Raw genomic sequence first — 115343 nt, 5'->3', positions numbered from 1 at the left:
ACGAGGCAGGCATTTTCTTTGCATCGAATAATGTGGAAATTTTCTTTTATTCCGTCCAAATCTTTCGCCTTTACTGTTTGGAAACTCCCGATGATGCCGGCGTCTTTGTTCAGATCGTGATTGGCCTTATCGTAGAAAGTCACCTTACCGTCAATCACTTCCGCACCGACACCTTGTCGATAGGATTTAGGGAGCACGAAGCTGATATCGCCAACTTTTGTGCGATCAGCTTCATTGAAATCGTCTTTTACTTCCGCGGTCTTTAAAATTTCACGCACCAATTCCTTGGACCGGGTGTAGCTTTCCGAAAGTTCTTTATTCCCAATGTCTACCACCTGCACATCGCTCGAGTAGGTGAGGAAGGTGTAGAAGCAATTGCCCTTGTACAGTAGTAGCTTCGGCACGAATATCTTGTAGGGATCTCTTATATTTTGAACTTCGCCGATGCGCCCCATGTCTTTTTCCGCATCGTAATTCTTTTTGTCGTAGAAGGTAATCATATTGTGATCGTAGGTAATGATCAGCTGCTTTTCCCAATCTTTCGGCAAGGAGAACGTCACATTGCCGTAGGTTACGGTCTTTTCCGGGGTAAAGGCGGCCGCGCTCTTATATTCCCCCACAGTCGCCGCTCTGTGTTTCGCATCCCAGGCTACGGGGATCTTCATGCCGTCGGCGAGAAAACGAATGGGGACATAGGTGCGATCTTTTAGAATAAAGGGCGCCACGTCCATAGTTTTATTTTGTCCGCGTGCATAATATTCCTTCTTGCCTACGGTCATTTCCACCGTGCCGTCGTCGATGCTCACAGTTTTGGTTTTGCCGTCCCAGTAGATTTTAAAGACCATGTTGTTGAGTACACTTCGAAGGGGCAGGAACAGGCGATCGTCGCGAATGACAGGTTGTTCTTTAAATTCTTCTCCGTCGATGCCGTTCACAAACAGGGAGATCGGTCGCGTTTCCGCAAAGGCGAGGCTCGGCAACATGACGAGAGCCAGGGCGAGAGTAAGTAATTTTTTCATAATATCCTCCTTTTCACTAAGTATCTACTACGAGTATACCCCCTTTTTAAAAAAAAATATAATTTTTTCTGAAAATAAAAAACCCGCTCTTCGGCAGGTTTAAATATCGATAACTTCTCTGAATCCGAGCTCTTTCGCTAAAGCGAGCAGCTCAGCTTTTCTTTCTGTCGTCGGCGCGTTTAATACATCGACGTAATCTTTTCGCACGCCGAAGGGGCGGTAACTGATGAGCTTGATGGCCACTTCGCCGATATGTTCTCCCAGTACATTCGCCACTCCCCGCAGGGTTCGCTCGTTATCCAAGTGATCTAAAAGCACGAGGCGCACTTCTTCCAGTTTTTTCGCCTCCGCCAAATAGGCGAGGTTTTCTTTTACGATTCCGTTGTCTCGCCCCGTCAGTTTTCGGTGATCTTCCTCGTCCCACGCCTTAATATCCAACATAACGCCGTCAGATATGTTAAGCAGTTCATTAAGGGTGCCTTTTGCAAAATCCATGCCGCCGTTGGAGTCGATAAGGGCCGTAAGGCCTCGCTCTTTCGCTCCTTTAAAGAGAGGAATGAGCCCTTCCGCCTGCAGAGTGGATTCGCCGCCGCTTACGCTGATGCCTTCGATAAAGGGGAGAGCCTCGTCGATTTCTTTTAAAATCTCCTCCGCCTCCATGGCCCGCACTTTCGGCGAGGCGCCGTGGGTGCAGGTGGCGATGCACTTGTCGCAGTCCACACATTTAACGGGATCCCACACTACTTTTCCCTCTTCAAGGGAAAGGGCGGATACCGGGCAGGTTTTTACGCAATCGCCACAATGGATGCAGCGGTGGATGGTTTCGGGATTGTGGCAGTACATGCAATTAAAATTGCACGCCTGGAGGAAGATAGCAAAACGATTCCCGGGACCGTCGACGACGCTCATGGGAATCAGTTTGTTCACATATAACATTAGACGCCTTCGACTTTTCGGTCCAGAATGCCGTATTTCGTCAAGGGGTCGGCCGCATATTGCGCCGTATCGTAAGTTACTTGTTTGCCCGCTTTAAAGGCTTCCACGTCGGATTTTTTAACGAGGTAGCCGGTGACGCGAATGAGATCGCCGTCGTCGTTGTAGGCGGACAGGTAGCGGTTGCCCAGTTTAAAGCCGCCTTTAAAGACGTCGAGCACGGCCTTCGGGTTGCGCTTCGCCGTTTCGTCGAAGGGGAAGTGATCGCCGACGCCGGAGGGGAAGTATTTTTGGAACTTCGCCGCTTGACGCAGGTGGTTATAAAGATCAGGCTCCTGACCGATGGGGATACGGTGTGCCGCCGTGGTACCCAGGTCGTTTGCCGCGCCTACTTGCGCGTGGAGCATGAAGCGATGGTTCCACACCGGGCTGTAGGCGGATTTAAAGTTTTTCACCCGCTCTTCGATAAAGTCCATGACGCGAATACCCATATCATCCGCCGCTTCGTCGACGCCGTATTTCGCCTCGACGCCTTCTTTTTTAAGGAGCTCTTGGGTACATTCCGCAAGGCCGACCATGCCGAAGAGACCGACAAAGTTGTCGATGTCCACGAAATCTTCTTTTACGAGGAAGTTGGATTTAAAGAAAGAGGTTTCCTCGACAAGGTATTGAATTTTAGACTCCATAAAGTGGAGCATGGTGTCGATGGCGCGGGGCAGATTGTTTTCGAAGAATGCGTCCACGCTTTCGGCGCCTTCCGCAATTTTATTGAGACGGAGACGACTCAAGGTAAAGGCGCCGCCGTGTTTCGGAAGGGCGTTGTAGCAGGAAGCGATGCCGTAATCTACATCGCCGAAATCGCTGCTATAGTATTTGTGATTGGCGAAGGCCGGATTGGCGCAGGTAAGGCTCGCCTTCAGTGCTTTTTCCGCAAAGCTATCCGGCGTCTTGTCTTCGTCATAAAGGAGGGTCATATTGGGCGTTACGATTTGAAGTTCCTCGACGAGATCTAAAATAATATTGCCCGTTTCCGTTTCGTAGGGGCCGATATTGGCGTGACAGAAGGAGTCGTCCACCGTGCGGTCCAGCTGAATGAGGAAGTTTCTTAAAATCGCTTCAGCTTCTTTGCGATCGGTTTTTTGTACAAAGGGCTCGAGGAGATCGTCGAGAGCGCCGATGTACACCGGAAAGCGGGTTACGCTGGGCACGTGATGGTACATAATAAGGAGCGCCGTGGTCGCTTCCAAAAGCGTCTCCGGAGCGTCCATGCGTAAAAATTCGCTGCCTTCTTTTAGGTATTTTTCGTAATCGGGGAGAATATAGCGAGGCGCATAGGGCGCGTGGCCTTCGTCTAAATCGCAGATTTCACCCTTGTCGTAGAGTTCGTAAAAAGCGTCCTCTTCTTTCACCGGGTAATCCATTACATTTTCCGCAATTTTTGCGAGACGAGACGTTTGTTGTCCGTAAGTTTGTGCAGTGTCTTGTTGAATCTCTCTCACTGCATCTCTAACACTTTCAATCGTAAAAAAACGTTCCATTTTTGGCCTCCCTTTCCCTTTTTCTAAGGATAGTATATACTGAATGAAAATAAAAAAAGATGCCATTTGGCATCTTTCAGGGGGCTTTATGGATTTTTATACGCTTTTTTCAAAAAGAAAACTTACGGGGCGCAGGCGCTTTAAAAAGGGGGAGATGCTCCTCTTTCCGGACAGCGAAGAGTACGCTATTCTGTTTTTGGAATCGGGCACCGTGGAGGTCTCCCGATACGATACGAATGGTGAACGTATTTTGCAGAGTTTTATGGCGGCGCCCCAATGTTTCGGCCTCGTGGAAGCTTTCGCCGACACTCCCCTCCTCTGCGGCGTGAAGACCCTTACGGAGGGTAGCTGCTATGCCCTTTCTCCGGAAGATCCTCTCTTTAAGGATCGGGAGGTTCTGGAATTTCTGCTCCGCTATATTTCCACGCTCTATGTAGAGGAGATGGGGCGAAGCGCCAGGGAAAAACATCTTTCCGGCAAGGAGCGGATCCTCCACACGCTCTACCGCATGGCACAGGGACCCTTCCCCTACACTTTGCCTTTAACGCGGGAAGATCTTTCCGATCTCTTAGGGATCCCCCCGAGAAGCCTCTACCGCTATTTAAAGGAACTGGAAGAAGAGGGGTTTTTAACGAGAACGGGAGGAAAGGTCCTTATCTATAAAGAGCATGACACTAAGATAAGCGAATTTTTTCGTCATCTTTAAGCACGTGTCGATCCATTAAGATATAAAACTTCATCCCTAAAATAATGAGGAGAAAGGATACGGCGAGGCAAAGGGGCACGTACATAAGATCGGGCATATCCCCCACCAAGGGCTTTTCTTTAAAATAGAAATAATTTCCGTCTACGAGAGGATTAAAGAGATAGACGAAGACGAAGTAGGCGAAAAACGCCCGAAGGGCCTTAGGCATATCTCGATTGCTTATCCTATAACCTCGAGTAATGTGGCCGTAAAGGCCGAAGAGCAGATTCACCGTATGGCTGATAAAAAAGCTAAGGCCGATGGGGTGATTAATAGGCACGACCTGGAGGGGATAGGCGAAGCTTAAGAGGGCGAAAAAGCCGAAAGCCGTTCCGATAATGTAGAGTACGCGCTTTTTCGTAAAAAGATAGGCCAAGATTACGAGGCTCGCCACGCGACAGACGTGAAAAGGCAGAGATTCCGAAAGTATAAAATCGTAATGGAAGATGTAGGTTCCATACATAAGGATTTGCTGAAAAATAATGATTCCGGCGAGAATTTTATCCGCCCGATCGGCATGGGCGCGGACAGTCTCCCGCTTGCGCATTAAAAAATAGAATACGAGAAGAAAACCGGTTAAGTACACGAAGTGGCCCGGCCCCAGGAAGGAAACATATTCTTCTTTCAAAGTCATAGGCCCATTCCCCTTTCTTTTTTTTTGATATTTTAACACAGCTTGTTTCCTTCTCTGTGAAGATATTATGTAGAAAAAGTAAAAAATCGAGTGAGAAAAAACTCACTCGATTTTTGTTTACAACTTTTTATTCTCCGTCTTCCGGAAGATCGGCTCGCCATTTGCCGAAGAAGAAATAGACTACCGTCATAATAAAGGTGGCGATCCAGCTGATGGGATAGCTCCAGTAAATGATGTCGATGGAATTAAACATGGGCATGGCGATGACGATCCAGCCGATGCGGATGATAAACATGCCGATCAAGGTAATGACCATGACGGGAATGGAGGTGCCGCTCCCCCGAATGGCGCCGGAGAGAACTTCCGTAATGGAGAAGATCAAATAGAAAGGCGCCAAGATCAAGATCATTTGTGCACCGTAGAAGATGACGCCCTGATCCGTGCTGAAAATACCCATAAAGGCGTCTCTGAAAAAGACGAGGATGGCGGATACGACGGCGACAAAACCCATGGTCATTAGGAGGGATGTCTTGATCCCTACGGACAGGCGCTTGGACTTACGCGCGCCGATATTTTGACCTACAAAAGTTGTAATCGCCAGGGCGAAGGCCTCCAGGGATGTAAAGACGAAGCCGTCGATTCTATTGGCCGCCGCGGCGCCGGCGATGGCCTGGGCGCCGAACACATTGATTTGCCCCTGAATAATGACATTGGAAAGGGCGATCATGGCTCCGGAGATGCCGGCGGGCAAGCCGATGGAAAAAATATCCCGCATACTGTCTTTGTGGAAGCGAATCTTTTTCAGGTTCAATCGGTAAATATCCGTAGTTCGCATTAAACTGTAAGCTACGAGAATCCCCGATACGGACTGGGCGACGGCCGTGGCGATTCCGGCGCCGATGGCCCCCATGCGGAAGATGCCGACTAAAATAAGGTCTAAGATAATGTTTAAAATAGCGGATACGGCCAAAAAGTTAAAGGGCCGCACACTGTCGCCGACGCTTCTTAAAACCGCCGATCCCATATTGTAGAGCATAATGGGCACCATGCCCACAAAGACGATGCGCAAATAGCTCGTGGCCGGCCCCATGACCTCCGGCGGCGTGGCGATCCACTTTAAAAACAGCGGGGACATAATAATCGTGATGACCGAAAGCACGGCGCCGCCGTAAATGGCGATGGCGAAGTTGGTGTGCACCACCTTCGAAAGTTCCTTGCGGTTTTTCGCGCCGTAGTATTGGGCGACGAGGACCGATGCCCCGGTGGAAAGCCCCATAAAAAGCGCCACGACCAGAAGGGTAATCGCCCCGGAGGCGCCGATGGCGGCCATGTCCTCTTTCCCGGCGAAACGCCCGACGATTAAAAGGTCGGCGGTGTTATAGAGTTGTTGCAAAAGAGCTGAAAAGAGCAGGGGCAGCGTAAAAGTCAACAAACTCTTCCAGATAACACCTTGTGTCAAGTCTACATTTTCACGTTTCATACACCCTCCTTCTCGTTTCTTTTTTACATTCAAAGGACGACACCGCCGGTTTGCGGTGCCGTTCACATTTTCTCGTTCATCTTAAAGGGCTATTGTAACACTAATTCCCGCATATTTCAGGCTTTTTTGCCATTATGCCAAAGATTTTCCCTTTTTTACCGTTTCGATCATGGCATCGGAAAGAGCGCCCCGCACGCCGGCACGTTCCATGGCGAGAACCCCTTCGATAGTGGCGCCGCCGGGAGAGCAGACTTTATCTTTCAACTGACCGGGATGGAGCCCTTCCTGAAGGAGCTGTTCGCAACTTCCGACGATGGCGGCCGCGGCGATTTTATAAGTGTCCGCCCGCTTCATGCCGCATTGAAGGGCGCCGTCGGAGAAAGCCTCCACGATCATGGCGACGAAGGCGGGAGCAGCGCCTGCAAGAGCCGTGACGATGTCTAAATTGGCCTCGTCCATTTCCATAATAAGGCCTGCCGGGGCCAGGAGTTCTTCAAAACTTTCCTTTTCGTCGTCCGCCATATCGTAGCCCGGCGTGTAAGCGATGACCCCTTTTCCCACGGTAATGGGCGTGTTCGGGAGCACGCGAATAATTTTTTCCGTGGGCGCCATGGCGCGAAGGGCTTCGATATCCACGCCCGCCGCCATGGAGACGATGGTCTGTCCTTCGATTTTATCTTCGATTTCTTTCATGACGGTTTTCACCATATAGGGCTTGACCCCTAAAAAGATAATATCCGAGCGATCGACGATCTCCCGATTGTCCCGAGTTTGAAATGTGTCGATGTCTTTTTCGTGGGGACAGGCCACGTAAAGCGTATGTCCCGCCTTTAAAAATAAATCGTAAAATGCCCGGCCCATATTGCCGAGACCGATAATGCCGATGTTCATACCGTTCACCCTTTCTTGAAGCAGTTTTCTAATTACAGTATACTATCTCCGAGGAGGTTGTGCATGGAGAAGCCTATTTCACTATGGAAATTATTCTTAACTTTTTTAAAAATTAACACCTTTACATTCGGCGGCGGCTACACCATCGTGCCCATTATTCGCGATGAATTTGTAGAGCACCAGAAACTGATCGACGAAGAGGAAATGCTCGACATCGTAGCCCTCGCCCAATCGGGACCGGGGGCTATGGCCATTTCCTGCTCTCTTTTAACGGGCTATCGCCTAAGGGGACCTCTCGGAGCGGCCACTTGCCTCTTCGCCAGCGTCCTGCCCTGTCTCGTGATTATTCTTTCGATTAATCTGGCGTACAAGGAATTCCGCGAAAACTTTTATGTCAACGCCGCCCTCGTTGGCATCAGCGGCATTATTTCGGCGGTGCTCTTTTTAACCACCTGGCGCATGGGCAAGCGGGCCATGCACGAGGACAGGAATTTTTCGATCTTAATGATCGTCGTCGCCACCGCTCTCGGCATGCTCACCGATATCAACACCGCTTTTATTATTTTATTGCTGGGTTTTTCCGGCATTATCGTCACCAAACTTGAAGATCGCAAGAAAGAAGGTCAACGCTCGTGAAAGAATTCCTACGAAAAAAACAAGTCAATCCGGGCTTTAAGACCTACGGCATCGACGCCCTCGGCGCCATGGCCTACGGTCTCTTCGCCACCCTTTTAATCGGCACGATTTTAAACACCATCGGCACTCAGCTGAACATTCCCTTTTTAACGGAATTTATCTGGCCCATGGCCCAACAGGCTACGGGACCTGCCATCGCCATTTCCATCGCCTACGCACTGGACGCTCCGCCTCTCGTCCTCTTCGCCTCCGCCGTCGTCGGCGCCGGCAGTTACGATATCGGCGGCCCCGTGGCGGTTTACATCGCCGCCATCGTCGCGGCGGAATGCGGGAAGCTCATCAGCAAAGAGACCCGCGTGGATATTTTAATTACCCCGGCGGTTACGGTCCTTACGGGGATGATCGTGGCCAAGCTCGTAGGCCCCTCCATCCAATGGTTTATGGAAAGTGTGGGCCGTATGGTTATGGTGGCTACGGAACAACAGCCTCTTGTCATGGGGATCCTCGTTTCCACCATCGTGGGCATCGCTTTGACCCTCCCCATCTCCAGTGCCGCCATCTGTATGATGCTTTCCCTTTCGGGCCTGGCCGGCGGCGCCGCCACCATGGGTTGCTCGGCGCAAATGATCGGCTTCGCCGTCATTTCCTTTAAGGACAATGGCTTCGACGGGTTTTTCGCCCAAGGTTTGGGTACCAGTATGCTTCAAATGCCCAATATCGTAAAAAATCCCCGCATCTGGATTCCCCCCACCTTGGCGGGTGCCATTCTCTCGCCTCTTTCCACCATGATATTCCGCTTGGAAAACACGCCCCTCGGAAGCGGTATGGGCACCAGCGGCCTCGTGGGCCAAATCGGCACCATACAAGCCATGGCGGGCACCATGCCCTTCGGTAAACTAATGATCGTTATTCTGGTGCTCCACGTCGTACTTCCCGGCGCCCTATCCTACTTGATTTATCGCTTTATGAAATCTAAAAATTGGATTCACGACGGCGATATGACATTGGGAATTTAGGTGATGACGTGCTCTTAATTAAACTATTCTTCGAATTTTTCAAGATCGGCCTTTTTTCCTTCGGCGGCGGTTACGCCACCATTCCCCTGATCCAGCAATACATCGTGGAAACGGAAGGCTGGCTCACCATGACCCAGTTCACCGATCTGATCACCATCAGCCAAATGACCCCCGGTCCCATCGCCATTAACTGCGCCACCTTCGTCGGCGCTCAAGTGGCGGGGGTTCCCGGTTCCATCGTCGCCACCCTCGGGGTGACGGCGCCCCAGACCGTGATCATGATCACCCTGGCCTATTTCCTCTTTACGAAAAACAAAAAGTTTCGCCTTATGGACATGCTCCTACGGGGAATCAAGGCGGGAATTATCGGCCTGATCTTTATCGCATCCTACGATATGTTCCGAAACTCTCTATGGCCCACCGACGGAGCTTTCGAAATTGTCGCCCTCATTACCTTTATCGTCGGCGGCTATCTCTATCACAAAAAAGTCGATCTCATTCGCATCATCGTCATCGGTGCAGTTATGGGAATCGGGCTTAAATTATGTCTTCCCCTCATCGTCTAGACACAGAAAAGGCGCCTCCCGAAGGAAGCGCCTTTTTGAATGCTTTGGAATCGTCGTCTGCTCGATCGTCCCATGCTTAATTGTTTCTCCGAGGCTATCGTAACACATCCCTCGGCAAAAAAGGTGAAAACTTTCACTAATTCAGAAAAAAGACAGTTTTAGAACTTTTCCGCCTTAAACTATAGAAGAAGTTTATTTTCTTCCGCGGAAACCGCACTATTTTTCATCGTGTGTGTAAATCAATTTGTTTCACTTTGTCTTTTTAGATAATTTTTCTGTTTCGTCTGTTAAATCCCCAGTTCTTTAAAGGTATCCCAGTCGGAAAGATCTCCGGCGCGGTAGCCGCGCATAAACCATTCGGTCCGCTGTTCGGAAGTGCCGTGGGTAAAAGAGTCGGGCACTACATAGCCTTGGCCTCGCTTTTGAAGGGTATCGTCGCCGATAGCCTGGGTGGCCGTCATGGCCTCTTGAATATCCCCTTCATCTAAATAGCCGTACTGCTCCTGATACTTCGCCACGACGCCGGCGAGATAATCGGCCTGAAGTTCCAAAGCCACGCTTAAGCGATTGGCGTCTTTTTTAGAAACCTTTTGTTGCAATTGCTGCACCTGACCCATGACACCTAGTTCCCGCTGCACGTGGTGCCCTACCTCGTGGGCGATAACGTAGTTAAAGGCATAGTCCCCTTTGGCGCCGAATCTGCGGTGCAGATCGTCGTAGAAGGAAAGATCCAGATAAATGGATTGATCCGCCGGGCAGTAGAAGGGCCCGGTTTGCGCCGAAGCGTATCCGCAACCGCTTTGAACGGAGCCGGTAAACACATTCATTTGCGGGGGATGATAGGTCCGTCCGTTTTTCTCGAAGACATCGGTCCACACTCTTTCCGTATCGGCGAGGACCACGGAAGAAAATTCAAAGAGTTCGTCTTTTTCTCCGGAAGCGGTTTGGCTTTGTTCCGTCCGGGTCTCCGTAGGCGTCGTTTGGCTCGTGGCGGGCCCGCCGATTCCAAGGCCCCCTCTCAGCAAAGCGATCAGAATAAGGAGAACAAGCCCTCCGCATCCGATACCGCCGCGGCCCACGGGAATAGGGATGCCTCCTCTGCCGCCGCTGCGTCCGCGCAAGTCGTTTATATTGCTGCTACCCTTTCTACCTTTATATTTCATGATGACCTCCTAATGCATTCTTTCTACCATATTAACACGTTTATGGGAAAACTGTTAGAATAGATACGAGGTGAATCATGAAATACATATTAGCAATCGATGCGGGAACCACGTCGAACCGCGCCATTTTATTCGACGAAGACGGCCATGTGGTTACCGTGGCACAAAAAGCATTTAAACAATATTTCCCGAAGCCGGGCTGGGTGGAGCAGGACCCTTCGGAAATTTTATCCACCACCATCGGCGTCGTGGCCGAAGCCCTCGCCAAGGCGGACATCGATAAACGAGATGTAGTCTGCATGGGCATTACCAATCAAAGGGAAACTACCATCCTTTGGGATAAAAAAACGGGCCGGGCCATCGCCCCCGCCATCGTCTGGCAATGTCGCCGCACCGCGGACAGAGCCGAGGCCGTTAAGGAACAGGGCTACGGCGACATCGTGCGGGAAAAGACGGGCCTCGAGGTAGACGCCTATTTCTCCGCTACGAAGATCGGCTATATTTTAGATTCCGTCCCCGGCGCCAGGGAGCGGGCGGAGAAGGGAGAGATCCTCTTCGGCACAGTGGATTCCTTCCTGCTCTTCCACTTGACCGGCGGAGTCCACGCTACGGATATGTCCAACGCCTCCCGCACCATGCTCTTTAATATTCACACTCTGGATTGGGACGATGAGCTCCTTGAAATCTTCAACATTCCGAGAGCTTGCCTCCCCGAGGTAAAGCCTACGGCTTACCCCTTCGGCACCACTTTGGCCTCTCACTTCGGCACGTCCATTCCCGTTACGGGCATGATCGGCGATCAGCAGGCCGCCCTTTTCGGCGAACAGTGTTTCGAAGTGGGCGAAGTGAAGAGCACTTTCGGCACCGGCGCCTTTATATTAATGAACACGGGCAATAAACCGGTGCTCAGCGATTACGGCCTGCTTTCATCTTACGCATGGGATATAGGCGACGGACCGGTCTACGCCATGGAGGGGAGTATCTTCGCCTGTGGAAGCGTCATGGAATGGCTGAAAAATGATTTAAAGGTCATCGAATCGGCGGATGAAACGGAAGCTTTGGCACGCAGTGTGGACGGGGATAATCCCCTGGTCTTCGTTCCCGCCTTTACAGGCCTGGGCACGCCCTATTGGGACGCCGACGCAAGGGGCACTATCTTCGGCATCAGCCGCAGCACGGGAAGAGCCCATCTTGTTAAGGCTGCGCTGGATGCCATCGCCTTTATGACCGCCGATGTTATCGACGCCATGGAAAAAGATTTAGACGACGGCCACGACCGCATTCTCGTCGACGGCGGCGTCAGCCAAAACGATTATTTAATGGAACGTCTCGCCGATTTAATCGGGCGTAAAGTCCACCGCCCGGAACTTGTGGAGACCACGGCCCTCGGCGCCGCCTTTATGGCGGGGATCGGCTCCGGACTCTATAAAGATCTTTCGGACATAAAAAAACGCGCCTCGAAAGCGCGTATTATCGAGCCCAAGGGCGCCGATTATTCAAAAGAGCGGAAACGCTGGGTTCGCGCCGTGGAAATGACCATGGACGTTCACCTGGACGACAGGGCAGATTGAAGAGCGGCGATTTCCCTTTCATAATTTTCCACTCCTCCGGGCGTCTCCAGTGCCATGGGAAGATCTTTAAATACATCTTGCCCGATAAAATTCACGATCACATCCAAGCCTATTTCGCCATCTCCTATGGGAGCGTGGCGATCTTTTTTTGCGCCGAAAGGCATCATGGAGTCGTTTAAGTGCAGGCCGTGTACTTTGTAAAGGCCGACGGTATCCTCGATTCGGTTTAAAACCTCCTCGGGATTTGAAAGATCGTAGCCGGCGCTGAACATATGGCAGGTGTCCAGCAAAATGCCCAGATTATCGTCGCCCACACCTTCTATAATCGCCTGTAGTTCCTCGAGCCTGCTCCCTACTTCACTTCCCTTGCCGCTCATGGTCTCCAGGCAGATCTTCCCGTGGGGAAATTTTTCTTTTACGGCATCTAGCCCGCGAATAATTCGCTCGATTCCCTTTTCCACACCGTCTCCCGTGTGGCTTCCCGGGTGAAACACATACACCGTGTCCTCGGGAAAGGCGGCCAATCGCTCCATGTCGTCCCCTATAAGGTCGACGCTTCTCTCCCGCACCTCTTCCTTCGACGAGGCCAGGTTCATGGTGTAGGCGCCGTGGGCGATCACCGGGCCGAAATCGCCCCTAAGTTTTTGAAACTCCGCCAGATCCTCGTGGTCTACGGCTTTTGCTCTCGAACCTCTCGGGTTTCTGGTAAAGAACTGAAAAGAACCTCCGCCGATGTTTTTCACCTCTTCCATGGCCCGAACCCAACCCTTCGTTACCGATGTATGATATCCGATTTTACGCATTTTACCTCCCTTGGGGCAACCACATGACGATAATGATCAGCGCCAGCATTATATATTCTACGTGCATATCCATCCCCTTCTTTCCGTCCTATTCGGTAATAGTATAGCGGAAAGAAGCAAGAAAAAAGCGCCCTTCGGCACTTCTCTCTTTCTTGTTAAACGATTCTTAGAGCTTTTCGAAAAATGATCACATTAGGCCAGGGGAATATAATTCACCACGGGCACCTCGTAGGGGTGAACCCGGTCGATAATCCTTTGGACCTCTTCCCTATCCTCTTCACTGATTCGAAATTCCATTTTAACTTCCGGCTTGGCTTGAACCTGTCCCACCGTGCCGTCGAAGGGATTGGCTCCTTCTAATGGACGCCAGTGGCCCTCTACTTCCGTCGTGGAAAAGGCGTAGTCGTAACAGCCTTCTGTCAATAAATCGGCTTCGTTTAAATCGTTGGCCAGCTCTATTACATATTTCTTGGGAACAAAAATTTCAACTTTTAAATAGCTCATACTATCTCGCCCTCTTCTAAGGATTCTTCCCTTTTATCGATGCGCTCGAAAGCACCTCGTTCCACAAGTTCGCGGATAATATCGATGACAGCCACATACATAATAAGACCCGAAACAATCGTCAGGACGACTTGTTGGATAGAGGCCATGGGCCCTGCTGCACCTGCCGCCATAACGGCGAAAGACGATGCGATGGAGATAACGAGGACGATCACGCCGGCGAGAACGACTCTGCCGAAGATCATGCCCTTAAAACCTTTTGTCAGATACCAGGAATCCCGAATGGACTGCATAATGCCGTATTCGCCTTTTAAATAATTAATGCCCATGACCGCACCTAGAGGCAGCATGGCCAGGGAGAAGACGATCCCCGGAACGATGAGGAGCACGATACCTACGAGGGTCAGAAGACTTTCCACAACATAAGTAAGGAACGCCTTGCCCCCGTGGCGATTAAAGAAAAAGAAATGATCGGCGAAACTGATGTCGGTTCCGTAGCGGGCGATTCTGTAAATGGAAAGGATGATGCCGAAGCCGATCAGACCCATGACGATGAAATAAATCAACTGTAAAATAATAGCTAAAAAACTCTCGCCGCCGGGATTAAAGCTTGGCGGTGCCATTTGCCCGGGTTCCGGTGTGGTAAACAGGGCATCCGTTCCGAGGCCCATTAATTTCGTAATCAGCGAATAGGCCGCCAAAATAATTAAATAGACCAAGAGGCTCGGAAACATCTTTTTAAAAATATCTGATGTGCTTTGTCTCATAAGTAATCTCCTTTACTAGGTTCTCAACTCTTCTTACAGTTTATACCCTTTTCCCCTCATACTTTATCAATTGCCCTCCTTTTGCGTCTCATTTTTTTAAGGGCCGGGAGCACCTGGGCGATAAACTGCCCGATTAAAATCAGGACGCAGCCGACGATCTTCTTCGGCGGGAAAGATTCCCCGGCGAAAAAGTAGGCGGCGAAGGTGCCGAAGAGGGATTCCGAACTGATGATCAGGGCGCTTTTATCCGGTGAGGCGTCCCGCTGGGCGTAGTTCTGAATCACATAGGCCACTACCGTGTTTAAGATCACGATGTAAATAATGCCCGTAATGGCCCCCGCCGTAATCTCTCCGGTGTACATGGTCCTACCGTTGATAAAAAACAGAATAATCGAAATCACCGTCGCCGCAAAAAACTGCGCCGCCGTAAACATAATGGAGCTCGTCACTTTGGGCATCCAGTGATCGATACATAGAATCTGAAAGGCAAATAAAAGGGCCATAATAAAGGTCATACCGTCGCCGATATTAAAGCCCGTACCGGGCCCCAAGGTTAAAAAACCCACGCCGATTACCGTAAAGACCGCCGCCACTAAAATATGACCTCCGGGCCTTACTTTCGTAATAATATAATTTAACAAGGGCACTGTAATGACATAACTCACGATAATAAAGGTTTGATTTGCCGGCGTCGTATACTTGAGACCTACCATTTGAAAGGCCGTTCCCACGCCTAAGAGTATTCCCACTTCCAGGCCTCCGATCAGGGTGGGCTTATCCAACTTTTTCCGTTCTTTCGGAAAGAGAAACCAAAGCACGAGAAAGCCGAGACCGTAGCGAAGGAGACAGACATAGTAAGGGTCGAAGCTCGTCATGGAAAATTTGGCGGCCACAAAACTGCCGCCCCAAATCATGGCGAGGACGAAGAGGAGAAGCTCGGCCTTAGCTTCTCCGGAAAGCCCCTTAATCATCTAACCAACTTGTAAGCCGTTCCATAACCTCGGGATCGGCAGATCCGTAGATGACGGGCGTCAAGGTAGCGTAACCCTGTTCCAGGAAATAGCGGTCCGTACCCTCTTTAAACTCCATTTTACTTCGGCCCTTAAGAGAGAGCATGCGCTCCCCGTCCACTTCCTCTTCAAAATAATAATCGTAGGCGTTTTCGCCGATGTCGGCAACCCGCACGCCCTTTACCTCGTCTACGGGCAAATAAGGCACATTAATATTTAAAACCGTAGGCTCGGGATTGTTTAAAAAGGAATCCTTTACCTTTTCAAAGACGCCGCAGGCGATGGTGGCGGCGGTTTCAAACATGGCGTCCCCGTCCACCCATTGGGCGCTGACGGCCACGGAGGGAATGCCGAGAAGAACCCCTTCCAAGGCGGCGCTTACGGTGCCGGAATAGATAATATCCATGCCGGCGTTATAGCCTAAATTGCAGCCGGAGAAAATCACATCGGGTCGCCAGGGCACGATTTTATCGATTCCCGCCCGTACACAGTCCGCCGGCGTACCGCTTACACTGTAGGCGTCGATGGAAAGGCCGTCGATCTCGACTTTTTTCACCACCAGGGAATGGTGGATGGTAATGGCGTGGCTTTGGCCGGAGTGTTCTTTTTCCGGCGCCACGAGTATCACCTCGTGCTCTTTTGCCAGTTCCTTCGCCAGAGCCCGAATGCCCGGAGCAAAATAACCGTCGTCGTTGGTCAGTAAAATTCTCATGTAAGTCTCCTTTACAGTTCGATGAGTTTTGTGGGGTCGTCGGGCTTCGCCACTTCCAGCATAAAATCCACTCCTTCGTGAATACTGTGATCCGCCAGAGTGTCCCGGGTGGTGCGGGCGGCCAAGAGGGGAATATTATTTTCCATGGAAAGATGGGCGAGCACCACGTGCTCCTGCTTCTTTTCGAGAAGACTCGTGAGAAGCTCGGCGCAGTGTTCGTTGGATAAGTGACCGCGGGTAGAGGCGATGCGATCTTTCAATATACGGGGATAGGGTCCGTTTTGAAGCATTTCCAGATCGTGATTGCTCTCCAGGTAATAAATATCGCTCCCGGCCATATGTTCCAACATATTCGTATTCACCCAACCCGTATCCGTTAAGATGGAGATCTTTTTTCCTCCCGAGGAGAATACATAGCCGCAGCCTTCGGCGGCATCGTGAAAGAGGGGCATAGGGTAGACAGTAAGGTCGCCGAAGCGGAAGGGCTCCGCCGAATTGAAGACGTGGCGCTTGTGGTCGTCGATACGCTTTACCGTGCGCTCCATGGCCATCCAGGTGTTTTCGTTGGCGAAGACCTCCAGGCCGTAGCGTCTCGCTAAAATCCCCACACCCTTGACGTGGTCGTTGTGTTCGTGGGTGACGAAGATTCCGTCGAGAGTCGAGGGATCCACGCCGATTATTTTTAAATTTCGCTCGATGGCCTTGCCGCTCAGGCCGGCATCGATTAAAATGCGTTTTTCATTGGTTTCGATATATTGGCAGTTACCGGAACTGCCGCTGGCAATTGCAGAAAATTTCATACTTACTCTTCCTCCACGGCTATTATAACAAAAAAGTAGACCTCTTGGCTCTTCTTAAGACTCTCCCTCCGCCCATTAAAAAAGAGCCTATACAAGGCTCTTTAATTCTTCTTCAAAACCTGCCGCCCGATCATAATGGCAACCAAGGTGATCACGCCGAGGAGCACGATACTGCCTCCCGGTTTCAGTCCTCCGTAATAGGATATGGCGAGGCCCAGTTCCGTAAAAGCGACGCCGAAGAGGATGGAGGCGATATGGGTCTTTTTATAACTCAGTTTCAGCTGAAGTGCACAGGATACGGGAAGCACCAACAAGGAAGAGATAATGAGTACCCCCACGGTGCGGGCGCTGATGGCCACCGTAAGCCCCGTCAAAATGACGAAGAGACCGGAAAGTTTATCGGCCTTGATGCCCGAAAGGCGGGCGGATATAGTGTCGAACGAAAGGTAGAGGAGGGCGTCGTAGTTTTTATAGAGAAAGACCACGACGAAGAGGGACACGGCGAGAATGGTGTAAAATTCGAAATCCGTAATGGCGACGATAGTGCCGAAGAGGAAGGATTCGAAATTGGCGCCCCCCTTTACAAAGCCCGATAAGATCGAGGCCAGGCCCACCCCCGTGGACATGATCACCGCCGTGGCGATTTCTCCGTAAGAGGGAAAGTAGCGGCGAATCCATTCCATTGAAAAAGCGGCGACGGCGCAGGTAATAATGGCGCCTAAAATGGGATTGATGCCGATTAAAAGCCCGAACATAACCCCGGCCAGGGACACGTGGGAAAGAGCGTCGCCGATCATGGCGAGACGTCTGTTGACGATGATCACGCCCATGGAGGGAATGACGATGCCGAGCATCAGACCGATGGCCATGGCCCGGAGCATATAATCATACTGAAAGATTTCCATAACCCATCCCCCTTTCCAAGACGCCGTCTTCCAGCGTGTAGACCTCGTCTACCAGATTTTCGATCAGATGCATTTCGTGGGTGATCATTAAAATGGTGATCCCATGGTTATCGTGTAGATGGTTTAAAAGTCCGTAAAGAGCATTGCGGGATTTAAAATCGATGCCCGTCGTAGGTTCGTCTAAAATCAAGACGTCGGGACGAGAAATAAGGGCTTTTGCGAGAAGCACCCTCTGTCTCTGACCCCCTGAAAGGGCACCGTAAAGGCGATCGTCCAAATTGCGCAGCCCTACGAGGGAAAGGGCGTCGTCGATGCGATCTCGTTTCTCTACTTTACTCAGTTTTTCGCCGTAAAGTCCCAGACCTACCAGCTCGAAAATCGTAATGGGAAAATCGTAGCTGGACGTCATAAGCTGGGGAACGTAGCTTACGCCGGAAAAATCCGTGCGCCCGCTTACCTCTTCTCCTTTATAGTAAATAGTGCCGCTACCCGGCTTTTCAATGCCCAAGAGCAATTTAACCAAGGTGGATTTGCCCGAGCCGTTGGCTCCTATAAATGCGAGAAAATCTCCCTGATTGACAGAGAGATTCACGCCTTTTAATACTTGGTTTTTTCCATAGGAAAAAGCCACATCGTCTACACGATAGAGATTTGTCATTCTAATGCCGACTCCAATACTTTCAGATTGTTTTCCATGCGTTCAATATAGTTTTGATCGCTTTCGTATTCCAGGGGATCCAATTCTTTAACTTCCGCCCCGGTTTCCGATGCGATGGTTTGTGCGATTTTATCATCTTCATTCGGTTCCGTAAAGACCGTTTTAATGTTTTTTTCCTTCATAAGCTCGATAATTTCCTTCATGGCCTTGGGATCCGGTTCGCTTTCGGAATTAATGCCTTCGATGGGAATTTGATGCAGACCGTATTCCTTGGCAAGGTAGCCGTAGGCTTCGTGGCTTACGACAATGTCCTTAGTATTAGCTTTTGCCAAGGTTTCTTTAAAGGAACTGTCGAGGGAATCTAATTTTTTGTTGAGCTCGGCGAGATTGGCCTCGTAATTTGCCTTGTTACCCGGATCTTGTTTGATCATAGCATCGGCGATATTTTGTGCCATTTGCTTTGCGTTTTGAACCGACATCCAGACGTGGGGATCTTTCCCGCCGTGGTCGTGATCGTGGTCGTGTTCCGCTGCATCGTGGTCGTGATCGTGATCGTGTTCGGCGGCATCGTGGTCATGATCGTGATCGTGCTCATCCGCGTCATGATCGTGGTCGTGAGCCTCTTCCCCGTCGTGGTGGTGGTGATGGCCGCCGGCTAAGAGTTCGATACCTTCCGATGCTTCCACAGCTGCTCCGTCTTCTCCCATAGTGTCTTTCACCGTGTCGACCCAGGATTCCAAGCCGGCGCCGTTATAAATAAAGAGATCCGCCTCTTTTAACATATTCATATCCTTGGGAGAAGGTTCGAAACCGTGAACCCCTTGGCCCTTGGGAATCAAGCAGGTAACCGTTCCGGAATCGCCTGCGATTTCTTGTGCCAAATCCCGGGTGATGTAGGTGGAGGTGACGATGTTCAGGCCGTCTTCTCTCTTGTTTTCTACCTTGTCTTCCACCGCCGCTTGATTAGCAGCAGTATTTTCTACATTGGCATTTTGATTTTTACCGCATGCCGTTAAAAGTGCCAGGGCGCAAGCCGCCACGGCGATTTTTTTCAATTTCATTATATGCCTCCTAAATAGAAATCGTTATTATTTACTTTCTAAGTATAACAGAAACGATTCTTATTTAAAGGTTTTTTTACCCGTTTTTTTGAAAAACTATCATTTTTTCCTCTCTTGCCTTATGATGGAATAAAGGGAGGATCGGTATGGAAACTATTTTACGACAATATGGATTGAAAGCTACCAAGGGGCGGTTGGCTGTCATCGACATTTTAAAAGGCGCCCATGTTCCCATGTGCGCCCTGGATGTTTACAATGCTATAAAAGACGAGACCACCGCTTCTCTTTCCACGGTCTATCGTATTTTAAATCAATTGACGGAAATCGGCCTTTTGGAGGCCTCGGTTCAACAAGAGGACGTTACTTATTATGAATACCATAATGAAGAACACAATCACTACATCGTCTGCTCGAAATGCGGCAAATTTACGCCCATTCACAACTGTCCTCTGAAGGATTTAGACGATCACATCGCCAAATCCACGGGCTACGCCATTACAGGCCACAGTTTTCAGCTGGAAGGGATTTGCCCCGATTGCTTGAATAAGAAGTAAAGGAAATCTGCTGCGGCAGATTTTTTTATGCTCTTTTTTGGCGCTTCAGTTGAAGGGCGAGGATGACGCTCGCCAGCGTAATAACCATATTTAAAACCAATACATAGCGCGGGGCATCGACGCCGGAGAGGGCGGTGAGTTTTCCCGCAAGGGCGAGGACCACGTAATTGGCGATGGATGACGCGATCATAACCACCGATGTAATTTTTCCCTTATGATCCGGATAATAGCTGTTGGCTTCGGCCACCACTAACTGCAAAACGCCGCCGGCGCCGCCGTATCCGATGAGAAAGCCCGCCACCACGGCGGCCAAGGGGGTCTTTATAAAGTAAACCCCTATGAGGGCCAGAAGGGAAATCCCGGGATAGGCGATTAAAACATCTTCCGTGCTCCATTTTTTCAGCACAATGAAGGCCGTAGCTAAAATCGCCACGATGGTACCCAGTGCGTAAAAGGATTGGATCTTCGACGGATCCGCCATGCCGTAAAGGGCGCCCAACTCCTGATTGCAGTTGAGCCACAAAATAAAGGTGGCGGTGGCGGTAAAGCCCATAAGGATGGCGGGAAGAGCTTCTTTTTTCAGGGCAAAGGGCGCGGCCACATGGTCCCCTTCCTTTTTCGTCTTCGGGAAGGGAAGGAAAGCGATGAGAATGCCGTCGAGGGCGATAAGCCCGCCCATTAAGTAAAAGAGGGCGCGATAGGAAAGAGCCATGGTCGTGGCCGCTCCGATCATAAAGGGCAGGAGAAACTGACCGATGGACATGGAAAATTTCGTAAACATATTGGCGGTGCCGCCTTTTTCCCCGAACATCTCGAGGATCGTCGGCGTGACGCAGGTATCTAAAAAGGAGTTGGCGATGCCGCCGAAAATGGCGAGACCGTAGGCCATTTTAGACGAGGATGTCACGGCAATACCGAAAAAGTAAACCGCGTAAAAGAGAATGCCGATAAGCCCGGATGCCTTTCGCCCGAATCGGTCGGATACATAGCCCGATATGGGAAGGGCCACGAGGCGCCCGAGGCCCAGAGCGGCAATAACCTGGAGTACCGTGGCGATGCCCGGCGCCTGCCAGGCCCCTGCCAGGGATTCCTTGTACTGGGAAAGGATGGATACGCCGATGCCGTGAACGAAATAGGTAATATAGAGGGCCAAGGCGGTAATGTAATCTCTGCGTTTCATAAAAACTCCTTTTTAGTGCCCACAAAAAAAGATGACCTCCGGGTCACCTTTCTTTGCGACTTTATGTCGTCTCGACGGTATGCTCTTCCGATATTTGGTAAGCAACAGTAAGTAAGAAATAACTCTAAGTAAAAACTTATAGCTAGGAGTAAGCGAGCATAGCGCTCCGTCGATTGTATCCATTATCACATGAATTATTGAATCGGTCAATACTCTAATCTATTTCTTTCTCATGTCAAATACCGGCGATGGAACGGAGGCTTTCGTCTATGGAATCCACCATCTCCCGAAACTCTACCGGGTTCATCTTCTCAGAAATGGTGAAGAGATCGTCCCCTGCCATTTGAAAATGAACCGCCAAGAGATCGTCTTCGATTTCCACGTAAAAACCGAGGTTCGGATTCTCTATGACGGCCTCGAAACCGTAACTGTCGCCGTCCAATACTTCTACGCAATTCTCATAAATAGACTCGATTTCGGAAAAGCGGAAAAAACTGTCTTCCAGCTCGAAATCGTCGTCGCCGTCCTTCCCCAGGATCTTACAGATAATATAGTCCGTATTATAGGGCATGCCGGCGCCCCATCCCGGGGGATACTCGTATTCCAAGAGCTCGATGGAAACTTCTTTCCCTTCCTCTTTAAGATTCAGCATGGTCTTTCTCCTCACCCAGTAAATTAAAGCCTTGTTTTTCGGCAATTTTCGCGAGATTCGCCCGATTGACCGTGGCATTTTCAAGACGGGTTACCACCTGTTTGGAAAAAGAATCCACTCGGCGATTGGCTTCTCTTAAATCGTAATAGGTCTGCATTTCTTCATCGTAGTCGGCAATAATGTCCATATAATTGTCGAATTCCCGGTAACGATCGGTGAAGAATTTAAGCTCCATATCCATTCTCGGCTTAAGCTGAGGGGATTGATTGGGTTTACCGAAGCCCAAACCCACCACGGGGAAAGTAAGCTCGGGAAGATCCAAAAGATCGATCAAGGCCTCCGCATCATTTAAAATGCTCCCTAAATAGACGGCGCCGAGGCCTGCCGCTTCAATGGCATTGGTCACATTTTGAGCAGCCAGGGCGGCGTCGGTAAAGCCTTGGAAAAAGCGATCGGCGTCCCGCTCGGCGGCAAGCTCCACGCCCTGTTCTCTGGCAATGCGGCTGTTGCGGTACACATCCACGATGAAAATCCAAAGTTCGGGCGCCCGGGCAATGTATTCCTGACCGCCGATCTCGGCGATGGCTTTCCTGGTCTTTTCATCTTCGATGCGAATAATGGAATAAGACTGCATACCCGTGGAAGTAGCCGTGCGATTGGCGACCTTTTTCAATGTCTCGACCAGTTCCTCATCGACTTTTTCCTCGGTAAATTCGCGAATGGTGCGGTGACTCAGCGCCGTTTCAAACATGGATTTATCCATCTTATCGTCCCCCTTGCTTATATTTTAAGTATTTGATCCAAAGTTCGCCGATTTCGGCGGTGGATTCCAATGTCTTTAATTGTAAACGCAAAAGCGTCTCGAAGGCCTCGGCCATCAGAGCATCGAGATCGTCGTCGGTGGAGCGTTTAATATAGCCGTCCCCGTCTTTTGAATAGAGTTCGATCACCATTTCTCCCGGGCCGCTGCCGTCGCCCTTGTGTTCCACTTCCATGGCGAGAGGTTTTCCCGTGGGAATAAGAGCGCTGACCTGGCGAGTGGCGGGAAGTTGATAGCCGTCGGTTTCCGATAGAGCACCGAATTCCATATTGCCGAAATCCTCTACCCCCTCCGCATCTTTGCGCTCGAGGCGTACGGAACCGTCTAAAATCTCCTCGACGCTATAAAATATAGCTTCCTTTCCTACGAGCCACAACCCGTCTCCCGGCGCCAAATGAGCGAGCTTCTCCTCGGAAAGGGGAAACATGCCGTCGGCATTCGGCTCTTTATTTGTATAGTAATAATAGTGACGTCTCCTTGCGCCCATAGTCACCCCTTAATTTTATCAAAAAGAAAAGGTACCGCTTAAACGGTACCTTTTAACCTGTCCGATTATTTTGCGTTTTCGTTCATCCATTCCATGGATTCTTCAACGGCTTCGTCCGTGGGAATTTCAACGCCGGTTTCCGGATCCTTACCTTCGATATTACCGTAGATATCGGAAGCGGGAGAAGATTCTTCGTGTTGGTTTTCTTGTTCTCTTCTGGATTCCGCTTTTTCTTCTTTTAAATTTTCTTTTTCTTTCATAATAACCTCCTATTTATGATACGTATGGCCGCTATGAATGCGGCTTGCCCTATAAATCTGCTCAAGCAGGACAGGACGCATCAGCGTATGTGGCATGGTCATGGGAGAAAAGGAAAGCCTCATGTCGCCACGGGCTTTTACCCTTTCGCTCATTCCCATACTGGAACCGATGATAAATACCACCCTGCCTTGGGCCCTCTCCATCATATCATATAATGTCTCGGAAAATTTCACCGAGTCCATGGTTTTTCCTTCGATGACCAGAGGAATGCAAAGATCCCCGGGCTGAATTTTTCCTAAAATGCGATCGGCCTCTTTTTCGAGCACCTGCTCCTTTTCCTTTTCAGAAAGAGATTCCGGCGCCCGCTCGTCTTTGAGCTCCACAATTTCAATGGGAATATAGGGCCTAATGCGCTTTAAATATTCGTCGGTCAGCGCCGTGAGCTCCCGGCTCTTCAACTTGCCGAGAGCAATCACGCGAATTTGAAGCATGAATTAAAGAAGTTCTTTAACTGCTGCGAGCGCCTTGTCGTAATCCGGGTGATTGGTTACTTCTTGAACGTATTCTACGTATTTAACTTCGTCGTCTTCGCCGACAATGACGATGCCGCGAGTTAAAAGACGGAGACCTTCGATTAAGAAGCCGTATTTTTCGCCGAAGTCACATTCTTGGTAGTCACTGACGAGTTTGGCACGGTCGATACCTTCTGCAGCGCCGAAACGAGCTTGTGCAAAGGGAAGGTCGTTGGAAATGGTGATCACGTGAACATTTTCGCCGAGATCGGTAGCCATTTCGTTGAAGTTTTCAGTTTGAAGAGCACATACGCCGGTGTCGATGGAAGGAACCACGGAGTAAATGCGAACTTTACCGTTTAAATCCTTGGATTCGAAGGGACTTAAGTCGTTGTTTACCGCTTTAAAATCGGGTGCCTTGTCGCCGACTTTAATTTCTTTACCTAAAATGTTAATAGCGTCGCCACCAAATGTAATATTTTCTCTGGACATTATAATACCTCCTGATCGTTTATCATGTTACTCTCTATTTATATCCGAAAATCGTCGCGGCAAACAGAAAATTCATATTTTAGCTATCGCTTTTCTTTTTTGAAAACGCAAAAACTATATTATAATAAATAGTAAGAGAGGAAACCGAGGAGGAAAAAATGGAATTCAAACATCCCGCCGTCGTTTTGGGAACGGACAGCCCGTCAAGTCTCGCCATTATACGCAATTTGGGCAGGCGAAAAATAGACATCACCACCATAGACAGTGCACCCTCGCCCTACGGCATCAGCAAATACTGCCGGGAGGCCATGATCGTGCCCTCGGTAAACGAAGAAGAGCACCTTTTGAAGATTTTGTCGGATTACGGGAAGAACTTCGGAGAAAAGCCCGTGCTCTTCGCCGCTACGGAAGAGTGGAGACGGTTTTTAGACCGCCATTTGAACGAGCTTAAAAATTACTACCTCTTTCCCATGGCAGAAAATGGAGCGAGCACACTTTTCTTCGGGAAAAACCTAAGAGCTCTCGAAGATACGGCCCCTACTCTCATTCCCGAGCGGATCGATTTAAATGGCGACGATCTCCTCCGGCAAGTGCCCCTTCTTCTCGGCTACCCCTGCCTATTAAAATGCGAAGATACCGAAGACTTCAGAGAAAAGTTCGGAGAGAATTTCCTCCTCATAAAAAACGAGTCCGATCTCTTAGACAAACTCCACGCCATGGAACACCACGGTTACACTTCCCGCTGCTTTATCGAAACCCTCGTCCGAGGGCCGGAGGGCCACGAATATTCCGCCACCTTTTATTACGGAAAAAACTCCGGGCTAAAAGGTTGTCTCACCTCCGAAACCATTCGCAAATACCCCCATCCCTTCGGGAAAATCAGTTACTCCAAGCAAAAATGGATTCCCGAGCTCGTAGATTTGGCAGATCCCCTGTTTAAGGAATCGGGCTTTCGCGGCCTCCTCGAGACCAAATGGAAGCGGGACGAATTTTCGAGAAAAGTATATTTGCTGAGCGCGGAGCCGATATTCTCGGAGTCCACGGAAATGCACTGCCACTTAGGCTTCGAAACGCCCTATATATATTATCTGGACGCTCTCGGCGAGGACATACCGGAAACTTTCCTCGATCACGACACCCACTGCCACTGGAAAAACAAAGAAAGAGATCTTTCGGCGATCTATCACTATGTAAAAAACGATCAGATGAATTTCGTAAAAATCATAAGCGACTATAAATTCAGAAAGACCAACTCCACCTGGGCATGGGACGATATGGCCCCGGGCCTCAACTACTTCGGCCATATGGCGGAAAGAGGAGTTTCCGCCCTTTGGAAAAAGATTAGGAAGCGGTAAATAAGTAATTGGCGAGCCTATGTGCTCGCTTTTTTGTTTTCATTAAAAAAGCGATCTCCTAAGAGATCGCTTCATTTGGCGGAGCGGGTGGGATTCGAACCCACGTGCCCGTGAAGGCAAACTGATTTCGAGTCAGCCCCGTTATGACCACTTCGATACCGCTCCAAGACATATTAAGTTAACATGTCTATTATACAGGATTTTCATCATTTTTCAAAGATGATTTTCCTTCTTGTTTTAGTACTTCACATAGTTTAGCGGATTTACAGCTTTACCGCCGACGCGCACTTCAAAGTGCAGGTGAGGTCCGGTACTGCGGCCGGTATTGCCCATCTTAGCGATGGATTGGCCTTGCTCTACGGTTTGACCTACCTTCACATCGATGCGGCTCAAGTGAGCGTAGCGGGTGCTCGTGCCGTTTTGGTGATCGATGATGATGAGATTGCCGTAGCTTCCCGCTCTTCCCGCACGGGTAACGACGCCGCCGTCTGCCGCCTTAATATCGGTACCCACGCTATTGGCTACGTCGATTCCGTAGTGGAAGCGGCCCCAGCGAGGACCGAAGGGAGAGGTAAAACGACCCACTGTCGGGTTGATGAATTTACCCGTTGCAAGGCTGTCCTTCGTGCCCACACAGACGATTTCGTCTACGGCTTCGCGGCTCATGCGGCTACCCTCTACAATGGAGGAGAGGGTTTGGCCGTTTTTACTTTGAATACGCACACTGGTTTGTTTTTGTCCCGGTACGCCGGCACGTTCTACTTTCCGCTGGGTCTTGATCATATTGTCGTCGTCTTTTGTTACGGTTTGGAAAGGTACTTCTTCCACATTGACGATGACTTCATCCAAGCTGACTTCGATTAAGGGTGCTTTTTGTAAAACCTTCAGTTTGCTGCCCTTGGTCACCGGATCTTCCCAATTCGGGTTTAGGGATTTAATTTCTTCAAGGGTCATGCCGAAGCGCTTGGCGATGGATTCTAAGGATTCCGTTTTTTCCGCCACATAGACCACTTCCCGCTTGCCTCCTTCGGTGAGGAGCTTGAAGGCGTCGTCTACGGTTAAGAAGCCTTCCTCGGTTTTGTCCGTTCCCTTTACGGAAAGGGAAGGTTCGATGGTCATAGACTCGATTTTGGAATTTTGTGTTTTGAAATGGTTTTGTAACTTTTGGATTAAAGCGTCGTAACTCGCGGCATTTTCTAATTGGCAAAGGGCCTCGTCGCCTAAATAAAGCTCTACTCGTTCCGCCTTTTTCTCGGGATTTTGAGCTTCTACTTTTGCGGGAGCTTGGGCTCCGTCGTTTACGCCTTCGGCATTTACTATAGTATGTACGCCGCCAAATGCGAGGGTTGTAGCTAATGTTAAAGTTAATAATGAGTTTCTAACGGTCTTCAAAAAATTGCCTACTTTCTAATTAATTTATATTTTTGTGCTGACTTTTGCAGCCCATGTATTTCGTTACTTTTTTGTAACTCTTTCAGAGCACGAAAAGTATTATAACAAATGAATCGAGACATAATATATCGCTTATGCTACATGTCGATTACAATTAAATTACAAATAGACAATAAAAAAGCGAAGGTCTCGCCTTCGCTTTCGTTTTATTTCTTATAAAGTTTTAAATCGCACAGGGGCTGTAGCCACAGTCCTGACATTCGGCGCAGCCGCCGGAATGGTTCATTTTGCCGCCGCACATGGGGCAGGTGTCGGGATCGTCGGTCATTTGTTTGGCGATTTCCCGATTCAGTTCGTCTTGTAATTCTTTTATGCGACTTCCCTTGTCGCTTTTCGATGTGGTCAAGATGCCGCTTCTGGCGCAACCGTCGCGGTAAATGGTAATTCCCTTAAGGCCCATTTTCCACGCGTAGACGTAAAGGTCTTCCACTTCTTCCACGGTAAATTCGTTAGGAACGTTCACCGTAGAGGAGATGGAGGCGTCGATATAGTTTTGCCATGCGGACTGTACGCGAATTCGCGCCTTGTAATCCAAGTTCGAGGTGGTAATGACGAAATCCGGTAAGTCTTCTTCTCTCGTAATATTGCGGGCTTCCATTAAATCGCGAATAATATCGGTGTAAACCGTGTAATAGGTATCTTCGTCGTGAAGGGATTCGGATTTACGAATATAGCTGATTTGGAAGATGGGTTCCACGCCGTTGCTGCAGCCGATAAGGGTGGAGATGGAACCTGTAGGCGCGATAGTAAGGACCTGAGAGTTTCTGAGGCCGTGCTTTTTGATCAGCTCCAATACGTCGGCATCGGCGTTTTCTTTAATAAAGGGGGAGGCCAATACTTTTTCCTCGCGATAACGGGGGAAGGGTCCGTCTTTTTCCGCTAAGAGAGCGGAGGTGCGGAGCGCTTCGTTGACGAGCACATGGCCGATTTCGTGAATCAATTCGATGGATTCGTCGCTTCCGTAAGCGATGCCCATTTTAATAAACATATCGGCGAGGCCCATGATCCCCAATCCGATTTGACGCAGTTCTCTGGAGAGCTCCTGCTGCTGTTTTAAGGGGTGAAGGGTCATGTTCTCATCCAATACATCGTTTAAATAGATGACCCCTTCTTTTACCAGGGTTTTGAATCCTTCGTAATCGAAGCTTGCGTCGTCTGTAAAGGGATTTTTTACAAATTTCCCCAGATTGATACTGGAAAGATTACAGGAACCGAAGGCGGGAAGGGGCTCTTCCGCACAGGGATTGACGCCGGCGTATTCGAAGGTTTCGTCTTCGCTCATAATATGCCAGGAATTGATGCGGTCTTTAAAGAGCACGCCGGGTTCCGCCATGTTCCAGTTGTTGTAAGCCAGGCGGTTCATCATGTCCCGTGCGCTGACTTTTTTTCTGATTTCTTCGCCGGTAGCCTCTACATCGAATGCCAGCGTAAAGTCTTCGCCTTTTTCGTAGGCTTGAAAAAATTCGTCGCTGCAGTTGACGGAAATATTGGCGCTGGTAACTTTATCCAAATCGTTTTTAACGTCGATAAAGTCCATAATGTCCGGGTGGGAGGCGTCCATATTGAGCATGAGGGCGCCGCGGCGGCCACGCATGCCGATTAAACCCGTAGTCAGGGAGTAAAGGTCCATAAAGCTTACGGCTCCCGTCGTAGTGGAGGCGGCGTTGTTGACCTTGGCGCCTTTCGGGCGAAGTTTATTGAGGGTCAGGCCTACGCCGCCGCCGTAACTGTAGGTTCTCGCCATCCACTTCGCCGTATCGTAAATGGATTCGATATTATCTTCTACTTGTGGCATGACATAGCAATTGGAAAGGGTGATCTTCTTGCCGTGATGTTGAAGACCTCTTCCCGCTAAAATACGACCCGCCGGCATAAAGCCTTTGTCCGCAATGGCCTTTTTAATGGCCGACTGCCCGCCGCTTACACGCTCTAAAAAGCCCTCGAAGTTTTCCGAACGGAAGCGGTATTTCTTTTCGTAAATATCCCGTTGAAGATCGGTCATGTCCCAACCGTGTTCTCTTAAGCGGGTGCGCTCTTCACGGTAGAGAATGTACTTCTTCGCCGTCTCCGGGTCCCGCTTCATAAGGGACATTTCTACGGCGTCTTGAATGGCCTCGATATCGATGACCTCTCCCCTTAAAGAAGATTCCACATCCTCTACGACCGCTTTTGAAATTTCGTGATCTACGCCTTTTGCCGTCTCCGCCATAGCCTTTTCCACGGCTATAATGATTTTCTCGCCGTCGTAGGGTACGACGCCTCCGTTTCTCTTTTTAACTTCCATACTGTCTCCTTACTCCATTTTCCTATAACTTATCCACAGGATATCAACATCTTGTGGTTAATTTTGTTTTTACATCTACATATAGTGTCCTCTCCTATGTTACGCCATGGCGAGCTATTTTTCAATTAAAAAAAGGCGGCTCGAGCCACCTTTTTATTCGTCGAAGCGCTCCAAGTGGTAGCGCTCGATGGTTTTAAGAAGTATTTCCCCGTAGCGAGGATTGGTACTGTAACCCGCCGGGTGAAGGGCCTCGGCATAGGCTTCTCGCGTCTTCGCCTCCCGCACGTTTTCGTAGCGAGGAGCCTTTCCGATAAGCTTTCCGTAATCGTAAAAACTCTCTCTCGGCGAATCGTAAGTTCTGAAGCCGTCGCTTATATTTTCTTCCCGATCGGCGATAAATTCCGTCGTGGGGAGGAAGACGGCATTTTCTCCCTTTCCCTTAATGCCGAAATAATTATTGTATTCTTTCGAAAGTTGACTCTCGCCGAAGTTCGATTCCACCGCCGCCTGAGCCAGGATCACCGATGGAATTAAATTGTAGCGCTTCCCCACCTCCTGAGCCAGGGGCCCGTAGGTTTCGAAGAAATCTTCCCGAGAGTGGATCATTTCGGGATCAGGATTGTAACGGGGCCGAAAGAGCCAGAACACGGCGACGACGAAAAGAGCCAGAAAGATCAAGGAGCCCTTTCGCTTGGAAGGAGTGTTTTTTCTCCTCTTCCCGTTCATTTATTCCACCTCGATAATGGTGGAGGGGTCGTCTTTCGCATAGAAAATATTTTGTCCCGTAGCCGTCATAATAATGACCACGAGGGGCATTAAATAATTAAAGATGGCGAAGGGGGCATAGGCCATGGGAGATACGTGTAAAACGCTCTTCATGTACACGCCGCAGGTATTCCAGGGCACCAGGGCACTGGTCACCGTCCCCGAAGATTCGAGAGTGGAAGAGAGCATCTTCGGGTGGAGCCCTCGCCTCTTATATTCCGGCGCAAACATGCGGCCCGGCACCACGAGGGATATATATTGCTCCGGCATGGTCATATTGGAGAGTAAGCAGGTCGCCAGCGTGGCCGCAACGAGGCCCGTAACGGAGCGAATACCCTTTACCACCGAATGGACGATGACTTCCATCTGGCCCGTGCGCTCGGCGATACCGCCGAACATCATGGCGATAAGAGTAAGGGAGACGGATTGCATCATGTTCATGAGTCCGCCGGCGGTTAAGAGTTTATCCAAACCCTCCATACCCGTGGCGGATACGTAGCCGTCCATGCCGCTGCCTAAGATCTCCTTAAAGCCTACAGTAGGTTGAACAATGGGCCCTATCAGTGTGGCCACGGCGATGCCCAGTACGATCCCGGGGAGGGCCGGCATTTTAAAGGCGATGGTGACGATAACCACAATAGGCGGAAGGAGCAGTATAGGGCTGATCACGAAGGCTTCTTTCAAGCCCGATTGCAACTCTTCAATGCCCGACACGTCGGCCATGCCGATTTGCGAACTGTAATGACGGGTCAAGAAGGCGAAAATAATTAAGGTGATGATGTAAGTAATCAAAGTAGGCTTCACCATAGCCTTTACGTGCGTAAAGACATCGGTTCCCGCCATGGCAGGCGCCAGGTTCGTCGTATCGGAGAGAGGACTCATCTTGTCGCCGAAATAGGCGCCGGATAGTATGGCCCCTGCAGTTACGGGGGCGGGAATGTTCAAGCCTTGGGCAATTCCCATAAGGGCGATGCCCATAGTAGCCGCCGTTCCCCAGCTGCTACCCGTCGCCAGGGACGTAATGGAGCAAATAAGGCAGGAGGCTACGAGAAAAATAGAGGGCTTCAAAATATTCAGTCCGTAGTAGATCATGGAAGGCACCACCCCTGTGGCGATCCAAATGCCCACTAAAATCCCGATAGTAATGAGGATCATCACCGACGGCAGAGCCTGTGAAATTCCCTTTACCATGGCCTTTTCAATATCGTCCCAACTGTAGCCGATAAACATGGCCATTAAAGCCGCAAAAATTACGCCGATAAACATGGGAATGTGCGGATCGATCTTAAAGATCAAAATGCTCACACACATTATAAGTACAAGACCCAGAAAGACGATCAGCGATTCCGCAAGGGTCGCCTTTCTAGGTTCGCAGCTCTTTTTCATCATCTCCTCCTTATGTGCTTTATTACATTATTAGAATAGCGTCATTGTTTTTATATTATAGTCTATATTTCTCTTTCCATCATGGAAATTCTGCGGTCCATGGCAAGTAAAATCTTAAGAACTTCCTAAAATTTATGTCTCTATCATTTTACCATATCTCTTTTCCATCTTTCTCTCCAATAAAAAACCCGCCGAAGCGGGTTAAAGTAGTTTTTACTAGAAAATGCCGGTTTCTTGGTGTTGATTCCGAGTTTTTCCGATTCCCATTTTGCCGAGGACCCAGCCCACTGCAAAGCAGATAAGGGAGGGGACGAACCAGGTAAAGCCGAATTGACCTAAGGGTAAGTTTTGGATGGTTTCAACCATACTGTCCAATCCCACCATGCCGCCGATAGTTTCGATAATGGCGACGACTAATACGCCGGCTACCATGAGAATAAAGGCCATGTCGTATTGAATGTGTTTTTCAAACATCATGTAGAATACAAGGGCGATAATAACCGGGTAGACGATGGTTAATACCGGGCCTGCCAATGCGATAATGGCGTCGACGCCGAATAGGGAAAGTGCAAAGCTGATCAAGGTTACGACGATGACGGTGTGTTCGTATTTGATTTTACCGCCGGAAATATCGCCGAAGAAGTTGCCGGCTGCGGAAATCAAGCCGACGGCTGTTGTCATACATGCCAAGGTAACGGCGACGGCAAGGGCAAACTTACCGAAATTACCGAACAGCATGCCGACGAGACCGACGAGGATTTCTACACGGGAGTTATCTTGTGTATAAAGCGTACTACCTTGTGCACCTAAATAGGTGAGGCCGCCGTAGACGATAGCGAGAGCAACGAAGCAGACGATGCCCACTTTAATAATAAAGGATTTCCGTTCTTTATCGCTGACATCGCCGTAGCCCTTGCGAACCAGGTCCGCCACCACAATTCCCGTAAATAGAGGAGCAGCCAAAGCATCCAGCGTTTGATACCCTTCATAAAAACCTTTTACGAAGAAGCCGCCTTCGTGGGGAACGGGTACGATTTCGCCCACAGGTGCAATAATTGCCTTCACAATAATAAGTGCTAAGAAGATTAACAATGCCGGGGTTATGTATTTCCCGATAATATCGACGACGCCGCTTTCTTTATAAGAGAGGGCAAATGCTATAGCAAAGAAGATTAACGATGTTACGAATATGGGAGCGTTGGGCAAGAAAGGTTGAACGCCGACTTCGTGGGTCGTAGCGGCAGTTCTGGGGATAGCGAAGGCCGGTCCGATACAGATAATGGCAATGAGGGATAAGAGCTTCGAAAAACCGGGGCTCACCCGTTTACCTAAGTCGACGGCGCGACCACCTGCAAATGCCGTAATAAAGACCGTGACAATGGGGATGACAGGATCGGCGAGCAAAAAGCCCAGCATAACGGCAAACCAACCGTCTCCGGCTCCGACGCCAAGATAGGGCGGGAAGATTAAGTTGCCTGCGCCGAAGAAAATTGCAAATAGCGCAAGACCACTGACGAAAATATCTTGTGTTTTCTTATTCATAAAATCAACTCCTTTGAAAATTTTAATGTATATATTGCCCTTGCACAACATTATACACAAAATGTTCCCATAATTGAACCAAATATTTCAACATGAGAAAAGAATCTATATTTTATTGTGTATACAAAATTAATTTGGTTTTAATATTTCGAAAACTGCATAATTTACATTTTAAGTTCGAAAAATAACGATGAAAATCGAAATTTTAAAATATATGCCCTTCTTTATAACATTTTCTAATCCGAAAAGTTCAAAATAAAAGATGAGCAATAAAAAAAGCATTTCCGAAGAAATGCTTAGTTTTATTAAAGTGCAGGTTGAATATCGTGATCGTCGCGAACTTTTCCGTAGCCCATTTTACCGAACACAGTACCGATAATCGCACAGACGATACCGGGTACGAGCCAGCTGAAGCCGAACTCGGCTAAGGGCATTTTATCGATCAGGTTCGCAATTCCTTCGAAGGAACCGGTATTGGTGTAAATGGTAGAGATCGTCGCCGCTACGAGGGTACCCACCGCCATACCGATAATGGTGCCGTCGTATTTAAGTTTACGATCGAACATCATAATGAGGGACATGGCGATAAGGGCCGGATAAGCGATGTCCAGTACGGGGCCTGCCAAGCTGATAATGCCTTCGACGCCGACGAGGGACAGTGTAAAACTTACGGCGATACTCACGCAGACGATGATTTCATATTTCCACTTGCCATTGGAAACGGAGTTGAAGAAGTTACCTGCTGCGGAGGTTAAACCTACGGATGTGGTTAGGCAGGCGAGACTAACCGCAATACCAAGGGCTACTTTACCCCATTTGCCGAGCAAGAGACCTACGACGCCGACTAAGATCTCGACGCGGGTAGCATCTTCCGGGAAGTGAGGACCGGCTTGTGCTCCGACATAGGCGAGGCCGCCGTAGATAAAAATAATGAGCACGAGGGCGATCACCGAAACGGCGATAATCATCTGTTTCTTTACTTTTTCCGGTGCGTCTCCGTAACCTTTACGGAGTAAGTCGCCGGTGACGATGGCGGTACAGAGAAGGGATACCATGGCATCCATGGTTTGATAGCCTTCCTTGACGCCCAGTGTAAAATGTCCGCCGGGAGCTACGTCGAGAGGCACACCTACGGGAGCTACTGCTGCCTTAATGATGATGATGCCTAAGAATAGCAGTAAGACAGGCGTAATGTATTGGCCGATAATATCCACTACCCCCGTTTCTTTAATACAGAGGGCGAGGGAAATAGAGAAGAATACCGCCGATACGATCCAAATGGGAAGGTTCGGGAAGAAAGGTAAGAACGCTACTTCGTAAGTAGTAGCTGCGGTTCTCGGAATAGCGAATACGGGGCCGACACTGATCATGGCCGTAGCCGCTAAAATAAGTGCGAAGGGATAGTTTACGCGGCGGCCCAAGTGGACGGCCTTACCTCCTGCAAAGATGGTGACAAGTAAAGTAATAATTGGAATAACAGGGTCCGTGAGAAGGAAACCTGCCGTTACGGCTTTCCATTGAGTTCCTGCGTGGAATCCAAGATATGGCGGGAAAATAAGGTTACCTGCGCCGAAGAAAATAGCGAACAACGCAAAACCTACTACGATCATCTCTTTGATCTTTTTATTTTTCGTTGATTCTCTCCTTCTAAATAATACATGATTAATTATACAGAATACTGAAGAAGAACTCTATAAATTTAGAAAATACAACGGAATCAACGAAAATTAAGCCTTTATTTCACAAAATTTACATTTTAAATACAAAATGCCAAAAAAAGATAGAAAGTTATTTGTTTAGCAACCATATGGTTTTTATATATTGAATTTAATATTGTTTATTTTTTCTTTTTGCTTCCACGCCTTCTTTAGCTACTAAGACGATGGCGTCGTGTTCCATTAAAAGATCGCCGCTTTCGTCGCGAATAAAGACATCCAGGTGAACTACGCCGTAATCTCCCCCGCTTTTAATCTCAATTTTATCTACGACCAGGGTCGTGTAGAGCATGACGTGGGGATAGACGGGCTTTACCCAACGGAGATGATCCATGCCGATGCCGGCCACTACGCCTCCTTCGTCGAGCTTGGTATGCACCCATTTGCCCCAGCAGGCGTAAAAGGTATGGAAGCCCGATGCGATAATGCCGCCGAAACGACTGTCCGCCGCCATCTCCGGATCTACGTGGATGGGTCGAGGGTCGTGTACTTTTGCGAAGGTAATGATCTCCTGCTCCGTGAATGAAATGGGGCTCAATTGAAAGGTAAGGCCCTCTACATAATCATCTAAATACATGCTTCCTCCTTTAACGAGACGAGGTAATAGTGCCGCCGCCGATGACTTTATCACCGTCGTAACAGACGACAGCCTGTCCGGCGGAAATGGCGCCGTGGGGCACGTGAAAATCGACGGTGACCTTGCCGTCGCCGTGATCCGTAAGGGTGGCGGGGGTTTCTTTTCCGTGATAGCGGGTTCTCGCCGTAACTTCCGTCTCTTCTCTTCGCGCCACGCTGACCCAGTTAAAGTCTATGGCTTCCAAACTGTTTTTCTCCAGTCCTTCTTTCGCTCCGACGATAACCTGATTTTTTTCCATATCTTTTTCGAGAACATAGACCGGGTGGCCCGCCGCCACGCCGAGTCCCTTTCTCTGGCCGATGGTATAGCCTACGGCGCCGTCGTGACGGCCGAGGACTTTCCCCGATCCGTCGACGATATCGCCTTCAGGATAGGTCTTATCTTGGAAACGCTCCAAAAATCCCTTGTAGTCTCCGTCGGGCACGAAGCAAATATCTTGGGAATCGTGCTTCTTGGCGTTAATGAGGCCCGCTTCTTCGGCGATGCGGCGCACCTCTTCTTTCTCCAAGTCTCCCAGGGGAAAGAGGGTGTGGGCCAGTTGATCCTGTGTCAAACTGTAGAGCACGTAAGATTGATCTTTTTTTCCGTCCGGACCCTTTAAAAGGGTATAGCGATCTTCCCCTTCATCGTATTCGATGCGGGCATAGTGGCCCGTAGCAATATAATCGCAGTCCAAATCTTTCGCTCGTTTGTAGAGATCGTTGAATTTTAAAAAGCGATTACAGTCGATGCAGGGATTGGGGGTCCAACCCTTTTCGTAGTAATCGATAAATTTTTCGATAACCTCTTCCTGAAAACGCTCGGAAAAATCATAGACGAAATAGTCCATATCCAGTTTCGCCGCCACCATGCGGGCGTCGTCGATATCGTCTAAGGAACAGCAGGTATGCCCCGTATTTTGCACCGTTTCGTTTTCGTATAGTTTCATGGTGACGCCGATACATTCGTGTCCCTGCTTTTTTAATAAATAGGCGGCGACGGAACTGTCCACCCCGCCGCTCATGGCTACCAATACGCGACTCACTGTCTCTTCCTTTCTAAAATATCTCTTAATGCTTCGAGGAATATTTCCACATCCTCCATGGTATTTTCCGGTCCGAAGGAAATTCGAAGGGGCGCTCTTCCCTTTTCGTCGATTCCCATGGCTGAAAGTACATGGCTCGCCGTGGAGGCGCCGGCCTGACAGGCGCTCCCTCCGCTTGCGGCGATGTTTTTTCTGTCTAATTGAAATAATAACACATCCCGCTCCATTCCATCGACCATGGCGTGAACAATTCTCGGATCCGCTCCTTCCACCGTAAGGTGAACGCCCTCCATGGCGTCCAACCCTTTTCTGCAAGCTTCGGACAACGCGGCGATATGTTTTGATGTGGTTTCCCGTTCTTTTTCCGCCAGTTTTAAAGCTTCTACCATGCCGATGATGGAGGGAATATTTTCTGTGCCGCTTCGCATGCCTCGCTCCTGGCCGCCGCCGAGGGTAAAGGGATGGAGTTCTTTTTTCGCAATTAAAATTCCCACGCCCTTGGGACCGTAAAATTTATGGCCGCTTATGGCGATAAAATCTCCGGAGTAATCTTTTACGGGCAAATGGCCCGCCGCCTGAACCCCGTCTACATGAAGAGGCACCCGACCTTTTAAGCCCTCTCGAACGGCTTCTATGGGCTGAATGGAGCCCACCTCATTGTTTACCGCCATGATGCTCACGAGGAAGGTATCCTCTCTTATGGCGTCTAAAACTTGTTTTTCCGAGACCACACCGTTTTTATCGGGCTTCAGATAAGTCACTTCCACGCCCAGGCTCTCCAGATATTTTGCCATTTCGAGGACCGCCTCGTGTTCTATGGCGGTGGTAACCATATGGCCCGGGGAGATCTTGCGATTCTTATAGCTACTTAAAATGGCCATATTGTCCGCTTCCGTTCCGGAAGAGGTGAAGTACACTTCTTTCATTGTAACGCCGAAAAGAGTGGCCACCTCGAGCCTTGCGGTTTCCAATGCATTTTTCGCCGCCCGTCCCGCTCCGTGTTGGCTGGAGGGATTGCCGTAGGTTTCGTTGAAATAAGGCAACATGGCTTCCAATGCTTCTTTACGCAAGGGACAGGTCGCCGCGTGGTCGAGGTAAATCATATATCTCCTTTCAATAAAACAGCTTCCCGAAGGAAGCCGTCTTTAACGATAAGCCGAAGCTTGTTCTTTAATACTTTGAGCTACCCGTCGGCTCTCGTTGATCTTTCGAATGGTCTTTTTGTGAACGCCCGCCTCCAACTCGCCCTCCCTCAATAGGGAAAGGACTTCTCCCGGGGCGTAGAGCACGGTTTCCGCGAAAAACCAGCCGAGGGCCATTTGTACATAATAGTGATCGCTCCTGATATTTTTCAAGCGATTTATGGCGCCTGAAGTATCTTCCCGGATATGGCGAAGGGCGAGGACGATGCCTAGCCGAGCCGCATAGGGTCTCGGATCTTCGCTTAAGTCTAAATACCACTCCATTAAAGACGGATCGCCGTAAAAAGATTTGGGATCCAAACTGTCCACTACCGCCCAATTATCTAAATAGGGTAAAAAGTTTTGAACGGCCTCCAAGGCTTCTTCTCGATCCAGGCGATTGATCACGAAATCGTGGAGCATATCCTCTTCAAAGTACTGATGAGGCAGTTGATCTAAATAATCTTTCGGAAGCTCCTTGGCTATTTTACGAAGGACGGGCACCTTTACCCCCAGTATACGCTCCAGCTCTACTGTAGGCAGGAGTTTTCTCATAAAATCCCTATGGCGTTCCGTGCTCGCCTCTATTAATTTTTCCCGTATAGTTTCCATTAGGACGCGGCCTTGTAAATCACATAGATTAAAATGATGAGGGCTAAAATAAGCCAGAGGATTTTGTTCGACTTTTGTTTTTTGGGCGTCGACACCTTTTTAGAAGTCTGCTGTACCTTCTGCGGTTTGGCGTCTTCTTTCTTTTTCGGCTTCGGTTTTACTTCAGATCCGGTCGAAGGTTTCGATTCGGTTTCGATTTTTTCAGACTTAGTCTCCGATTCTTTAACAGGCTTGTTCTCTTCGACTTTTAGCTTATTTTCCGCCGACGCTTTTTGAAGATCTTTTTCTACACTATCTGTCGGATGGATGAGCTCATCTTTTTCAACCTTCTTCGGTTTTTTCTCCGGAACGCGGCCCGCGGCCCGATCCTCTTCTTTCTTTGCCTTGCGGCGCTTACGCTTCTTGGCCTGTTTTTTTCTCGGATCGTCTTCCGGAGAAGGTGCGAGATCCTCGGGCTTCAGGTTTTTCTTTTTCTGCTTTTCCTTTTTAGGATTTAATTTTTCTACGTCCCGAGGCTCTATTTTCTTTTTTTCATCCACTTCCGGGATTTGATCAGTCTCTCCGTCCAAAACATCGCCGGCATCACTGTCGGCGAGATCCACGACGGCTACTTCTTCTACAGGCTCTGAAATTATTTCTTCTTTTGAAACTTCCTCTTCGTCGGGTTCTTCCTTTATTTTTTCCTCTTTTCCACCGTCTAAAACTTCTCCGGCATCGCTGTCGGCAAGGTCCACAGTGTCGGCTTCCACAGGTTCCGAAACAGGTTCTTCTGTTAAAATCACCTCTTGTCCTTCACCTGAAACATCGCCCCTATCGTCATGGACGAGATTTCCTACCTCGACTTCATCTCTATGTACATCTTCTTTCATGACCACGACTTCCGGCTCTTCCCCATCGTGAATCTGCTCTTTTTCACCCAGATGATAGACCATGGGCGTGCCGCAGGATGCACAAAATTTTTCTCTCGAATTATTTTCGTAACCGCAATACCGACATTTCATTGAAGAGACCCCCTTTGTCATCAATAGATTATGGGAATGTATACCCTTTTACAGTAGAATATCACGATCTCTCAAAGAATTGTTAACTTTTTATTTTTTCTCTTCTTTTAATTTTAGGAATGGGAAGCTGTGCAAGTAAAATAGCCGCAAACATAAGGGCGCATCCCAGCCACTCTCTCGCCGTTACAAGCTCTCCCAAGACCACGATGCCGCCTAAAAGGCCGAAGACCGATTCCAAGCTCATTAAGAGGCTTACGGTGGTAGGCTCGCTGTAGCGCTGGGCCACTATCTGAATGGTAAAGCCGATGCCACTGGATAAAAATCCCAGGTATAAAATGGCGGGAAGGGCTCGGGTGAAATCGCCGAGAAGAGAAGCGCCGGTAGGTAAAATAAAGAGAAAAGACATAATGCCCGCCACAAAAAACTGAATGCAGCTCATGGCCACGCCGTCTACATTTTTACTGAAGTGATCCACCACTAAAATATGCACGGCAAATGCTAAAGCCGAAAGAAAGACCAAAATGTCGCCCAGTTCTACGGAAAAACCCGTGTCCTTTTTAACGCTTATAAAGTAGAGCCCAAAACAGGCGACGAGAACGGAAATCCACGTCTTTTTCGATACTTTATGGCCGAGGACTATGCCGCCGATGGGCACGAGGATAATATAGAGAGCCGTAATAAAGCTGCCCTTCCCCGCTGTTGTAAATTGAAGGCCGTATTGTTGCAGGGCCATGGCCACGCTTAAGGCGATGCCGCAGCATATACCGCCGACAATGGTGCCCTTAAGATCTGTCCCGACATTTCGAAGTTTCGGGAAAAACAACAAGATCGCCAGAAGGAAAAGCCCGGCGATAAAATTTCTGTGCATATTTAAGGCAAAGGGATGAATGTGGTCTATTCCCGTTACCTGAGCCACAAATGCAAGTCCCCAAATTATAGAGACGAGCAACATTAACAGATTCGCACGTGTACGATTCATTCTATTCTTCCTTTTCTATTTGCTATAGGTTTTTCTAGTGGCGTGCATGGTAAAGATCGATTGAAAGGAAAGTACGCCTTCCTGGTAAAATAAAATCTCGGTGATTATATTGGATTTTCCGTTTTTACCGATAAAGGCTTCTACCTTCACATCCCCTTTATAAAGGGGTCTGTGATAGAAACAGCTGGCGTCTTTTGTAACGACGATTCCCTCACGATCGCATAAAATAGCGGCGATCACATCGGCCATGCCGAAGTGGATCATTCCCTGGCAGGTGCCGATAGAATTAAGGGCCCCGTCCCATACGTGCCAGCGGGCCTTTAAACTTTCCTCGTCCTGTTCCAATATTTCCAGCTTTGAATCTTCGATTAAACGGAGGTCCAAGCCGTCGTCGATTCGTCGATAAGTCGCCATTATAATGTCCCTTTCATTTTCGCCATATCGAAAAAGCCCTTCATACAAACTTTTCCGCCTTGAATAAGCTCTACTTCCATAAGGGAAGTGAAGCTTCCCTTTCTGCTCAAACGACAGATTATTTCAACTTTTCCTTTTTCTATGGAATGGTAGTAGTAAAAGTGAGAACTTTTCGTGAGCACATGTCGATCCTTATATCCTAAGACGGCGCACAAAACATCGGCAACTGAAAAACATGCCCCACCGTGAGCAATATGGGCAGGATTTAAATCCGCCTCATGGACATGCCAATAAGCTCGAAGTTCTCGATCTGTGTGTTCCAAAATTTCAATATCAAATTGAGTAATGAATCCGGCAAAAATTTCTTCCGGCTGATTCTTTTTATTAACCATACTATCTCCTATAAAAAACGTAGTTGTTTTGCATCGGTATCGATTAAAGAAGACACACTGAGTCCCAGTAAGCGTAATTTTTGTCCACCGTACAATTCATTGAAAAGTTCGAGGCTCGCCTCGTAAAGCGACTCCCCGTCTTCCACAGGAGCATCGAAGGTTCGCGATCGCGTATGGGTGTGGAAGTCGAATGTCTTCATTTTTACGGTTACGGTATAGCCCGTAATGCCTTTTTTCTCCATTTCCATAGCGGTTTTTTGCGCTTCTTCCCAAAGGAGCTCCTCGAAAAATTTTCGATTCCGCGTCTCCTTAAAGGTTTCCTCGCCGCCGATGGACTTCCGCTTTCTCTCCGTCTCCACTTTTCGCCGATCCACACCTCGTATGCGCTCGTAAAGTTCGATACCCAGTTTTCCGAATTCATCCTCTAAAAAGGAGCGTTCCAGCAAAAGAAGATCCTCGCCCGTATGAAGGCCTAATCGAGCCAGTCGCTTCTCCGTCTTTTCGCCGATGCCATGAATTTTTGAAATGGGTAGGGATTTTAAAATCTCCTGTGCCTCTTCTTTTCGAATAATGGTAAAGCCCTTCGGCTTCTCCATGTCCGACGCTATTTTCGCCAAAAATTTATTGTAAGATAAGCCGCAACTGACAGAAAGTCTCATGGTGCGGATAATGCGCCTCTGCATATCCTTCGCCACGGCCACCGGATGTTCGGCGGAGGAAAGATCTACATAGGCCTCGTCGATGGATACCTGCTCCACGGGATAGCCGTAGGAACGAATAATGTCAAAGACCTCCCGGCTCTTTTCGCTATAGACGCCCTTTCGCGTGGGCACGACGATAAGATGAGGGCAAAGGCTTTTGGCCATAAACATGGGCATGGCGGAATGAATGCCGTATTTTCTAGCCTCATAGCTCGCCGTCGTCACAATCCCCGAAGGATTGCGCCCTCCTACGGCCACGGGCTTTCCTTTTAAGGCGGGATTTAATAATATTTCAACCGATGCGAAAAACGCATCCATATCCATATGTAAAATTGCAGCCATTTCATCACCTTATCAACTATAACAAATATTGTGAGTATACGTAAATCCACCTTTTTTCCTCCCAATAGATTACAATAAGGGAAGGAGGAACTATGAAACAAAAAATTGCTCTATTCGATTTCGATAAAACCGTTATCTCGAGAGATTCCATTCTCATTTTATACGATAAAACCTGTAAAAAAGTGCCGGGCTTTCGGGGAAAACTTTACGGTAATCTGCTTAAAGGCGCCCTTACCCGCCATCCCAAGAAAATAAAGACCACAGTCAAAGAAGAATTTCTGCGGATGCTTTCTTATTATACAGAGGATGAGCTTAAAGCATTCGTCTACGAAGATTTAATGCAACACGCTTTTCAAGAAGCCGTAGACGAAATTCATCGCTTAAAAGCGGAGGGTTATTATCTTATGCTCGTCTCCGCCTCGGTAGAGAATTACCTCACTTATGTTAAAGACTGTTTGCCCTTCGATCATATTATCGGCACGGTCATCGACCAAGATTATAAACTCGTGGGAGAAAACAACCGCCACGAGCAAAAGGTAAATAATATTTTAGCCCACTTAAGCGAAAAGAACATGGCCATCGATTACGATAACAGCCTCTCTTACAGCGATTCCCTTTCCGCCGATCGCCCTATGATGGAACTTACCCGCTATCGCTACCTTATTAATAATCCCGTGAAAGCAGAAGGTTATCTTCATCTTGAGTGGCACGATACACCGGTTTCTCGACGTAAAAAATAATATCTTTCCATTAAAAAAAGCGCCACAGGCGCTTTTTTTAACGTTTGTTGGAGGGAACCCAAATTTTTTGTTCCTCCGCTTTTTTTATTAATTCATCTCTGAACTTAGGATGTGCGATGCTGATTAAAGCTTCCGCTCTTTCCCAAGTGGATCGGCCGGCTAAATTGACTGCACCGTATTCCGTGACGATATAATAAGCCTGGCTTCTCGGCGTCGTTACAATATCGCCGTTAAATGTGGGCAAAATTTGGGAGTGCTCCACTCCTTTTTTATCGATGAAAGAGGAGTTTAAGCAGATAAAGGATTTTCCGCCCTTACTCATGGCCGCACCGGTAACGAAATCCAATTGACCTCCCGTTCCCGAAATATGGCGTGTACCGGAGCTTTCCGAGGAAATTTGCCCATAAAGATCTACGTTTAAACAGCCGTTAATGGAAATGAGATTGTCGTTTTGGCTCATAACATCCGGATCGTTGACATACCAGAGGGGATAGGCCGCTATGGACGGGTTATGATCGACCCAATCGTATAACTTTTGGCTTCCGATCAGGATTCCTAATACCCCTTTGCCACGCTCGGTATTTTTTCTTTTGTTTGTCAACTTCCCTGCGAGATGAAGATCCAAATAGGCATCGGAACATAATTCCGTGTGCATGCCCAAATCTTTCAAATCACTTTTAGCAATGAGCCCTCCGAGGGCATTGGGCATACCGCCGATACCCAATTGAATCGTCGCGCCATCGACGATGTGCGGAAGGATGTGCTCGGCTATTTTCATATCCCTTTCCGTGGGAGAAGGTGATTTTAAAGACATTAAGGGTTGTTCCCCCGCCTCGATCACCGCATCCACTTCCGAGATATGCACGACATTTTCAAGTCCTCCGCATACATAGGGGAGATTATCCACTACTTCTAAAATGACATATTTCGCCTTTTCCAGAATTGTGTAGGCCATCCCCGTAGCACATGAAAGATTGAAGTAACCGTGCTTATCCATAGGTGTAACCGATAACATGGCAACGTCGATATCGAGAAATTCCTTTATATACCAAGATTCATTGCGGAAAATCATCGGAATATAATTACATAAACCTTTGTCCGATAATTTACGTTCATAAGCTGAGTAATGCCATGAACTATAAATAAAATGTTCACGATTCGGATCCGATTCGACGGTCTTTAAAGGTCCCCCTATTAAATTTCCGCGAATTTTTACGCCTTTTAATTCATCTCTTCGTTCACTTAATGCCTCATCCAGCAAGTGTGGAAAAGAATTATTCGTGCCGTAATCGATCCAGTCGCCACTTTTTACAACTTTTACAGCTTTTTCAGCTGTGGTCAGTTTTGACTGATATTCCCTAATGATGTTCACGCTTACCTCCGCTATTATTTTGCAGCTTCTTGACCCATTTCAAAAGCTTTAATGTTCAGGTCGACCAATTTTTCAGGAACGACACCTGCTACGACTTTTTTCCAGTCGATTCCTTCGAGTCCCAAATAATTGACCATGGCACCGAATAGTACCACATTCATTACTTTGGCATTCCCAAGCTCTTCGGCAATTTCTCCGGCCTTCACCGAATAGGTTGTAAAGTTTTCCTCCATAGCTTCCAAAGTGCCTTCGGGATATTCTTCGAGGCCGGCCGCCGACGTGGACGATTCCGTACGGTGATCATTGACAATGGCGATGCCGTCGGGTTTTAAAAATTCAGCGTAGCGCACAGCCTCCATTTTTTCAGCCGCTACGAGAATATCGGCTTCTCCCAGACCTACCACCGGGGAGTTGACTTTATCGCCCCAAATAACGTGGGTGGAAACACTTCCGCCCCGCTGTGCCATGCCGTGAATTTCACTCATTTTAACATCATAACCTTTTTCCATAAGGCCGTTAATTAAAATTCTGGCTGTCGTAATAGTACCTTGTCCACCGACACCGACTAAAATGACTTTTGTACTCATTACTTATCCTCCTTTACACGACGAATGGCTTGAACCGGGCAAACTTGTGCACAGACGGTACAACCGACACATAAAGTTTCATCGATACTGGACTTGCCGTCGACGAAGCTGACCGCCGGACAACCGACGCCTAAACAACTCTTGCAACCGATACAAGTTTCTCGATCCACTTGGCAACGTCCGAATTTTTTTCGATTACGCTTGATTAAAACGCAGGCACGCCGGGCAATAATGGCCGTACGTTCTTCGGCATCCAAAGCTTCTTCGAGAGCCGCTTCCATTTTATGCAAGTGTTGGGGATCGACGAGGATAACATTTTTAAACCCGATGGCTTTCAATACATTTTCAATGGAGACGACCTCGGCCACTTCCCCTTCCAAATTATAACCTGTAGAGGGATTGTCTTGGTGTCCGGTCATAGCTGTAATGTGGTTGTCCAATACGACGGGAATCATATTGGCGTTATTATACATAATTTCCACGGCACCGGTCATACCGCTGTGGAAGAAGGTGGAGTCACCCAATACGCCAAATACTTTTTTATCCTGTCCGCTGATTTCAAAGGCATGTGCCATACCGGCGCCGACGGAAAAACCGCTGCCCATGCAAATACAGGAATCCATCATAGCCAGTGGCGGTGCGGCACCTAAAGTATAGCATCCGATGTCCCCGGAAACGACAAACTTGCCTTTATTCTTTTTGTTCAACTTTCCGATAGAGTAGAAGAAACCTCTGTGGGGGCAACCGGGACAAAGTGCCGGCGGTCTGGAAGCCGGTTGAATGTCCAACTTCTTATTTTCTACTTTTTCGCCGAAGACCGCTTCTTTAATAATTTCGGCATTTAATTCATAGCATAGGGGAATAATTTCCTTACCGATGCAATCGATGCCCATGGCCTTAATATGTTTTTCGAGATAAGGATCCAATTCTTCGATAATATAGATCTTATCGACTTTTTCAGCAAACTCCTTCACTAATTTTTCGGAGATAGGGAAAGTCATGCCCAGTTTCAAAAACGACGTATCTTCGGAGAAGGCATCCTTTGCATAATAATAAGCTATGGAGGATGTAATAACACCTACTTCGGATCCGTTGATTTCGACTTTATTTAAATCGCTGCTATAAGAATACTCTTCCAAATCCTTTAATTTTTGTTCCAAAATCGGGTGATTCTTATAGGCATTTCCCGGCGTCGCTACGAAGCGAGAGGGATCTTTCTTATACTCGATGACGGATACCTCTTCACGTTCGCCGATTTCTACCAAACTCTTCGAGTGGGCCACACGAGTAACCGTACGGACAAAGACGGGAATTTTAAATTCTTCGGAAATTTCATAAGCTTTCTTTACGAAATCCAAACACTCTTGGGAATCGCCGGGTTCGATCATAGGTAATTTAGCGTGTTCCGCATAGTGTCGGTTGTCCTGTTCGTTTTGAGAAGAGAACATATTCGGGTCGTCTGCCCCTACAAAAACGTAACCTGCATTTACGCCCGTGTAGGCCGATGTAAAAATAGGATCGGCCGCTACATTGACACCTACGTGTTTCATGGCGCCGAAAGAACGAATGCCTGCAATTGAAGAGCCGAGACCTACTTCTACCCCTACTTTTTCATTCGGAGACCATTCCACGTGCATAACATCTTTATGTTGTGCCAATTCTTCCAAAATTTCTGTACTCGGTGTTCCGGGATAGGCGGCAGCTAATTTTACGCCGGCCTCATAGACACCACGAGCAATAGCTTCGTTTCCGGTCAATAATGACTTCATACTAAACCTTCTTTCCACTATCTGTTGTTCTTGCGAATAACAACAATTTTCCTACTCCTATCTGTCTCCGTAAAGAGACAAAGTACAATCCATACCTACCGTTAATCTGTAATTCTTTGTATTGTACTTTGTATATTATTGTAAGCAAAGAAAAGTAAAAATGCAAATTTTATTTTCAATCTTTCTATTTCGTATAAAAAATAACACTATTTTTCGATAATAATTAATTTTACGACATAATTTATATCTTTTTGTCTTGTTTTATGACTTAAACTGTTTAAGTTTAACATTATTTAAAAGAGAAACCTGTGTTTTTTATAATTTTTTACCTTTTTGTTTTCAAAAAGTTAATTTTTTCTGAATCGTGCTTTTTCTCTTTTGAAATTTATAATAATTATGCCTCTTATTTCCAGTGACAGTAAAAGTCGACGAAAGGAAATATCCATAATACTTGAGATAGATTTTTATCTTTCTTCATTCAGTCACCTCCATATTCGATTTGTCACTCCTTATATATCCGGTCATTTTTAGAGAATGACGGCACATTCCCGAACATAAAGGTTTCCCTCGATTAAAAAAATCGGAGACGGGTATTTACTAGATGAATTGAATTTTATTAATCGTCTTCTCCTCGTCCGTAATTTTCGCCGCTGACGAGAAAAGGGATTTTAAACGTGTGATACATCATATGCCGAAGGGCTATCGACATATTTACAGAATTAGGGATAAAGGAGTTACCATGAGCACACTGATCTATTACGGAATCGAAAACGCAGAGCGTCAAAATAAATTGCTTGAAACCGCCGACAGTCTCCAGGTGGAAAAGAGAGAAGTTCAACCCGAAGAATTAGGGGAGTTTCTGGGCTATTTAGCCGGCCTTCCCGGATACGATAAAAGGGGTAAAGAGGAAGAAATCGTAAAGGAAGAGCTTCTGATCTTTGTAGATTTTTCCTCCGAATTATTGCAAAAATTCCTCTTGGACCTTCGAGAAAAGGGAGAAATCTTTCCTCATAAAGCGGCCATGACCGAAACCACGAAGGATTGGACTTTCGGCCGATTAGTGCGCCATATTCAAAATGAAAATGCCGTAGTAACGGCGTGGGCACAAATGATCCCTATCGTGAAAAACAGCTTGGAAAAACAAAAGACCTCCCCCACAAAAGAGCGGGAAGAGGCCATCGAATGGTCAAAAAAACTTCGGGAAAAGGGAGAAGATCTGACGGAAGAAGATGTGCGAGAAGCCATTCGCCGCCTGAAGGAAGCGGAGTAATTAATAATTTCAGAGCAAATAAAAAATCCCCGGCAAGGGGATTTTTTATTGCTATTCTAATGCGCCTCCGCAGCTGGAGCCTGCCCCGGCGGTACAACCGTAGCAATACTCTCTCCATGTAATGGAGCGGTTTAAGTCGTCTGCCGTCAAAACTTCGTCGATAGTTTGATAGGTTTTGGGGTGCACGCCTTCGGCCAAGTGGAAGTCGCAATCGAAAATATTTCCCTCGGGATTGACGGAAATTTGGAAACGGCACATTAAATTTTCTACCGTATCCTCGTTGAAATTACTTTCGAGAAGCTCCATATAGTCATCTTCCAAGCCCTCTTCCTTCAGTTTATCTCTGAAAAAACCGATGGGCATATTGGTAATAGTAAAGAGTTCGGAGAAGGTGACATCATGCTCCCCTAAGTGATCTTTGTAATCCTGTTCCAATCCTTTTTGAGGACCGGGCAAAAATGCTCCCAGAGGATTATAAACCAGGGAAAGATCTCTTTCTTTTCCATAACCCATGTCGTTTAAAAGTTTCAGATTGGGGATGATCTTTTTAAAAGTTCCCTTACCTCGCTGAGAATCTACATTTTCTTCCGTATAGCAAGGTAGAGACACGACGATCTGCATATTGAGGTCTTCGATTAATTTCAATAGCTCTTCGTGTTCCGAAAGGTCCACGGCATTGGTACGTAAAATAATTTTATCTACATAAGGGCTCGCCGCCTTAATAAATTCCACCAGATGGGGATGGGTGGTGGGCTCGCCGCCGGTAATATCGAGCGTATGGAAATCGTGCTTTTTCAACGCTTCGATACATTTATCCATGGTCTCTTTCGACATTTCTTTATAATCGCTGTTTTTCATAATGTGACAGTGTTCGCATCTTAAATTACATTTTCCCGTAATATTCGCCTGAAAAATGCCTACGCCGTCTGTCGTTTGAAATTCGCCGGCTACACGTTCTTTAAAATCCATAAAAACCTCCCTATTATCTTGATTCTATCATATCATAGCATTCTTTAAATAAACCATAGTTTCTATCATTCTATTTAAAATTATATTAATATCTATACATGAAAAAAGATCCCGAAAGGGATCTTTAATCCATGGGCCTCATGGGCTCATCTGTTTTTATAATTTCGTCTTCTGAAACGTCGAAGGGGCCGTCCAGTAAAGCTCTCAGTTTCCGAATATCCTCTTCGAGCATACGCTGAGACCCTTCCAAAGAAGCTATAGTATCGTCGCCACAGGACGAAGACATAGACTCCACGAGAGAACGGGTATAGCGACTTTCAGCCAATCGCATGGTTTCTACCATACGTTTATATTTTCGAATTTGCCGTTTATCCATTATTATTCTTTAGATTAAAAACGTTTGTTTTCTTTCTTTAAAGCTTCCGATACATGTTCTAATACGCCATCATCCATTATTTCCAGTATTTTTTTAAAGGTTGCCAATTCTTCATCGGTAACTCTGTCCTGTAAACAATCGATGATTTCATCTACATAGCGATAGTTGACATGGTATTGTTCTTTAAATTTTTCCGTTACAAATAAATGGACTTGTCGCCGGTCTTTTTGGCTCCGCACTTTCTCTACATGGCCTTTTTGAACGAGATTATTTACTTTGTATGCCGCATTGGGCTGACTTACGCGAATAAACTGTGCCAGCTGATTAACCGTCGGCCCTTGCAAAGCAAAGATAGCTTCGGCACAAAATTTTTCCATAACGGTAAGTGAATCTTCGCTACTGCCGTTATCGTAGTACAGGTTTTGATAGAAATTCAATTTATATTTCAGATAAATCGAGTTCATTACATCGGATAAGGACTGTTTAATATTTTCCATAGTCACCTCACTCTAATGTTCCATTGCAATTGTTCTTCAAACATATACTTTTATAGCGTGTGATCTTTTTATTGTTCTTTACAGTTATTGATAAATTAAAACAGGATAGAACAATCTCTAAGCCGGTTTGTTCTATCCTTCCCACACCTTAAGAATAAGATATGTAGCATATAGTATATGTAATGGCGGAGCTGAGAGGAGTCGAACCCCCGGCACGTGCCTTAGGAGGGCACTGCTCTATCCTACTGAGCTATAGCTCCCTACGAAACAGTATACACATTCTTTCATATGTTTTCAATTCATTTTGACATTTATTAGAAGGTTTTATGCTTTTCTTCCAATGCGATTAAACCGATAGTATCTCCCTCTAAACTTTCGATCTGGTATATATAAAAGGAATCTTCTACGACGCCGCCTTCTTTCAGTGTCTGATGATCCTCTGAAAAGAGTTTAGTTACATGATCGCCTATGGTCTTTTCACCGGTTTCAATATCCCGAACCAAATGTTCATTGACGCTGTAAATACTCGTGGAAGATTCAAAAATGGCGATACCTGCATTAGCTAAAATTTTATGCACCGTAAAGTATTTCCGCACGATAAATAAAATGGCGATAGCCGAAACGCCGATAAACAGGGACATGGTGTCGTCTCCGTAGACGAGCATTTTTCGCGCCACGACCATGGTCATAATGTAGATGATCTGATATTCTTCGTGAGAAATAAGCATGGCGACAAATTCCAGGCCGATGACCATTAAAAGCACGTGGCTTATAAAAGATTGGAAGAGATCGTAGCTATAGCTTCTTCCGCTTACTACAATGGCCATCATATATTTTATGAGATCGGGAACGGAAATAATAATGCCGATTAAGATTAAAATCGACATGATGATCTCCAGAACATAGAGTAATTTTTGTAAACGCAGGACGTTTTTCTTTCGATTCATTACATTTCTCCGGATTTTTCGATTTCTTTGCGCATTTTTTCCAGAAGTTTCTTTTCAATGCGACTTACGGTCATTTGGGAAATACCCAACTTCTCGGCGATGGAAACCTGTGTCTTTCGATACTGGTAGCGGTCGATCAGAATGGTTTTTTCCACATCGTTGAAGTTTTCCATGGCCCGCTGAATAAAATCGTTTAATTCCACTTTATTGAAGTATTCTTCTTCGACGCCGATGCGATCTCCACGGGTAAGTTCCCTATCCTCTCCTCCGGAATCGAAGGACATATCCAGACTTTCCGGCGAATACACTTTAGAGGCTTCCATTACTTCCAATACTTCGGCCGTGGTAATATCCAACGCCTTGGCAATTTCTTGAATGGTGGGCGTCCGCTGATTTTTCTGCGCCAAGGAAAGTTTGGCATCGTTGATCTTTTTCGAAAGTTCCTGAATGCGACGGGGTACGCGAATGGTCCAACCTTTATCGCGGAAATGTTTTTTTATTTCCCCGATAATAGTCGGCGTCGCAAAGGATGAAAATTCGAAGCCTTTCGAGGGATCGAAGCGTTCCACGGCAAAAATAAGTCCCATGGAAGCAACTTGGAAAATATCGTCGTAATCGATGCCCTTTCCCGTGTATTTTTTTGCCAGAATTTCGGCGATATATAGATGTTCCTCAATTAAAATATCTCGAATTTCTTTTTCGCCGGTTTCAGCATATTCCGCAAATAATGCCTTTCGCTCTTCCTTGGAAAGGGGTTTGTCCATGCTGTCATAGGCTTGTCTGTCCATATTAAACTCCGAAATTTTTGTAAACGATGATCTTATCCTCGTCGTATGTGAGCTCGTCGGCTAAGGATTCGATAATCATCTCCGTAATTTGAAGGGATTCATCGGAATCGACGCGCTCTTTACGAACCCCCGAAACGCTGAAACGAATCCCATCGTCTTCCGGCATTAAGACGATATCGATAGCCTCTCTTTCGCCGATTTCAAAGGAAAGATTGCAACTTTCCGTCAGGAGCAGACGAATATCGGAGAGAGTATCCATATCGATGTCCACACCGACGCAAATGCCCGAAGCTGCTAAACGAGCAAGAGATAAAAAGCGAGGTTTCGCAGGAATCGTCATATAGACTTTGTTATCCATTATGCCTCTCCTTTTAATTGGAATAATTTATCCAGCTTCGTGATAGTAAACAATTTTTTTACATTGGGCTGTAAGTCCACCAAGGTAATGGTGTGGCCGTTTTGTTTCACGGCGTTCATCAAGTGAATAAAACCGCCTAAGCCGGTAGAATCCAGATAATCAAGCTTTTTAGCGTCGATGACAATATCTCTCGGGTTTTCATTATAGGCCTGAAGCGCCTCTTCTTTAAACTTCGGCGTATAGTACATATCCATTTCGCCGCTTAAAGTAAGAAGCAGCTCGTCGCCACTATTTTTTACATCCAGTTCAAACATAAGCGCCTCCTCTTTCTAAGTATAGTATAGGGTCATTGTGAAATACTATCTATACTTTTTTATTCTTCGCCTACATATTCCGCCACGGCGACAATGGTGCTGTCTTTAATATTCATTAGCTTCACGCCGCTCGTCGCCCGTCCTAAGGAGGAGATAGATTCCGCCAATAGGCGAATAATCGAGCCGTCTTCTGTGATCATCATAATTTGATCGTTATCGTTTAAAGCCTTGGCCGCCACGACATCGCCCGTTTTTTCTTTAATTCGATAGGTGATGAGTCCCTTGCCTCCGCGGTTTTGGGCGCTGTATTCACTCATATTCGTACGCTTACCGTATCCGTTTTCACTCATAACCGCCAGAGTACTGCCGTCCTTTACGCCGACAAAGCTTACCACTTCGTCATCGTCGTCGAGACGAATACCGATGACGCCCATAGCGGTGCGGCCTTGGGCTCGAATATCTTCTTCTTTTAAGCGAAGGGACATACCTTTTTTCGTGACGATGATCAATTCTTCGTCGCCCTTGGTTTGACGACCGCCGATCACTTCGTCACCCTCTCTTAAATTCATGGCGATTAAGCCGTTTTTGCGGATATTTTCGTATTCTTCCATCTTGGTACGCTTAATATAGCCTTCTTTTGTAAGAAGTACCAAGTGATCATTTTCCTGTACTTCCGAAATGGGAATAATAGCTTGAATCTTTTCATCTTCTTCTAAAGGCAAGAGATTGACAATAGCCATTCCCTTGGCATTGCGACTCGCCGCAGGAATTTCGTAGGCGAGTTTTTTATACACTCTTCCCTTATCGGTAAAGAATAAAATCGTATCCAAGGTAGTGGTAATAAAGAGGCTCGTAACGAAATCGTCGGATTTTTTATTGAGGGCGCTGATTCCTTGGCCGCCGCGATGTTGAGGTTTGTAAGTTCCCTCGGGCATACGTTTAATATAGCCGGAGTTCGTCAGCGTCACGACGATTTCCTCATCTTCGATAAGGTCGATATCGTCTACATCGCCGTCGGATTTTGTAATGACCGTGCGGCGAAGATCGCCGTATTTTTCCTTGATCTCTAAAAGTTCCCCTTTAATCGTGTTGTCCAGCACCTCGGGATCCGCCAAAATAGCTTCCAATTCCTCGATGAGGAGGAGAAGTTCTTCGTGTTCTTCGTTGAGTTTTTCAACTTGCAGGCCGCTTAAACGCTTGATGCGCATATCTAAAATCGCTTGGCCCTGAACATCGGTGAGGCCGAAACGTTCGGTAAATTTCGCCTTGATTTCTTCGTCGGTACGATAGCTTTTGACGATTTCGATAATCTCGTCGATGTGGTCGATGGCGAGTTTTAAACCTTCGATAATGTGGACGCGGGCTTTCGCCTTGTCTAAATCGAAAACAGTACGGCGAGTGACTACATCGCGCTGATGCATGACATAGTAGTGAATAAGTTCCTTCAAACTCAACTCTTTCGGCACACCGTCGACCAAGGCGAGGTTAATGATACCGAAGGTAATTTGTAATTGAGTTTCCTTATAAAGCTGATTTAAAACCACATTGGGATTACTGTCCCGCTTAAGTTCGATGACGAGACGTACGCCGCGGCGGTTAGATTCATCGCGAATATCGGAAATGCCGTTGATCTTTTTATCTTTAACGAGTTCGGCGATTTTTTCCACGACTCGCGCTTTATTCACTTGATAAGGCACTTCCGTAACGACGATTTGATGTTTGCTCCGAATGGGTTCGATTTCCGCACGAGCTCGCACTTTAATCTTGCCTCGCCCCGTTTTATAAGCTTCTTTTATGCCTTCCCGCCCCATAATAAAGGCGCCGGTGGGAAAATCGGGTCCTTTAATATGGGTCATCAACTCTTCCAGGGTAATGTCCGGATTATCCATGTAGGCGATGACGCCGTCGATGGATTCGTTCATATTGTGAGGCGCCATATTGGTCGCCATTCCGACGGCGATCCCCGCCGATCCGTTGACGAGAAGATTGGGAAATCTCGCCGGCAGGACGGCAGGTTCCATAAGTTCTTCGTCGAAGTTCGGTACGAAATCTACCGTATCTTTATTGAGATCCCTGAGCATTTCCGCGGCGAGCTTGGACATACGCACCTCGGTATACCGCATGGCGGCGGCGCTGTCCCCGTCCATGGAACCGAAGTTCCCCTGGCCGTCGGCTAAGGGATAGCGAATATTGAAATCTTGTGCCAAGCGTACGATAGCCTCGTAAATCGAAAAGTCGCCGTGAGGGTGATACTTACCCATTACATCCCCGACAAGACGAGCACTTTTACGGTGGGGTTTATCGGCAGATAAACCTTGTTGCTGCATGCCGAATAGAATACGGCGATGAACGGGTTTCAAACCGTCCCGCACATCGGGAAGCGCACGGGCGACGATGACGCTCATGGAGTATTCCAGATAGGCTTTTTTCATGGCGTCTTCTAATACGACGTCTTGTATTCCGTGTTGATTTGCAAATTTTGCCACTGTTTCCTCCTAAGCGTCTATATTTTCCGCATAGATCGCGTTTTCTTCAATAAATTCCCGGCGCGGCGCCACTTCCTGGCCCATAAGCATGGAAAAGACTTCATCGGCGGCTTGGGCATCTTCCACTTCCACTCGGAGCAACACTCTGTGTTCCGGATTCATCGTGGTTTCCCAAAGTTCCTCGGCATTCATTTCACCGAGACCTTTGTATCGGCCGATTTTTAAATTGTTGTTTCTGCCCAGACGATTCAAGGCATCCTTCAGTTCTTCCTCGTTATAGCAGTATTCCAGGACTTTCGATCCCCGCTTAACACCGTAAAGAGGCGGTCTGGCCACAAAAACGTGACCTTCTTCGATAAGTTCCGGCAAATGACGGAAGAAGAAAGTTAAAAGTAAGGTCTGAATATGGGCGCCGTCTACGTCGGCATCGGTCATAATAATGATCTTGCCGTAGCGTAATTTTTCAATATCGAACTCTTTATCCACCCCGGTTCCGAAAGCGGTGATCATGGCGCGAATTTCATTGGAGTTTAAAACTCTGTCCATACGCGCTTTTTCCACATTCATAATCTTACCGCGAAGGGGTAAAATCGCCTGATAACTACTGTCTCTTCCGCCCTTGGCACTGCCGCCGGCAGAGTCCCCTTCCACCAGGAAGATCTCGGTGATGTCGTTGTCGTTACTTTGACAATCGAAGAGCTTGCCCGGGAGCGGCGTATTGTCTAAAATCGAGCGTTTGCGGGTTAAATCTCTGGCTTTTCGAGCGGCTTCCCTCGCCCGGCGAGCGGAAAGGGCCTTAGTTAAAATAATCTTTCCGATTTTCGGATTTTCCTCGAGGAAAGTGGAGAGATTATTGTTCACTACTCTCTCTACGATGGAACGGGTTTCGGAATTTCCGAGCTTCGCCTTGGTCTGTCCTTCGAATTGAGGATCGGGAAGCTTGACGCTGATAACCGCACTGATTCCCTCCCGCACGTCTTCACCGGAGAGATTTTCTTCTTTTTCCTTGATGTAATTATACTTTCTGCCATATTCATTAATGCTCTTCGTTAGAGCACTTCTGAAGCCGGAAAGATGGGTTCCCCCTTCTTCCGTATTAATATTATTGGCAAAAGTTAAAACCGTCTCCCGATAGCCGTCAGTGTATTGAATGGCGATTTCCACATCCGTACCTTCTTCGATTTCGTCGATGTAGAGGATTTTATCGTGAATAGGTTTTTTATTGCGGTTAATGTATTCCACGTAGGATTGGATGCCGCCCTTATAATGATAAATCTCTTTAAATTCTTTTTCAGGACGATGATCGATAAATTCGATATAGGCGCCTTTATTTAAAAAGGCCATCTCCCGGAAACGGCGGGCCAAGGTTTCTTTATTTAATTCTACAGTTTCGGTGAAAATTTCTTCATCGGGCCAGAAGGTAATGGTCGTTCCGGTTTCTTTAACATTTTCCTCAACGACTTCCAAAGAAGAGGTAGGTTTTCCGCGGGAAAAACTTTGTTCAAAGGCCTTTCCTTCCCGTTTTACATGGGCCACTAATTTCTTCGAAAGGGCATTGACGACAGAAACCCCGACGCCGTGAAGGCCCCCGGAGACTTTATAGGCGTCGCTATTAAATTTACCGCCGGCGTGGAGAATGGTTAAGACCGTTTCCACCGTACTCTTTTTTGTCTGAGGATGAATATCGACGGGGATCCCGCTACCATTATCCGATACGCTGACGGAACCGTCTTCGTGAAGTTCGACGATAACCTGATCGCATCGTCCCGCCAAGATCTCGTCGATGGAGTTGTCCACAACTTCATATACCAGGTGATGGAGCCCTTTTGCTCCTGTCGAGCCGATGTACATCCCCGGGCGCTTACGCACCGGATCTAAACCGGTCAGTACCTGTATATTACTGGAATTATATTCGTTTCCCTTAACCATAAATCCTCCTAAAACCGCAAAGAAACCTTATCTATTTAAATCGATAGCCGTAGACCTTTGTTTAAGACTATTTATTTCTTCCGCCGACGTTATAAAACACTGTCCCTTTATTTCCGACAAGAGCACGTCCCGCCGCATATCGTCCAGTTCCGACAAGACATCGTCGAGTAAAACCACCGGAGCGCTCCCTAAAAAATCGTCTACTCGCTCGATTTCCAAACACTTTAAAGCCAAAACGATGCTCCGCACTTGACCGGTAGATGCATATTTCTTAGCCTCCACACCGTCCAGCAAAAAAGAAAGATCGTCTAAATGAGGTCCTATCCCCGTTCTGCCGCGCTCGCGATCCGATTCTCGAGATGATTTTAAGCTTTCGTAAAACTCCGATTCGAGGTCTTCGATACGCATAACGGGAAAAGACGATTTATAGCGTATTTCCAGTATTTCCCGATCCCCCGATATAATCTCATAATATTTAGAGACGCTCGGTGCCATGCGCTTTAAAAACCTTAAACGTTCTTTCAACAAAACCGTAGCATAAGCTGATAGTCGTCGGTCGTACACATCCAATAAAGACGGTTCTTTTAATTTCCTAAGTACATAATTTCGTTGATAGAGTACGTGGTAATAGCCGCTATAACTCTCATCATAAGCGGGAGATATCATGCGAAGCATATCATCTAAAAAGCTGCGTCTCCCGGAGGGAGAGCCTTGAATCATTTGAAGATGTTTCGGTTCGAACACTACTACGCCCAGTCCCCGGCCATAATCTTTGGCCCGTTTGATGGGATTATTGTCGCGCATATAGTGTTTCCCGTCTTCCTTAACCGTCAGCTCCATCTTGTGGTCGAAAGCATCGATCTGAACCGTCGATGCGAGATAGCTGTATTCTTCACCGAAGGTAATCACTTCTTTTAAGGCATTGGTTCTAAAACTTCGACCGGTCATGGAGACGTAGATGCCTTCTAAAAAATTGGTTTTTCCCAGGCCGTTGGGCCCGATCAGGCGGTACATCTCCTCGCCGAAGGTCATGGATAGGTGATCGTGGTTTCGAAAGCTCACCATATCCAGCGTTTTAACAAACATGCCTACCTCCTGCAGACTCTATATTCCTCTAGTATAGTACAAATGTTCGATTTGTACAAAGCTAAAGAATTACTCTCTTTCTACAGTTTCCTTCATTCCCATCATCTCTACCATATCGCCGGGATAAAGTTTCCTGCCTCTTCTTGTTTCTCGCTCTCCATTGACGAAGACAATGCCGTCGCTTATAACCATTTTCGCCATGCCGCCGGATTCTACCCACGTCATGAGTTTTAAAAAACTGTCCAGTTTAATAAAGTCTGTTTTTATAATCATAGATTAGCCAACCTGACGGGTAAGACGAGGTAAAGGTACTCTTCCCCGTCTGCAGGGGTGATAATGCAGGGATTGACTGCATCGGTAAAGCCCATTTTAATCGTATCCTCTTCTATTACGCGAATTCCCTCGAGTAAATAACGAGCGTTGAAGGCGATGGCGAGATCTTTTCCGGTTTTCTCCGCCTTTACGGTTTCGTGAACTTTCCCCACTTCCGAATTGGAAAGGATTTCGATGACATCATCGTGAATATCGAGTTTTACGAGGCCGTTGCGTTCTTTTCCCGTCATAAGACTGGCGCGCTCTAAAGCGGCCATAAAGGGTTTGCGTTCCACTAAAAGCTCCATATCGTGATCTTTTCGAATCAAGCTGTTGTATTGGAAAAATTCTCCGTTTAAGAGCTTGGTAAAGAACTTCGTCTCGTCGAATTGAATCAATATATGATTGTTTCCGATTTCCAGAACAAGGGTCTTGTTTTCATCGATTAATTTCGAAATTTCAGAGACACTTCGCGCGGGCAGGATAAGATCTCGAATGACATCCTGCTCCCCTTGAATTTTGCTCATGGCCATGCGGTAACCGTCGAGAGCCACAAATGTAATATTTTCTTTCGTTACATCTAATAAGACGCCGGTTAAGACGATGCGCATATCGTCGTTACTCGTGGCAAATTGCGTCTCTTTAAAGGCTTTTAAAAGCGATTCACCGGTTACGACAATTTTTTCACTTCCGCCAAGCTCGGGAAGCTGAGGATATTCATCCGGATTTTGTCCCATTATTTCGAAATGAGATTGTTCACATGTAAGGGAAAGTTTTTGACCTTCACTCTCAATGTGTACCATAGCCGAGGGAAGTTTTCGTACGATATCGCCGAACAAGGAGGCGTTTAAGACGATACTTCCTTCTTCTTCTACAAAACATGAATGTTGAGATTCCATAGAAATTTCCGTATCTGTCGCGCGAAGAGTTAATTTTCCGTCCTTTGCTTCCATATAAAGACCTTCCAATATTTGCATATTGGTTTTGGAAGAAATCGCTCTCGATACAATGGAAACGATCGATGCTAGAGCTGATTTATCAATTTGAAATTTCAAGGTTTACCTCCTCTATATATTTAGATTAATACTTCGTATTCGTAGTAGGGCCTGTGAATGTGTGGAAAGAATATTCTAAAAAGAAATCCACAGGGTTCTGTCTGTGGATAGAGTGTTTATAACTCCGTGTATCACCCTCAGTTTTATCCACAGGGTTTCTAATTGCCCCGAATTTTCTCCTGTAGAAATTCGATCTCCACAGCGAGCTCCGTATCTTTTTCTATATCGCTTCTAATTTTATCACAGGCATGAATAACCGTTGAATGATCTCTTCCGCCGAATTCCTGGCCGATTTTAGGAAGGGACAGTTCCGTCATCTCCCGCGTCAGGTACATGGCGATTTGACGAGGATAGGCCAAGGGTCTGGAACGCTTTTTGCTGTCCATTTGCTCCACGGTAATATTGTAATTTTCTGCGACGATTTCCTTTATATGGGATACCGTAATTTGCGTAGGCTTATTATTTTCGTAAATATCTTTTAAAACATAGGCCGCCGTCTCTTCGGTTATGACGCCGGTAGTGAGCTTGGAGTAAGCGGTCACCCGGGACAAAGCTCCTTCCAGCTCACGAATATTGCTTTTCACATGAGTGGCAATATAGTTTATGACCTCATCGGGTACGTCGAAGCCGTCGCTTTGCGCCTTATTCCTTAAAATAGCGATACGCGTTTCCAAATCCGGTGCCTGAATATCTACGACGAGACCCCATGCGAAACGGGAAATCAAGCGTTGCTCCAATTTTTGAATATCCTTCGGAGGTTTGTCGCTTGTCAGGACGATCTGTTTATCTCTGCCGTGAAGTTCATTAAATGTATGGAAGAACTCGTCCATAGTCGATTCCTTATCGGCAATGAATTGAATATCGTCTATTAAAAGAAGATCTTGTGAGCGATATTTTCTACGAAATTCTTCATTTCGATTGGTTTGAATCGATGCGATAAATTCATTGGTAAACTGTTCGCTCGTAACGTATAAAATCCGTTTTGTAGGGTCATTTCGATGCATAAAATGACCGATAGCGTGCATTAAGTGGGTTTTTCCAAGACCGACGCCTCCGTAGATAAACAAAGGATTGGCGTGAGCTTCTTTCGGATTTTCAGCTACGGCGAGGGATGCCGCATGGGCAAATTGATTGGATTGCCCTACAACGAAGGAATCAAAAGTATATTTCGGATTTAAATGGTAGACAGTTTCCGCTGTAGAATCTACCGGAATAGGATCGCCGGGGCGGTCGGAGATTAATGTAAACTGAATGGAATAATCTACGCCGCTTACTTCCTTTACGACCCGTTGGATCAAACTTTTGTAATTATTATTATTTTTTTTCAGATGATTCAGGACAAATTCCCTTGAAACTCCAAGGATAAGTTCATCTCCTTGAAGAGCAACCGGCGTTATGGGGCGAAACCAGGTATTAATCTGAGAATCGTAGAGATTTTCTTTAAGTATTAATTGAAACGCCTCGTTCCAAAGTGTTTGCACATCAAATGCCATTTTTCACTCCCGCTTTTATTTGACAACAATTAACATATAAACATGTGGAAAAGAAACCTAGGGATTAAAAAATCCACAAGTTTGTGGATTATGGGGATAGAGTCTTTATGAACAGGCTCGGATCCTATATAATGTGGATAATTATGTTGAAAAAATTCGTTGTTTCAGGAAATTTTTTCACAATAAAACAACTTATCAACATTTTATCAACAGACTGTGAATAAGTCACAAACTATTCACATAGATTTTTTTATCAACAGGTTAAAAATAATTATACACAATCTATAAAAAGTTATCAACATATCTAAGAGTCAAAAAAGTGCATTTAGGTTTCACTTTTTCATCAAAGAACAAAAGCGTTTTCACGCATTAAACGGGACTATTTCGGGCTTTTTTGCATAAAAGAATTGACTTGGCCCTATTCTATCCCTATAATATATAGAGTGTATTTTAAAAATAGGTCGTTTAGGCGATTTTTAGATCCCGACGGAGGAGGTGTAGTCTAATGAAAAGAACGTATCAACCGAAACGTAAACAAAGAAAAAGAGAACACGGATTTCGTGCTCGCATGAGAACCCGCGGCGGTCGTAAGGTATTACGCGCTCGTAGAGCAAAGGGAAGAAAGAAACTTTCTGCTTAATCCATGGATAAGAAGTACTTTCTTAAAAAGGATAGCGACTTTAAAAAAGTTTATAAGAAGAGAAAAACTTTCGGTAATCGAAACTATACTCTCTACATCAGACGTAACGGCCTGGACCATTCTCGGATGGGTTTTTCCATCAATAAAAAGGTGGGAAAGGCCGTTGTTCGCAATAAAATAAAAAGACGTCTCCGGGTTCTCTACGGAGAAGTTTATTCCAGACTACCGGTAGGCTACGATATGGTCGTCGTGGTAAAAAATAATGTCGCCGATATGACATTTGGAGAGATAAAATCTTCTTTTTACCATTTAATGCGCGTCTCTAAAATGATAAATAAGGCAAAGCGATGATGAATAAACTAGCTCTCGCTTTTATTCGCTTTTATCAGCGATATATTTCCAAATATATTTTAGTAGGCGCCCATTGTCGTTTTTATCCGACTTGTAGTCAATACGGTTACGAAGCTTTTTTAAAATATCCTTTTTTAAAAGCGCTTTATTTAACCATAAGGCGCATTTTGCGATGTCATCCTTTTCATAAAGGTGGCTACGATCCCCTTCCATAGACTAGGAGGAAGTTTATTTGATTAATGCATTAGCGAGTTTTTTTGGCGTTATATTGCGTCATATTTATGATTTCGTATCGAGTATAGGCTCTGAGCCGGTAGCCATTTCCTATTATGCGATTGCGATTATCGTAACGACTCTTTTGCTGCGTTTTGCCCTCTTACCTTTGAATTTATTCCAAACGAAGAATCAATTAAAGATGGCGAAAATCCAGCCGGAAATGAAGAAGATTCAAAAAAAATACGAAAATGATCCCCAACTTTTAGCTCAAAAGCAGTCACAGCTCTATAAAGAAGCGGAATTTAATCCTTTAAGCGGCTGTCTGCCTATGTTGATTCAATTTCCCGTATTGCTGGCCTTTTATAGGATCTTTATGTTTCCTACGAAGTTTGCCTTTACCAATCCGGAATTTTACGCATCCATACAAAAAAACTTTTTCTTTGTACCTACATTGGATCATCCGGATCCGACAAAGCTTGTTTTGCCCATTATCGCGGCGTTTTTTACTTGGCTCTCTACTTACTTAGTACAAAAGGCCAACGCAGGACCTTCCACGGAGCAATCGGAACAAATGATGAAGAGCATGTCCATTATGATGCCCATTATGATTTTGTTTTTTGCCCGTAATATGGCGGCAGGCTTGGTTCTTTACTGGATTGTAGGCAGCATTTATACCATTTTCCAACAGCAGATAAGCAATAAGTTTATCGAAAAAGAAAAGGAAAAAGAGAAGGAGGCATAGCGTGAACTTTTCCATCCAATCGGCAAAAACAATCGACGAGGCCGTCGAAAAGGCCTTGAAGGAATTAAGGGCATCTCGAGATGAAGTGGATGTCGAAATTATCGAAGAACCTTCCGCAGGGTTTTTAGGCCTGATCGGAGGGAAAGACGCTATTGTTAAAGTAAAAAAGAAATTCGATAGTAAGGATATTATCGAGTCGATTTTACAAGATGAAGAGATTCAAACGGTTCGAAAAGATCTGGACGAGCGACGAGTAGAAGAATCTGTCGAAGAAGAAATCGTTGAAATCGAAGAGACAGAGATCGTCGAAACGGAAGAAGTTCAAGAGATGGAAGAGCCTGAAGAGGCATTTGAAGAACCTAGCGACGAAGAGCTGGAAGTTTTTATCCGCGAATTTGTCGATCGTCTAATGGATACTCTCGGCCTGGGCTACACTCTTTCTGTAGAATTTAAGGATCGTGAGATCTTCGTCTCAATCGACGGCAAGCGAGAAGAGACGGGTATCGTTATCGGCAAGCGCGGCGCGACGTTAAACGGGATTCAAACCGTACTGTCCGCTATGATCAATCGCCGAACGAAGGATTTCAGACGGGTTATCGTCGACTGCAGCGGTTACCGCAAAAAGCGCGAAGCGGCCTTAAAGAGAGTCGCCGGTAAAACCGCCAATAAAGTTTTAAAAACCAATCAATCCATTAAATTGGAACCCATGAATGCTCAAGAACGCCGCGTCGTCCATGCGTGCTTGGCAAATGTCGAGGGAATTCGCACGCGCAGCGAGGGAAAAGATCCCCATCGATGCGTCGTTATTCATAAGGATTCATCACAGCCTTCATAGTCTCTATGAAGGCTTTTTTTAAAGAAAGTGAGAGAGTGAACTTATGACCATAGCCGCTATTTCTACGGCAAAATCGCCGGCAGGTATCGGTATTGTTCGTTTAAGTGGCGAGGACAGTATCGCAATAGCAGAGAAGTTTTTCCGTTCGAAAAGTGCCTTATCCGATCCTATAAACGATCGAAAGCTGCTTTACGGCCATTTCGTCGTTGAAGGCGAAATTATCGACGAGGTTCTCGCCGTAGCTTTCCGAGGACCCTATAGTTATACAGGCGAGGATATGGTGGAAATCCAAGCCCACGGCGGAAGCGTCGGGCTCGAGCGTATTCTTTCGGCTTTTATCGACGGAGGATGCGAGGCCGCCATGCGCGGCGAATTTACGAAAATCGCCTTTTTAAACGGTAAATTGGACCTTACGGAAGCCGAGGCTATCGTGGATATGATCGAGGCTGACAGTGTGTCCTCTCAGCGTCAAAGTGCCCGTCAACTTACGGGGCATTTATACCGTAAAATCGAAGATTTTCGCCGCCGCTTAAAGGATACTCTGGCCCATCTCGTGGCAGACATCGACTTTTCTACCGAAGAGGTGGAGCCTGTGGATACGTCAATATTGGAAAATACAACGGAAGAGCTTCTGGAGGAAATGAAGGCCCTTTTAAAGACTTTTAAACGGGGAAAAATGATTCAGGACGGCATTGCCACCTCCATTATAGGGAAGCCCAATGTAGGGAAGAGCTCTTTTTTAAATGCGATTTTACGTGAAGACAAGGCCATTGTAACGGAAATTCCGGGAACTACACGGGATGTACTGGAAGCCTCGTATTCCTTAGACGGCATCCACTTGCGCATGCAGGATACGGCGGGGATTCGCGAGACGGAAGATTTAGTTGAAAAAATGGGCATCGAGCGGGCCTTAAAGAGCATGGATACGGCAGATTTAATTATCGCCATTTTCGACGCTTCTCGGCCCTTAGATGAAGAGGACTTTACAATTATCGACGGTATTCGGAACAAAAGGGTAATTTGCCTGCTAAATAAACAGGATTTAGGCTCTGTAGTAAGTATTTCCGATCTCGAGGAGTATTTTCCGGGAGCCGTCCTCGAAACCAGCTTAATTAAGCAGGAAGGACTTAAAGCCGTAGAGGATCTTATCGAAGACTGGTTTTTATCCGGAGAAGTGGCCGCCGACGAGGTACAGATATACTCTCTCCGTCACAAGAACCTTTTGACTGAAGCCATCGAGTCCATGGAAAAAGGACGAGAAGATCTTTTAGCAGGCGTCGGTCTGGATTTGGCGGAAGTGTATTTCGAAGACGCCTTTATTAAACTTGGGGAAATTACGGGTCAAACCGCGGGCGAAGAAGTATTGGATCACGTATTTTCTAAATTCTGTATCGGAAAATAAGGAGTATTATGGATTTTTTAGCGAAAACAGTGGATATTGTCGTCGTGGGCGCAGGCCATGCCGGTTGCGAGGCGGCCCTCGCCGCGGCGCGAATGGGCATGGATGTAGCCCTTATTACGATGAATTTAAATTCCATCGCCGCCATGAACTGTAATCCCAATATAGGAGGTACGGGTAAAGGCCATTTAGTCCGTGAAATTGACGCATTGGGTGGCGAAATCGGGCGCAATATCGATAAAACCTTCATTCAATCCCGTATGCTGAACCGTTCCAAGGGACCGGCGGTCCATTCCTTACGGGCTCAGGCGGATAAATGGGATTATCATCGCGCCATGAAGATGACCCTCGAGGATGAAAAAAACATCCACCTCATTCAAGACGAGGTGGCGTCCTTTTATTTTATCGACGACGACCTCTCCGGTGTCGTATGTAAAACGGGGGCTATTTACAAGGCTAAAAAGACCATCCTGGCTACGGGGACTTATTTAAGAGGCAGAGTCTTTATGGGAGAAGTCAACTATTCCAGCGGACCGGACGGCATGCAGCCTGCCGACCTGCTTACGGAGAGCATCGAGGGAATCGGAATCGATACCATGCGTATGAAGACGGGAACGCCCGCCAGAGTGCATAGGGATTCCATCGACTTCAGTGGTATGGAAGTTCAAAAGGGGGACGAGGAAATTCACCCCTTCTCTTTCAGTAATTTCGACAAAGATTACAGCGACAAAGAGCAGATCGACTGCTATTTAACCTACACCACGCCTGAATGCCACGAGATTATTCTCGAGAATATAGAGCGTTCCGCCATGGCCATGGGCGATATTGAAGGTACGGGACCTCGCTATTGCCCTTCCATCGAAGATAAGGTCACTCGATTCGGCGACCGGGATCGCCATCAGGTTTTCCTCGAACCGGAAGGCCTTTTGACGAAGGAAATCTATGTGCAAGGCGTATCCTCTTCCCTACCCGTCGAAGTTCAAATGGCCCTTTACAAAAAGATCGACGGATTGGAAAACTGTGAATTTATGCGCCCGGCCTATGCCATCGAGTATGATGCCATCGACGCTACACGATTGGATCGCTCTCTCGAAGTCATGGGCATAGACAATCTCTATATGGCGGGTCAAATCAACGGCAGCAGCGGTTATGAAGAGGCCGCCGCTCAGGGGCTTGTAGCCGGCGTTAACGCGGCTCTTTCCATTCAAGACAAGGATCCCCTTATTTTAAGGCGAGACCAGGCTTATATCGGCGTTTTAATCGACGATCTCGTAACCAAAGGCACTCGAGAACCCTACCGTATGATGACGGCGCGTGCGGAATACCGACTGACTTTGCGTCAAGACAATGCGGACCTTCGCTTAACGGAAATCGGACGCTCTATCGGTCTCGTAAACGACGAACAATATGAGCGCTTTATTAAGCGCCGCGACGCCATTGAGAATGAGCGGGAGCGCCTGGCCTCCATTCAAATCAACCCGACAGATGAGAATATCCGGAAGCTTGACGATTTGGGGTCGGCTACCTTAAAAAATGCCACGCCTCTTTTGAATTTAATGCAGCGTCCCGAGCTTACCTACGATAAACTGGCAGTATTTGACGAAAATCGTCCCCTCCTCCCCCGCCACGTTATAAAGGAAGTGGAGACGGAAGTACGCTATAAAGGTTATATCGAAAAGCAAATGGCGCAGATTCAAAAGTTTAGAAAGATGGAGAATAAAATTCTGTCGAAAGATTTGGATTATAATGCTATTAAAGGACTGCGCAATGAAGCAAAAGAAAAACTTTCCGCTATTCGCCCGGAATCTGTCGGTCAGGCAGGCCGAATCAGCGGCGTAAGCCCGGCGGATATAAATGTCCTTCTCATTTATTTAGAGCAGAAAAACAGGGAGGCAAATAATGAATTGGGAGACGCGTAAAGACATACTGGAACAATTTCATAAAGACTTGCCCCTCGAATCCTTCGATCGCTACAGCGAAATCCTATTGGATTGGAACGAGCGAATGAATCTGACGCGAATTACCGATGAACAGGAAATTATCGATAAGCACTTTATCGATTCCCTGACTCCCCTTTTATTAGAAGAGTATGAAGGTACGGGCAAAGTTCTCGACCTGGGAACAGGAGCGGGTTTTCCGGGCATGGTCCTCGCCCTTACAGAGCCTGCTCGGGAATTCCATCTGATGGACAGCTTAAATAAGCGGATCACTTTTTTAGATGCTGTAGTGAAAGATCTCAGAATAGATAATGTTAAAACCTTCCACGGCCGTGCAGAGGAAGCCGGACGCAATCCGGAATTTCGCGAACAGTATCAAATCGTCGTATCTCGTGCCGTAGCGAGGCTGAATATTTTAGCGGAGTACTGTCTTCCTTTCGTAGAACTCGGGGGATATCTTATTGCCATGAAGGGTCCGGAGGGTCTCGAGGAAATCGAGGAAGCTGATAAAGCAATTAAAACCCTGGGAGCGGAACTCACCCATTGTGAGGAGTTTCTTCTACCCGACGGCGATAAAAGAATATTAGTAGTACTCCGCAAGATAAAGGGAACGCCTAAGAAATATCCCCGTGGGGGCGGAAAGCCGAGAAAGGATCCTCTGTAGTTTATGATCGTCTTTATTCCTCTATTCGCCTTTTTGATCTATCGATCTATAAAGACGAGAAGCAAGGCAGTATACTCCCTTTTAGTGTTTGCGATTTTCTCTTTCCTAAGCTATATGGATATTATCGATCAGTTGATTTTTCCACTTCCTTATATAGTCTACGGAATTGGCATCCTCTCAATTCCGGCGTGTATAATATTCTCCGGAAGAGAGTATGTAAAAGCGAAGAAAGACTATCTAAAGACTCGCCGAAACAAGAGAGAAAAAGAGGAAAGCAATCAAAGAACAGTAGATGACAATCACGACAAAATCGTTATTGAACATGCGGGAGGCGGAGAACAGAAGGTATATTACGTAAAGAGATCGGTCAATCTTAAAGGCACGGACGAGAACAACGAAAATGTTCCACATGGAACATCGACTACAGAAGAAGCCGAGACAGATAAGCCTTCTGAGCCTGAAGAAAACGAGAACGAGGAAGATGAAGTTATAGATTCTACCCTTTCAGGTCCATCAGGAAAAAGTGAAGAAGTCGAGGAACCTGAAGAAGAATAGCTTTTGAGCTTCACTTAAACCAAAATGTTCCATGTGGAACATTTATAAAAATCAGCATACAAAGACTATAAAAAGAGAAGGATGTTCCACGTGGAACATCCTTCTCTTTTTATTTATCATTCTTTTTGATACTATGGGTGTAAGAAGGAAGTGAAAGAATGAGTAGAAATATCGCCGTATTTAATCAAAAGGGAGGCGTCGGCAAGACGACCACCGTTATCAATCTTGCAGATGCTTTGGCGGAGAAAGGCAAATCCGTCTTAATTATAGATTTAGACCCTCAAGCCAACGCCACTAACGGTTTAAACATCGATAAAGATCGGGACACTATGGTCTACGATTTCCTATTAGGTAGCGAGGAGAATCCCATCGTAAATGTAAAGAAAAACCTGGACATTATTCCCTCCGGATCTTCTCTTGCGGGAATCGAATTGGAATTTGCTCAGCGCGCCGATTGGCAGTTGGAGCTCAAAAAGCGCATTCAAGACTTAGATCATTACGATTATTTAATCATGGACTGTTCGCCATCTCTGGGCGTTCTCTCCATTCTGGCCCTTTCGGCCGCCGACAGTATCTTAATTCCCGTGCAATGTGAGTATTATGCGCTGGAAGGCCTTTCCCAACTAATGGCGTCTATACAACTGGTACGCAACGGATTTAATCCCGAATTGGAAATAGAAGGCGTACTTTTGACCATGTATGACGGACGTACCAATCTAAGTATGCAGGTGGTCGAAGAGGTTAAGAACTATTTCAAGAAGGACGTATTTTCCACAGTTATTCCAAGAAATGTGCGGCTGGCGGAGGCCCCTTCCTACGGTATGAGCATTATCGCCTACGATAAAGGGAGTAAAGGAGCGAAGGCTTACTTATCTCTCGCTGATGAGATTGTAAACAGGAGGAAGTAATGGAAAAGAAAAGAGGACTGGGAAGAGGGCTCGATAATTTTTTCGGTACGCAGCCCATGGACGATGTGAACGAAGTGAACGCCCTCCCTATTGAAGAGATAAAAGCTAATCCCAAACAGCCGAGAAAACAATTTTCAGAAGAAAGTTTGGAAGAGTTGGCGGCAAGCATTCGCGCCGTAGGCGTCTTACAACCTCTCTTAATAAAAAAAGAGGAGGATGAAAACCTCCTTATCGCCGGGGAAAGAAGATTACGGGCGGCGAAGCTTGCAGGTCTTACAGATGTTCCCGTTCGTTTTATCGATGTAACGGAAGAGGAAGTAGATCAAATCTCTTTGATTGAAAACATTCAGAGAGAAGATTTAAATCCCATCGACGAAGGCGAAGGTTACGAGACTTTGAAGAAGAAATACGGATATACTCAAGAAAAAATTGCCGGTCTCGTGGGAAAATCCAGACCTTATATCGCCAACGCCATGCGTCTTTTAAAGCTTGAACCTGTCGTCAAGGAGATGCTCAAAAAAGGCGAACTCACCGTAAGCCAGGGGAAATTGCTTCTATCCATTAAAGATGGAAATGAGCAGATTAAACAGGCTCAACGGATGATTAAAGAGGGCCAGACTATTGAAGAAAGTCAAAAGGAAACCCGAGTTTCCGCTCCGAAGCGATCATCCTACTACGAAGATCTCGAAGAAAAACTCATGGAACGACTGGGTACAAAGACAGAAGTAAAGGGCAATATGAATCGGGGACGCCTCGTTATCGATTACCATTCGAAGGAAGATCTTATTCGAATTTACGATCTGATTATGGGAGGAGAGCTCCTTGACTAGAGAATATAAATTTTTCGTAACCGACGCCTTTACCGATCGATCCTTCTTAGGAAATCCCTCGGGAATTGTATTAATCGAAGGGTATATGAGTGATGAGGAGATGCAAAAGGCAGCGCAAGAACTCAATCACTCGGAGACCGCCTGTGTGAGCCAGTTGGACCGAGATATTTACGATATTCGCTATTTTACACCGACGAAGGAAGTGGATCTTTCCGGTCACGCAGCTCTGTCTACTTTTTGGACTCTGGCGGAACAGGGTTTTATTAACTGTCGAGGAGAGAGCGTACGAATTCTTCAACATACTAAAGCCGGTCAGCTCCATATAGACATTGCGTTTCACGGCGATAAGGTGAAATTTGTGGATGTGGAGCTTCCTCTGATGAGTTCTATGAAAGAGATAGAAGATGTGGAGGAAGTAGCTCGAGCGTTCAGCATAAAGAGAGAAGATATAGGCGTCGATGAAGATATGTTGCCGGCTGTTATCGACAATGGCATCGCCACCATGGTCTTACCCGTAAAAAACAAAGAAGTGCTTCTGAACCTGAATCCGAAGCGTCGCCGAATGGAAGAACTGGCAGAAAAATACGACTGCCTCACCTTTCATCTCTTCCACTACGATTCCGAAAGAGGGGCGGCGGAGCAGAGAAACTTTTCTCCCGCCATCGGCATTTGGGAAGAATCGGCTACGGGCACGGGCAGCGGCGCCATGTATTATTATCTAAAAGCGAAGAATAAACTTGCGAAAGAAAAACTCGTCGCTAATCAAGGTAGAAAAAAAGGAAGACCCTCTGAGATCTTTGTACACTCTAAAAACGAAAGGATTTATGTAGGCGGCACGGCGTGCATCGTAATGGAAGGAATTTTGCGCATATGAAACTTATCGACCTAAGTTTAAATCAATATATTGAAAAAGCCATGGATACGAGCTCCGTTCCCGGAGGAGGATCGGTAGCCGCCCTTTGCGGCGCCTTGTCCGCCTCCCTCGCCGTCATGGTTTTAAGAATTTCAGGTGTAGACGACATAAACTGCGATCTTTATGACGTCCACTCCGATTTTTTAAAGGAGAATATCGACAAGGACAGCAGCTCCTTCGACGATGTATTAAAAGCTTTTAAACTACCGAAAGACACGGATGACGAGAAAAAAATCCGCAGTGCCGCCATTCAAAGAGGCTATATTAAAGCTATCGACGTGCCCCTCTCCACCATGGAAGAGGCCGGAAAAATCCTTTCCCTCATGGCGGAGCATCTTCCTCTTATGGGCGAAGAAGCTTTCAGCGACACGCTCATTGCCGCCGATCTGGCGAGGACCGCCGTGCGCGGTGCAGCCCATACCGTGCGTTTAAACCTGGCATCTTTGAAGGATAAAAAACTTAAAGCTTCTTACGAAAATAGAATGGTGAAAATCGAAAGAAATGCGGAAAAACACTTTCAAAGGATTCAAAATTATTAATTTCTATGGCCATATTATTTATTGTCAATCCGAAACTTAAAACCGGACGTAAAGAGAAATTACGAAAAGCCATCGACGAGATTTTTCCGGAGGAAGATTATTCCTTCTTCGACGACTATGTACGGAACTTTCCAATTAAAGAACTGGAAAAATACCATCATTTCGTGGCAGTAGGCGGCGACGGCACAGTTTACCGGACGGTGAACCTTATGATGAAGACGAAAGCTCGCCGCTTTTCACTTATTCCTGCGGGAAGCGGCAATGATTTTGCACGAACTCTCGGTTTAAAGGGAGAGCCTGTGGAAATATTAAAGGCTGTTAAAGCCGCCGCGCCTCGCGCCATGGATCTAGGTCGCTGGAATGATCGGTATTTTTTAAACATAGCTTCCGTAGGATTGGACGCCGATGTCAATGCCTTAAATACGTCGGCAAACAAGGAGATCGGCAGTATAAGTTACAGTTTAAAGCTCTTCGACGCCGTAAAAAATTATCGTTTTCGAAAGATTCATTTAGAAGGCTATAGAGAAGAAGAATGGACCCTCTTCACCTTCGGAAATGGAGGCTATTACGGCGGGGGGTTCCCTATTTTTAAAAAGGCCGATCCCTTCAGCGGCAATCTTTTATTTCTCGGAGCAGGGAGAAGTCGACTCTCTTATGTGATTCCTTTTTTAATCTGTCTCTTTATAGGAAGGGACCACCTTTTCCAAAAAGATATGGTTCGAAAGACAATTAGTTCCATGGAATTCGAATTATTGGAAGAGGCAAATATTAATTTAGATGGGGAAAATTTCTATGAGCGTGGGCCCGTAAGGGTAGAAATCCTCCCCGGGGAAATCCAATATATAGGCCCTTTAACCGATAAAAGAGCATAAAAAAAGCGGTTTGGAGCCGCTATCTGCGAAAAGCCCGTTGATAACCTGCTTTTTCCGCTTCTTTTGCCGTTTCGAACATGATTACATTACCGGATTTAATTTTATTATATTGAGGATCTCCCGGCATATGATAGAGTAAACTGTTTTTATTTCCCTTGGCGGGACCGTCGTCGCCCTCGATAGCCCATAGACCTTTATTAAAGTCGATGGCCTCGTTCTCTCCCTTTTTTAAAAGGTTTTGATACTTCGTATTGGGGGGATAGGCTCGCTCTCTGGCGTATCCCAAGGCGACAAGTTGGTAATTAAACAAGATATCTTCTTTAGAACGCTCGCTTTCCTTCGGATTTTCCGTCCACACATAGGCGAGCTTTCTGCCGTAGTGATCTTCCTTTTCTTCGTCGAATTCCAGATATACGGTCTTGCCCTCGAGATTTTTCTTCGTAAACATCGAGGCTTCCTTACCCCAAGGTTCCACGATGCCGTTTGGATGGACGGTCTCCGGCGTATCGATACCGATGAGCCTCACCCGGTAAGAATCACCTTTTTGAGCGATAATCGTGTCCCCGTCCACCACACGCTCTACGTAATAACCCTCGGCATCTTGTGGAAAATAGGCCGGGGTATCGGTGAGGAAGAAAGTCGCGACGATAAAAAATAAAATAATGAGAAAAGTACGTATATGTTTCATATTATCCAGTATAGCAGAAGAAAGAGGTAGCCATGAGTATACAAATTTTCGGCACGAAGAAATCCAATAACACGAAAAAAGCCCAGCGCTTCTTCAAGGAGCGGGGCATTTCATTTCAATTTATTGATTTAAATGAAAAGGAATTGAGCTGGGGTGAATTCGATTCCATTACTAATTCCATCGGTGGTCTGGACGCATGGATCGACGAAGACTCCAAGGATAAAGACGGCTTGGCCTATGTGCGCTATGCCACCGAGGAGAGCAAGGAATCCTATATTATCGATCACCCGTCGATTATGAAGCTTCCCATCGTAAGAAGCAAAAAGCGCGCCGTCTTAGGGCACGCTCCCGATATATGGAAAAAGTGGGCGGATGAGGAAAAGTAATTAACTTTCCTCCTCTTCTTCTTCCTCAAATCGCAAGAGGACAAAGGCGAGGAAGAGGAAAAGTGCGGAAATCCAAATGGTGCGCAGCCCGATAATGGGAAGGAAAAATCCTCCGAGACTCGCCCCCACGAGAAAGATGAAGACGATGTAAAACACCGTGCGGCTCTTATGTTTGTGAATACTCCTCCTGTTGTGGTGGTAACCCGCCAGATTGTGCATAATCGTGCGCACATTACCTACGCACATGGTGGTGGCGAAGTTAATATCGGCAAATTTTTGGAAGGTATTGACCTGAATGCCGCAAGCCGTGGCCATTAAAAAATTGGCTAAAGCATCGTAAGTATGGGGCAAAAATCCCACGATGACGAGCGCCGCTCCCTCGCCGAGAAGAATAAAACGTCGCCAATGAATGCCGAAGAAATGTCGTCGAGAAAATATAATTCGTCCGGAGACATAGACTCCCAGGGCGAAGGCTATGATTTGGCGCAGATAGCGGAAGATGAGATAAAAATCGCCGCTTACAAAACTTAGACCTAAGAGAACTACATTACCCGTCAAGGCATTGACGAAGACTTGTCCGCGAGCGGCGTAAGAATAGGCGTCTTGTAAGCCTCCGGCCAGAGTGAGGAGGGTAGCGAAAAGGAGTGATTCCGAATACTTACGCTCATCCTTACGCATGACCGTCACCCATTCGTCGAATGAGATCACGGTAAATAGGGAGCATATGCTCTTCGGCGACAAAGGCGTCCAGCTTATCGACGGGCACCCACATTCTGTTTTCGTCGGGGCTTAGGAGAGTGTCCTCCTCCTCGCCCCAAAAGCCGAAGCAGAAATTGATGTGGAAGTGGCTGTCTACTATCTCCCCCTTGCGCTCGTGAGAGGCTACGGGCATAAGCTCCATAGCTATGGGCTCTTCTGAAAGAGGTTTGGCGCGACGAAGACCGGTTTCTTCGTAGAGTTCGCGAAGGGCGGAGTAAAAGAGCTCCTCGCCCTCTTCCACATGGCCTCCGGGCCAGGACCAGGAGCGGTAGATTTTATGATAGATCATAAGAAGCTTATTCTTTTTCCGGTCCAAAACCATGGACGATGTGGTGTAGTGATAGGGAGCGCTTCGATCAGTTGAAATTAATCGCTCGTCCAGGCGGAGAAGATGATCCCTGTCTTCCGCCTCTTTTTTATTTTTCGGTTCATACTCTTTAATCCAATCCATCAATTACCTCCAGTGCCGGTCGAAACGCCGACGGAATGGCGTAATCTTCCAGTTTATGTCGTTCTACCCAAAGACCCGAGTTCTCTTTTGCAAAAAGGGCATCCAACTTGGCGTAGATAATGTCGATATTCCAAATGCGGTGGCTGAAAATATGGCGATAATTTCCCTTATGTTCCACGGAGCTCGGGATAAAATCCCTCTCCGTCAAATACTTCTGAACATCTTCCACCTTTAATCGGCCTTCCAAGAGGGGAAAACCCCACATACCGTGTAAAAGGCCCCTATCCCGCTTTTCCACGAGAAAAGAATCTTCCAAATCTAAAAGCAGCAGCGTGTAATTTAAACGCTCCTGCTTTTTTTTCGGGGTTTTTTTGGGAAGCTCTTCTACGCGTCCTTCTTTTAAAGCGGCGCAATCTTCCCTTAAAGGGCAAAGCAGACAGAGTGGATCGTCCGGTGTACATATTTTATTACCGAGATCCATCATGGCCTGATTAAAATCTCCCGGTCTTTCCCTCGAGATGTCTTCATTGGCGAGGGCGAAGATTTTATTCTTGCCCTCGCTCCTGTCGATGACTTCATCGACGCAGTAGAGCCTGCTGTAAATTCGAAGGAGATTACCGTCGATGGCTGCCACAGGCTCGTCGTAGGCGATGGAGGCAATAGCGGCGGCGGTGTAATCGCCGATGCCGGGAAGCTCCTTTAAGCCCCCGAATGTTTTGGGCATGCCTTTTTCGTGGATCAGAACGGCCGCTTTTTTTATATTTCGCGCCCGGCGATAATAACCGAGACCTTGCCAAAGTTTTAAGAGTACCTCCTCGTCCCCCAGGGCCAGATCCTCCACTGTGGGGAAAGTCTCCATAAAGCGCTCGTAGTAGGGAATTACCGTATTTGCCTGTGTTTGCTGCAACATAATTTCCGAGATCCATATGGAGTAGGGATCCTTCGTGTGGCGCCACGGTAAATTTCGATCGTGAGGCCTGTACCAATTTAAAATTTTATCTTTAATGCACATATGGGTATTATAACAAATAGGTCAAATAGTGGCGATTGACGCTATTTCGTCGTCATGGTATAGTTGTTTATATCATACAAAATCAATAGGATATATGGAGGAAATGAGAATAGATGGATGCATTATTAAAAGTTGAGGACGTACGGGCCTCAGTAGAAGAAAAAGAAATCTTAAAAGGAATGAACTTAACGGTCAATAAGGGCGAAGTACACGTCATTATGGGTCCCAACGGCAGTGGTAAATCCACTCTCGCCAATGTGATCATGGCGAACCCCGCCTATACCATGACCGACGGCAAAATCTTTTTTGAAGGGGAAGACATTAGCGAAGAAACGACGGATAAGCGTGCCTTAAGAGGCCTCTACCTCAGTTTCCAAACCCCTTACGAAATCCCCGGCATCAGCGTGGAAAATTTTATTCGCCAAGCTCTCTTGGCGAGAGGTAAAAAAACTTCCATTGTTAAGTTTAAAAAAGAGCTTAAGAAAAAAATGGAACTTTTAGATATGAAGCCGGAATATGCCGAGCGTTACCTCAATGTAGGTTTCTCCGGCGGCGAGCGTAAAAAGACCGAAATCTTACAACTTCTTATGCTCGATCCCGAACTCGCTATCTTAGACGAAACCGACTCCGGTCTCGACGTAGACGCCGTAGCCACCGTAAGTCGCGGTTTAAAAGAATACTTGGACGGCGAAAAATCCGCCATTATCATCACCCACCACAGAGAAATCTTAAAAGAGATTCATCCGGATTACGTTCACGTCATTAACGACGGCAAGATCGTAACCGAAGGCGGAGACGAAATCATCGATCGCATCGAAACAGAAGGCTTCGGCTGGATTAAGGATGAGAAAAATGCGTAAGACGAGAAAAAAGACAGAAATTCAAGAGATGGATCGGGGGATTTACGACGAACGAAATCCCTTTACCTATCGGAAGAAAACAGAACAAGGTTTAAACGAATCCATCGTACGCCAAATTTCAGAGGAAAAAAACGAGCCCGAGTGGATGCTCGAAAAGCGTTTAGAAGCTCTTAAGATCTTCAATGAAAAATCCAATCCCGAATGGGGGCCGGATCTCAGCGAAGTGGATATGGACAAGGTCATCACCTATATTCGCCCGGATGCTGATCTCTCTGCGGACTGGAACGATGTGCCCGAAGAGATTCGAAATACCTTCGATTCCTTGGGCATTCCCGAGGCGGAAAAAGAAGCCATGCTCTCAGGCGTTGGCGCTCAATACGACTCGGAAGTGGTCTACCACAGTATTCAACAACACTTACTGGATCAAGGGGTTATTTATACAGATTTTGAAACAGGCCTTCGGGAATACGAAGATATCGTAAAGGAATACTTCGGCAAGTGTATCAATCCGAACCTGCACAAATACGCGGCCCTTCACTATGCGGTATGGAGTGGGGGAAGTTTCGTCTACGTGCCGGAAGGGGTAGATGTAGACGTGCCCTTACAATCCTACTTCCGCTTAAATGCACCGGGTGCCGGACAGTTTGAGCACACCCTTATCATCATCGAAAAGGGTGCGAAATGCCACTTTATCGAAGGCTGTTCCGCCCCGAAATACAATGCGCTGAACCTGCACGCAGGTGCCGTGGAACTTTTCGTAAAAGACGACGCCACGCTGCGTTACTCCACCATCGAAAACTGGTCGCGCAATATGTATAACTTAAATACGAAGCGAGCCATCGTCGGTGAAAACGGAAAGATCCAATGGGTTTCCGGATCCTTCGGCTCCAAAGTGAGCATGCTCTATCCCATGAGCGTTCTCGCCGGAGACGGCGCTCAAAACGAATACACCGGCATCAGCTTTGCCGGCGCCGGCCAAAACATCGACACGGGTGCTCAGGTTATTCACGCCGCCAACCACACCAAGAGTTCCATCCAATCGAAATCCATTTCGAAAGGTGGAGGGATCGGCGTTTACCGCGGTCTCGTAAAAGTAACCGACGATGCCGAGGGCACCAAGTCCACGGTATCCTGTGAGTCCCTCATGCTCGACGATCTGTCCCGTCAAGATACCATTCCCGCCATCGACATTAATAACCGCGACGTGGACTTCGGCCACGAGGCGAAGATCGGTCGGATTTCCGACGAAGTTATTTTCTATCTGATGACGCGGGGAATTTCCGAGGAAGAAGCACGGGCGACGGTAGTGCGCGGCTTTGCCGATCCTATCGCCAAAGAATTGCCTTTGGAATACGCCGTTGAAATGAACAATCTCATCTCCTTGGAATTAGAAGGGAGCATCGGCTAATGAAGGCACATACAGGCAATATATTAGATTACAAAACCTACTCCTATTTAAATGTAAATGAAGTAGGAGTAGAGGGAACTGAAGTTAGAGGCGAGGAACAAGCCTCCGCCGCCGAAGTTTTTAAAGAGTACGATTACGGCATCAGCAAAGAAATGGTGGAACTTCACGACACGAGTTCTACCATCGCCAAGCAATATAATATTACGTGCGCCAAGGACCTGGGCGTCCACCGATTGGACGGCGACGAGGACGAAATCGTAACTTTAGATTTCAATGTCGCGGAAAACGCCCGCCTCACCGGCTACTTCGCATCGAGAAAGAAAGCCGGTTACCGCTCTGCCCTCGTGCGCATTCACGTAAAGAAAAATGCGGTGGCGCGCCTTTATTTCGTGAACATGGACGAGAGCGAAGTGGCGAACTACCTCTCCCTCGGCGCCATCGTCGAAGAAGGGGCGAAGTTGGATTGCTATATCTTCCACATGGGCGACGGCGACGAAACCAGTAGTGTGAAATGCTATTTGAAGGGCGAAAATGCCCTCGGCAATATTCAATCCATTTACCTCGGAAAAGGCGGACAATCTTACGATTTGGTTTACGATATGATTCACGAGGGAATCGACACCACGTCCAATCTCGTCGTAGACGGCGCCCTTATGGACAATGCTTACAAAGTGTTCAAGAGTCGAATCGACTTCCTGGAAGGCAGCAAACACAGCCGAGGCAATGAAGAAGAATTCGCCATTTTATTAGATTCCACGGCGAGAAGCCTTTCCGTACCTGCACTTTTGAGCCACGAAGACGATGTAGAGGGCAACCACGCCGCCAGTGCGGGAAGAATCGATCAGGACATGCTCTTTTACTTCCTCACCCGCGGTTTCGACGAAAAAACCGCCGAGCGCATGATCATCGATGCGAAATTTGCGCCGGTGATCGATGCCGTCGTTTACGAAAACGAGCGCGCAATGATCTACGAGCAATTAGAAACTATCTTGAGGAGGCGCGAAAATGTTACAGCCTAGCGAAATTAAGGAGATTCGAAAAGATTTTCCTTATTTGGAATTATCCGAAAAAGACAAGCCCCTCGTGTATTTAGATTCGGCCGCCACGACTCAAAAGCCCAAGGCCGTCATCGACGCCATGAGCGACTATTATCGCTACCATAACGGCGGGCCCCACCGCGGCGCTCACCGCCTCTCCATGGCAGCGACGGAAGTTTACGAAGGAGCCAGAGAATCGGTGAAGAACTTTATCGGCGCCGGGGATGTTGCGGAAATCGTCTTTACCCGCAACGCCACCGAAGCGTTGAACCTTATCACCTACAGCTATGCCCTCGAAAACTTAAAGCCGGGAGATGAGATCGTAATTTCCATTATGGAACACCACGCCAATCTCGTAACCTGGCAATATGCGGCTGAAAAGACAGGCGCTACCCTCCGCTATCTCTACATCGACGAGAACAAAGAAATTCCCTGGTCGGAAGTGGAAGAAAAAGTAACGGCGAAGACGAAAATCTTGGCCATCACTCAATCTTCCAATGTCCTCGGCACCATGCCCGATGTAAAGAAAATGATCGCCCATCTGCGCAAAGTAAACCCGGAAGCCGTCGCCGTCGTCGACGGTGCCCAAGCGGCTCCCCATATGCCCGTGGATGTAAAAGATCTGGACTGCGACTTCTATGTATTCAGCGGCCATAAAATGCTCGCCGCCATGGGAGCAGGTGCTCTCTACGGCAAGCTCGATCATTTAAACGCCATGAAGCCCTATATGTACGGCGGCGATATGATCGAATACGTTTACGAAGACCACACCACTTTCCAACAGGCGCCGGCACGCTTTGAAGCCGGAACGCAAGATGTAGGGGCGGCAGCCAGCCTTCCCGTGGCCATCGATTATTTAAACGCTATCGGCCTGGATAAAATCCACGAATACGAAAGCTATCTTACGGATTATGCCTACGATCAAATGAAAGAAATGGACGACATTACCATCCTTTCCAGACCGACCAATCCTCGCGGCGGGCTCATTACCTTTAACTTTAAAGACGTGCACCCCCACGATGTAGCGTCGATTTTAGATTCCAAAGGCATCGCCATTCGAAGCGGCCACCATTGCGCCCAACCCTTGCATCGAAGCTTCGGCATTCACTTCTCTTGCCGGGCATCCTTTGCCATTTACAATACCGTTGAAGAAGTGGACTATTTCTTAAAAGGTCTCGATGAAGTAAGGAGGTTGATGGGTCTTGGCACTCGATGATATTTACACTACGCTTATAATGGAAGAATCAAGAAGCGAGCACAATAAAGGGGATTTAGACGATCCCGATTATAAAGAGCTCGGCCATAACCCGAGTTGCGGCGACGAAATTACCCTGCAAATTAAAATGGACGACGACACGCTGAAGGATCTTTCCTATACCGGCGTAGGCTGCGCCATTTCCCAAGCCTCCACCTCGATCATGATCGACACCGTGCGGGGCAAGACGCGAGAAGAGGCCATCCACCTCGCCGACACCTTTATCAATATGATCAAAGGCGTCGCCATTACGGAAGAAGAAGAGGATGAATTGGAAGATGCCATGGCCTTTGAAGGCGTCTCCAAACTGCCGGCTCGTGTAAAATGCGCCGTTCTTCCCTGGTATACCTTAAAAAACATTTTAGAAGCGTAAAAAATTTGCTCAATAAATCAACCCCTCTGTCCGGAATCCGGATGGAGGGGTTTTATCATAGGAAAACTTTATAAAAACTTAATGCAATCGAAATTATTTTATAAAACAACTTAGGGATATGATATAATAACTGATATCAAGGTAAAGTTCTAAATTATACAACGAAATGGCGATGAAGGAGGTCGGCCATGGAGGTCAGAGAGTTTTTATGGACTTATTGGAATCTACTGAAAGAAGCATACGACACCAAGAGTTCTTTAACTGACTATTTTTCTAAAAATTATACATTGACGCAACTTCAACTCCTCGTTTTGGGGAAAATCGACTCATTGGAGGACACATCCATACGCTCCATCGCCAGATCCCTCCACAGAGATCACGGAAATATTTCAAAAGTATGTACCGTACTCGAGCAAAAAGGCTATGTCTACCGTAAACGCTCGATGACAGATTCCCGGGTCGTGAATATTTATCTGACAAAACAAGGGGAGGATTATATAGGCGAAGTCAGTAGCATCATGGCACCCCTTTACAATAAGCTCGGCAATTATCTCACCGACGGGGATTTGCAATTCCTATTGAAGTCTATGGAAACCATCGATTCTCTATTTAACGAATCTGAAAAAGTAAAAGAGATTCAAGACCAACAGCGACTCGCCAGAAAAGAAGAACAACGTCTGCTTAAAAAGTAATCATCAAAAAGAAAGGGTCGGCCTTTCTTTTTTTGTGTCAAGTTGGAGACATATAGAAGGAATAAAAGATTTTTTCTCGTCTTCATTTTATAATAGGGACGAAAGGAGTGGACGATGAAACCATTAAAGCAATTTTGGATACTTATACTTGTTTTTTGCCTGGCTTTTTTCCCCAATTTTTCGGAAGCGAAAAGCGCCCAAGGCATTAAGAGCCCTCAAAAACTTCGCGTAGACGGCGAACTTACCGATGTGCGAGGATATAATATCGAGGGTTATAATTACTACCGCCTGCGGGATCTGGCCAAAGCTTTGGAAGGTAAGGTCGATTTTTCCGTGACGGGAGACAGCAAGACCATTACCATGGACAGAAACGGCCGTTACAAAAGCTTTAAAGGCGACAATATCGGCGGCGAGCGAGAAAGAGCCATACCGAAGACCATGAACATTCGCGTAAAAGGCGAAAATCCGGTGGATATTATAGAGGAAACTTACAATATTCGCGGATTTAACTACTTCCAACTTCGGAGCATGGGCGAAATACTGGGCTTCAGCGTCGATTACGATCGCAGCAAAAACGAGGCCCTGATCACCACCTCCTCGAAGTCCGAAGGACAGACCCCGGTCGCACCGACACCCGACACACCGAAAGCGCCGGAAATTAAAGGCCGCGTCGTCCTCGGAAACGAGCGACTCTTTACGGAATACGCAAATCTCATCGACGGCAAACGCGTGGGTCTGATTACCAATCAAACCGGAGTCGACGCGAGTGGCGTGCCCGTAGCGGAAAAACTTAAGGCCTACCCCAATACCAAACTCGTGGCCCTCTATAGCCCGGAACACGGCCTCGACGGCAAGCAGCCGGCGGGGAAATATGTGAAGAGCTACTTCGACAAAAAGATGAATCTTCCCGTCTACAGCCTTTACGGGCCGACTCGGAAACCTTCGAGGGAAATGCTTCAAAACGTGGACATACTCCTCTTCGACATGCAGGATATCGGCTCCCGAACCTACACCTATATCTCCACACTGCAAAACGCCATGGTGGCGGCGAAGGAAAATAACATCCCCATCGTCGTTCTGGACCGCCCCAATCCTCTGGGCGGCACCATTGTGGAGGGCTTTTTAAGGGAAACCCGGTTTAAAAGCTTCGTAGGCATCGACAAAATGCCCATGGCCCACGGCATGACCGTCGGCGAACTGGGGCAGTTCTTCAATCGGGAAATCGGCGCTGATCTCACCGTCGTTACCATGAAAAACTGGACCCGCAACATGGTGTGGCAAGACACGGGCCTGCCCTTTGCTCAAACCAGCCCGAATATCCCCAATCTTGAAAGCGCCTTTTTGTACATGGCCACGGGAAGCGGGGAGCAGACGGGCATCGGCCAAAGCGAGTATTTCCACTGGGTCGGCGGCAAAAACTTAAACTCCAATGAATACGCGAGACGCTTAAACGCATCGGGCCTTCCCGGCGTGCGTTTCGTCCCGGCGCCCAAAGGGAATCGCGGCGGCGTGCGGGTAAAGGTTACGGACTGGCGCAGCTTTAATCCGGCCCGTACGGGAGTTTACACACTGGCGGTGGCCAATCAAATGCGCCCCATCAATGTTCCGGAGTGTAAAAGACCCTATTCTATGTTCTATCTGATCCAAGGATCGGAACAAATGGCGAACCTCTTCAGAGCGCGGAAATCCCCGGAAGAGATCGTAAAGGCATACGAAAAAGATGTGAATTTATTTAAAACACAGCGACAAGCCTATTTACTCTACAAATAAAAAAAGACCTTTCGAGCGGAAATTGGCTCGAAAGGTCTTTTTTTACGATTGATAATAAAGATTCAGCGCCTGTACGATGCCGTCGGCCATTTTGTTCAGGTAGGCGTCGTCGTTTAAGAGGCGATCTTCTTCCGGATTGGACATATAGCCGCATTCGATTAAGCAGCTGGGCATGGTAGCGAAATTCGTGCCCGTTAAATCGTCTCGGGCGATAGCGCCCCGGGCCCTGGCGCCGGTGGCATTTGCCATTTCATGTAAGATCAATTGGGAAAGTTTTTCAGACGGGGCGGAAAGATGGCCGATGTCCGGGTTATTCGGGGAAGGGTAGTAGGTTTCGATGCCTTTTACGGAAGAATCCCCGATGCCGTTGGCGTGGATCCTGAGGTAGAGATCGGCCCCCATATTATTGGCGATCTGCGCCCGTTCCTGATTAGAAATGTCCACATCGTGTCGGTCCCTGACCATGCCTACGCGATAGCCCGCCGCCTCCAGCTTGTCTTTCAGGATCATGGAAAAGCGAAGGGTAAAGACGTATTCATCGATTCCCGTGGCCACGCCTCGCGTGCCAGAGGCGACTTTCGGCTTGGTTTTGGTCGATGAAGGGGCGATAGTTTCCGGATCCCCATTGCCCTTTTCCTGGTGGCCGGCGTCCAAGCAGATCAGGGGGCCGTTTGCAGGCGGCGTGTTTTCCGCGGCAGGTTCCGGCTCCGCTACCTCGGGTTCCGGCTCTTCCTCCGGTTCAGGTGCGGGAATCTCCGGCTCTTCCTCAATTTCTCGGCGGGTCTCTTCTTTTTGAGCGACCAAATTATTTTCGGTTTCCGTGTGGCGGGCGTAAAGTTTCAGCCCGACGCCTGTTAAAGCGAGCAAAACGATGGAAATAAGTAGAAAGCGTTTCATAAGATCCTCCTATTATTTCGATTCTACCATATATTTCACAAGGAATCTTTATAGAAATTGGTTTTCTTAACGAAAACCTTGAAATCGAACGGACTTCATTTGGTATAATGTAAGTTTGTAAGGAGGGCTCTATGAAAAAGACATCCATCGCCAAATCGACGGTGCTCATTATTTTATTTTCCCTTATCGGGAAGATGATGGGCTTCGTTCGAGAATCTATGGTGGCCGCCATATTCGGGGCGGGTTTTGAAAAAGACGCGTTCGTCGCCGCCCAATCGGCAACATCGACGGTGAGTATGTACATCGTCATGGGCATCAGTACCGTATTTATTCCCGGTCTGCAATCCGTATTTTCCCGCCACGGGGAAGAGGGAAAACATAAATTTACAAATAATATCTTCGTGATCGTAAGTCTTCTTACAGCACTTATTATGATTCTCGGAATCGTCGGGGCGCCGCTCCTCACCATGCTCGTGGGCCCCAGATTCGACGCCCGCACTAAGGCGCTGACCGTGCAGTTGATTCAGTTGGGTATGCCCGTCATCCTGTTCTCCGCCTATGAGGGGATTTTTACGGGCTATTTACACTTTCATAATCGCTTCGGCATTGCGGCCTCCGTGCCCATTTGGCTGAACCTGGTCTATCTCGTTTACCTCGCCGTATTTTCTTCGAGCGGGGGTATTTACGGCCTTACCATCGTATCCGTAGTGGCGGTAGTGGCGGAATTTATCGCCGTACTCTACGGCTCCGTCAAGGTGGGTTATCGCTTCCAGCCGATCCTCGATTTAAAAGACCAGCATACGCGGCAGACTTTATTACTCGCCATCCCGGCCATTATTACGGTCAGCGTCAATAATATTAATACATTAGTAAACCGCGCGCTGGCATCGGGCCTGGCTTCCGGTTCCATGAGTCGCCTGGACTACGCCAATAAATTAAATGTCCTCGTCATCGGTATTTTCATTACCGCCATAACATCGGTTATTTACCCGGCCATGAGCAAGGCCTTCGACGAAGGGGAAATGGAAAAAGGCAAGCGCATTATGAACGGCTCCGTTCGCTCCGTGCTCCTCATTACCATTCCCGCCATGGTAGGGCTCATCGTATTGGCTCAGCCCATTGTGGAGCTCGCCTTTATGCGCGGCGCCTTTACACAAGCCGACGCCGATGCCACGGCTATTTGCCTCAGATTCTATACACTGGCCCTCGTGTCCATTTCCGTGAACAATGTGCAAAACCGCGTGTTCTACAGTTTGGAAGATACGAAGACGCCCTTTTATCTCGGTATCGTCAATGTGCTCTTTAATGTAGGATGTAATCTTATCCTCGTCCGCACCATGGGCATTAACGGCCTGGCTCTTTCCGTCTCCATTGCCCAAACGGTGGTAACCTGGGTTTCCTTTACACTCTTAAGACGCAAAATCGGCCATATCGGCATGAGAAGCTACGTTAAGATCACCGTCAAGACCCTTATGGCCGCAAGTGTTATGGGCGTCTTCGCCTACTTCCTCTACTTTACAGGCCTGAGCTTTATCGGCGCCAATCGCGTGTTGCAGCTCGTACTCTTCCTCGTAACCGTAGGCCTTTCTTCTATCCTTTACTTCGTGATTCTCGACCTCTTAGGCCTGAAAGAAGCCAGGGATATTAAAAAGATTCTTCAAATTCGCTGGGCCAAACGGAAACGCGCCCGCGCTTAAATTGGACTCCGCGTTTGCAAGAAGAAGAAGCAAAAATAATAAAAAACTAAGAAAGAATCGACAAAAATGACCCCTGAGATTTTAAATCTCAAGGGTCATTTTTATATGATGTTGGTGAAAATAGATGTTCACATAAATCATAGAAAGTTGAGTTTCTCTGTGGTTAACTTGAGTAAGTTATGTTTCTTGAAGGTTTCTTGACGATATATTGAGTAAACCCATAAGATATAAAATCAAGGAGGGATTATTATGGATATTGTTAGAGAATATCTGCCGATACTTATACCTATTATTATTTTAGAAGTTGGACTTATGATTTATTCTTTAAGACATGTTTTAAAACACGATAGATATAAATTTGGCAGTAGGACCATGTGGGTTTTAATTGTTATTTTTATCCAAATTATTGGACCTATCTTATACTTAACAATAGGTAGGGAGGACGAATAATGGAAGCGCTTAAAATTGACAATCTTCATAAATCTTTTGGTAAAAATACGATTATTAATGGATTATCCATGTCGATTCCTGAAAACACAATCTTTGGGTTTTTAGGCAAAAATGGCGCTGGAAAAACTACAACAATGAAAATGATTTTAGGATTTTTGAAAATGGATGAAGGTTCTATTGAAGTCTTTGGGGAAAGAGTAAGCTTTGGTCAGTCAAAAACTAATCGATTTATCGGGTACCTTCCAGATGTCCCTGAATTTTACGGTTATATGACTGCTAGAGAATATCTTAATTTATGTGGATATATAACTGGTCTTAGCAAAAATAAGATTAAAAAGAAGAGCGAGGAACTTTTAGAACTGGTGGGGTTAAGAGATGTCAATAAAAGAATTAGCGGCTATTCTAGAGGCATGAAACAACGCTTGGGTATTGCCCAAGCGTTGTTAAATAGTCCCAAATTATTAATATGTGATGAACCTACTTCTGCCCTAGATCCACTTGGAAGAAAAGAGATATTAGACATCATATTAAAGATAAAAGACTCTACAACCGTTATTTTTTCAACACATATTTTATCGGATGTCGAAGCGATTTGTGATCATGTTGTGGTGCTTGATAAAGGGGAAAATGTACTGGAAGGTTCGATAGATGAACTAAAAAATATAAAGAGGAAAAACACAATTAAAATCAGGTTTAAGTCGGACAAAGAACTAAAGTCATTTAAGTCACTAGATAAATTTTCAAATCTGGCAACGAATGAAAAAGGAGATACTCTATACTTAACAGACGAAGAGAATCAACTAAAAGATATTGATATTTTATATGAGCTATATAAGTTAAACATATTTCCTCTAGAAATAAAAATAGAAGAACCTACATTAGAAAATATTTTTCTGGAGGTGACGAAAGCATGAGGATATTTTTATCTCTTTTAAAGAAAGAAGCTATTGAAGGTACAAGGACTAAAAAAATGACTTCTACCTTTATCCTGTTCTTGTTCATCGGGTTAATAAGTCCTTTGACAGCTAAATTAACTCCCATGATACTTCAATCCATAGCGACAGGAAATATAGATATTAACGTAGCACCACCATCAGAAATTGATTCTTGGACACAATTCTTTAAAAATATTAGTCAGATAGGTATGTTTGGATTAGCCATTATATTAAGTACTCAAATGGCAAATGAATTCCAAAAGGGAACCTTGATCAACTTGTTATCTAAGGGACTGCCAAGGTATCAAGTTGTGCTATCGAAGATTTTTTACAATTTCATTTTGTGGTTTTTGGCTTACATATGCTCATTTATACTCACTTATTTTTACACAAAGTACTTTTTCGGAATTTCATTTCCTATTAGAAATATACTTATGGCAGCCTTGCTTCCTTTTATATTTGGTCTATTTTTAATATCGTTAGAGATATTAGCTGGAGTGATTTCAGGAAATGTTATAGGTACATTAATATTAACGACTGCTGGGATTGTGATTCAACTTGTATTATCTATTCGAGATGAAATTGTTAAATACATGCCGATTGCATTAATAGGAAAGCCTGTGAACCTTATTAAAGGAATTGGATATGATGACTATTATGTACCGATTATTACAGGAAGTATTTTGCTTATACTGTGTATCGTAATTTCGATTGCTGTAATAAATAAAAAGCAAATCAGTTAGGAGGTAAAATATCATGCTAAAAATTGGAGAAAATATTCTTCAGAAGCGAAAAGAAAGAGGCATAACTCAGGAAGAATTAGCAGAATTCATGATGGTAACAAAGGCTTCCGTATCAAAATGGGAGACAGGTCAAAGTTATCCAGATATTTTACTTCTACCAAAACTTGCCACTTTCTTTAATATAAGTGTGGATGAATTAATAGGATATGACCCAGATTTATCTTCATCTCAAATTCAAAAATTTTATATAGACTTAGAGAGTCGTGTCCCGGATACAGGTATGGATAGTATAGTGGAAGATATAAAAATCAAAATAAAACAATACTATTCTTGCTTTGAACTTCTTTACTACATGGCCTTGTTTATTTTGAACCATTGTGGTTTAGCAACTGACACTACCAAGAAAGAAGAATATCTAGAATACGCAAATAATATACTAAAAAGAGTGTGCGAGCATTCTAAAGATCCTATACTAAAAGAACAATCATTGAGCTTGAGGGCAGCCTGTTTAATTAGTTTAGGAAAACCAGAAGAAGCATTAAATATTTTGCCATCTTCGGACATGCTATCTATATCAAAAGATTGTTTAGTGGCTTCAGCTTATTTAAAAACGAAGAAGGAAAATGAAGTAGATCAAAAACTTCAAGTAATGATTTATAAGAACATAATTGATTTAATCACCCTTCTTATGATGAAGAGTAGTTTGCATGATGACGATTGGGTCGAAACATTGGAGAGAGTAGAGGATTTATTAGAAACTTTTAATCTTATTGAAATAAATATTTCTATCGTTTTAAACTTCTATTTATCCTTGGCAACTCATTATATTGAAGATAATAACTTGAAACTCGCTAGTCAATATGTAGAAAAATTACTCAACCTACTAATAGAGAGCAAGGAAAAATCCTTTAAAATAAGAGGCGATGAGTTCTTTAATCAAATAGATGATTGGCTTGATGAAAATTTATTATTATCCACGAATCCAACTAGAAGTGATGATATGATTGCTCGCTCTTATTTATTCGCAGTAACTGACAATATGGGCTTTAAGGAAATTATTGCACAAGAAAAAATCAAGAATTTACTTAGGAAGTTCGATACTAATAAAGGCTATCGCGAAATGGTAGACTATAGTATCAAATTATAATCTCCTCTCTTTTATTTACAATATGAACAAAATCCGTATTTTTAGCAACTTACACTATGGGAGATGGCCCTTACTTAAGAGCATAAAAATATTCCAAAATAAGTTATCCTGTTTTCGATAACTACTCTATAAATATAAGGGTATTTATTAGGCGAAGTGAAAACTATGATGTGAGGGAGAAGACCATGCAAGGAACCAAAGTTGAGGTAAGTGAAAAAGCACTGGCCTATCTAAAGAAGAAAAAAATTCATGCCATTTCCGTGGACACTTTAGAGCAGCCCTGTTGCGGCTTTCCTGGCGTGATTAACGAATCCGTCTCCAAGGGTGAGCCGAAGAAGGAACAGGATATTTATAAAAAGCAGGTTTACGAGGGAATCGACGTGTACTTTCCCTATTACACCAATGTGGACAGCGATACGATTCGAATCGACTGCGAACGCTTTTTAGGCTATACGCGGCTCTTCGTCGCTAACGCCGAAATGGAATATTAAGACCCGCCCTATGGCGGGTTTTTTCATGGAACAAAAAAACCTCCCCGTAGGGAGGTAATAGAAGCGATACTTTAAGAAAAAACCGCGGATGTTCCGCGGTTTCTCTTATTCAGTTGGAATTAGTTGTCGGCGTAATTGTCGAAATAACCTTGTACCATGACGACGGGCGTGCCCTTGTCGCCGCTGCCGGAGGTTAAATCGGCGAGAGAACCTAAAAGGTCGGTAAGACGTCTCGGAGTGGTGCCCAAGGTTTCGTCTTTTCCGAGGAGATCCACATCTTTTTCGTGGATGCGATCGATGAGGACCTTTTCCATTTCTTCCGTGCTTAAATCTTTAAGTTCCGTATCGGCGAGATACTTCATCTTAAGTTCACTGGGTGTGCCTTTCAATCCGTCGGTGTAGGCCGGGGAGACCACCGGATCCGCCAGTTCCCAAATTTTTCCGATGGGATCTTTAAAAGCGCCGTCGCCGTAGATCATAACTTCGAAATGATTGTCGAAGTATTCGTTTAAACGCTTTTGAACGGCGTCGACGAAAGGCTTGCCGTCGCGGGGGAAGAGCTTAATGGATTCGGGGCCGGACATATTGCTGCCGAGAAGGCCGTACGCTTCATTGTATCCGTGAGCGTCGGTGGGTTCCGCCAAAATATCGTCTAGACCGTAGACGAGATTGGCGCCGTTATCCTTAAGTTCCCGCTTAATAGCTTCACGGGTGTGAATGCTCGCTACGAGCACATCTTTCGTGTAGGAGAGAATGGCGCGGGGATCGTTGGAGAAGTAAATTTCACTATTGGGCGCGATTTCTTTGTAAAGTTTTACATAATCGATGCCTGTGAATTCGTGTTTTACTTCTTCACCGAAGTATTCGCGGTATTCCGCCTCGGTGATCACGTCGCGGTAGGGATTAATGCCCGTGCCGTAAAGTTTGTTTTCATCCATTAAATGGTTTCCTACCTCGTCGGAGGGGAAACTCAGGAGAATATGGAGCTTTCTTCCGCTCTTAGCCAGACCTTTTAAGACAGTGGAAAAGCGGTTTCTGGAGAGGATCGGAAAAACGACGCCGAAGGAATCGTCGAATTTATCGGCGACATTTTTTGCAATATCGTCGCAGGTGGCGTAATTGCCTTGGCTGCGGGCGAGCAAAGATTCCGTAATGCAGATAACATCTTTGTCATGTACTGTGATATTTTCGGATTCGATGGCATTTTTGACCGAATCGAAGACGACCTCCACTAAATCGTCACCTTTTTTGACGATGGGGAGTCGAATACCTCGGGTCGTTGTTCCAATATAACGCTTCATGTTCTGTATCGCCTCTTTCATACTGAAGTTAAAACTACCTTCCTATTCTATCATATTTTCCCAAAAGGTGGTATTATAAATAGCATAAAATACAGAAAAACCCACGAGGAGGTGAAGTAAATGGGAAAAGTTTTCCCAAATAGGAAAAAAGGATTTTTCGAAGAGCATTGGCTCGCCCTTATTATATTGTGGCTTCTTTTTTTCGAGCGGCTTTTTATGATGTCTCGCTTAGGAGCGGACTACGGACTTCAAAGCGACGACGCAAGTTACATTAAAGCCGGGATAACCTTTTATCATACGGGAGCCATTACCATGCACGGCGTTATCAGCGCCCAGATCATGCCGGGGCTTCCCGTCTTAATAGGAGGTTTCGTGGCACTTTTAGGGGAAGGCTACGGTATGTGGCTGGGATTAAAGCTCTTTTGGTGTCTTTTAGGCTCTTTGGCAGCATGGTTTACTTATCTCGCTATCGATTTAAAGGCACCGAAATGGGCGGCTATTGTTCCCATGCTTTTGTTTTTTACGCCGGACTTCGCCTGGCAGGATAATTTAATTTTGACGGAGACGCCCTTTTTGTTCCTTACCTGTTTTTATCTATACAGCCTTTTCCGTCTGGGAGAAAATCAAGATTGGGCGAGTTACTTTATGGTGTTTTCCGCAGCCTTTTTGGCCTTTATGCTGAAAGCCCACGCCTCCGTTTACTTTATTCTGCCCATTCCCTATTTATGGGCGAAGAAATACCCGAGCGCCAGGCTCTACGGCCAATGCTTTTTAAGCTTGTTCTTAATATCCTGCTTTGTCGTTCCCTGGTCGGTGCGAAACTATTATCATTTTAAAGAATTTATTCCCGCTACTTACGGCATCGGCAATCCCCTTCTCCTCGGCACTTATCAAGGGGAAGGTTACCCGGAAGATGAAGAAGCCTTTAATAGGGATCAGCTTATTCAGGCGGTAGAGGAAAAATATGAGAACTTGCGAGATGAGAATGGGAACTTTTCGGAAAAACATAAACGCTATATTTTTATGCGCACCGACGAGGCCAAGGCCCGTGCCCGCATGAAGTATTGGTGGAAGAATGACCGGGAGTCCATGATCAGAAGCTATCTTTATTTGAAGCCTAAGAGCATGCTCTACAAGACCTTCTACTGGGATGAGGTGGTTCCCCACACGAAAAGCGCCATCGAATGGGGCCGCCATGTGGATTTTTATCTGGCTCTCGCCGCTCTTCCCGCCGCCATTATCGCACGGCGCACCGTAGCGGAGGTTGTATTTCTCCTCTTCGCCTATGGCCTTCAGGTGTACATGTACGCCTACGCCTACGTCTTCGACCGCTACGCCCAAAGTCTCCTGCCATTCCGCTACATTGCCGTCGGCTTCTTTTTAGCCGCCGTCGCCGAAATCTTTAAAAAGAGCGGGGGAAGTCTCGGCAATAAATGGGCGATCTACAAAAAAGAGAAAGAATTTAATCGCCAAAGGAAGTCATCGCAATAAAAAACAGGCCCGAGAGCCTGTTTTTTTAATATGCTTTTGCGTAATAGACCATGTGTTTTGCCGGTTTTCCGCAGTGAACACAGACCGTGTCGATCTCTTCTTGTTTATCGTCGAAGGGGATGCAGCGAATGGTAGCCGTAGTTTCGTCTTTGATTTCGGCTTCGCATTCTTCGTCGCCGCACCACATGCCTTTTAAGAAGGGATTGCCTGCGGCCATTCTTTCCTTGAATTCGTCGAAGTTTTTAACCGTAAAGGTATTTTCTTCCATGCGTTTTTTCGCCGCTTGGAACATATCCTTTTGAATGGTTTCCAGCATTTCGTCCACTTGATCGGCGAGGTTTTCCATGGGAACGAAGATCTTTTCGTTGGTATCCCGACGGACGAAGACCACTTGATTCTTTTCGATATCTTTCGGTCCGATTTCGATACGTAGGGGCACGCCTTTAAGCTCCCATTGGTTGAACTTCCAGCCCGGGCTGTATTCTGTCCGGTCGTCGAGCTTGACGGTAAAGCGTCCGTTTAGGGAATCGTAAAGTTCTTGCGCCTTTTCCTGTACACCTTCCTTGTGGAGGGCGATGGGAACGATAATAACTTGCGTGGGCGCTACGTGGGGCGGCATAACCATGCCGCGGTCGTCGCCGTGGACCATAATGAGACCGCCGATTAAGCGGGTAGAAATGCCCCAGCTCGTGGTCCATGCCGTGGCGAGTTTGCCTTCTCTGTCTTGGAACTGAATGTCGAACATTTTAGCGAAGTTTTGTCCCAAGTTGTGGCTCGTACCCGATTGAAGGGCTTTGCCGTCGTGCATCATGGCTTCCAAAGTATAAGTAGCGTCGGCGCCTGCGAAACGCTCGGAATCGCTCTTCTTACCTAAGATAACGGGAACGGCCATTTCATCTTCGATAACTTGGCGATAAATTTCGTGCATTCTCAAAGTTTCTTCTTGAGCGTCTTCATAGGTTTCGTGAACCGTGTGGCCCTCTTGCCATAAGAATTCGACGGTTCTTAAGAAGGGACGGGTCGTCTTTTCCCAACGGAAAACGGAACACCATTGGTTGATTAAAATGGGAAGGTCGCGGTAGGTTTGTACCCATTTGGAGTACATGGTGTTGATGATGGTTTCCGATGTAGGACGTACGATAAGGCGTTCTGCCAATTCTTCGTCGCCGCCGTGGGTTACCCAAAGAACTTCCGGAGCGAAGCCGTCGAAGTGATCCACTTCTTTTTGAAGTAAGTGCTCGGGAATGAGCATGGGGAAGTAGGCATTGGTGTGGCCCGTAGCCTTAAAGCGGCGGTCGGCCTCTTCTTTAATTCTTTCCCAAACGGCGAAACCGTAGGGGCGGATGATCATGCAGCCGCGCACCGGTGCGTAGTCGGCCATTTCGGCCTTTAAGACGACGTCGGTGTACCATTGTGCGAAATCGTCGTCGCGGGATGTAATCTCTCTTACAAATTTTTCTTTGTCTTTAGCCATTTTATCCTCCTAGACTATAAAAAAACCACGGTTTTTCTGGGACGAAAAACCGTGGTACCACCCAAATTCAACATCAAAAGATGTTCTTAACATCGTAACGTGATGAACGGCTCAGTTTATGAGCGACTCCGGAGCGGGATTCCGTAGGGTGCCATGCTCGAACCTTTCAATCGGTGGATTCGATTCCCTGTCATGGTGAGGTACGTACTTTTCTCCTTCAGCGTCTTAAGAATACACATCCATTATACAAGTTGGAAAAAACTTGTCAAGAAGGACTTCAAAATTTTGCTCTCCTTTGTAAAATCACGCTCTCATTCTTGACATCAAAAAGTGTATTGACTATTATAAAAGAAAACACCCCTCACAGCGGGAGGGATTATAGGTTTTTTATATTGGTTGTCTTTCGGGAGAACCAATTTTTTGTTTTATAGGAGGAATTATGGATCTAGACAAAAGCTTTGGGGAAATGGCGTTTAACAAGCAGATGATGCGAGAGCGGCTGCCCCACGCCATTTACTTTCGGTGGAAAAATGCCATTCGAAACGAAGCGCCCCTTGACAGGGAAACCGCCGACGCCATCGCCCACGCCATGAAGGAATGGGCGCTGGAAAAAGGCGCTACCCACTACTGCCACTGGTTTCAGCCCCTTAACGGCCTGACAGCGAAAAAACACGATTCTTTTTTGGATCGCACGGACAAATACGAGCCCATTAATCGCTTCAGCGGTAAGGAACTTATTCGCGGCGAAAGCGATGGCTCCAGCTTTCCTACAGGAGGCATGCGGAGCACCTTCGAAGCCCGTGGTTACACCTATTGGGACGCTACGGCCAATTCCTTTATTATCGACAGGATCCTCTACATTCCCACGATCTTTGTGTCCTTTAACGGGGACAAGCTGGATAAAAAAGGACCCCTTCTCGAATCCATGAAGCTTTTAAGTGATTACGGCTCCCGGGTAGTGAACCTCTTCGAAAAAGAAGAGTACACCTACCGCATGAAGCCGAAGGTGGGCCTCGAGCAGGAATTTTTCCTTATCGACCGCAAGCAGTATGAACAGCGGAGCGATTTAAAGAGCATCGGCCGCACGTTAATCGGTGCGGGCGCGCCGAAAGGACAGGAGCTCGGCGATCATTACTTCGGCGGCATCCCGAGGCGTGTTATGGATTTTTATGAGGATGTGAATCATAAGCTTTGGGAACTCGGGATCTACGCCAAAACCGAGCACAATGAAGTGGCGCCGGGGCAGTTTGAAATCGTCGCCCTTTACGAAAATGCCAATATCGCCGTGGATTACAATCAGCTCATTATGAGCACCTTGAAAGAAACCGCCGGGGAACATGGCATGGCCTGCCTCTTACATGAAAAGCCCTTTGCCGGCGTGAATGGCAGCGGCAAGCACGATAATTACTCCCTCACTACCAATTACGGGAAAAATGTCTTTGATCCCGGAGACGATCCCAAGGAAAACATCACCTTCCTCCTGTTTTTAGCCGCCATGATCGAGGCCGTAGACGATTATGCGCCTCTGCTCCGCGTGGCATCGGGCGGGCCGAGTAACGACGATCGCCTGGGCGGCCTCGAGGCACCGCCGTCGATTATTTCCATGTTCCTCGGAAACGATCTGGAAGAAATATTAAAAGACATCGCCCACGAAGAATACCACGCAAAGATCGAAGAGCCCAAGGCCATTAAGATCAACTCTTTGGGCTACACCCCGAGAGATTCAAGCGACAGAAACCGCACAAGCCCCTTCGCCTTTACGGGCAATAAATTTGAATTCCGCATGGTAGGCTCCTCTATGACAGGCGCCGATGCCAATATCGTCATTAACACCGCCTTAGGCCACAGTCTGAGAAAAATGGCGGAGCGACTGGAGCCCCTTCAAGACGACGAGGAAGCTCTGAGAAAAGAAGGCTATCGCCTTGTGGCGGAAATTGTGCGGGATCACGAGCGCATCTTCTACAGTAAAGATAACTACGCCAGTGAATGGCGAGAAGAAGCCAAGCGCCGCGGCCTTCCCATTTACGACAGTTTCTTTGAAGCTCTTGAGGTCTACAAAGACAAAGAGCTTATGAAGATTTTCGACGAATACGGCGTCATTAGCGAAGAAGAAGCTGAGGCCATTTACGAAGTGGGTATGGAAGCTGTATCGGTGTACCGTTTCCTCGAGGCCCGCACCCTCATGACCATGCTCTCAAAAGATGTAGAGCCTGCCGTTGTGGCGGAGCTTAGCGACATATTAAACGTAACGGAGCGGCTGGACAATCCGGCCCTTAAAGACCGCCTGGAAACTTTAAACATCTTATTTGAAGAGCTCCTAATACGTCATAAAAAGCTTAAGGCGTCCTATGCCAAGGGCAAGACCCTTACAGGTTATGAACGCGCCCGCTTTTTCCAAGAAATGGTCATCACACAATTCCCTCATATACGAAAGATTTGCGACGAATTAGAGGCGAGAGTTTCCAGAAAGCACTGGACGATTCCCACCTATGAAGATATTTTTACACGATTAGTTTAGGAGGCATTATGACAAAATATATTTTTGTAACCGGCGGTGTCGTCTCAGGCATCGGCAAAGGCATCAGCGCGGCGAGTATCGGCCGCTTGCTTAAAAACAGAGGCTTTAAGGTGTTTATGCAAAAATTCGACCCCTACTTAAATGTGGACCCGGGTACTATGAGTCCCTATCAACACGGGGAAGTCTTCGTTACCGCCGACGGCGCCGAAACCGACCTGGACCTGGGACATTACGAGCGCTTTATCGACGAAGAACTTACGAAATCCGCCTCCATTACCACGGGAAAAATATATTCCCGCGTCATTAAAAAAGAGCGTCGCGGCGATTACGACGGCGCCACTGTACAGGTTATTCCCCATATTACCGACGAAATAAAAAAGGCCGTCTATAAAGCCGGTACAGAAACAGACGCCGATGTGGTTATCACCGAAATCGGCGGCACAGTGGGGGATATTGAAGGCCTTCCATTTATCGAGGCCATTCGCCAAATCCACTCGGAAAGTGCGGTAAACGACGTGCTCTATGTGCACACCGTGTTGATACCCTCTATCCCGGGAAGCGACGAGCTTAAGACCAAGCCCACACAACACAGCTTTAAGCAATTAATGAGCCAAGGGATCAAGGCAGATATCATCATTACGCGAAGCGACGGGGAAATCGATGAGTCCATTCGCAATAAAATTTCCCTCTTCTGTGACGTCCCCAAAGAAAATGTTATCGAATCCCGCCATGTGGATTTAATCTACGAACTACCCAATGTGTTCCGCGATCAAAAACTCGACGAGATCATTATGGATCACCTGAAGTTGGAAACGAAAGAAAACAAATCCGACGATTGGGTTTCCATGGTGGAACACTTTAAAAAAGCGGAAGGTGCCGTAGATGTGGCCATCGTAGGGAAATACATCCAACTTCACGACGCCTACCTTTCCGTGTCCCAAGCTCTTTTGGATGCGGGCTACGAACTGGGACGCCTCGTGAACATTCATTATGTGGATGCGGAAGAGCTTACAGACGATGCAAAAACCGAAGAGATCCTTAAGAAAATGGACGGCATTCTCGTCCCCGGCGGCTTCGGCGAACGCGGCGCGGAAGGAATGGTGCGCGCATCGAAATTTGCGAGAGAGCATGAAATTCCCTACTTCGGCATTTGCCTCGGCATGCAAATCGCCGTCATCGACATTGCGAGAAACCTTGCAGGCCTTAGAGATGCTCACTCCACTGAATTTGAAGTGAACACCCCCTATCCCGTCATCGATCTTATGGATTCCCAAATCGGCGTGGAAAGCTTGGGCGGCACCCAACGTCTCGGCAACTATCCCTGCCATTTAAAAGAAGGCAGCAAAGCCCGGGAACTTTACGGGGAAGAGCATATTCAAGAGCGTCATCGTCACCGCTACGAATTCAATAACGAATACAGAGGAAAGCTTCGAGAAGCGGGCCTTCAAATCGTCGGCATTAACGACGATCTGGATCTCGTGGAAATTATCGAGCTGGATACGCCGGGTTACTTTGTGGCCTGCCAGTTCCATCCGGAATTTAAATCCCGCCCCAACCATATCCATCCCCTATTCCACGGTTTTGTAGAAGCCGCCATGGAGCGTCGAGACCGTTGAGGGAGCGCTGGGAACTATACGACGAAGAAGATAAGCCCACAGGCGAGGTCATCTACCGGGGCGAGCGAATCCCGAAAGGCCGCTTCCACCGCGTCGTGGAGGCGTGGCTCCGCACGGGGGACGGGAACTTCATCTTGCAGAAGCGATCCAAGAAAAAGAAAAACTATCCGGGCTTTTGGTCCTGCACAGCCTGCGGAAGCGTGCAGGAAGGGGAAGGGCCCGAGGAAGCCATGATCCGGGAAATGGAAGAGGAAATGGGAATCATCCTTACTCGGGAAGAGCTGAAACTGGATCGCGTCATCAGCGAATTTCCCGCCCATTACTATATTTATAAAGTGGAAAAAGACGTCAAAGAAGAAGATATCGTCATGGATCCCGAGGAAGTGGAGGACTTTATCTTTTTAACCGCCGATCAACTGCCCCGCTGGATCGAAGAAAAAAACATGACAAAACTCGCTTATTACGACGACTTTTTTGAAAATTGGGCAAAAAAATAGGTTCACTCTACAAAGTGAACCTGTTTTTATTTAATACATGGGCACGGTGTACGTCCAAAGGGCGAGGCACGGTTCCTCGGAGGTGTTGATGTAAGTATGCAGCGAGGTGGCATCGAAGGCGATACTGTCGCCGGATTGAATATCGTAGGGAATATCGTCGATGACGACGGTAAGGCTGCCGGAGAGGACGAAACCGAACTCTTGCCCTTCGTGGCTGGATAAGACGGCATCTTCCCAATTCTTCGTGGGCTCAAAACGCATCTCCACCACCTGGTAGTGAATATGTTTCGGCGGCGAGAGCACGCGCACCCTTCGATGCATTTCCTTTTCGTCGATCATCTTGTGCTCCCCGCAGCGATAGATGACCGGGCGTTTGTGCGAGGGGACATCGTCGAAAAAATCGCCCATGGTCGTGTGCAAAGCATCGACGATGCGAAGCATGGCATTGACGGAAGGGGACACGAGATCCCGTTCGATCTGGCTGATGAGGCCGGTTGAAAGATCGGCCGCATCGGCCAATTCCTTAATACTCATGCCGAGCTCTTTACGCATCACGCGGATTTTATGGCCGGAAAACTTCCTCGACATAAGACACCTCCCTTAAAATAATATATTAAACATAGTATACCATAAATTTAAGGGCGCGCCACAGAAGGATCCGATCCATGAGAGAAAAGGATTATGCTATAATAAAACGAAATAGGAGGTAGATCCATGGATAGAGAAAAAATACTGGTCGTCGATTTCGGCGGTCAATACAATCAGCTGATTACCCGACGGGTACGGGAAAAAAACGTCTACGCGGAAGTGGTACCCTATCAAAAAGCATGGGAAGCCATTAAGCGTGAAAAACCCATCGGACTCATTTTTACGGGAGGGCCCAATAGCGTTTACGACGACAAAAGCCCGGACATCGATTCTGAAATTTTCGAGCTCGACATCCCCATCTTAGGCATATGCTACGGTATGCAACTCGTGGCGAAAAACCTGGGCGGCGTCGTGGAAAAATCCGATCGCCGCGAATTCGGAAAGACCAAGACCATGGTGGATCCGGCGAGCAAACTCTTCGACGGCCTGCAAGTGGAACAAACCACCTGGATGAGCCACATCGACTACGTAAAAGAGCTGCCGGAAGGCTTCCGCACCGTCGCCTCTACGGACAGCTGCCCCGTGGCGGCCATGGAAAACCGCGATAAAAACATATACGCCATCCAATTCCACGCCGAAGTGAACCATACGGAAAACGGACATGATATGATCGACAACTTCCTGAAAAAAGTGTGCGGCGCTAAAGGCGATTGGAACATGGAAGATTACGCCAAAGAAGCCAAAGCGGCCATACAGAAAAAAGTTGGCGATCAAAAAGTCGTCCTCGCCCTTTCAGGCGGCGTGGACTCCTCCGTATGTGCCAAACTCCTGGCAGACGCCATCGGCGATCAACTTACCTGCATCTTCGTCGATCACGGCCTTATGCGTAAAGACGAAGGCAAAGAAGTAGAAGAAGCCTTTAAAGATACGGGCATGCACTTCGTCCACGTGGACGCCAAAGACCGTTTCTTAAATCGCTTAAAAGGCGTGGTGGAACCGGAACAAAAACGTAAAATCATCGGCGAAGAATTTATCCGCGTCTTTGAAGAAGAAGGCAAAAAAATCGGCGCCGTGGACTTCTTGGCCCAAGGCACCATCTATCCCGACGTCATCGAAAGCGGGGCGGGCGATGCGGCGGTTATCAAAAGCCACCACAATGTAGGCGGCCTTCCCGCTGTCGTAGATTTCAAAGTCTTAATCGAACCCCTTCGCGATCTCTTTAAAGACGAAGTAAGAAAACTCGGCGAAACCATCGGACTGGATCCGAAACTCGTTTGGCGCCAACCCTTCCCGGGACCGGGCCTCGCCATTCGCGTAATCGGCGAAATTACCGAAGAAAAACTCGACATCCTGCGGGAAGCCGATTATATCTTCCGGGATGAAATCGCAAAAGCCGGCATGGACCACGATATCAATCAATACTTCGCCGTCTTAACCAATAATAGAAGCGTCGGCGTTATGGGCGACTTCAGAACCTACGATTACACATTGGCCCTTCGCGCCGTCACCACCTCCGACTTTATGACCGCCGATTGGGCGCGCATCCCCTACGAAGTGCTGGATAAAGTGAGCGTGAGAATTGTCAACGAAGTGGAACACATTAACCGCATCGTCTACGACATAACCTCGAAACCCCCGGCAACTATTGAATGGGAATAGTCGCAAAATTTTATAAAATGGCTTAATTATAAGCTATAAAGACAATGAAAAATAGCCACTGGTACTCAAATGGTACTGGAAGTAAAAAAGAATAAACTAAATAATAGTTCCAAGTGGTTTACATTTGGACAAAAAAAGGTTCTAAAATATCCATTGGGGAGTCATCTCCTCAGTGGATATTTTTGTGCAAAAAGATAGCACTTGTTTTCCCAATCACCTAAAATTAAATCACCACAACATAATAAAAGGGGGGGAAACAAGTGCACAGTCATATTAACACATTACTTTTAGGAATCCAAGATGTTGAGGTCATGGATGTTTCAGAAGATAAACATCGCATTGTTATTGATTGCAAGCCCATCCACGATCGGGTGTATCCTCACTGCGGCTCGTGCCATGCGTAGGTACACGATCACCGGGAGCAGGTGCTTCGGGATGCTCCGATGCGTCGAAAACATGTCTTTCTTCGTGTGCGTAAAACCCGTTATGATTGCAAGGATTGCGGAATGCGCTTTGAAGCACCTCTTTCCTTTGCTGCCAAGGGCAAGCAAATGACGAAGCGTTTAATTGCTTATGTGGTGGATGCGTTTAAGGATATTCGATCGGTTGCCGAGCTTTCGAAGGAGGTCGGTATTTCATTGACGAGTATTTTTCGTATTGTATCGTGTTTATTTATACCGCGTAAAAGATTACCTCGTGTCTTTTGTATGGATGAATTTAAGGGCGACAGTGGTGGGAGCAAGTACCAAACGACTTTAGCTGACGGAGAAGCTAGAGAAATTGTGGATATTCTTCCCACTCGCTATGGCAAGGATTTAGCCGACTATTTTTCTTCCATCGATCGTGAGGAACGACAAGGGGTTGAAATCTTTGTCAGCGATATGTGTAGCACGTTTAAAGCTGTTAAGGAGAATTTCTTTCCGCAAAGTACCCATGTCATCGACCGGTACCATTTCATTCGTCAAATCCATTGGGCGTTGGAAAATGTTAGGAAGCGGGAACAGAAACGGATGACGGTGACGGAAAGGAAATGGTTTAAAAGGAGCCGCAGTCTATTGAAGAAGCCGGCGAAGCACTTAACAGAAGACGAGAAGAACCTTGTCGCCATCATGCTCGAAAAGAGTGATGCCATTCGGACAGCTTATATCTTAAAAGAAGGTTTTTATACCTACGTCCTTTCACAACAAAACAAAACCTCTGCCATGACAGCCCTGAGGCAATGGATGGACGATGCCGAAAAGAGCGGACAAAAAGAATGGCGCTACTGCTTGCGTGCTTACAGAAACTGGTTCGATGAGATTACCAACAGCTTTGACTATCCCTGGAATAACGGTTATGTAGAAGGAATACACAACAAGATTAAGACAGTGAAGCGTGTCGCTTTTGGCATGCGCAACTTTCATCATTTCAGAACCAAGTTACTCTTGGTCTGTGCGGAAGACGAGTGATTTAAGATCTACGGGAAAACAAAAAGGAGCCTAGTTTTCACTAGACTCCCCAATGGTTGACATAGAACCAAAAATAACAAAGAAATTACTGCTAATGTTGTTTGCATTTTCCAAAAAGATTCAGGGAAAACAAAATATAGGATTATTACAGTTTATCCAGATAAGAGGTGATTTAATGAAAGAATTAGATGTTGTAAGATTGAAAGATGATTACAAAGAAATAAGTCAAGGGACAAAGGGAACTATTGTTTTACTTTATGATGATAAAAATTGTGAAGTTGAATTTTTTGATAAAGATGGAGATACGATAGATGTAGTCATGACTCCTTTAAGAAAATTAGACCTAATAGAGTCATTCTAATAGAATTTAAACCATTGTAAATAGAGCTTGTAAAAAACAATCGTACAAGCTCTATTCTTATATCTATTTGAAAAAACAACTTTGTTAAGCACCATGTCTTCTATCATTAAGTTACAAAGGACAGGGTAATTTCAGCAACAGGACTAAGGAAATCTAATTTTTTAATTTGAGAAGTTATATTATGATTTTTCTTAAAGATCACATTTATGAAATTATATTTTCTTCCGGTACCGGGACGGGACTAAAATCTGAAAACGTCCTATAACTACATGAGTTCAGTGATATTTAAAAAATAGAATCTAGTATTGTGAATGGTTTGAGAAATATCGTACAGTTGGAAAAGAAGAACGAGAGTAAAAGTAAATAAAAGCAAATGACCGTAGCTTAAGGAAGTCGCGGTCATTTTTTTGCTAAAAATTTTCCGAAGAAACGGAGCTATTTACCTATTTTAGATGATTAAAACAACTGGAGCTTTTAGATAAATAAAATGTAAAAAGAACCTGGTCTTCTGTTTTATAGGAGGGTAAGATATAAAATAATAGAGATTTTAATCTTAGAAAGGAAGGATGCCATGGCAAATGTCGGCTTATGGCAGCTTTTGTGGCTGTTTTTTATTTACTCATTTTTAGGATGGGTCACGGAAGTTTTTTTGAAATACTTGCAGTATCATCGCTTCATTAACAGAGGCTTCCTCATCGGGCCCTATTGTCCCATTTACGGCGCCGGAGCCGTTTTGATTACAGTAGGGTGTGGGATGCTCTCTTCTTTCGAGCGTTCCTGGGCCATGAGTTTTCTCATCGCCTTCGTTCTTTGTGGCCTGTTGGAATATGCTACGAGCTACATACTGGAAAAATATTTTCACGCCCGCTGGTGGGATTACACTCAAAAGCCTATGAACCTTCACGGCCGCGTATGGATCGGCAATCTGATCCTCTTCGGCCTGGGAGGCGTCGCTATTGCGGAAATATTGAACCCTCGATTCCTCGCCATGGCATCGCGATTTGAACCGATCTTTTTTAGCGCCCTTTTAACGGCCGTTTCCATCCTTTTCCTTGCCGACGTCTTGATGAGTTATTTCATAATGAATCTCTTGAAACGAGGGGTGGAAGAGAGCCGATCGAATAAAAGCGAAGAGATCGCCGCCGAAGTCCGCTACCTCCTGGAAAACCGCTCCGTCTTCCATAAGCGGATTATGGACGCTTATCCCGAGCTGACCTTCCGTACGGAAGAGGTAAAGGCGCGACTGGAGCGTATTCGTAAAGAAGGGGAGGCCATTCGCCTTCTAGCCGAAGAAAAAGTCGAAGTTCTCGAGGAAAGAACACTCGCCGGTCGGGAAGCTGCCCGCAAAAACCTTACGACGACATGGAGCTTGCAGCGGGAGATTATAGAAAAGCAGGATGAGATTATCGACTTACTTAAAAAAGGAGATGCAGGCGATATTCAAATGCTGGAAGAAGCCGTTAACGGGAATAAAGAAATTATTGAAAATAGAGAGCGCCGTTATCGGCTGTTGAAAAATGAGTAAAAAGAAATCCCCAAAAATCGAAAAGATCGGTTTTGGGGATTTTTCCTTGTAAAGTGGAGAGAATGATATAATCAAAATTAGTCAGCACTTTATCATGAAGGAGTTCACATGAAACGATTAAATGCATACTACGAATCTGGAGTTCGTAAATTTATAGATGATAGTCCTGAGACCATCCTGGGGATTATTACGGGAAATGATGCGTCGGAAAGTACGAGGCTACTTCAAAAGAATACTTGGAAAGAAGAAATCGAGATTTTGAAAAGAGAACTCGCTGCGCTCCCTTTAAAAGATGAAGATTCCAGAATTCTATTCGAATACACTATTCCTCGCATGGGCAAGCGTGTGGATGGCATCGTCTTATATCAAAACATTATCTTTGTTTTAGAGTTTAAATGTGGTAGCGAATATTATTACAGCGGAGATTATGATCAAGTATATGACTACGCTCTAGATCTAAAAAATTTCCACGAGGAGAGCAGGGACAGGCTGATCGTTCCCATTTTAATAGCGACGGAAGCTCCCGCTGTTGAGAAGAAGTTAAAAGTAGAAAGTGGAGTTGTCGAGCCGCTGAAGTGCAATAGTTCTGAGATCGGGAAGCTAATCGAAGAAATTTCTTCTCGCTTTTCGCAGGCACCATTTTCTTATGAAGACTGGATCGAGAGCGCCTATCGTCCTACGCCGACTATTATCGAAGCAGCTCAAGCTCTTTATACCGATCACGATGTAGAGGATATTACGCGAAACGATGCCGGAGCTAAGAACATCACCATCACCACCGATGCCATTAATAAGATCATCGACGAAAGCAAGCAGAACCGAAGAAAGTCTATTTGTTTCGTTACAGGCGTTCCCGGAGCGGGTAAGACGTTGGTCGGCCTCAATCTAAGCACGCAAAGAGCGGATGCAAAAGAGGGAGAGCACGCGATCTTTTTAGCGGGGAATTACCCTTTGGTACAGGTTTTAAAAGAGGCATTGGTAAGAGATAAAATAAGCCACCTAGAGATTCAGGGAATAAAAGCAAAAAAAAGCGACGTTCGGCGTTCCGTCGATGCCTTTATACAAATTATACATAAGTATCGGGATTCTTTCGTAAATAATGACAAGGTTCCGCCGGAGCACGTGGTGATATACGACGAGGCGCAGCGATCGTGGAATGCTGAAAAAATTGCACGTTTTATGAAAGATAAAAAAGGGATTACGGATTTCCCTTATAGCGAGCCGGAATTTCTCATTAGTACATTGGATCGCCATCGAGATTGGGGAGTTCTCGTCTGCTTAGTGGGAGGGGGCCAAGAGATACACGACGGAGAAGGGGGACTGCCGGAATGGTTCCGTGCCCTAAATCATCGTTTTAAAGACTGGGACGTTTATGTATCTTCTGATTTAAAAGAAGAATACGTCATCGGCAATACCTGGGAAGGTATGACGAAGGATTTAAATATAACCACTTTAGAAGATCTTCATCTTTCTGTTTCGCTGCGCTCATTTCGATCGCCAGATATGGCCGATTTTATTAAATCCATGCTCGATCTCGACGAGGAAAGGGCCAAAGAAAGTTACGCTAAAATTCGCAGCCAATACTCTATCATGATAACGAGAGATTTAGATCGGGCCAAGGAATGGGTACGTGCAAAAGCGAGAGGATCTCAGCGCTACGGACTCCTCGCCACGAGCGGTGCCTTGCGCTTAAAGCCTGAAGGGATCTTCGTAAAGAATAAAATCGATGTGAGTCATTGGTTTTTAAACGGGAAAGAAGACGTGAGGTCTAGCTACGCTCTAGAAGATGTGGTGACGGAATTCGATGTACAAGGGTTAGAGCTCGATTATGCCATCGTAGCGTGGGATGCAGACTTGCGATTAGTTGACGGAAAATGGGAGTATAAATTATTCAAAGGTTCTAGATGGATCAATAAAAATAAGCGAGAAGATCAGCTTTATCTTAAAAACTCCTATCGCGTACTGTTGACACGCTCTCGCCAAGGGATGATCCTTTTTATTCCGAGGGGAAGTGAAAGCGACCAAACGAGACAGAAAGCTTTTTACGACGGAACTTACGAGTATTTAAAGGGAATAGGGATAGAGGAAATTTGATATGTGGTCAGGCCTAGGGAGGAGAGGGCTGTTTATAAAATTAGATGTTTGACTTAGTCTATAGAATAGATTTGAGACTTAGACCGCAGGCTATATTGAAATGACCCTATCGACGTTATTTTCAACGGAAATACATACCACTAGATAGTAGGTGAGATAAATGGACAAGGCATATGATGAAAAGAACAATAGAATGGTTTATGCAGTAGAATCGGCGAGGGATATAAAAGCCAGTGAACGATTCTATTTCCGTTACCGGTGTATTTGCTGCGAAGAGTACGTTACCCTAGCAGCTGCAAACAGCAAGACTACGACACCTTACTTTAAACATAAACGAGGTGGCGATCACGAACTATGCGAAGCCTATACGGGGAATGTGCAGGCGGGTGATTTTGAAAGGATAAGAAAGAAATTACAAAATCATCGACAAGTCCTGTACTTTAATACATACCGTTCGAAACTTGAATTTGGCATCAAGTTCAGTGCTGAAGAAATAGATGAGTTTTATAAAGCGAATAAGCGAGTGGATATTTATACGATCCCGAGAAGAGATCTTATTCTCTCTACATACATTACGCCGAAAACGTTTAAGCCGGAGACGAGACACTTTTTCGAGATTAATAAATCGGCTTTAAAATACGAACTCTGTATAGGCGAAACAACATCTATTATTAGTACCTTTACTAATGATGCAGGGTTCTATTTTTTCAGAGAAACTTTAAAAAAAGAAAAATTTAAAAAGATAGAGGGAGACGTTCTCTACTTAAAGACGACCTACCTTGTGCTGTCAACTGATCGCAATAAACTTAAAAAATTAAAAAAATTCAATGAGGTTACTTGCATCGACGGAATCTCAAAGTATTCAATTCTTGGGAAAGTTTTTTACGGATTAAAAGTAGTTATTATCGAAAAAAGCCGAAGTTTAAATGAGTTTTTAGGTCAATATACTATTGAAAAGTTGGAGTCTCTTTATCTCTTGTGGCCGCCATCTAAAATGGTTGACGAACACTTTGTGACTGATCAAGATTCAATCTATGTAAAATCTAGTTTTCCGATCGAGGAATTTAAGAACACAGAGTGCTCCTCATACATGCAGTTGAAAGAATCGTCAAGTATTACAAGGATGAGTTTATTTGATAGGATTTATATTCATGAAAAAAACGTAAACTTTACGATTTTAAGAAAGAGCGTGCAGAACCAGGAGAATCACTATTCGGAGATCGAAGAAAACTTAGCGACACGCTGTAAAGTGTTGGACATTATGAATGAAGATCCGCAAGAGCTGGATGGGCCTTTTGCAATCTTACAGGACTACGAATTTTACTTATTCGAGAAAGGCTGCAGACTCTTATCGCCCGGAGAGGAAATAAACCTATCCAAAGACTCTGTAATAATCGGCTATAAAAATCGACATCCGAGGAAAATAATATTACCGAAAGGGCGCCGTAAGATTTCTAAAGAAGATTTGTTGCTTGATATTCTTCGCTACTATCCTAAAGAAGAATTTTGTGATCCTGAGAACTTAGAAAAACTAAGTTATAGAGATTATATGTCCCCTTACATGGAACGTTGTAAGAAAAGGGGAAGAATCAATAGCGTGGTGAAGAGCTATCTGGAGGAGGGAAGACTATGAAATCGATAGAAGCGTTAACAGATGTGCAATGGCAATATATTTGTTCTAAAATTCCTGCATATCTTGCGAAAGATTTTTTTAACAAGCATCCAAAAGACTTTCAGAGACTGGAAAAGGGGTTTCGTGCTAAATCATTATCCGATCGACAAGTAGAAAATATCTTAGTTCGTCATCGTCGTGATCCGTTTATAAGAATTTTTCTCATTAGATTTATCGAGATAGAGATTGAACATATTACGACGACATCGGGTCAACAAGAAGAGGATTACGAGATTTATATTGAACGTCTTTCCGACTCAATATTTTCTGAAAAAGTCGATTTGTTTTATCAATTGATAGAAGAAGAGCCGTCGAAAGAGTATATTCAGTTGATGGGAGCGGCCATTCGTCGCGAAAAGCATTATACATCTCAATTGAAAGAGATGAACAAAGAAAAGAGCAGGGAAGATCGCGAACGGGAAGATGTTATTCAATCGCTGGAAAATGAGTTACTTAGCGGAGAGCAAGAAGAAATCAAGCTGAGAGAAAGCTTCAATGAGCTTGAAGCGCGGCTGAAAGGCTACGAAGAAAAAGGAGATCAAAAAGACGAGGTTATAGTGAATCTGTCATCCGCTGTAGAAGAGTTGAAAGAAGAGTGGGATCACTATAAAAACAAAGAGGGAGAAACGGTTAAACGTTTAGAAGAGACGCTCTTATACTGTGAAGATTTAGAGGAAAAATTCAAAAAACTCCGGGCCCATACCTTGCAGTTGGAAGAATCTATGGGAGTTTTAAGAAAAGAATATGGTCAAACGGTTGAGGATATGCAAGTTCTTTTAGAATCTTATCGTAAAGATGAAAGATCAGATCAAGGAGCGAATCGTTTAGAAGTTTCATTGCAATGGCCTCATAAGGAACCTGTACGACCGCAGGAAATGGAAATATTTGAAGAGTTTTTCGAGTACAATCTCAAAAGTATGGGGTTTAAGGAGTCAGATCCAACCTATGATCTATTCTTGCAATACATAGAATCTGTAGCTTTTACAGGAGTTCCTCTATTGGTAAAGACCTTCCAGGGCATCAACCTGGCAAATTGCTTAGCAAACACCCTGAGCGGGAAATCGACCGCCGTCTCCATCCATTATTCCTACGAAATGTCACTTATCGATTTCAAATCTCTACTGGATAATTTATCTGAACGAGTGTGGTGCATACATAATGTTATCGGTAGCGCGGAAGAGCTTAATTTATTGACGCTTCTCAGCCATTATCGTGACAAAATAATAATCGTGACGTATCCTGCAGAAAGAACATTATTTTACGTTCCGCCGGAAGTTCTAAATTATGCTCACTATATAAATTTCGACGGTTATGATTTTATGGCGAAAAGCCAGAAATTGAAAGAAGATCCTTCCGCTTTAGAGGAGGATATTTACGAAGAAGATGAAAAAACCGTTGTCGCTAAAAAGCAATCGATTCTACTTGAAATCGGGAAAGAATGCGGATTAAGCGAAGAGGTCGTGCGATCTATGATTACATCCTTAGAAGATGGAGACGCCCTCGATGCAACTCTATTATTTACCCTTTTACCTTATACATCGAAAGTTTTAGGTATTAGTCCCTATGTGGAATCAAAAAGGCTGGATCAATACGCAGGTGTTAACGGAAAGAGCCTACAGAAGAAAAGTATGTTGGAGTGGTTTGGCAAATGAATGAACTTTTAAAAGTAATGGCTAAGGATATGGATCTTCAATTTTATGATGACGAATCCCTTTCATCCTACGCCTATCGAATCATCTATTCTGCTCTCGGCTTGTGGTGTCTTCACTCTGCAGCATCTATAAGAGAAGGTACTTATGGCATGAGTAAAAAAGGACTTACACGGGCGGTGAATGACTTATTGAAAGAATATCTGGACCTTGCTCGTGAATCTGAAGAGTTTCTAGTGCACTCGCCTTATTTTAATCTGGGGCAGTTCATACGGAATGTGTATGAGGAGACAGGCTATATCATAACTCTCGAGAACAATCGCGACATTTTAAATACCGGTCAAGAGACCATTTCGATATCAAAAAATCTACACCTGCATTTAGGTCTGCCCGATACGGATTATAAAATAAGCGGTCTGGGCATCTATACGTGCGAATCCGGACGGCCCATCTTTTTGTACGATCTTTTGATAAGAGACGACCTGTCTCCCCGTCAATACGTAGCCTTGTACTATGATCCGCTAGATTTTAAGCCGTGTCCCTTTGGAGACCTTTTATTCTTTGACATAGAATCAAATGAAAAACTGAGTCGCTCCTGGAGAAGAGCTCTGAAATCAAGAGTAGGTATAGCAAAAAGCTCGGACGACAACACGATTTACCGTGTAATGAAGAGTGACCGAGGCAAGCTTTTTTATGCCCCGATGCCTCCGAATAGAGCGGGAGAAGAGCACATGTCGGGGTTTGAAGACCGACGTCTCTACATTGCATTAAAATACTGTCTCGGACACCCGATGATCGCAACGTTTCAAAAAATTGATCGACAATACACCCAACTCATAATTAACGGAGATCTACCCAACAGGGAGTATTATTTTCTGCTATTGAGTGCGTGGCCGAAAAACGGATTTACCGATCGCCATGAGTTTATTATGGAAAATACGATGGTTGAATTGTGCACGGAAATGTTGAAGAGATTAGGATACAGTATTGAACAATAAAAGGTGTAAATGATTTCTCGTGGCTTAAGGTTAGGAAATGGGGTGGATAAGGAATTTGAAATTAATGGCTGTGTTATAGTTTCTCCCAATATAACATATGATGATTTTTGGGATGCCTTTATCGGTTTTGTGGAATCGAAGGGTATTATATTTGGGCGAACGACAGCCGAGGAGAGCATGTCATGGATGATCTGTAGTCTGTTTTTAAATTTTTACAAACTAAGCCCTTCGGGGCTTTTTTTCTTCACCACATAATCGTAAAATTATCTACATTGCAATAAATTTAGGTTTATTTTTGTTTAAAGGGTATAATAAAGCCAAATCATGTACGTGTTATAGATAGGGGGTTTTTATGGATAATGAAATAAAGCGTGAGGGTGGTTTCCATTACGCCTGGGTGATTTTAGTGGTAGCGACTTTTGTTTTGGGCGTCTACGTGCCCGTGGTGAATTCCCTATCCAACAGCTGGCAGATCGCCGTCACCAACGAGCTCGGCTTCTCCAGAACGGCTTTTTCTTTTACGGGCACCATTACCCAGGCCGTGGGGATTTTTCTGGGGCCTGTTATTTCGGTGATTCTTACGAAATATAATTTTAAGCGGATTTGGACGGGGGCGGCCATTACTTTCGGCCTCGCCGTCTTCGGCTATTCCTTGGCGCAAAGTAAATTTCACTTTTACGCCCTGGGCCTCGTCGTAGGCGCCGCCTACATTACCACGGCGCAAATTCCCATGATGATGCTCATCAACAACTGGTTTTCGGAGAAAAAAGGCCTCGCCACCTCCATTGCCGTGTCGGGAATTTCCGCAGGGGGCGCTCTTTTAAGCCCGCTTATTAATCGACTGATCGCCGGCGTAGGCTGGAGAATGTCTTATCGGGTGTACGCCCTTATTATTCTCGCTCTTGCCGTAGTGTTCGGTTTCTTTTTGATTTATTTGCGGCCGGAAGACAAGGGATTGAAGCCCTACGGCTATAAAGGGGAAGATGAGGAGTTGGCGAACCCTTCTGTGGATTCCAATAAATCTCTAAACGTCGGGCTATCCATCAGCGCATCTCTTTCCTGCAGCTTTTTTATTTTCCTTCTCTTAGGTTCGGTTATGAACGGTCTGGCCAATGGCGCGTCCCTTCAGTTTCCGCCGGCCCTTCAGGAAGCTGCGGGCTTTCAAACGGCGGGCACGGTGGTGTCCATTTATCTCTTAATCGGCGTCTTCGGAAAGCTTTTATTGGGACGTATCGCCGATAAATACGGCATTTATCACGCCCTTATTTTCGGCGCCGGCACTCTGGCCTTAAGTTTTGTGTCCATGCTCTTTGCGGGGCAAGTGTGGGGACCTTGGCTCGTGGCCGTCGTTTTCGGCTTCGGGCTCGCCCTGGGATCGGTTCTGCCGCCCTTGGTCACATCCTCTATTTACGGGCGCACTATGTACGGAGAAGCCTACGGCTTTGTACAATCGTCCACCCAAATCGGTGCGGCTTTCGGCCCGCTCCTGGTGTCGTTTATTTTCGACTCTTCGGGAACCTATTACCTGGCTTGGCTCATCAACATCGGTCTTGCCGTCTTAACGGGCTTTTTCTGGTTCCTCGCACATAAAAATGCGGAACCTTTCCAAGGAAAAAGCGAAAAATAAAGGAGGCAGTTATGGAAAAATATATTCCTATTTTAAGGGATCTTATACAATTTAAATCGGTAAACGACGGCGAAGAAGAAGTCGCCCACTATATCGCCGATTTATTTAAGGATTACGACAATGTGGAGACGGAAATTGTAGACTCTTACCCGGGCCGCTCCAATGTGATCGTCAAATTGAAGGGCAAGGAAAAGGGCAAGATCTTCGCCGTTTCGGGGCACTTGGATGTGGTGGCTGCCGGAGAAGGTTGGACCCATCCGCCCTTTGAAGGGGTCATTGAAGGCAATAAAATGTACGGCCGCGGCACCTGCGATATGAAGGCCGGCGTGGCGGCGGGAATTTACATGCTTTTGGATATTATCGAATCGAAAACAGAGTTCGCCGGGGAAATCTGGTTTATCGGTACTGTCGGCGAAGAGGTGGGCATGCAAGGTGCCCTCGATTTAGTGGAAGGCGGCTATTTAAACGAGGTAGACGCCATTATCACCCCCGAGCCCACAAAGCGCGACGGGGAAAACCAGGGCATTTTCGCCTCCAAGGGCTCTATTATGTATGAAGTTCACTCGGCGGGGAAAGCCGCCCACTCTTCCATGCCGGAAATCGGCATTAACGCCATTATGGCGCTGGCGGATTTTATCCGTAAGGTGCAAGACGCATTCGACGCGGTAACCGCCGATCCCGCTCTTCAAAATAAAAACCTGGGCTCGACCCTCAATGTATTTTCTATGATCGAAGGGGGCGTGCAATTTAACTCCGTGCCGGACAAGGCCGTAGTAAAGGGCAATATTCGAACGGTACCGGAATTTGCATCGGAAGAAGCCATCGCTCTTTTGGAAAAAGCTATTGAAGAAAACAACCTAGACGAAAGCCGCGCCAAATTAAGCTTGGAACTTATTCAAGTGCTGGACCCGGCGGAAGCGTCCAGGGAAAACGACTTAATCGACGCCCTTATCGAATCGGCGCCGGATAAAAATGTAAAGATCAAGCCCTTGATCGGCACCTGCGAGCTCTCCCGCTTTATTCATATTTCAGACGATATTCAGCTCCTGGTCTACGGCCCGGGGCTTACCCAACAGGCCCATGTGGTGGATGAGTATATCGAGCTGGATGAATATGTGGATACGATCCGCATCTTTAAAGACACGGCCCTTACATTTTTGGCAAAATAATTCATGACAAATTTCACTCGAAAGAAAGCCCCGGATCAGCGTTTTTCGCTCCACGACGCACGCATTATCGCCATGGAACGGCGAGGAGACGATCTTTTCCTAAAGACGGATTACGGCTACGCCGATATTGAAAAAAATGACGGGGTGAACGGCGATCTTTTAATAACCGGTGTTTCCTTCGACGATTCCTATGTTTATATGATCGATTTCGGGAGAGTGGAAAATATAGGGCGCTTTTCAGGGGAAAAAATGACCCTGGAGGATTTTCTTCCCCGTTTCGAAGAAAGCGCCGCCATCGAAATCTACAGCGAATACGACGGCTTTCGCTCCTATTATGTAAACGGCTTTTACTGGTTGGGCGAGGAAGTGAAGGAAATGACCATGGATTTTTATTTTACGGGCTCCGTAGAATATGTAGTTTATGAATAAGTGCAATAAAAAAGCGACCCGAGGGTCGCTTTTGCTTTTAGTTGTCGAGACCGGCCACGTCGAATAACTCGTCGGCGATTTCTTCGAATTCTTCTTTGATTTGTTCAACGCCTTTTACCTTGGTGTCGTCTAAATCGTCGACTTCCGGTTTGGCGAGCATTTCTTCGAAATAGGCCACAGTTTTCGCCATGTCGTTGCCCGTTTGATCCAAGGTGTTCTTAATATACTCTTCGTCGTTGGTTCTCAGTTGATTGTCCTTGTCGATGAAGTTATAGAAAGTATCCATTACCTTGCCGTCTTTTGTGGAAAGATAGGCCACGGTCTTGTAACCTTCGGCGTTTTCTTCTCCTTCGTAGAGGTAGTAATCGCCGTTTTCGTCGGTCATTTTGTAGATGGTGCCCTTGGCGTCGTTGTCGTCAAGCTTTTTAACTTCTTCCATGCCTTCTTTGTATTTGGCAAGGTCGAAGGTACCGCTTGTGGTATCTACTTTTGCTCTGAAAGCGTTGACGGCATCTTCTGCCCCGTCGGCAGCGTTTTTGGCAGTATCTTCGGCTTGGTTAATGGCTTCGTTGGCCGCCTGCTCCGCTTTATTGGCTGCCGCTTGGGCGTTATTGGCCGCCTGTTCGGCTTTGTTGCCGCAGCCTGCGAGGGTTAAGGTAAGTGCTAAGGCGAGAGCGCCTGTTTTAAGTGTGCGTTTCAAATAAATTCCTCCTAGAATAATGTACTGTTAATGGTGTAAAACAATATCTTTTTACAAGCTATAGTTAATATATACCTCTTTTGGGGCTATTTAAACATGTGGACGGGAATTCATCTCTTTATATTGGCAATGACATGGATCCGTTGACTTTATAAGGTCTAGGATTTAAACTGAATAAAGATATTTAAACCAAATGAAATGCTATTTTGGCGCATGGATTTGTGCGCTTATACCTATACACTACATAAAGGAGACATGGATGTTACGAATTTTTACAGATGACGGCGCAGATCTAACCTTTATTATGCGCGAAACTTATGATATCCAGGTACTGCCCATCGGTTTAACCGACGGCGATCACGAATTTGAAGCGGGTCGTAGCATGGATGTGGATACTTTTTACGATAATATGCGTTCGGGTGTGCACTATTCCACCTCCCGCGTGTCGGCTCCCCTCATGGAATCCACTTTCCGGAAATACTTGGAGGCGGGAGACGAGATTCTCTATATCGCCCTGTCTTCAGCTTTATCCGGTACATGGGAAGGGGCGTCGTTGTTACAGCGAGAGCTGGAAAAGGAATATCCCGGGAAACTTCGGGTTATAGATTCTCGCGCTGCCAGCTTCGGCGAAGGTCTTTTAGCCATTAAGGCGTCTGTTTTAAGAAGCCGAGGAGAAAGTCTAGACAGTATAGTGGAGTATATCGAAAAAAATAAAACCGAAAGCTTCGAATTTTTTACCGTGGGAAGCTTAGATTACCTGCATCGCGGTGGCCGCGTGTCCAAGGCGACGAAAGTGGCCGGCGGCATGCTTCAGATTTTTCCGGTATTAGAAACCAACAAAGAAACCGGAGAATTAAAGGTAATCGACGTGCACCGGGGCCTCAAGGGGCTGTTTAAAAAGCTTAAAAACTATATGAACAGCAAGAGCGAAGGGGGCGTCTTCAATCCGAATCAGACGGTCTATGTCTATGGCGGCGATTGGGAGGAGCGAGTGGATGCCATTAAGCGCTTTTTAATCGATGAAATGGGCGTGAAGGAAGAAAACATCGTAACATCTCTTCGCGTCGGGAGCATTATTGGCGCCCACACCGGCCCTGAGATCGCTATCGTGACCTTCGGAGGGGTAATCCACGATCTTTCTCTCGTGCCTGAAAGCTTATAAATTCATAATTCATGGAAAGAGCCGGCGGACGTCGGCCTTTTTTTATTGGGGAGGGCGCCGGAGGAGCGTCGCCATACGGGTCCTGCGATCGCTATCGTGACCTTCGGAGGGGTGATCGACGATCTTTCCCTCGTACCTGAAAGCTTATAAATTTATAATTCATGAAAAGGGCCGGCGGACGTCGGCCTTTTTTTATTGGGGAGGGCGCGGAGGAGCGTCGCCATACGGGTCCTGGAATCGCTATCGTGACCTTCGGAGGGGTGATCGACGATCTTTCCCTCGTACCTGAAAGCTTATAAATTTATAATTCATGAAAAGAGCCGGCGAACGTCGGCCTTTTTTTATTGGGGAGGGCGCCGGAGGAGCGTCGCCATACGGGTCCTGCGATCGCTATCGTGACCTTCGGAGGGGTG

Annotated in this window: 115 protein-coding genes, 2 tRNA genes and 1 pseudogene (1 of these 118 running past the window's edge); 53 read left to right on the top strand and 65 right to left on the bottom strand. The window is 46.4% G+C overall.

Features of this window, described 5'->3' with window-relative positions; translation table 11 throughout:
* From PEPTYR26121_RS04085 to PEPTYR26121_RS04075, 3 genes are all read right to left on the bottom strand, one after another.
* Positions 1-1019 carry the 5' portion of a stalk domain-containing protein gene (locus PEPTYR26121_RS04085; RefSeq protein WP_180499497.1) on the bottom strand. It extends 112 nt beyond the left edge of the window, so the window shows 1019 of its 1131 coding nt (coding positions 1-1019); the start codon lies at positions 1017-1019; its stop codon lies beyond the left edge, outside the window.
* A gap of 99 nt (positions 1020-1118) precedes the next feature.
* Positions 1119-1955, bottom strand: coding sequence for a YjjW family glycine radical enzyme activase (locus tag PEPTYR26121_RS04080; RefSeq protein WP_180499495.1), 837 nt, complete (start codon positions 1953-1955; stop codon positions 1119-1121).
* Positions 1955-3490 carry a YjjI family glycine radical enzyme gene (locus PEPTYR26121_RS04075; RefSeq protein ID WP_180499493.1) on the bottom strand — a complete coding sequence of 512 codons (1536 nt, stop codon included), beginning with the start codon at positions 3488-3490 and terminating at the stop codon, positions 1955-1957. Before PEPTYR26121_RS04075 ends, PEPTYR26121_RS04080 begins: the two co-directional genes overlap by 1 nt.
* 88 nt (positions 3491-3578) lie before the next feature.
* Between PEPTYR26121_RS04075 and PEPTYR26121_RS04070 the strand changes: the two genes are divergently transcribed.
* A complete protein-coding gene (locus tag PEPTYR26121_RS04070) occupies positions 3579-4196 on the top strand; it encodes a Crp/Fnr family transcriptional regulator (RefSeq protein ID WP_180499491.1) in 618 nt (205 codons plus the stop codon).
* Here the strand turns inward: PEPTYR26121_RS04070 and PEPTYR26121_RS04065 are convergent.
* The 3 genes from PEPTYR26121_RS04065 to proC all read right to left on the bottom strand — a co-directional run bounded on the left by PEPTYR26121_RS04065 (position 4165) and on the right by proC (position 7240).
* Positions 4165-4869 (bottom strand): YwaF family protein, encoded by a 705-nt coding sequence (locus PEPTYR26121_RS04065; RefSeq protein ID WP_180499489.1) that lies wholly within the window; start codon positions 4867-4869, stop codon positions 4165-4167. The two genes, PEPTYR26121_RS04070 and PEPTYR26121_RS04065, sit on opposite strands and share 32 nt — an antisense overlap.
* A 127-nt stretch (positions 4870-4996) precedes the next feature.
* The gene (locus PEPTYR26121_RS04060; protein ID WP_180499487.1) at positions 4997-6349 is read right to left on the bottom strand and encodes an MATE family efflux transporter; all 1353 of its coding nucleotides are present in this window, start codon (positions 6347-6349) and stop codon (positions 4997-4999) included.
* Positions 6350-6481: 132 nt separating this feature from the next.
* A complete protein-coding gene (gene proC / locus PEPTYR26121_RS04055; protein WP_180499486.1) occupies positions 6482-7240 on the bottom strand; it encodes a pyrroline-5-carboxylate reductase in 759 nt (252 codons plus the stop codon).
* A 63-nt stretch (positions 7241-7303) separates the two neighbouring features.
* On the opposite strand from proC, the gene PEPTYR26121_RS04050 reads away from it, so the two are divergent.
* The 3 genes from PEPTYR26121_RS04050 to PEPTYR26121_RS04040 are packed head-to-tail and all read left to right on the top strand — an operon-like array spanning position 7304 to position 9458.
* A complete protein-coding gene (locus PEPTYR26121_RS04050) occupies positions 7304-7876 on the top strand; it encodes a chromate transporter (protein ID WP_180499484.1) in 573 nt (190 codons plus the stop codon).
* Positions 7873-8892 (top strand): PTS sugar transporter subunit IIC, encoded by a 1020-nt coding sequence (locus tag PEPTYR26121_RS04045; protein WP_180499482.1) that lies wholly within the window; start codon positions 7873-7875, stop codon positions 8890-8892. Before PEPTYR26121_RS04050 ends, PEPTYR26121_RS04045 begins: the two co-directional genes overlap by 4 nt.
* Before the next feature lie 8 nt (positions 8893-8900).
* A complete protein-coding gene (locus PEPTYR26121_RS04040) occupies positions 8901-9458 on the top strand; it encodes a chromate transporter (RefSeq protein WP_180499480.1) in 558 nt (185 codons plus the stop codon).
* A gap of 287 nt (positions 9459-9745) precedes the next feature.
* Here PEPTYR26121_RS04040 and ypfJ read toward each other — a convergent pair whose 3' ends face one another.
* On the bottom strand, positions 9746-10621 hold the full coding sequence (ypfJ, locus tag PEPTYR26121_RS04035; protein ID WP_180499478.1) for a KPN_02809 family neutral zinc metallopeptidase: 876 nt from the start codon (positions 10619-10621) through the stop codon (positions 9746-9748).
* 77 nt (positions 10622-10698) lie between these two features.
* Here ypfJ and glpK point away from each other — a divergent pair, with 77 nt between their 5' ends.
* Positions 10699-12192 (top strand): glycerol kinase GlpK, encoded by a 1494-nt coding sequence (glpK, locus tag PEPTYR26121_RS04030; protein WP_246285891.1) that lies wholly within the window; start codon positions 10699-10701, stop codon positions 12190-12192.
* Here glpK and PEPTYR26121_RS04025 read toward each other — a convergent pair.
* The 9 genes from PEPTYR26121_RS04025 to PEPTYR26121_RS03985 form a co-directional block, all read right to left on the bottom strand.
* A complete protein-coding gene (locus tag PEPTYR26121_RS04025; protein ID WP_180499476.1) occupies positions 12168-12995 on the bottom strand; it encodes a deoxyribonuclease IV in 828 nt (275 codons plus the stop codon). The genes glpK and PEPTYR26121_RS04025 overlap by 25 nt on opposite strands.
* A gap of 192 nt (positions 12996-13187) precedes the next feature.
* Positions 13188-13499 (bottom strand): divalent cation tolerance protein CutA, encoded by a 312-nt coding sequence (gene cutA, locus PEPTYR26121_RS04020; protein WP_180499474.1) that lies wholly within the window; start codon positions 13497-13499, stop codon positions 13188-13190.
* Complete coding sequence (locus PEPTYR26121_RS04015; RefSeq protein ID WP_180499472.1) at positions 13496-14266, bottom strand: hypothetical protein; 771 nt, start codon at positions 14264-14266, stop codon at positions 13496-13498. The genes cutA and PEPTYR26121_RS04015 overlap by 4 nt, the downstream gene beginning before the upstream one ends.
* A 56-nt stretch (positions 14267-14322) precedes the next feature.
* On the bottom strand, positions 14323-15237 hold the full coding sequence (locus tag PEPTYR26121_RS04010; RefSeq protein WP_180499470.1) for a DMT family transporter: 915 nt from the start codon (positions 15235-15237) through the stop codon (positions 14323-14325).
* Positions 15230-15988 carry a 5'/3'-nucleotidase SurE gene (gene surE / locus PEPTYR26121_RS04005; RefSeq protein ID WP_180499468.1) on the bottom strand — a complete coding sequence of 253 codons (759 nt, stop codon included), beginning with the start codon at positions 15986-15988 and terminating at the stop codon, positions 15230-15232. Before surE ends, PEPTYR26121_RS04010 begins: the two co-directional genes overlap by 8 nt.
* A gap of 11 nt (positions 15989-15999) precedes the next feature.
* The gene (locus PEPTYR26121_RS04000; protein WP_180499466.1) at positions 16000-16788 is read right to left on the bottom strand and encodes an MBL fold metallo-hydrolase; all 789 of its coding nucleotides are present in this window, start codon (positions 16786-16788) and stop codon (positions 16000-16002) included.
* Positions 16789-16889: 101 nt separating this feature from the next.
* Positions 16890-17693, bottom strand: a complete 804-nt coding sequence (locus PEPTYR26121_RS03995; RefSeq protein ID WP_180499464.1) for a metal ABC transporter permease — start codon at positions 17691-17693, stop codon at positions 16890-16892.
* The gene (locus tag PEPTYR26121_RS03990) at positions 17674-18351 is read right to left on the bottom strand and encodes a metal ABC transporter ATP-binding protein (RefSeq protein WP_180499461.1); all 678 of its coding nucleotides are present in this window, start codon (positions 18349-18351) and stop codon (positions 17674-17676) included. Before PEPTYR26121_RS03990 ends, PEPTYR26121_RS03995 begins: the two co-directional genes overlap by 20 nt.
* Positions 18348-19412 carry a metal ABC transporter substrate-binding protein gene (locus PEPTYR26121_RS03985; RefSeq protein ID WP_180499460.1) on the bottom strand — a complete coding sequence of 355 codons (1065 nt, stop codon included), beginning with the start codon at positions 19410-19412 and terminating at the stop codon, positions 18348-18350. The genes PEPTYR26121_RS03990 and PEPTYR26121_RS03985 overlap by 4 nt, the downstream gene beginning before the upstream one ends.
* 146 nt (positions 19413-19558) lie before the next feature.
* Here PEPTYR26121_RS03985 and PEPTYR26121_RS03980 point away from each other — a divergent pair, with 146 nt between their 5' ends.
* A complete protein-coding gene (locus tag PEPTYR26121_RS03980) occupies positions 19559-19966 on the top strand; it encodes a Fur family transcriptional regulator (RefSeq protein WP_180499458.1) in 408 nt (135 codons plus the stop codon).
* A 25-nt stretch (positions 19967-19991) separates the two neighbouring features.
* Here the strand turns inward: PEPTYR26121_RS03980 and PEPTYR26121_RS03975 are convergent, their stop codons facing one another.
* The 7 genes from PEPTYR26121_RS03975 to tpx form a co-directional block, all read right to left on the bottom strand.
* Entirely contained in the window at positions 19992-21146 is a 1155-nt protein-coding gene (locus tag PEPTYR26121_RS03975) for an MFS transporter (RefSeq protein WP_180499456.1), read from the bottom strand.
* A gap of 235 nt (positions 21147-21381) precedes the next feature.
* The gene (locus PEPTYR26121_RS03970) at positions 21382-21798 is read right to left on the bottom strand and encodes a WapI family immunity protein (RefSeq protein ID WP_180499454.1); all 417 of its coding nucleotides are present in this window, start codon (positions 21796-21798) and stop codon (positions 21382-21384) included.
* Complete coding sequence (locus tag PEPTYR26121_RS03965) at positions 21785-22561, bottom strand: NADPH-dependent oxidoreductase (protein WP_246285890.1); 777 nt, start codon at positions 22559-22561, stop codon at positions 21785-21787. The genes PEPTYR26121_RS03970 and PEPTYR26121_RS03965 overlap by 14 nt, the downstream gene beginning before the upstream one ends.
* Before the next feature lies 1 nt (position 22562).
* On the bottom strand, positions 22563-23105 hold the full coding sequence (locus PEPTYR26121_RS03960) for a hypothetical protein (protein WP_180499452.1): 543 nt from the start codon (positions 23103-23105) through the stop codon (positions 22563-22565).
* A gap of 65 nt (positions 23106-23170) precedes the next feature.
* Positions 23171-23365 carry a CDIF630_02480 family spore surface protein gene (locus tag PEPTYR26121_RS03955; protein ID WP_180499450.1) on the bottom strand — a complete coding sequence of 65 codons (195 nt, stop codon included), beginning with the start codon at positions 23363-23365 and terminating at the stop codon, positions 23171-23173.
* A gap of 9 nt (positions 23366-23374) precedes the next feature.
* The gene (rlmH, locus tag PEPTYR26121_RS03950) at positions 23375-23857 is read right to left on the bottom strand and encodes a 23S rRNA (pseudouridine(1915)-N(3))-methyltransferase RlmH (RefSeq protein ID WP_180499447.1); all 483 of its coding nucleotides are present in this window, start codon (positions 23855-23857) and stop codon (positions 23375-23377) included.
* A 3-nt stretch (positions 23858-23860) separates the two neighbouring features.
* On the bottom strand, positions 23861-24370 hold the full coding sequence (tpx, locus tag PEPTYR26121_RS03945; RefSeq protein WP_180499445.1) for a thiol peroxidase: 510 nt from the start codon (positions 24368-24370) through the stop codon (positions 23861-23863).
* A 158-nt stretch (positions 24371-24528) separates the two neighbouring features.
* Here tpx and PEPTYR26121_RS03940 point away from each other — a divergent pair, with 158 nt between their 5' ends.
* Positions 24529-25725, top strand: a complete 1197-nt coding sequence (locus tag PEPTYR26121_RS03940; protein ID WP_180499443.1) for a hypothetical protein — start codon at positions 24529-24531, stop codon at positions 25723-25725.
* A 76-nt stretch (positions 25726-25801) separates the two neighbouring features.
* Here the strand turns inward: PEPTYR26121_RS03940 and PEPTYR26121_RS03935 are convergent.
* The 16 genes from PEPTYR26121_RS03935 to PEPTYR26121_RS03860 form a co-directional block, all read right to left on the bottom strand.
* Positions 25802-25890 (bottom strand) — tRNA-Ser (locus PEPTYR26121_RS03935).
* A gap of 72 nt (positions 25891-25962) precedes the next feature.
* Positions 25963-27117, bottom strand: coding sequence for a peptidoglycan DD-metalloendopeptidase family protein (locus tag PEPTYR26121_RS03930; RefSeq protein ID WP_180499441.1), 1155 nt, complete (start codon positions 27115-27117; stop codon positions 25963-25965).
* 223 nt (positions 27118-27340) lie between these two features.
* On the bottom strand, positions 27341-29461 hold the full coding sequence (locus tag PEPTYR26121_RS03925) for an adenosylcobalamin-dependent ribonucleoside-diphosphate reductase (RefSeq protein ID WP_180499439.1): 2121 nt from the start codon (positions 29459-29461) through the stop codon (positions 27341-27343).
* Positions 29462-29614: 153 nt separating this feature from the next.
* Positions 29615-30187, bottom strand: coding sequence for a glycoside hydrolase family 73 protein (locus PEPTYR26121_RS03920; protein WP_180499437.1), 573 nt, complete (start codon positions 30185-30187; stop codon positions 29615-29617).
* Positions 30188-31612: a Na+/H+ antiporter NhaC gene (gene nhaC, locus PEPTYR26121_RS03915; protein WP_246285889.1), complete on the bottom strand. Its 1425-nt coding sequence runs from the start codon at positions 31610-31612 to the stop codon at positions 30188-30190.
* 216 nt (positions 31613-31828) lie between these two features.
* Entirely contained in the window at positions 31829-33154 is a 1326-nt protein-coding gene (gene brnQ, locus PEPTYR26121_RS03910) for a branched-chain amino acid transport system II carrier protein (RefSeq protein WP_180499433.1), read from the bottom strand.
* A 305-nt stretch (positions 33155-33459) separates the two neighbouring features.
* On the bottom strand, positions 33460-34764 hold the full coding sequence (gene brnQ / locus PEPTYR26121_RS03905) for a branched-chain amino acid transport system II carrier protein (RefSeq protein ID WP_180499431.1): 1305 nt from the start codon (positions 34762-34764) through the stop codon (positions 33460-33462).
* 217 nt (positions 34765-34981) lie between these two features.
* Entirely contained in the window at positions 34982-35446 is a 465-nt protein-coding gene (locus PEPTYR26121_RS03900; protein ID WP_180499429.1) for a MaoC/PaaZ C-terminal domain-containing protein, read from the bottom strand.
* A 10-nt stretch (positions 35447-35456) separates the two neighbouring features.
* Complete coding sequence (gene mnmA, locus PEPTYR26121_RS03895; protein WP_246285888.1) at positions 35457-36530, bottom strand: tRNA 2-thiouridine(34) synthase MnmA; 1074 nt, start codon at positions 36528-36530, stop codon at positions 35457-35459.
* Entirely contained in the window at positions 36527-37633 is a 1107-nt protein-coding gene (locus tag PEPTYR26121_RS03890) for a cysteine desulfurase family protein (protein WP_180499427.1), read from the bottom strand. Before PEPTYR26121_RS03890 ends, mnmA begins: the two co-directional genes overlap by 4 nt.
* A gap of 42 nt (positions 37634-37675) precedes the next feature.
* Positions 37676-38323: a DNA alkylation repair protein gene (locus PEPTYR26121_RS03885; protein WP_180499425.1), complete on the bottom strand. Its 648-nt coding sequence runs from the start codon at positions 38321-38323 to the stop codon at positions 37676-37678.
* The gene (locus PEPTYR26121_RS03880; protein ID WP_180499424.1) at positions 38323-39324 is read right to left on the bottom strand and encodes a zinc ribbon domain-containing protein; all 1002 of its coding nucleotides are present in this window, start codon (positions 39322-39324) and stop codon (positions 38323-38325) included. Before PEPTYR26121_RS03880 ends, PEPTYR26121_RS03885 begins: the two co-directional genes overlap by 1 nt.
* Positions 39325-39406: 82 nt before the next feature.
* Positions 39407-40303: a DMT family transporter gene (locus tag PEPTYR26121_RS03875; protein WP_180499422.1), complete on the bottom strand. Its 897-nt coding sequence runs from the start codon at positions 40301-40303 to the stop codon at positions 39407-39409.
* Between the two features lie 15 nt (positions 40304-40318).
* Entirely contained in the window at positions 40319-40717 is a 399-nt protein-coding gene (locus PEPTYR26121_RS03870; RefSeq protein ID WP_180499420.1) for a PaaI family thioesterase, read from the bottom strand.
* A complete protein-coding gene (locus PEPTYR26121_RS03865; protein WP_180499418.1) occupies positions 40717-41109 on the bottom strand; it encodes a PaaI family thioesterase in 393 nt (130 codons plus the stop codon). Before PEPTYR26121_RS03865 ends, PEPTYR26121_RS03870 begins: the two co-directional genes overlap by 1 nt.
* Before the next feature lie 8 nt (positions 41110-41117).
* Positions 41118-42152: a DNA polymerase IV gene (locus tag PEPTYR26121_RS03860; RefSeq protein WP_180499416.1), complete on the bottom strand. Its 1035-nt coding sequence runs from the start codon at positions 42150-42152 to the stop codon at positions 41118-41120.
* A 92-nt stretch (positions 42153-42244) separates the two neighbouring features.
* Between PEPTYR26121_RS03860 and PEPTYR26121_RS03855 the strand changes: the two genes are divergently transcribed.
* Entirely contained in the window at positions 42245-42892 is a 648-nt protein-coding gene (locus PEPTYR26121_RS03855; RefSeq protein ID WP_180499414.1) for an HAD family hydrolase, read from the top strand.
* A gap of 37 nt (positions 42893-42929) precedes the next feature.
* On the opposite strand, the gene PEPTYR26121_RS03850 is transcribed toward PEPTYR26121_RS03855, so the two are convergent.
* Genes PEPTYR26121_RS03850 through iorA form a run of 3 tightly spaced genes read right to left on the bottom strand, consistent with a single transcriptional unit; the run spans position 42930 to position 46620 of the window.
* On the bottom strand, positions 42930-44264 hold the full coding sequence (locus PEPTYR26121_RS03850) for an acetyl-CoA hydrolase/transferase family protein (RefSeq protein ID WP_180499412.1): 1335 nt from the start codon (positions 44262-44264) through the stop codon (positions 42930-42932).
* Between the two features lie 14 nt (positions 44265-44278).
* Positions 44279-44851: an indolepyruvate oxidoreductase subunit beta gene (locus PEPTYR26121_RS03845; protein WP_180499410.1), complete on the bottom strand. Its 573-nt coding sequence runs from the start codon at positions 44849-44851 to the stop codon at positions 44279-44281.
* Complete coding sequence (gene iorA, locus PEPTYR26121_RS03840) at positions 44851-46620, bottom strand: indolepyruvate ferredoxin oxidoreductase subunit alpha (protein ID WP_180499408.1); 1770 nt, start codon at positions 46618-46620, stop codon at positions 44851-44853. Before iorA ends, PEPTYR26121_RS03845 begins: the two co-directional genes overlap by 1 nt.
* A 739-nt stretch (positions 46621-47359) precedes the next feature.
* Between iorA and PEPTYR26121_RS03835 the strand changes: the two genes are divergently transcribed.
* Positions 47360-47890 (top strand): DUF3783 domain-containing protein, encoded by a 531-nt coding sequence (locus PEPTYR26121_RS03835; RefSeq protein WP_180499406.1) that lies wholly within the window; start codon positions 47360-47362, stop codon positions 47888-47890.
* 51 nt (positions 47891-47941) lie between these two features.
* Here the strand turns inward: PEPTYR26121_RS03835 and arsS are convergent, their stop codons facing one another.
* From arsS to dnaA, 14 genes are all read right to left on the bottom strand, one after another.
* Positions 47942-48859 (bottom strand): arsenosugar biosynthesis radical SAM (seleno)protein ArsS, encoded by a 918-nt coding sequence (gene arsS / locus PEPTYR26121_RS03830; RefSeq protein ID WP_180499404.1) that lies wholly within the window; start codon positions 48857-48859, stop codon positions 47942-47944.
* 124 nt (positions 48860-48983) lie between these two features.
* The gene (locus PEPTYR26121_RS03825) at positions 48984-49235 is read right to left on the bottom strand and encodes a hypothetical protein (protein WP_180499402.1); all 252 of its coding nucleotides are present in this window, start codon (positions 49233-49235) and stop codon (positions 48984-48986) included.
* Positions 49236-49249: 14 nt separating this feature from the next.
* Positions 49250-49732, bottom strand: a complete 483-nt coding sequence (locus PEPTYR26121_RS03820) for a MarR family winged helix-turn-helix transcriptional regulator (RefSeq protein WP_180499401.1) — start codon at positions 49730-49732, stop codon at positions 49250-49252.
* A gap of 183 nt (positions 49733-49915) precedes the next feature.
* Positions 49916-49992: transfer RNA gene (locus PEPTYR26121_RS03815), tRNA-Arg, on the bottom strand.
* A 54-nt stretch (positions 49993-50046) separates the two neighbouring features.
* A complete protein-coding gene (locus PEPTYR26121_RS03810) occupies positions 50047-50679 on the bottom strand; it encodes a hypothetical protein (RefSeq protein WP_180499399.1) in 633 nt (210 codons plus the stop codon).
* On the bottom strand, positions 50679-51467 hold the full coding sequence (locus PEPTYR26121_RS03805) for a SigB/SigF/SigG family RNA polymerase sigma factor (protein ID WP_180499397.1): 789 nt from the start codon (positions 51465-51467) through the stop codon (positions 50679-50681). The genes PEPTYR26121_RS03810 and PEPTYR26121_RS03805 overlap by 1 nt, the downstream gene beginning before the upstream one ends.
* 1 nt (position 51468) lies before the next feature.
* On the bottom strand, positions 51469-51825 hold the full coding sequence (locus PEPTYR26121_RS03800) for an ATP-binding protein (protein ID WP_180499395.1): 357 nt from the start codon (positions 51823-51825) through the stop codon (positions 51469-51471).
* The gene (locus PEPTYR26121_RS03795) at positions 51825-52139 is read right to left on the bottom strand and encodes an STAS domain-containing protein (protein ID WP_180499393.1); all 315 of its coding nucleotides are present in this window, start codon (positions 52137-52139) and stop codon (positions 51825-51827) included. The genes PEPTYR26121_RS03800 and PEPTYR26121_RS03795 overlap by 1 nt, the downstream gene beginning before the upstream one ends.
* A 59-nt stretch (positions 52140-52198) precedes the next feature.
* Positions 52199-54625 (bottom strand): DNA gyrase subunit A, encoded by a 2427-nt coding sequence (gene gyrA, locus PEPTYR26121_RS03790; protein ID WP_180499391.1) that lies wholly within the window; start codon positions 54623-54625, stop codon positions 52199-52201.
* A 9-nt stretch (positions 54626-54634) separates the two neighbouring features.
* Positions 54635-56554, bottom strand: a complete 1920-nt coding sequence (gyrB, locus tag PEPTYR26121_RS03785; protein WP_180499389.1) for a DNA topoisomerase (ATP-hydrolyzing) subunit B — start codon at positions 56552-56554, stop codon at positions 54635-54637.
* Positions 56555-56581: 27 nt separating this feature from the next.
* Positions 56582-57640, bottom strand: a complete 1059-nt coding sequence (gene recF / locus PEPTYR26121_RS03780) for a DNA replication/repair protein RecF (RefSeq protein WP_180499387.1) — start codon at positions 57638-57640, stop codon at positions 56582-56584.
* A gap of 69 nt (positions 57641-57709) precedes the next feature.
* Complete coding sequence (gene yaaA, locus PEPTYR26121_RS03775; protein ID WP_180499385.1) at positions 57710-57913, bottom strand: S4 domain-containing protein YaaA; 204 nt, start codon at positions 57911-57913, stop codon at positions 57710-57712.
* Entirely contained in the window at positions 57910-59007 is a 1098-nt protein-coding gene (gene dnaN, locus PEPTYR26121_RS03770) for a DNA polymerase III subunit beta (protein WP_180499383.1), read from the bottom strand. Before dnaN ends, yaaA begins: the two co-directional genes overlap by 4 nt.
* Positions 59008-59165: 158 nt before the next feature.
* Positions 59166-60500 carry a chromosomal replication initiator protein DnaA gene (gene dnaA, locus PEPTYR26121_RS03765; protein WP_180499381.1) on the bottom strand — a complete coding sequence of 445 codons (1335 nt, stop codon included), beginning with the start codon at positions 60498-60500 and terminating at the stop codon, positions 59166-59168.
* 505 nt (positions 60501-61005) lie between these two features.
* Between dnaA and rpmH the strand changes: the two genes are divergently transcribed.
* From rpmH to PEPTYR26121_RS03695, 14 genes are all read left to right on the top strand, one after another.
* Positions 61006-61140, top strand: a complete 135-nt coding sequence (rpmH, locus tag PEPTYR26121_RS03760; protein ID WP_068366676.1) for a 50S ribosomal protein L34 — start codon at positions 61006-61008, stop codon at positions 61138-61140.
* 3 nt (positions 61141-61143) lie between these two features.
* Positions 61144-61491: a ribonuclease P protein component gene (gene rnpA, locus PEPTYR26121_RS03755; RefSeq protein WP_180499379.1), complete on the top strand. Its 348-nt coding sequence runs from the start codon at positions 61144-61146 to the stop codon at positions 61489-61491.
* The gene (gene yidD, locus PEPTYR26121_RS03750) at positions 61491-61706 is read left to right on the top strand and encodes a membrane protein insertion efficiency factor YidD (protein ID WP_180499377.1); all 216 of its coding nucleotides are present in this window, start codon (positions 61491-61493) and stop codon (positions 61704-61706) included. Before rnpA ends, yidD begins: the two co-directional genes overlap by 1 nt.
* 17 nt (positions 61707-61723) lie before the next feature.
* Positions 61724-62449 (top strand): YidC/Oxa1 family membrane protein insertase, encoded by a 726-nt coding sequence (locus PEPTYR26121_RS03745; RefSeq protein ID WP_246285887.1) that lies wholly within the window; start codon positions 61724-61726, stop codon positions 62447-62449.
* 1 nt (position 62450) lies between these two features.
* Complete coding sequence (jag, locus tag PEPTYR26121_RS03740; protein ID WP_180499375.1) at positions 62451-63284, top strand: RNA-binding cell elongation regulator Jag/EloR; 834 nt, start codon at positions 62451-62453, stop codon at positions 63282-63284.
* A gap of 43 nt (positions 63285-63327) precedes the next feature.
* Positions 63328-64686, top strand: a complete 1359-nt coding sequence (gene mnmE, locus PEPTYR26121_RS03735) for a tRNA uridine-5-carboxymethylaminomethyl(34) synthesis GTPase MnmE (protein WP_180499373.1) — start codon at positions 63328-63330, stop codon at positions 64684-64686.
* A gap of 8 nt (positions 64687-64694) precedes the next feature.
* Positions 64695-66602 (top strand): tRNA uridine-5-carboxymethylaminomethyl(34) synthesis enzyme MnmG, encoded by a 1908-nt coding sequence (gene mnmG, locus PEPTYR26121_RS03730; protein ID WP_180499371.1) that lies wholly within the window; start codon positions 64695-64697, stop codon positions 66600-66602.
* Entirely contained in the window at positions 66583-67284 is a 702-nt protein-coding gene (gene rsmG, locus PEPTYR26121_RS03725) for a 16S rRNA (guanine(527)-N(7))-methyltransferase RsmG (protein WP_180499369.1), read from the top strand. The genes mnmG and rsmG overlap by 20 nt, the downstream gene beginning before the upstream one ends.
* Positions 67285-67398: 114 nt before the next feature.
* Complete coding sequence (locus PEPTYR26121_RS03720) at positions 67399-67839, top strand: hypothetical protein (RefSeq protein ID WP_180499367.1); 441 nt, start codon at positions 67399-67401, stop codon at positions 67837-67839.
* Between the two features lie 158 nt (positions 67840-67997).
* Positions 67998-68747 carry a ParA family protein gene (locus PEPTYR26121_RS03715; RefSeq protein WP_180499365.1) on the top strand — a complete coding sequence of 250 codons (750 nt, stop codon included), beginning with the start codon at positions 67998-68000 and terminating at the stop codon, positions 68745-68747.
* Positions 68747-69577 carry a ParB/RepB/Spo0J family partition protein gene (locus PEPTYR26121_RS03710; RefSeq protein ID WP_180499363.1) on the top strand — a complete coding sequence of 277 codons (831 nt, stop codon included), beginning with the start codon at positions 68747-68749 and terminating at the stop codon, positions 69575-69577. Before PEPTYR26121_RS03715 ends, PEPTYR26121_RS03710 begins: the two co-directional genes overlap by 1 nt.
* Entirely contained in the window at positions 69570-70451 is an 882-nt protein-coding gene (locus tag PEPTYR26121_RS03705) for a PhzF family phenazine biosynthesis protein (protein ID WP_180499361.1), read from the top strand. Before PEPTYR26121_RS03710 ends, PEPTYR26121_RS03705 begins: the two co-directional genes overlap by 8 nt.
* Complete coding sequence (locus PEPTYR26121_RS03700) at positions 70448-71029, top strand: cyclodeaminase/cyclohydrolase family protein (protein WP_180499359.1); 582 nt, start codon at positions 70448-70450, stop codon at positions 71027-71029. The genes PEPTYR26121_RS03705 and PEPTYR26121_RS03700 overlap by 4 nt, the downstream gene beginning before the upstream one ends.
* A 5-nt stretch (positions 71030-71034) precedes the next feature.
* Positions 71035-71901 carry a diacylglycerol/lipid kinase family protein gene (locus PEPTYR26121_RS03695; RefSeq protein WP_180499357.1) on the top strand — a complete coding sequence of 289 codons (867 nt, stop codon included), beginning with the start codon at positions 71035-71037 and terminating at the stop codon, positions 71899-71901.
* A gap of 19 nt (positions 71902-71920) precedes the next feature.
* Here the strand turns inward: PEPTYR26121_RS03695 and PEPTYR26121_RS03690 are convergent, their stop codons facing one another.
* Positions 71921-72589, bottom strand: a complete 669-nt coding sequence (locus PEPTYR26121_RS03690; RefSeq protein WP_180499355.1) for a thermonuclease family protein — start codon at positions 72587-72589, stop codon at positions 71921-71923.
* A gap of 32 nt (positions 72590-72621) precedes the next feature.
* Here PEPTYR26121_RS03690 and PEPTYR26121_RS03685 point away from each other — a divergent pair, with 32 nt between their 5' ends.
* A complete protein-coding gene (locus tag PEPTYR26121_RS03685; protein WP_180499353.1) occupies positions 72622-72975 on the top strand; it encodes an arsenate reductase family protein in 354 nt (117 codons plus the stop codon).
* Here the strand turns inward: PEPTYR26121_RS03685 and PEPTYR26121_RS03680 are convergent, their stop codons facing one another.
* The 3 genes from PEPTYR26121_RS03680 to mutY are packed head-to-tail and all read right to left on the bottom strand — an operon-like array spanning position 72976 to position 75197.
* On the bottom strand, positions 72976-73653 hold the full coding sequence (locus PEPTYR26121_RS03680; RefSeq protein WP_180499351.1) for a YoaK family protein: 678 nt from the start codon (positions 73651-73653) through the stop codon (positions 72976-72978).
* Positions 73646-74185 carry an NUDIX hydrolase gene (locus PEPTYR26121_RS03675; RefSeq protein ID WP_180499349.1) on the bottom strand — a complete coding sequence of 180 codons (540 nt, stop codon included), beginning with the start codon at positions 74183-74185 and terminating at the stop codon, positions 73646-73648. Before PEPTYR26121_RS03675 ends, PEPTYR26121_RS03680 begins: the two co-directional genes overlap by 8 nt.
* Positions 74172-75197, bottom strand: a complete 1026-nt coding sequence (gene mutY / locus PEPTYR26121_RS03670; protein ID WP_180499347.1) for an A/G-specific adenine glycosylase — start codon at positions 75195-75197, stop codon at positions 74172-74174. Before mutY ends, PEPTYR26121_RS03675 begins: the two co-directional genes overlap by 14 nt.
* Positions 75198-75310: 113 nt before the next feature.
* Here mutY and sufC point away from each other — a divergent pair, with 113 nt between their 5' ends.
* The 7 genes from sufC to PEPTYR26121_RS03635 all read left to right on the top strand — a co-directional run bounded on the left by sufC (position 75311) and on the right by PEPTYR26121_RS03635 (position 82592).
* Positions 75311-76057, top strand: coding sequence for a Fe-S cluster assembly ATPase SufC (gene sufC / locus PEPTYR26121_RS03665; protein ID WP_180499345.1), 747 nt, complete (start codon positions 75311-75313; stop codon positions 76055-76057).
* Positions 76050-77465: a Fe-S cluster assembly protein SufB gene (gene sufB / locus PEPTYR26121_RS03660; protein ID WP_180499343.1), complete on the top strand. Its 1416-nt coding sequence runs from the start codon at positions 76050-76052 to the stop codon at positions 77463-77465. Before sufC ends, sufB begins: the two co-directional genes overlap by 8 nt.
* Positions 77465-78484 carry a SufB/SufD family protein gene (locus PEPTYR26121_RS03655; RefSeq protein WP_180499341.1) on the top strand — a complete coding sequence of 340 codons (1020 nt, stop codon included), beginning with the start codon at positions 77465-77467 and terminating at the stop codon, positions 78482-78484. The genes sufB and PEPTYR26121_RS03655 overlap by 1 nt, the downstream gene beginning before the upstream one ends.
* Positions 78471-79718: an aminotransferase class V-fold PLP-dependent enzyme gene (locus PEPTYR26121_RS03650; protein ID WP_180499339.1), complete on the top strand. Its 1248-nt coding sequence runs from the start codon at positions 78471-78473 to the stop codon at positions 79716-79718. The genes PEPTYR26121_RS03655 and PEPTYR26121_RS03650 overlap by 14 nt, the downstream gene beginning before the upstream one ends.
* Positions 79705-80130, top strand: a complete 426-nt coding sequence (gene sufU, locus PEPTYR26121_RS03645; protein ID WP_180499337.1) for a Fe-S cluster assembly sulfur transfer protein SufU — start codon at positions 79705-79707, stop codon at positions 80128-80130. Before PEPTYR26121_RS03650 ends, sufU begins: the two co-directional genes overlap by 14 nt.
* Positions 80131-80318: 188 nt before the next feature.
* A complete protein-coding gene (locus tag PEPTYR26121_RS03640) occupies positions 80319-80822 on the top strand; it encodes a MarR family winged helix-turn-helix transcriptional regulator (protein ID WP_180499335.1) in 504 nt (167 codons plus the stop codon).
* Between the two features lie 114 nt (positions 80823-80936).
* Complete coding sequence (locus PEPTYR26121_RS03635) at positions 80937-82592, top strand: DUF1343 domain-containing protein (RefSeq protein ID WP_218956315.1); 1656 nt, start codon at positions 80937-80939, stop codon at positions 82590-82592.
* Between the two features lie 42 nt (positions 82593-82634).
* On the opposite strand, the gene PEPTYR26121_RS03630 is transcribed toward PEPTYR26121_RS03635, so the two are convergent.
* Positions 82635-83489, bottom strand: a complete 855-nt coding sequence (locus tag PEPTYR26121_RS03630) for an N-acetylmuramoyl-L-alanine amidase family protein (protein WP_180499333.1) — start codon at positions 83487-83489, stop codon at positions 82635-82637.
* Positions 83490-83620: 131 nt separating this feature from the next.
* On the opposite strand from PEPTYR26121_RS03630, the gene murJ reads away from it, so the two are divergent.
* From murJ to PEPTYR26121_RS03600, 6 genes are all read left to right on the top strand, one after another.
* On the top strand, positions 83621-85186 hold the full coding sequence (murJ, locus tag PEPTYR26121_RS03625; RefSeq protein ID WP_180499331.1) for a murein biosynthesis integral membrane protein MurJ: 1566 nt from the start codon (positions 83621-83623) through the stop codon (positions 85184-85186).
* Positions 85187-85435: 249 nt separating this feature from the next.
* Positions 85436-85636 (top strand): PLD nuclease N-terminal domain-containing protein, encoded by a 201-nt coding sequence (locus PEPTYR26121_RS03620; RefSeq protein WP_180499329.1) that lies wholly within the window; start codon positions 85436-85438, stop codon positions 85634-85636.
* Positions 85636-86550, top strand: coding sequence for an ABC transporter ATP-binding protein (locus PEPTYR26121_RS03615; RefSeq protein ID WP_180499327.1), 915 nt, complete (start codon positions 85636-85638; stop codon positions 86548-86550). The genes PEPTYR26121_RS03620 and PEPTYR26121_RS03615 overlap by 1 nt, the downstream gene beginning before the upstream one ends.
* On the top strand, positions 86547-87314 hold the full coding sequence (locus tag PEPTYR26121_RS03610; RefSeq protein ID WP_180499325.1) for an ABC transporter permease: 768 nt from the start codon (positions 86547-86549) through the stop codon (positions 87312-87314). Before PEPTYR26121_RS03615 ends, PEPTYR26121_RS03610 begins: the two co-directional genes overlap by 4 nt.
* A 13-nt stretch (positions 87315-87327) precedes the next feature.
* Positions 87328-88461 (top strand): helix-turn-helix domain-containing protein, encoded by a 1134-nt coding sequence (locus PEPTYR26121_RS03605; protein ID WP_180499323.1) that lies wholly within the window; start codon positions 87328-87330, stop codon positions 88459-88461.
* Positions 88462-88646: 185 nt separating this feature from the next.
* The gene (locus PEPTYR26121_RS03600; protein ID WP_180499321.1) at positions 88647-88952 is read left to right on the top strand and encodes a hypothetical protein; all 306 of its coding nucleotides are present in this window, start codon (positions 88647-88649) and stop codon (positions 88950-88952) included.
* 119 nt (positions 88953-89071) lie between these two features.
* On the opposite strand, the gene PEPTYR26121_RS03595 is transcribed toward PEPTYR26121_RS03600, so the two are convergent.
* Positions 89072-90253, bottom strand: a complete 1182-nt coding sequence (locus PEPTYR26121_RS03595; RefSeq protein ID WP_180499319.1) for a coenzyme F420-0:L-glutamate ligase — start codon at positions 90251-90253, stop codon at positions 89072-89074.
* A 120-nt stretch (positions 90254-90373) separates the two neighbouring features.
* Between PEPTYR26121_RS03595 and PEPTYR26121_RS03590 the strand changes: the two genes are divergently transcribed.
* Positions 90374-91744 carry a hypothetical protein gene (locus tag PEPTYR26121_RS03590; protein WP_180499317.1) on the top strand — a complete coding sequence of 457 codons (1371 nt, stop codon included), beginning with the start codon at positions 90374-90376 and terminating at the stop codon, positions 91742-91744.
* Positions 91745-91769: 25 nt separating this feature from the next.
* Here the strand turns inward: PEPTYR26121_RS03590 and proS are convergent, their stop codons facing one another.
* Positions 91770-93218, bottom strand: a complete 1449-nt coding sequence (proS, locus tag PEPTYR26121_RS03585; RefSeq protein ID WP_180499315.1) for a proline--tRNA ligase — start codon at positions 93216-93218, stop codon at positions 91770-91772.
* A 439-nt stretch (positions 93219-93657) separates the two neighbouring features.
* Between proS and PEPTYR26121_RS03580 the strand changes: the two genes are divergently transcribed.
* Genes PEPTYR26121_RS03580 through PEPTYR26121_RS03570 form a run of 3 tightly spaced genes read left to right on the top strand, consistent with a single transcriptional unit; the run spans position 93658 to position 97849 of the window.
* Complete coding sequence (locus tag PEPTYR26121_RS03580; RefSeq protein WP_180499313.1) at positions 93658-95736, top strand: glutamine synthetase III domain-containing protein; 2079 nt, start codon at positions 93658-93660, stop codon at positions 95734-95736.
* Positions 95737-95744: 8 nt separating this feature from the next.
* Entirely contained in the window at positions 95745-97352 is a 1608-nt protein-coding gene (gene pyrG / locus PEPTYR26121_RS03575; protein WP_180499311.1) for a CTP synthase, read from the top strand.
* On the top strand, positions 97349-97849 hold the full coding sequence (locus PEPTYR26121_RS03570) for an NUDIX hydrolase (protein WP_180499309.1): 501 nt from the start codon (positions 97349-97351) through the stop codon (positions 97847-97849). The genes pyrG and PEPTYR26121_RS03570 overlap by 4 nt, the downstream gene beginning before the upstream one ends.
* 30 nt (positions 97850-97879) lie before the next feature.
* Here PEPTYR26121_RS03570 and PEPTYR26121_RS03565 read toward each other — a convergent pair whose 3' ends face one another.
* A complete protein-coding gene (locus tag PEPTYR26121_RS03565; RefSeq protein ID WP_180499307.1) occupies positions 97880-98437 on the bottom strand; it encodes a helix-turn-helix domain-containing protein in 558 nt (185 codons plus the stop codon).
* A 126-nt stretch (positions 98438-98563) separates the two neighbouring features.
* On the opposite strand from PEPTYR26121_RS03565, the gene guaA reads away from it, so the two are divergent.
* From guaA to PEPTYR26121_RS03510, 11 genes and pseudogenes are all read left to right on the top strand, one after another.
* Positions 98564-100096, top strand: coding sequence for a glutamine-hydrolyzing GMP synthase (gene guaA, locus PEPTYR26121_RS03560; RefSeq protein WP_180499305.1), 1533 nt, complete (start codon positions 98564-98566; stop codon positions 100094-100096).
* A 416-nt stretch (positions 100097-100512) separates the two neighbouring features.
* A pseudogene (locus tag PEPTYR26121_RS03555) lies at positions 100513-101544 on the top strand (ISL3 family transposase); the annotation flags it as partial.
* A 175-nt stretch (positions 101545-101719) separates the two neighbouring features.
* Positions 101720-101905: a DUF4926 domain-containing protein gene (locus tag PEPTYR26121_RS03550; protein WP_180499301.1), complete on the top strand. Its 186-nt coding sequence runs from the start codon at positions 101720-101722 to the stop codon at positions 101903-101905.
* A gap of 571 nt (positions 101906-102476) precedes the next feature.
* Entirely contained in the window at positions 102477-103430 is a 954-nt protein-coding gene (locus PEPTYR26121_RS03545) for a putative ABC transporter permease (RefSeq protein WP_180499299.1), read from the top strand.
* Positions 103431-103538: 108 nt separating this feature from the next.
* Positions 103539-105524, top strand: coding sequence for a DUF2075 domain-containing protein (locus PEPTYR26121_RS03540; protein ID WP_180499297.1), 1986 nt, complete (start codon positions 103539-103541; stop codon positions 105522-105524).
* Positions 105525-105684: 160 nt separating this feature from the next.
* The gene (locus tag PEPTYR26121_RS03535) at positions 105685-107157 is read left to right on the top strand and encodes a hypothetical protein (protein ID WP_180499295.1); all 1473 of its coding nucleotides are present in this window, start codon (positions 105685-105687) and stop codon (positions 107155-107157) included.
* On the top strand, positions 107154-108848 hold the full coding sequence (locus PEPTYR26121_RS03530) for a hypothetical protein (protein ID WP_180499293.1): 1695 nt from the start codon (positions 107154-107156) through the stop codon (positions 108846-108848). Before PEPTYR26121_RS03535 ends, PEPTYR26121_RS03530 begins: the two co-directional genes overlap by 4 nt.
* Complete coding sequence (locus PEPTYR26121_RS03525; protein ID WP_180499291.1) at positions 108845-109843, top strand: hypothetical protein; 999 nt, start codon at positions 108845-108847, stop codon at positions 109841-109843. Before PEPTYR26121_RS03530 ends, PEPTYR26121_RS03525 begins: the two co-directional genes overlap by 4 nt.
* Before the next feature lie 352 nt (positions 109844-110195).
* On the top strand, positions 110196-111470 hold the full coding sequence (locus tag PEPTYR26121_RS03520) for an MFS transporter (protein ID WP_180499289.1): 1275 nt from the start codon (positions 110196-110198) through the stop codon (positions 111468-111470).
* An 11-nt stretch (positions 111471-111481) separates the two neighbouring features.
* Positions 111482-112639, top strand: a complete 1158-nt coding sequence (locus PEPTYR26121_RS03515; RefSeq protein ID WP_180499287.1) for an ArgE/DapE family deacylase — start codon at positions 111482-111484, stop codon at positions 112637-112639.
* Positions 112640-112642: 3 nt separating this feature from the next.
* Entirely contained in the window at positions 112643-113068 is a 426-nt protein-coding gene (locus PEPTYR26121_RS03510) for a hypothetical protein (RefSeq protein WP_180499285.1), read from the top strand.
* Positions 113069-113105: 37 nt separating this feature from the next.
* Here the strand turns inward: PEPTYR26121_RS03510 and PEPTYR26121_RS03505 are convergent, their stop codons facing one another.
* A complete protein-coding gene (locus PEPTYR26121_RS03505) occupies positions 113106-113768 on the bottom strand; it encodes a hypothetical protein (protein ID WP_180499283.1) in 663 nt (220 codons plus the stop codon).
* Between the two features lie 259 nt (positions 113769-114027).
* On the opposite strand from PEPTYR26121_RS03505, the gene PEPTYR26121_RS03500 reads away from it, so the two are divergent.
* A complete protein-coding gene (locus PEPTYR26121_RS03500) occupies positions 114028-114930 on the top strand; it encodes a DegV family protein (RefSeq protein ID WP_180499281.1) in 903 nt (300 codons plus the stop codon).
* Positions 114931-115343 lie beyond the last annotated feature (413 nt).

This window comes from Aedoeadaptatus nemausensis (genome assembly GCF_903819165.1).
GTDB lineage: Bacteria > Bacillota > Clostridia > Tissierellales > Peptoniphilaceae > Aedoeadaptatus > Aedoeadaptatus nemausensis.
The sequence above is the reverse complement of the archived record's forward strand: the minus strand, read 5'-3'. Positions and strand labels throughout refer to the sequence as shown.

Coding starts and splice junctions, on each gene's coding strand:
- PEPTYR26121_RS04080 (WP_180499495.1), bottom strand. CDS start 1,955: ATGTTATATGTGAACAAACTGATTCCCATGAGCGTCGTCGACGGTCCC.
- PEPTYR26121_RS04075 (WP_180499493.1), bottom strand. CDS start 3,490: ATGGAACGTTTTTTTACGATTGAAAGTGTTAGAGATGCAGTGAGAGAG.
- PEPTYR26121_RS04070 (WP_180499491.1), top strand. CDS start 3,579: ATGGATTTTTATACGCTTTTTTCAAAAAGAAAACTTACGGGGCGCAGG.
- PEPTYR26121_RS04065 (WP_180499489.1), bottom strand. CDS start 4,869: ATGACTTTGAAAGAAGAATATGTTTCCTTCCTGGGGCCGGGCCACTTC.
- PEPTYR26121_RS04060 (WP_180499487.1), bottom strand. CDS start 6,349: ATGAAACGTGAAAATGTAGACTTGACACAAGGTGTTATCTGGAAGAGT.
- proC (WP_180499486.1), bottom strand. CDS start 7,240: ATGAACATCGGCATTATCGGTCTCGGCAATATGGGCCGGGCATTTTAC.
- PEPTYR26121_RS04050 (WP_180499484.1), top strand. CDS start 7,304: ATGGAGAAGCCTATTTCACTATGGAAATTATTCTTAACTTTTTTAAAA.
- ypfJ (WP_180499478.1), bottom strand. CDS start 10,621: ATGAAATATAAAGGTAGAAAGGGTAGCAGCAATATAAACGACTTGCGC.
- glpK (WP_246285891.1), top strand. CDS start 10,699: ATGAAATACATATTAGCAATCGATGCGGGAACCACGTCGAACCGCGCC.
- PEPTYR26121_RS04025 (WP_180499476.1), bottom strand. CDS start 12,995: ATGCGTAAAATCGGATATCATACATCGGTAACGAAGGGTTGGGTTCGG.
- cutA (WP_180499474.1), bottom strand. CDS start 13,499: ATGAGCTATTTAAAAGTTGAAATTTTTGTTCCCAAGAAATATGTAATA.
- PEPTYR26121_RS04015 (WP_180499472.1), bottom strand. CDS start 14,266: ATGAGACAAAGCACATCAGATATTTTTAAAAAGATGTTTCCGAGCCTC.
- PEPTYR26121_RS04010 (WP_180499470.1), bottom strand. CDS start 15,237: ATGATTAAGGGGCTTTCCGGAGAAGCTAAGGCCGAGCTTCTCCTCTTC.
- surE (WP_180499468.1), bottom strand. CDS start 15,988: ATGAGAATTTTACTGACCAACGACGACGGTTATTTTGCTCCGGGCATT.
- PEPTYR26121_RS04000 (WP_180499466.1), bottom strand. CDS start 16,788: ATGAAATTTTCTGCAATTGCCAGCGGCAGTTCCGGTAACTGCCAATAT.
- PEPTYR26121_RS03995 (WP_180499464.1), bottom strand. CDS start 17,693: ATGGAAATCTTTCAGTATGATTATATGCTCCGGGCCATGGCCATCGGT.
- PEPTYR26121_RS03990 (WP_180499461.1), bottom strand. CDS start 18,351: ATGACAAATCTCTATCGTGTAGACGATGTGGCTTTTTCCTATGGAAAA.
- PEPTYR26121_RS03985 (WP_180499460.1), bottom strand. CDS start 19,412: ATGAAATTGAAAAAAATCGCCGTGGCGGCTTGCGCCCTGGCACTTTTA.
- PEPTYR26121_RS03980 (WP_180499458.1), top strand. CDS start 19,559: ATGGAAACTATTTTACGACAATATGGATTGAAAGCTACCAAGGGGCGG.
- PEPTYR26121_RS03975 (WP_180499456.1), bottom strand. CDS start 21,146: ATGAAACGCAGAGATTACATTACCGCCTTGGCCCTCTATATTACCTAT.
- PEPTYR26121_RS03970 (WP_180499454.1), bottom strand. CDS start 21,798: ATGCTGAATCTTAAAGAGGAAGGGAAAGAAGTTTCCATCGAGCTCTTG.
- PEPTYR26121_RS03965 (WP_246285890.1), bottom strand. CDS start 22,561: ATGGATAAATCCATGTTTGAAACGGCGCTGAGTCACCGCACCATTCGC.
- PEPTYR26121_RS03960 (WP_180499452.1), bottom strand. CDS start 23,105: ATGGGCGCAAGGAGACGTCACTATTATTACTATACAAATAAAGAGCCG.
- PEPTYR26121_RS03955 (WP_180499450.1), bottom strand. CDS start 23,365: ATGAAAGAAAAAGAAAATTTAAAAGAAGAAAAAGCGGAATCCAGAAGA.
- rlmH (WP_180499447.1), bottom strand. CDS start 23,857: ATGCTTCAAATTCGCGTGATTGCTCTCGGCAAGTTGAAGAGCCGGGAG.
- tpx (WP_180499445.1), bottom strand. CDS start 24,370: ATGTCCAGAGAAAATATTACATTTGGTGGCGACGCTATTAACATTTTA.
- PEPTYR26121_RS03940 (WP_180499443.1), top strand. CDS start 24,529: ATGGAATTCAAACATCCCGCCGTCGTTTTGGGAACGGACAGCCCGTCA.
- PEPTYR26121_RS03925 (WP_180499439.1), bottom strand. CDS start 29,461: ATGGAAGTTAAAAAGAGAAACGGAGGCGTCGTACCCTACGACGGCGAG.
- PEPTYR26121_RS03920 (WP_180499437.1), bottom strand. CDS start 30,187: ATGAACGGGAAGAGGAGAAAAAACACTCCTTCCAAGCGAAAGGGCTCC.
- nhaC (WP_246285889.1), bottom strand. CDS start 31,612: ATGAAAAAGAGCTGCGAACCTAGAAAGGCGACCCTTGCGGAATCGCTG.
- brnQ (WP_180499433.1), bottom strand. CDS start 33,154: ATGAATAAGAAAACACAAGATATTTTCGTCAGTGGTCTTGCGCTATTT.
- brnQ (WP_180499431.1), bottom strand. CDS start 34,764: ATGATCGTAGTAGGTTTTGCGTTGTTCGCTATTTTCTTCGGCGCAGGT.
- PEPTYR26121_RS03900 (WP_180499429.1), bottom strand. CDS start 35,446: ATGTATTTAGATGATTATGTAGAGGGCCTTACCTTTCAATTGAGCCCC.
- PEPTYR26121_RS03890 (WP_180499427.1), bottom strand. CDS start 37,633: ATGATTTACCTCGACCACGCGGCGACCTGTCCCTTGCGTAAAGAAGCA.
- PEPTYR26121_RS03885 (WP_180499425.1), bottom strand. CDS start 38,323: ATGGAAACTATACGGGAAAAATTAATAGAGGCGAGCACGGAACGCCAT.
- PEPTYR26121_RS03880 (WP_180499424.1), bottom strand. CDS start 39,324: ATGAAATGTCGGTATTGCGGTTACGAAAATAATTCGAGAGAAAAATTT.
- PEPTYR26121_RS03875 (WP_180499422.1), bottom strand. CDS start 40,303: ATGAATCGTACACGTGCGAATCTGTTAATGTTGCTCGTCTCTATAATT.
- PEPTYR26121_RS03870 (WP_180499420.1), bottom strand. CDS start 40,717: ATGGCGACTTATCGACGAATCGACGACGGCTTGGACCTCCGTTTAATC.
- PEPTYR26121_RS03865 (WP_180499418.1), bottom strand. CDS start 41,109: ATGGTTAATAAAAAGAATCAGCCGGAAGAAATTTTTGCCGGATTCATT.
- PEPTYR26121_RS03860 (WP_180499416.1), bottom strand. CDS start 42,152: ATGGCTGCAATTTTACATATGGATATGGATGCGTTTTTCGCATCGGTT.
- PEPTYR26121_RS03855 (WP_180499414.1), top strand. CDS start 42,245: ATGAAACAAAAAATTGCTCTATTCGATTTCGATAAAACCGTTATCTCG.
- PEPTYR26121_RS03845 (WP_180499410.1), bottom strand. CDS start 44,851: ATGAGTACAAAAGTCATTTTAGTCGGTGTCGGTGGACAAGGTACTATT.
- iorA (WP_180499408.1), bottom strand. CDS start 46,620: ATGAAGTCATTATTGACCGGAAACGAAGCTATTGCTCGTGGTGTCTAT.
- PEPTYR26121_RS03835 (WP_180499406.1), top strand. CDS start 47,360: ATGAGCACACTGATCTATTACGGAATCGAAAACGCAGAGCGTCAAAAT.
- arsS (WP_180499404.1), bottom strand. CDS start 48,859: ATGGATTTTAAAGAACGTGTAGCCGGCGAATTTCAAACGACAGACGGC.
- PEPTYR26121_RS03825 (WP_180499402.1), bottom strand. CDS start 49,235: ATGGATAAACGGCAAATTCGAAAATATAAACGTATGGTAGAAACCATG.
- PEPTYR26121_RS03820 (WP_180499401.1), bottom strand. CDS start 49,732: ATGGAAAATATTAAACAGTCCTTATCCGATGTAATGAACTCGATTTAT.
- PEPTYR26121_RS03810 (WP_180499399.1), bottom strand. CDS start 50,679: ATGAATCGAAAGAAAAACGTCCTGCGTTTACAAAAATTACTCTATGTT.
- PEPTYR26121_RS03805 (WP_180499397.1), bottom strand. CDS start 51,467: ATGGACAGACAAGCCTATGACAGCATGGACAAACCCCTTTCCAAGGAA.
- PEPTYR26121_RS03800 (WP_180499395.1), bottom strand. CDS start 51,825: ATGGATAACAAAGTCTATATGACGATTCCTGCGAAACCTCGCTTTTTA.
- PEPTYR26121_RS03795 (WP_180499393.1), bottom strand. CDS start 52,139: ATGTTTGAACTGGATGTAAAAAATAGTGGCGACGAGCTGCTTCTTACT.
- gyrB (WP_180499389.1), bottom strand. CDS start 56,554: ATGGTTAAGGGAAACGAATATAATTCCAGTAATATACAGGTACTGACC.
- recF (WP_180499387.1), bottom strand. CDS start 57,640: ATGTTTGTTAAAACGCTGGATATGGTGAGCTTTCGAAACCACGATCAC.
- yaaA (WP_180499385.1), bottom strand. CDS start 57,913: ATGATTATAAAAACAGACTTTATTAAACTGGACAGTTTTTTAAAACTC.
- dnaA (WP_180499381.1), bottom strand. CDS start 60,500: ATGGCATTTGATGTGCAAACACTTTGGAACGAGGCGTTTCAATTAATA.
- rpmH (WP_068366676.1), top strand. CDS start 61,006: ATGAAAAGAACGTATCAACCGAAACGTAAACAAAGAAAAAGAGAACAC.
- rnpA (WP_180499379.1), top strand. CDS start 61,144: ATGGATAAGAAGTACTTTCTTAAAAAGGATAGCGACTTTAAAAAAGTT.
- yidD (WP_180499377.1), top strand. CDS start 61,491: ATGAATAAACTAGCTCTCGCTTTTATTCGCTTTTATCAGCGATATATT.
- mnmE (WP_180499373.1), top strand. CDS start 63,328: ATGACCATAGCCGCTATTTCTACGGCAAAATCGCCGGCAGGTATCGGT.
- mnmG (WP_180499371.1), top strand. CDS start 64,695: ATGGATTTTTTAGCGAAAACAGTGGATATTGTCGTCGTGGGCGCAGGC.
- rsmG (WP_180499369.1), top strand. CDS start 66,583: ATGAATTGGGAGACGCGTAAAGACATACTGGAACAATTTCATAAAGAC.
- PEPTYR26121_RS03720 (WP_180499367.1), top strand. CDS start 67,399: ATGGATATTATCGATCAGTTGATTTTTCCACTTCCTTATATAGTCTAC.
- PEPTYR26121_RS03715 (WP_180499365.1), top strand. CDS start 67,998: ATGAGTAGAAATATCGCCGTATTTAATCAAAAGGGAGGCGTCGGCAAG.
- PEPTYR26121_RS03710 (WP_180499363.1), top strand. CDS start 68,747: ATGGAAAAGAAAAGAGGACTGGGAAGAGGGCTCGATAATTTTTTCGGT.
- PEPTYR26121_RS03700 (WP_180499359.1), top strand. CDS start 70,448: ATGAAACTTATCGACCTAAGTTTAAATCAATATATTGAAAAAGCCATG.
- PEPTYR26121_RS03695 (WP_180499357.1), top strand. CDS start 71,035: ATGGCCATATTATTTATTGTCAATCCGAAACTTAAAACCGGACGTAAA.
- PEPTYR26121_RS03690 (WP_180499355.1), bottom strand. CDS start 72,589: ATGAAACATATACGTACTTTTCTCATTATTTTATTTTTTATCGTCGCG.
- PEPTYR26121_RS03685 (WP_180499353.1), top strand. CDS start 72,622: ATGAGTATACAAATTTTCGGCACGAAGAAATCCAATAACACGAAAAAA.
- PEPTYR26121_RS03680 (WP_180499351.1), bottom strand. CDS start 73,653: ATGCGTAAGGATGAGCGTAAGTATTCGGAATCACTCCTTTTCGCTACC.
- PEPTYR26121_RS03675 (WP_180499349.1), bottom strand. CDS start 74,185: ATGGATTGGATTAAAGAGTATGAACCGAAAAATAAAAAAGAGGCGGAA.
- mutY (WP_180499347.1), bottom strand. CDS start 75,197: ATGTGCATTAAAGATAAAATTTTAAATTGGTACAGGCCTCACGATCGA.
- sufC (WP_180499345.1), top strand. CDS start 75,311: ATGGATGCATTATTAAAAGTTGAGGACGTACGGGCCTCAGTAGAAGAA.
- sufB (WP_180499343.1), top strand. CDS start 76,050: ATGCGTAAGACGAGAAAAAAGACAGAAATTCAAGAGATGGATCGGGGG.
- PEPTYR26121_RS03655 (WP_180499341.1), top strand. CDS start 77,465: ATGAAGGCACATACAGGCAATATATTAGATTACAAAACCTACTCCTAT.
- PEPTYR26121_RS03650 (WP_180499339.1), top strand. CDS start 78,471: ATGTTACAGCCTAGCGAAATTAAGGAGATTCGAAAAGATTTTCCTTAT.
- PEPTYR26121_RS03640 (WP_180499335.1), top strand. CDS start 80,319: ATGGAGGTCAGAGAGTTTTTATGGACTTATTGGAATCTACTGAAAGAA.
- PEPTYR26121_RS03635 (WP_218956315.1), top strand. CDS start 80,937: ATGAAACCATTAAAGCAATTTTGGATACTTATACTTGTTTTTTGCCTG.
- PEPTYR26121_RS03630 (WP_180499333.1), bottom strand. CDS start 83,489: ATGAAACGCTTTCTACTTATTTCCATCGTTTTGCTCGCTTTAACAGGC.
- murJ (WP_180499331.1), top strand. CDS start 83,621: ATGAAAAAGACATCCATCGCCAAATCGACGGTGCTCATTATTTTATTT.
- PEPTYR26121_RS03620 (WP_180499329.1), top strand. CDS start 85,436: ATGGATATTGTTAGAGAATATCTGCCGATACTTATACCTATTATTATT.
- PEPTYR26121_RS03615 (WP_180499327.1), top strand. CDS start 85,636: ATGGAAGCGCTTAAAATTGACAATCTTCATAAATCTTTTGGTAAAAAT.
- PEPTYR26121_RS03610 (WP_180499325.1), top strand. CDS start 86,547: ATGAGGATATTTTTATCTCTTTTAAAGAAAGAAGCTATTGAAGGTACA.
- PEPTYR26121_RS03605 (WP_180499323.1), top strand. CDS start 87,328: ATGCTAAAAATTGGAGAAAATATTCTTCAGAAGCGAAAAGAAAGAGGC.
- PEPTYR26121_RS03600 (WP_180499321.1), top strand. CDS start 88,647: ATGCAAGGAACCAAAGTTGAGGTAAGTGAAAAAGCACTGGCCTATCTA.
- PEPTYR26121_RS03595 (WP_180499319.1), bottom strand. CDS start 90,253: ATGAAGCGTTATATTGGAACAACGACCCGAGGTATTCGACTCCCCATC.
- PEPTYR26121_RS03590 (WP_180499317.1), top strand. CDS start 90,374: ATGGGAAAAGTTTTCCCAAATAGGAAAAAAGGATTTTTCGAAGAGCAT.
- proS (WP_180499315.1), bottom strand. CDS start 93,218: ATGGCTAAAGACAAAGAAAAATTTGTAAGAGAGATTACATCCCGCGAC.
- PEPTYR26121_RS03580 (WP_180499313.1), top strand. CDS start 93,658: ATGGATCTAGACAAAAGCTTTGGGGAAATGGCGTTTAACAAGCAGATG.
- pyrG (WP_180499311.1), top strand. CDS start 95,745: ATGACAAAATATATTTTTGTAACCGGCGGTGTCGTCTCAGGCATCGGC.
- PEPTYR26121_RS03565 (WP_180499307.1), bottom strand. CDS start 98,437: ATGTCGAGGAAGTTTTCCGGCCATAAAATCCGCGTGATGCGTAAAGAG.
- guaA (WP_180499305.1), top strand. CDS start 98,564: ATGGATAGAGAAAAAATACTGGTCGTCGATTTCGGCGGTCAATACAAT.
- PEPTYR26121_RS03550 (WP_180499301.1), top strand. CDS start 101,720: ATGAAAGAATTAGATGTTGTAAGATTGAAAGATGATTACAAAGAAATA.
- PEPTYR26121_RS03545 (WP_180499299.1), top strand. CDS start 102,477: ATGGCAAATGTCGGCTTATGGCAGCTTTTGTGGCTGTTTTTTATTTAC.
- PEPTYR26121_RS03540 (WP_180499297.1), top strand. CDS start 103,539: ATGAAACGATTAAATGCATACTACGAATCTGGAGTTCGTAAATTTATA.
- PEPTYR26121_RS03535 (WP_180499295.1), top strand. CDS start 105,685: ATGGACAAGGCATATGATGAAAAGAACAATAGAATGGTTTATGCAGTA.
- PEPTYR26121_RS03530 (WP_180499293.1), top strand. CDS start 107,154: ATGAAATCGATAGAAGCGTTAACAGATGTGCAATGGCAATATATTTGT.
- PEPTYR26121_RS03525 (WP_180499291.1), top strand. CDS start 108,845: ATGAATGAACTTTTAAAAGTAATGGCTAAGGATATGGATCTTCAATTT.
- PEPTYR26121_RS03520 (WP_180499289.1), top strand. CDS start 110,196: ATGGATAATGAAATAAAGCGTGAGGGTGGTTTCCATTACGCCTGGGTG.
- PEPTYR26121_RS03515 (WP_180499287.1), top strand. CDS start 111,482: ATGGAAAAATATATTCCTATTTTAAGGGATCTTATACAATTTAAATCG.
- PEPTYR26121_RS03510 (WP_180499285.1), top strand. CDS start 112,643: ATGACAAATTTCACTCGAAAGAAAGCCCCGGATCAGCGTTTTTCGCTC.
- PEPTYR26121_RS03500 (WP_180499281.1), top strand. CDS start 114,028: ATGTTACGAATTTTTACAGATGACGGCGCAGATCTAACCTTTATTATG.